Annotated in this window: 118 protein-coding genes, 1 tRNA gene and 1 pseudogene (1 of these 120 only partly in view); 57 read left to right on the top strand and 63 right to left on the bottom strand. The window is 65.1% G+C overall.

Annotated features, from left to right (window positions below; all coding sequences use genetic code 11):
- On the bottom strand, positions 1-466 hold the start of the coding sequence (locus ACX80U_RS10165) for an ATP-binding cassette domain-containing protein (RefSeq protein WP_133080506.1). The gene continues 1,931 nt to the left of window position 1, outside the view; the window shows 466 of its 2,397 coding nt (coding positions 1-466); its start codon is at positions 464-466; its stop codon lies off the left edge, out of view.
- A gap of 160 nt (positions 467-626) precedes the next feature.
- Here ACX80U_RS10165 and ACX80U_RS10160 point away from each other — a divergent pair, with 160 nt between their 5' ends.
- A complete protein-coding gene (locus tag ACX80U_RS10160) occupies positions 627-1,283 on the top strand; it encodes a peptide deformylase (RefSeq protein ID WP_459268306.1) in 657 nt (218 codons plus the stop codon).
- Positions 1,284-1,305: 22 nt separating this feature from the next.
- Here ACX80U_RS10160 and ACX80U_RS10155 read toward each other — a convergent pair whose 3' ends face one another.
- On the bottom strand, positions 1,306-3,348 hold the full coding sequence (locus ACX80U_RS10155; RefSeq protein ID WP_459268305.1) for a S9 family peptidase: 2,043 nt from the start codon (positions 3,346-3,348) through the stop codon (positions 1,306-1,308).
- A gap of 68 nt (positions 3,349-3,416) precedes the next feature.
- Between ACX80U_RS10155 and ACX80U_RS10150 the strand changes: the two genes are divergently transcribed.
- The 4 genes from ACX80U_RS10150 to ACX80U_RS10135 all read left to right on the top strand — a co-directional run bounded on the left by ACX80U_RS10150 (position 3,417) and on the right by ACX80U_RS10135 (position 6,458).
- Complete coding sequence (locus ACX80U_RS10150) at positions 3,417-4,289, top strand: putative RNA methyltransferase (RefSeq protein ID WP_459268304.1); 873 nt, start codon at positions 3,417-3,419, stop codon at positions 4,287-4,289.
- Between the two features lie 103 nt (positions 4,290-4,392).
- A complete protein-coding gene (locus ACX80U_RS10145) occupies positions 4,393-4,869 on the top strand; it encodes an NfeD family protein (protein ID WP_459268303.1) in 477 nt (158 codons plus the stop codon).
- A gap of 80 nt (positions 4,870-4,949) precedes the next feature.
- On the top strand, positions 4,950-5,882 hold the full coding sequence (locus ACX80U_RS10140) for an SPFH domain-containing protein (RefSeq protein ID WP_459268302.1): 933 nt from the start codon (positions 4,950-4,952) through the stop codon (positions 5,880-5,882).
- 228 nt (positions 5,883-6,110) lie between these two features.
- Complete coding sequence (locus ACX80U_RS10135; RefSeq protein WP_043445375.1) at positions 6,111-6,458, top strand: RNA polymerase-binding protein RbpA; 348 nt, start codon at positions 6,111-6,113, stop codon at positions 6,456-6,458.
- Between the two features lie 54 nt (positions 6,459-6,512).
- Here ACX80U_RS10135 and ACX80U_RS10130 read toward each other — a convergent pair whose 3' ends face one another.
- The 18 genes from ACX80U_RS10130 to ACX80U_RS10045 all read right to left on the bottom strand — a co-directional run bounded on the left by ACX80U_RS10130 (position 6,513) and on the right by ACX80U_RS10045 (position 27,319).
- Positions 6,513-7,238, bottom strand: coding sequence for a polyprenol monophosphomannose synthase (locus ACX80U_RS10130; RefSeq protein WP_459268301.1), 726 nt, complete (start codon positions 7,236-7,238; stop codon positions 6,513-6,515).
- 428 nt (positions 7,239-7,666) lie between these two features.
- Positions 7,667-9,307: an amidohydrolase gene (locus tag ACX80U_RS10125; RefSeq protein WP_459268300.1), complete on the bottom strand. Its 1,641-nt coding sequence runs from the start codon at positions 9,305-9,307 to the stop codon at positions 7,667-7,669.
- 44 nt (positions 9,308-9,351) lie between these two features.
- Positions 9,352-12,171, bottom strand: a complete 2,820-nt coding sequence (locus tag ACX80U_RS10120; RefSeq protein WP_459268299.1) for a DEAD/DEAH box helicase — start codon at positions 12,169-12,171, stop codon at positions 9,352-9,354.
- Positions 12,172-12,274: 103 nt separating this feature from the next.
- Entirely contained in the window at positions 12,275-13,060 is a 786-nt protein-coding gene (tatC, locus tag ACX80U_RS10115; protein WP_133083126.1) for a twin-arginine translocase subunit TatC, read from the bottom strand.
- Positions 13,061-13,120: 60 nt separating this feature from the next.
- Positions 13,121-13,477, bottom strand: coding sequence for a Sec-independent protein translocase subunit TatA (tatA, locus tag ACX80U_RS10110; protein WP_133083109.1), 357 nt, complete (start codon positions 13,475-13,477; stop codon positions 13,121-13,123).
- A 36-nt stretch (positions 13,478-13,513) separates the two neighbouring features.
- Positions 13,514-13,864 (bottom strand): hypothetical protein, encoded by a 351-nt coding sequence (locus ACX80U_RS10105; RefSeq protein WP_459268298.1) that lies wholly within the window; start codon positions 13,862-13,864, stop codon positions 13,514-13,516.
- A gap of 9 nt (positions 13,865-13,873) precedes the next feature.
- Complete coding sequence (locus tag ACX80U_RS10100) at positions 13,874-15,862, bottom strand: helix-turn-helix transcriptional regulator (RefSeq protein WP_459268297.1); 1,989 nt, start codon at positions 15,860-15,862, stop codon at positions 13,874-13,876.
- 109 nt (positions 15,863-15,971) lie between these two features.
- Complete coding sequence (locus tag ACX80U_RS10095; RefSeq protein ID WP_133083106.1) at positions 15,972-16,367, bottom strand: FKBP-type peptidyl-prolyl cis-trans isomerase; 396 nt, start codon at positions 16,365-16,367, stop codon at positions 15,972-15,974.
- 45 nt (positions 16,368-16,412) lie between these two features.
- A complete protein-coding gene (locus ACX80U_RS10090; protein WP_133083105.1) occupies positions 16,413-17,348 on the bottom strand; it encodes an FKBP-type peptidyl-prolyl cis-trans isomerase in 936 nt (311 codons plus the stop codon).
- Between the two features lie 143 nt (positions 17,349-17,491).
- Positions 17,492-18,853, bottom strand: coding sequence for a Pup--protein ligase (gene pafA / locus ACX80U_RS10085; protein ID WP_133083104.1), 1,362 nt, complete (start codon positions 18,851-18,853; stop codon positions 17,492-17,494).
- On the bottom strand, positions 18,853-19,602 hold the full coding sequence (gene prcA, locus ACX80U_RS10080) for a proteasome subunit alpha (RefSeq protein WP_459268296.1): 750 nt from the start codon (positions 19,600-19,602) through the stop codon (positions 18,853-18,855). The genes pafA and prcA overlap by 1 nt, the downstream gene beginning before the upstream one ends.
- A 3-nt stretch (positions 19,603-19,605) precedes the next feature.
- Positions 19,606-20,430: a proteasome subunit beta gene (gene prcB / locus ACX80U_RS10075; protein ID WP_133083102.1), complete on the bottom strand. Its 825-nt coding sequence runs from the start codon at positions 20,428-20,430 to the stop codon at positions 19,606-19,608.
- Between the two features lie 3 nt (positions 20,431-20,433).
- The gene (locus tag ACX80U_RS10070; protein WP_133083101.1) at positions 20,434-20,637 is read right to left on the bottom strand and encodes a ubiquitin-like protein Pup; all 204 of its coding nucleotides are present in this window, start codon (positions 20,635-20,637) and stop codon (positions 20,434-20,436) included.
- Positions 20,638-20,683: 46 nt separating this feature from the next.
- Positions 20,684-22,249, bottom strand: a complete 1,566-nt coding sequence (dop, locus tag ACX80U_RS10065; RefSeq protein ID WP_459268351.1) for a depupylase/deamidase Dop — start codon at positions 22,247-22,249, stop codon at positions 20,684-20,686.
- A gap of 77 nt (positions 22,250-22,326) precedes the next feature.
- Positions 22,327-24,084, bottom strand: coding sequence for a proteasome ATPase (gene arc, locus ACX80U_RS10060; RefSeq protein WP_208741154.1), 1,758 nt, complete (start codon positions 24,082-24,084; stop codon positions 22,327-22,329).
- A gap of 156 nt (positions 24,085-24,240) precedes the next feature.
- On the bottom strand, positions 24,241-25,314 hold the full coding sequence (locus ACX80U_RS10055; RefSeq protein WP_459268295.1) for a tRNA (adenine-N1)-methyltransferase: 1,074 nt from the start codon (positions 25,312-25,314) through the stop codon (positions 24,241-24,243).
- 74 nt (positions 25,315-25,388) lie between these two features.
- Positions 25,389-26,543 carry a site-2 protease family protein gene (locus ACX80U_RS10050; protein WP_459268294.1) on the bottom strand — a complete coding sequence of 385 codons (1,155 nt, stop codon included), beginning with the start codon at positions 26,541-26,543 and terminating at the stop codon, positions 25,389-25,391.
- A complete protein-coding gene (locus ACX80U_RS10045) occupies positions 26,540-27,319 on the bottom strand; it encodes an HAD family hydrolase (protein ID WP_459268293.1) in 780 nt (259 codons plus the stop codon). The genes ACX80U_RS10050 and ACX80U_RS10045 overlap by 4 nt, the downstream gene beginning before the upstream one ends.
- Positions 27,320-27,424: 105 nt before the next feature.
- Here ACX80U_RS10045 and ACX80U_RS10040 point away from each other — a divergent pair, with 105 nt between their 5' ends.
- Entirely contained in the window at positions 27,425-28,312 is an 888-nt protein-coding gene (locus tag ACX80U_RS10040) for a PAC2 family protein (protein ID WP_244186060.1), read from the top strand.
- 77 nt (positions 28,313-28,389) lie between these two features.
- On the opposite strand, the gene mshC is transcribed toward ACX80U_RS10040, so the two are convergent.
- Together mshC and ACX80U_RS10030 are read right to left on the bottom strand one after the other, a co-directional pair.
- On the bottom strand, positions 28,390-29,664 hold the full coding sequence (gene mshC / locus ACX80U_RS10035) for a cysteine--1-D-myo-inosityl 2-amino-2-deoxy-alpha-D-glucopyranoside ligase (RefSeq protein ID WP_459268292.1): 1,275 nt from the start codon (positions 29,662-29,664) through the stop codon (positions 28,390-28,392).
- A 23-nt stretch (positions 29,665-29,687) separates the two neighbouring features.
- On the bottom strand, positions 29,688-30,512 hold the full coding sequence (locus ACX80U_RS10030) for an undecaprenyl-diphosphate phosphatase (protein WP_459268291.1): 825 nt from the start codon (positions 30,510-30,512) through the stop codon (positions 29,688-29,690).
- 50 nt (positions 30,513-30,562) lie between these two features.
- Between ACX80U_RS10030 and ACX80U_RS10025 the strand changes: the two genes are divergently transcribed.
- Entirely contained in the window at positions 30,563-31,498 is a 936-nt protein-coding gene (locus tag ACX80U_RS10025; RefSeq protein WP_208741149.1) for an aldo/keto reductase, read from the top strand.
- 80 nt (positions 31,499-31,578) lie between these two features.
- On the opposite strand, the gene ACX80U_RS10020 is transcribed toward ACX80U_RS10025, so the two are convergent.
- Complete coding sequence (locus tag ACX80U_RS10020; RefSeq protein WP_459268290.1) at positions 31,579-31,866, bottom strand: hypothetical protein; 288 nt, start codon at positions 31,864-31,866, stop codon at positions 31,579-31,581.
- Positions 31,867-31,907: 41 nt separating this feature from the next.
- Here ACX80U_RS10020 and ACX80U_RS10015 point away from each other — a divergent pair, with 41 nt between their 5' ends.
- Positions 31,908-32,141, top strand: a complete 234-nt coding sequence (locus ACX80U_RS10015; protein ID WP_459268289.1) for a DUF5703 family protein — start codon at positions 31,908-31,910, stop codon at positions 32,139-32,141.
- Positions 32,142-32,181: 40 nt separating this feature from the next.
- On the opposite strand, the gene ACX80U_RS10010 is transcribed toward ACX80U_RS10015, so the two are convergent.
- The 6 genes from ACX80U_RS10010 to ACX80U_RS09985 form a co-directional block, all read right to left on the bottom strand.
- A complete protein-coding gene (locus ACX80U_RS10010) occupies positions 32,182-33,345 on the bottom strand; it encodes an acyl-CoA dehydrogenase family protein (protein ID WP_459268288.1) in 1,164 nt (387 codons plus the stop codon).
- 16 nt (positions 33,346-33,361) lie between these two features.
- Entirely contained in the window at positions 33,362-34,663 is a 1,302-nt protein-coding gene (locus ACX80U_RS10005) for a M20/M25/M40 family metallo-hydrolase (protein ID WP_459268287.1), read from the bottom strand.
- A gap of 142 nt (positions 34,664-34,805) precedes the next feature.
- On the bottom strand, positions 34,806-35,243 hold the full coding sequence (locus tag ACX80U_RS10000) for a VOC family protein (protein WP_459268286.1): 438 nt from the start codon (positions 35,241-35,243) through the stop codon (positions 34,806-34,808).
- A gap of 72 nt (positions 35,244-35,315) precedes the next feature.
- Positions 35,316-35,543: a hypothetical protein gene (locus tag ACX80U_RS09995; protein ID WP_208740406.1), complete on the bottom strand. Its 228-nt coding sequence runs from the start codon at positions 35,541-35,543 to the stop codon at positions 35,316-35,318.
- A gap of 26 nt (positions 35,544-35,569) precedes the next feature.
- Positions 35,570-35,701, bottom strand: coding sequence for a hypothetical protein (locus tag ACX80U_RS09990; RefSeq protein ID WP_459268285.1), 132 nt, complete (start codon positions 35,699-35,701; stop codon positions 35,570-35,572).
- 24 nt (positions 35,702-35,725) lie between these two features.
- Positions 35,726-36,460, bottom strand: a complete 735-nt coding sequence (locus ACX80U_RS09985) for a GAF and ANTAR domain-containing protein (protein ID WP_459268284.1) — start codon at positions 36,458-36,460, stop codon at positions 35,726-35,728.
- 290 nt (positions 36,461-36,750) lie between these two features.
- Here ACX80U_RS09985 and ACX80U_RS09980 point away from each other — a divergent pair, with 290 nt between their 5' ends.
- Positions 36,751-37,491, top strand: a complete 741-nt coding sequence (locus ACX80U_RS09980; protein WP_459268283.1) for an ANTAR domain-containing protein — start codon at positions 36,751-36,753, stop codon at positions 37,489-37,491.
- Between the two features lie 52 nt (positions 37,492-37,543).
- On the opposite strand, the gene ACX80U_RS09975 is transcribed toward ACX80U_RS09980, so the two are convergent.
- Entirely contained in the window at positions 37,544-38,641 is a 1,098-nt protein-coding gene (locus ACX80U_RS09975; protein ID WP_459268282.1) for a tartrate dehydrogenase, read from the bottom strand.
- Between the two features lie 244 nt (positions 38,642-38,885).
- Here ACX80U_RS09975 and ACX80U_RS09970 point away from each other — a divergent pair, with 244 nt between their 5' ends.
- The 4 genes from ACX80U_RS09970 (at position 38,886) to ACX80U_RS09955 (ending at position 43,000) form a co-directional block, all read left to right on the top strand.
- Positions 38,886-40,514, top strand: a complete 1,629-nt coding sequence (locus tag ACX80U_RS09970; RefSeq protein ID WP_459268281.1) for an SLC13 family permease — start codon at positions 38,886-38,888, stop codon at positions 40,512-40,514.
- Positions 40,515-40,594: 80 nt separating this feature from the next.
- A complete protein-coding gene (locus tag ACX80U_RS09965) occupies positions 40,595-41,491 on the top strand; it encodes a LysR family transcriptional regulator (RefSeq protein ID WP_459268280.1) in 897 nt (298 codons plus the stop codon).
- 60 nt (positions 41,492-41,551) lie between these two features.
- Complete coding sequence (locus ACX80U_RS09960) at positions 41,552-42,661, top strand: spore photoproduct lyase family protein (protein ID WP_459268279.1); 1,110 nt, start codon at positions 41,552-41,554, stop codon at positions 42,659-42,661.
- 141 nt (positions 42,662-42,802) lie between these two features.
- Positions 42,803-43,000 carry a hypothetical protein gene (locus ACX80U_RS09955; protein ID WP_459268278.1) on the top strand — a complete coding sequence of 66 codons (198 nt, stop codon included), beginning with the start codon at positions 42,803-42,805 and terminating at the stop codon, positions 42,998-43,000.
- A 66-nt stretch (positions 43,001-43,066) separates the two neighbouring features.
- Here the strand turns inward: ACX80U_RS09955 and ACX80U_RS09950 are convergent, their stop codons facing one another.
- The gene (locus tag ACX80U_RS09950) at positions 43,067-43,189 is read right to left on the bottom strand and encodes a hypothetical protein (RefSeq protein ID WP_459268277.1); all 123 of its coding nucleotides are present in this window, start codon (positions 43,187-43,189) and stop codon (positions 43,067-43,069) included.
- The gene (locus ACX80U_RS09945; RefSeq protein ID WP_459268276.1) at positions 43,186-43,809 is read right to left on the bottom strand and encodes a maleylpyruvate isomerase family mycothiol-dependent enzyme; all 624 of its coding nucleotides are present in this window, start codon (positions 43,807-43,809) and stop codon (positions 43,186-43,188) included. Before ACX80U_RS09945 ends, ACX80U_RS09950 begins: the two co-directional genes overlap by 4 nt.
- 291 nt (positions 43,810-44,100) lie before the next feature.
- On the opposite strand from ACX80U_RS09945, the gene ACX80U_RS09940 reads away from it, so the two are divergent.
- Positions 44,101-44,601, top strand: a complete 501-nt coding sequence (locus ACX80U_RS09940) for a hypothetical protein (RefSeq protein ID WP_459268275.1) — start codon at positions 44,101-44,103, stop codon at positions 44,599-44,601.
- A 167-nt stretch (positions 44,602-44,768) separates the two neighbouring features.
- Here ACX80U_RS09940 and ACX80U_RS09935 read toward each other — a convergent pair.
- Positions 44,769-44,852 (bottom strand) — tRNA-Leu (locus ACX80U_RS09935).
- A gap of 219 nt (positions 44,853-45,071) precedes the next feature.
- On the opposite strand from ACX80U_RS09935, the gene ACX80U_RS09930 reads away from it, so the two are divergent.
- Positions 45,072-45,347 carry a hypothetical protein gene (locus ACX80U_RS09930; protein ID WP_133083081.1) on the top strand — a complete coding sequence of 92 codons (276 nt, stop codon included), beginning with the start codon at positions 45,072-45,074 and terminating at the stop codon, positions 45,345-45,347.
- A 10-nt stretch (positions 45,348-45,357) separates the two neighbouring features.
- Here the strand turns inward: ACX80U_RS09930 and ACX80U_RS09925 are convergent, their stop codons facing one another.
- From ACX80U_RS09925 to ACX80U_RS09900, 6 genes are all read right to left on the bottom strand, one after another.
- The gene (locus ACX80U_RS09925) at positions 45,358-46,095 is read right to left on the bottom strand and encodes a M50 family metallopeptidase (RefSeq protein ID WP_244186144.1); all 738 of its coding nucleotides are present in this window, start codon (positions 46,093-46,095) and stop codon (positions 45,358-45,360) included.
- Between the two features lie 8 nt (positions 46,096-46,103).
- Positions 46,104-47,348 carry a kynureninase gene (locus ACX80U_RS09920; RefSeq protein ID WP_459268274.1) on the bottom strand — a complete coding sequence of 415 codons (1,245 nt, stop codon included), beginning with the start codon at positions 47,346-47,348 and terminating at the stop codon, positions 46,104-46,106.
- Between the two features lie 101 nt (positions 47,349-47,449).
- Positions 47,450-48,412: a trypsin-like serine peptidase gene (locus ACX80U_RS09915; protein WP_459268273.1), complete on the bottom strand. Its 963-nt coding sequence runs from the start codon at positions 48,410-48,412 to the stop codon at positions 47,450-47,452.
- A 153-nt stretch (positions 48,413-48,565) separates the two neighbouring features.
- The gene (locus ACX80U_RS09910; protein ID WP_459268272.1) at positions 48,566-49,471 is read right to left on the bottom strand and encodes a MaoC/PaaZ C-terminal domain-containing protein; all 906 of its coding nucleotides are present in this window, start codon (positions 49,469-49,471) and stop codon (positions 48,566-48,568) included.
- Positions 49,468-50,844, bottom strand: coding sequence for a 3-oxoacyl-ACP reductase (locus tag ACX80U_RS09905; protein WP_459268271.1), 1,377 nt, complete (start codon positions 50,842-50,844; stop codon positions 49,468-49,470). The genes ACX80U_RS09910 and ACX80U_RS09905 overlap by 4 nt, the downstream gene beginning before the upstream one ends.
- The gene (locus tag ACX80U_RS09900; protein WP_459268270.1) at positions 50,844-52,160 is read right to left on the bottom strand and encodes an acetyl-CoA C-acetyltransferase; all 1,317 of its coding nucleotides are present in this window, start codon (positions 52,158-52,160) and stop codon (positions 50,844-50,846) included. Before ACX80U_RS09900 ends, ACX80U_RS09905 begins: the two co-directional genes overlap by 1 nt.
- A 63-nt stretch (positions 52,161-52,223) precedes the next feature.
- On the opposite strand from ACX80U_RS09900, the gene ACX80U_RS09895 reads away from it, so the two are divergent.
- Positions 52,224-52,985 carry a TetR/AcrR family transcriptional regulator gene (locus ACX80U_RS09895; protein WP_459268269.1) on the top strand — a complete coding sequence of 254 codons (762 nt, stop codon included), beginning with the start codon at positions 52,224-52,226 and terminating at the stop codon, positions 52,983-52,985.
- The gene (locus tag ACX80U_RS09890; protein WP_459268268.1) at positions 52,982-55,102 is read left to right on the top strand and encodes an acyl-CoA dehydrogenase family protein; all 2,121 of its coding nucleotides are present in this window, start codon (positions 52,982-52,984) and stop codon (positions 55,100-55,102) included. Before ACX80U_RS09895 ends, ACX80U_RS09890 begins: the two co-directional genes overlap by 4 nt.
- Positions 55,103-55,195: 93 nt before the next feature.
- Here the strand turns inward: ACX80U_RS09890 and ACX80U_RS09885 are convergent, their stop codons facing one another.
- The 5 genes from ACX80U_RS09885 to ACX80U_RS09865 all read right to left on the bottom strand — a co-directional run bounded on the left by ACX80U_RS09885 (position 55,196) and on the right by ACX80U_RS09865 (position 59,122).
- Positions 55,196-56,470, bottom strand: a complete 1,275-nt coding sequence (locus ACX80U_RS09885) for a Y-family DNA polymerase (protein ID WP_459268350.1) — start codon at positions 56,468-56,470, stop codon at positions 55,196-55,198.
- A 61-nt stretch (positions 56,471-56,531) separates the two neighbouring features.
- Complete coding sequence (locus tag ACX80U_RS09880; protein WP_244186340.1) at positions 56,532-56,963, bottom strand: LexA family protein; 432 nt, start codon at positions 56,961-56,963, stop codon at positions 56,532-56,534.
- A gap of 198 nt (positions 56,964-57,161) precedes the next feature.
- Entirely contained in the window at positions 57,162-58,190 is a 1,029-nt protein-coding gene (locus ACX80U_RS09875) for an oxygenase MpaB family protein (RefSeq protein WP_459268267.1), read from the bottom strand.
- Positions 58,191-58,310: 120 nt separating this feature from the next.
- A complete protein-coding gene (locus ACX80U_RS09870) occupies positions 58,311-58,796 on the bottom strand; it encodes a hypothetical protein (protein ID WP_459268266.1) in 486 nt (161 codons plus the stop codon).
- Positions 58,797-58,819: 23 nt separating this feature from the next.
- Positions 58,820-59,122: a hypothetical protein gene (locus ACX80U_RS09865; RefSeq protein ID WP_459268265.1), complete on the bottom strand. Its 303-nt coding sequence runs from the start codon at positions 59,120-59,122 to the stop codon at positions 58,820-58,822.
- A gap of 368 nt (positions 59,123-59,490) precedes the next feature.
- Between ACX80U_RS09865 and ACX80U_RS09860 the strand changes: the two genes are divergently transcribed.
- The 7 genes from ACX80U_RS09860 to ACX80U_RS09830 all read left to right on the top strand — a co-directional run bounded on the left by ACX80U_RS09860 (position 59,491) and on the right by ACX80U_RS09830 (position 64,535).
- On the top strand, positions 59,491-60,495 hold the full coding sequence (locus ACX80U_RS09860) for an IS110 family RNA-guided transposase (RefSeq protein WP_459268264.1): 1,005 nt from the start codon (positions 59,491-59,493) through the stop codon (positions 60,493-60,495).
- Between the two features lie 9 nt (positions 60,496-60,504).
- Entirely contained in the window at positions 60,505-60,765 is a 261-nt protein-coding gene (locus tag ACX80U_RS09855; RefSeq protein WP_459268263.1) for a helix-turn-helix domain-containing protein, read from the top strand.
- Positions 60,689-60,979, top strand: coding sequence for a hypothetical protein (locus ACX80U_RS09850; RefSeq protein WP_459268352.1), 291 nt, complete (start codon positions 60,689-60,691; stop codon positions 60,977-60,979). Before ACX80U_RS09855 ends, ACX80U_RS09850 begins: the two co-directional genes overlap by 77 nt.
- A 10-nt stretch (positions 60,980-60,989) precedes the next feature.
- On the top strand, positions 60,990-61,451 hold the full coding sequence (locus ACX80U_RS09845; RefSeq protein ID WP_459268262.1) for a hypothetical protein: 462 nt from the start codon (positions 60,990-60,992) through the stop codon (positions 61,449-61,451).
- A 948-nt stretch (positions 61,452-62,399) separates the two neighbouring features.
- A complete protein-coding gene (locus tag ACX80U_RS09840; RefSeq protein WP_459268261.1) occupies positions 62,400-62,765 on the top strand; it encodes a hypothetical protein in 366 nt (121 codons plus the stop codon).
- A 111-nt stretch (positions 62,766-62,876) separates the two neighbouring features.
- Positions 62,877-63,152, top strand: coding sequence for a hypothetical protein (locus tag ACX80U_RS09835; protein ID WP_459268260.1), 276 nt, complete (start codon positions 62,877-62,879; stop codon positions 63,150-63,152).
- Positions 63,153-63,629: 477 nt separating this feature from the next.
- A complete protein-coding gene (locus ACX80U_RS09830; RefSeq protein ID WP_459268259.1) occupies positions 63,630-64,535 on the top strand; it encodes a helix-turn-helix domain-containing protein in 906 nt (301 codons plus the stop codon).
- 1,364 nt (positions 64,536-65,899) lie between these two features.
- Here ACX80U_RS09830 and ACX80U_RS09825 read toward each other — a convergent pair.
- The 6 genes from ACX80U_RS09825 to ACX80U_RS09800 form a co-directional block, all read right to left on the bottom strand.
- Complete coding sequence (locus ACX80U_RS09825) at positions 65,900-66,154, bottom strand: hypothetical protein (protein WP_459268258.1); 255 nt, start codon at positions 66,152-66,154, stop codon at positions 65,900-65,902.
- 212 nt (positions 66,155-66,366) lie between these two features.
- A complete protein-coding gene (locus ACX80U_RS09820) occupies positions 66,367-66,912 on the bottom strand; it encodes a hypothetical protein (RefSeq protein ID WP_459268257.1) in 546 nt (181 codons plus the stop codon).
- Between the two features lie 284 nt (positions 66,913-67,196).
- The gene (locus ACX80U_RS09815) at positions 67,197-67,448 is read right to left on the bottom strand and encodes a hypothetical protein (RefSeq protein ID WP_459268256.1); all 252 of its coding nucleotides are present in this window, start codon (positions 67,446-67,448) and stop codon (positions 67,197-67,199) included.
- 145 nt (positions 67,449-67,593) lie between these two features.
- Entirely contained in the window at positions 67,594-67,821 is a 228-nt protein-coding gene (locus ACX80U_RS09810; protein ID WP_459268255.1) for a hypothetical protein, read from the bottom strand.
- A 592-nt stretch (positions 67,822-68,413) separates the two neighbouring features.
- Positions 68,414-68,830, bottom strand: a complete 417-nt coding sequence (locus tag ACX80U_RS09805; protein WP_459268254.1) for a hypothetical protein — start codon at positions 68,828-68,830, stop codon at positions 68,414-68,416.
- Between the two features lie 294 nt (positions 68,831-69,124).
- On the bottom strand, positions 69,125-69,799 hold the full coding sequence (locus ACX80U_RS09800) for a hypothetical protein (RefSeq protein WP_459268253.1): 675 nt from the start codon (positions 69,797-69,799) through the stop codon (positions 69,125-69,127).
- A 445-nt stretch (positions 69,800-70,244) separates the two neighbouring features.
- On the opposite strand from ACX80U_RS09800, the gene ACX80U_RS09795 reads away from it, so the two are divergent.
- From ACX80U_RS09795 to ACX80U_RS09780, 4 genes are all read left to right on the top strand, one after another.
- The gene (locus tag ACX80U_RS09795; RefSeq protein WP_459268252.1) at positions 70,245-70,709 is read left to right on the top strand and encodes a hypothetical protein; all 465 of its coding nucleotides are present in this window, start codon (positions 70,245-70,247) and stop codon (positions 70,707-70,709) included.
- Between the two features lie 65 nt (positions 70,710-70,774).
- Positions 70,775-70,939 (top strand): DUF1016 N-terminal domain-containing protein, encoded by a 165-nt coding sequence (locus tag ACX80U_RS09790; protein ID WP_459268349.1) that lies wholly within the window; start codon positions 70,775-70,777, stop codon positions 70,937-70,939.
- Positions 70,940-71,078: 139 nt separating this feature from the next.
- Positions 71,079-71,480: an ankyrin repeat domain-containing protein gene (locus ACX80U_RS09785; protein ID WP_459268251.1), complete on the top strand. Its 402-nt coding sequence runs from the start codon at positions 71,079-71,081 to the stop codon at positions 71,478-71,480.
- A gap of 487 nt (positions 71,481-71,967) precedes the next feature.
- Positions 71,968-72,144: a hypothetical protein gene (locus ACX80U_RS09780; RefSeq protein WP_459268250.1), complete on the top strand. Its 177-nt coding sequence runs from the start codon at positions 71,968-71,970 to the stop codon at positions 72,142-72,144.
- 585 nt (positions 72,145-72,729) lie between these two features.
- Here the strand turns inward: ACX80U_RS09780 and ACX80U_RS09775 are convergent.
- Positions 72,730-72,933, bottom strand: a complete 204-nt coding sequence (locus ACX80U_RS09775) for a hypothetical protein (protein ID WP_459268249.1) — start codon at positions 72,931-72,933, stop codon at positions 72,730-72,732.
- 631 nt (positions 72,934-73,564) lie between these two features.
- Between ACX80U_RS09775 and ACX80U_RS09770 the strand changes: the two genes are divergently transcribed.
- The gene (locus tag ACX80U_RS09770; RefSeq protein ID WP_459268248.1) at positions 73,565-73,960 is read left to right on the top strand and encodes a hypothetical protein; all 396 of its coding nucleotides are present in this window, start codon (positions 73,565-73,567) and stop codon (positions 73,958-73,960) included.
- A 54-nt stretch (positions 73,961-74,014) separates the two neighbouring features.
- On the opposite strand, the gene ACX80U_RS09765 is transcribed toward ACX80U_RS09770, so the two are convergent.
- Together ACX80U_RS09765 and ACX80U_RS09760 are read right to left on the bottom strand one after the other, a co-directional pair.
- Positions 74,015-74,314, bottom strand: coding sequence for a DUF7336 domain-containing protein (locus ACX80U_RS09765; protein WP_459268247.1), 300 nt, complete (start codon positions 74,312-74,314; stop codon positions 74,015-74,017).
- A gap of 57 nt (positions 74,315-74,371) precedes the next feature.
- On the bottom strand, positions 74,372-74,893 hold the full coding sequence (locus tag ACX80U_RS09760) for a hypothetical protein (RefSeq protein ID WP_459268246.1): 522 nt from the start codon (positions 74,891-74,893) through the stop codon (positions 74,372-74,374).
- 196 nt (positions 74,894-75,089) lie between these two features.
- On the opposite strand from ACX80U_RS09760, the gene ACX80U_RS09755 reads away from it, so the two are divergent.
- The 4 genes from ACX80U_RS09755 to ACX80U_RS09740 all read left to right on the top strand — a co-directional run bounded on the left by ACX80U_RS09755 (position 75,090) and on the right by ACX80U_RS09740 (position 77,964).
- Positions 75,090-75,518, top strand: a complete 429-nt coding sequence (locus ACX80U_RS09755; RefSeq protein ID WP_459268245.1) for a hypothetical protein — start codon at positions 75,090-75,092, stop codon at positions 75,516-75,518.
- Between the two features lie 94 nt (positions 75,519-75,612).
- Positions 75,613-76,416 carry an aspartyl protease family protein gene (locus tag ACX80U_RS09750; protein WP_459268244.1) on the top strand — a complete coding sequence of 268 codons (804 nt, stop codon included), beginning with the start codon at positions 75,613-75,615 and terminating at the stop codon, positions 76,414-76,416.
- Positions 76,417-76,940: 524 nt separating this feature from the next.
- A complete protein-coding gene (locus ACX80U_RS09745; RefSeq protein ID WP_459268243.1) occupies positions 76,941-77,303 on the top strand; it encodes a histone-like nucleoid-structuring protein Lsr2 in 363 nt (120 codons plus the stop codon).
- A gap of 61 nt (positions 77,304-77,364) precedes the next feature.
- Complete coding sequence (locus tag ACX80U_RS09740) at positions 77,365-77,964, top strand: hypothetical protein (protein ID WP_459268242.1); 600 nt, start codon at positions 77,365-77,367, stop codon at positions 77,962-77,964.
- 1,378 nt (positions 77,965-79,342) lie between these two features.
- On the opposite strand, the gene ACX80U_RS09735 is transcribed toward ACX80U_RS09740, so the two are convergent.
- The gene (locus ACX80U_RS09735; RefSeq protein WP_459268241.1) at positions 79,343-79,672 is read right to left on the bottom strand and encodes a DUF4190 domain-containing protein; all 330 of its coding nucleotides are present in this window, start codon (positions 79,670-79,672) and stop codon (positions 79,343-79,345) included.
- A gap of 201 nt (positions 79,673-79,873) precedes the next feature.
- On the opposite strand from ACX80U_RS09735, the gene ACX80U_RS09730 reads away from it, so the two are divergent.
- Positions 79,874-80,641, top strand: coding sequence for a hypothetical protein (locus tag ACX80U_RS09730; protein WP_459268240.1), 768 nt, complete (start codon positions 79,874-79,876; stop codon positions 80,639-80,641).
- 191 nt (positions 80,642-80,832) lie between these two features.
- Here the strand turns inward: ACX80U_RS09730 and ACX80U_RS09725 are convergent, their stop codons facing one another.
- Both ACX80U_RS09725 and ACX80U_RS09720 read right to left on the bottom strand, forming a co-directional pair.
- Positions 80,833-81,597 carry a hypothetical protein gene (locus tag ACX80U_RS09725; RefSeq protein WP_459268239.1) on the bottom strand — a complete coding sequence of 255 codons (765 nt, stop codon included), beginning with the start codon at positions 81,595-81,597 and terminating at the stop codon, positions 80,833-80,835.
- A complete protein-coding gene (locus ACX80U_RS09720; RefSeq protein WP_459268238.1) occupies positions 81,594-82,193 on the bottom strand; it encodes an RNA polymerase sigma factor in 600 nt (199 codons plus the stop codon). The genes ACX80U_RS09725 and ACX80U_RS09720 overlap by 4 nt, the downstream gene beginning before the upstream one ends.
- 300 nt (positions 82,194-82,493) lie before the next feature.
- On the opposite strand from ACX80U_RS09720, the gene ACX80U_RS09715 reads away from it, so the two are divergent.
- The 3 genes from ACX80U_RS09715 (at position 82,494) to ACX80U_RS09705 (ending at position 85,919) form a co-directional block, all read left to right on the top strand.
- Positions 82,494-83,423: a hypothetical protein gene (locus ACX80U_RS09715; RefSeq protein WP_459268237.1), complete on the top strand. Its 930-nt coding sequence runs from the start codon at positions 82,494-82,496 to the stop codon at positions 83,421-83,423.
- A gap of 484 nt (positions 83,424-83,907) precedes the next feature.
- Positions 83,908-85,281: an IS110 family RNA-guided transposase gene (locus ACX80U_RS09710; protein WP_459268236.1), complete on the top strand. Its 1,374-nt coding sequence runs from the start codon at positions 83,908-83,910 to the stop codon at positions 85,279-85,281.
- Positions 85,282-85,496: 215 nt separating this feature from the next.
- Entirely contained in the window at positions 85,497-85,919 is a 423-nt protein-coding gene (locus ACX80U_RS09705) for a hypothetical protein (RefSeq protein WP_459268235.1), read from the top strand.
- A 605-nt stretch (positions 85,920-86,524) separates the two neighbouring features.
- On the opposite strand, the gene ACX80U_RS09700 is transcribed toward ACX80U_RS09705, so the two are convergent.
- Both ACX80U_RS09700 and ACX80U_RS09695 read right to left on the bottom strand, forming a co-directional pair.
- Positions 86,525-87,133: a DUF1349 domain-containing protein gene (locus tag ACX80U_RS09700; RefSeq protein ID WP_459268234.1), complete on the bottom strand. Its 609-nt coding sequence runs from the start codon at positions 87,131-87,133 to the stop codon at positions 86,525-86,527.
- A gap of 49 nt (positions 87,134-87,182) precedes the next feature.
- Positions 87,183-87,989 (bottom strand): IclR family transcriptional regulator, encoded by an 807-nt coding sequence (locus tag ACX80U_RS09695; protein ID WP_459268233.1) that lies wholly within the window; start codon positions 87,987-87,989, stop codon positions 87,183-87,185.
- 159 nt (positions 87,990-88,148) lie between these two features.
- On the opposite strand from ACX80U_RS09695, the gene ACX80U_RS09690 reads away from it, so the two are divergent.
- The 6 genes from ACX80U_RS09690 to ACX80U_RS09665 all read left to right on the top strand — a co-directional run bounded on the left by ACX80U_RS09690 (position 88,149) and on the right by ACX80U_RS09665 (position 93,905).
- Positions 88,149-88,655: a tripartite tricarboxylate transporter TctB family protein gene (locus tag ACX80U_RS09690; RefSeq protein ID WP_459268232.1), complete on the top strand. Its 507-nt coding sequence runs from the start codon at positions 88,149-88,151 to the stop codon at positions 88,653-88,655.
- 2 nt (positions 88,656-88,657) lie between these two features.
- Complete coding sequence (locus ACX80U_RS09685; RefSeq protein WP_459268348.1) at positions 88,658-90,163, top strand: tripartite tricarboxylate transporter permease; 1,506 nt, start codon at positions 88,658-88,660, stop codon at positions 90,161-90,163.
- A 49-nt stretch (positions 90,164-90,212) separates the two neighbouring features.
- Complete coding sequence (locus ACX80U_RS09680) at positions 90,213-91,211, top strand: tripartite tricarboxylate transporter substrate binding protein (protein ID WP_459268231.1); 999 nt, start codon at positions 90,213-90,215, stop codon at positions 91,209-91,211.
- Between the two features lie 49 nt (positions 91,212-91,260).
- On the top strand, positions 91,261-91,902 hold the full coding sequence (locus tag ACX80U_RS09675; protein WP_459268347.1) for an RraA family protein: 642 nt from the start codon (positions 91,261-91,263) through the stop codon (positions 91,900-91,902).
- Positions 91,903-92,084: 182 nt separating this feature from the next.
- The gene (locus ACX80U_RS09670) at positions 92,085-92,867 is read left to right on the top strand and encodes an NAD(P)-dependent oxidoreductase (RefSeq protein ID WP_459268230.1); all 783 of its coding nucleotides are present in this window, start codon (positions 92,085-92,087) and stop codon (positions 92,865-92,867) included.
- 555 nt (positions 92,868-93,422) lie between these two features.
- The gene (locus ACX80U_RS09665; RefSeq protein WP_459268229.1) at positions 93,423-93,905 is read left to right on the top strand and encodes a GNAT family N-acetyltransferase; all 483 of its coding nucleotides are present in this window, start codon (positions 93,423-93,425) and stop codon (positions 93,903-93,905) included.
- Positions 93,906-93,913: 8 nt separating this feature from the next.
- On the opposite strand, the gene ACX80U_RS09660 is transcribed toward ACX80U_RS09665, so the two are convergent.
- Complete coding sequence (locus ACX80U_RS09660; RefSeq protein ID WP_459268228.1) at positions 93,914-94,447, bottom strand: GNAT family N-acetyltransferase; 534 nt, start codon at positions 94,445-94,447, stop codon at positions 93,914-93,916.
- 96 nt (positions 94,448-94,543) lie between these two features.
- Here ACX80U_RS09660 and ACX80U_RS09655 point away from each other — a divergent pair, with 96 nt between their 5' ends.
- Together ACX80U_RS09655 and ACX80U_RS09650 are read left to right on the top strand one after the other, a co-directional pair.
- Positions 94,544-95,023, top strand: a complete 480-nt coding sequence (locus tag ACX80U_RS09655; RefSeq protein WP_459268227.1) for a GNAT family N-acetyltransferase — start codon at positions 94,544-94,546, stop codon at positions 95,021-95,023.
- Between the two features lie 67 nt (positions 95,024-95,090).
- The gene (locus tag ACX80U_RS09650; RefSeq protein ID WP_459268226.1) at positions 95,091-95,867 is read left to right on the top strand and encodes a class I SAM-dependent methyltransferase; all 777 of its coding nucleotides are present in this window, start codon (positions 95,091-95,093) and stop codon (positions 95,865-95,867) included.
- Here the strand turns inward: ACX80U_RS09650 and ACX80U_RS09645 are convergent.
- On the bottom strand, positions 95,815-96,363 hold the full coding sequence (locus ACX80U_RS09645; RefSeq protein ID WP_459268225.1) for a GNAT family N-acetyltransferase: 549 nt from the start codon (positions 96,361-96,363) through the stop codon (positions 95,815-95,817). The genes ACX80U_RS09650 and ACX80U_RS09645 overlap by 53 nt on opposite strands.
- 103 nt (positions 96,364-96,466) lie before the next feature.
- On the opposite strand from ACX80U_RS09645, the gene ACX80U_RS09640 reads away from it, so the two are divergent.
- The 5 genes from ACX80U_RS09640 (at position 96,467) to ACX80U_RS09620 (ending at position 101,518) form a co-directional block, all read left to right on the top strand.
- Positions 96,467-96,991: a GNAT family N-acetyltransferase gene (locus ACX80U_RS09640; RefSeq protein ID WP_459268224.1), complete on the top strand. Its 525-nt coding sequence runs from the start codon at positions 96,467-96,469 to the stop codon at positions 96,989-96,991.
- Positions 96,967-97,605, top strand: a complete 639-nt coding sequence (locus ACX80U_RS09635) for an HAD family hydrolase (RefSeq protein WP_459268223.1) — start codon at positions 96,967-96,969, stop codon at positions 97,603-97,605. Before ACX80U_RS09640 ends, ACX80U_RS09635 begins: the two co-directional genes overlap by 25 nt.
- A gap of 1,263 nt (positions 97,606-98,868) precedes the next feature.
- Complete coding sequence (locus ACX80U_RS09630) at positions 98,869-99,087, top strand: hypothetical protein (RefSeq protein ID WP_459268222.1); 219 nt, start codon at positions 98,869-98,871, stop codon at positions 99,085-99,087.
- 602 nt (positions 99,088-99,689) lie between these two features.
- A complete protein-coding gene (locus ACX80U_RS09625) occupies positions 99,690-100,211 on the top strand; it encodes a hypothetical protein (protein WP_459268221.1) in 522 nt (173 codons plus the stop codon).
- Positions 100,212-100,882: 671 nt separating this feature from the next.
- Entirely contained in the window at positions 100,883-101,518 is a 636-nt protein-coding gene (locus ACX80U_RS09620; protein WP_459268220.1) for a recombinase family protein, read from the top strand.
- 384 nt (positions 101,519-101,902) lie between these two features.
- Here ACX80U_RS09620 and ACX80U_RS09615 read toward each other — a convergent pair whose 3' ends face one another.
- The gene (locus tag ACX80U_RS09615) at positions 101,903-102,646 is read right to left on the bottom strand and encodes a CPBP family intramembrane glutamic endopeptidase (protein ID WP_459268219.1); all 744 of its coding nucleotides are present in this window, start codon (positions 102,644-102,646) and stop codon (positions 101,903-101,905) included.
- Between the two features lie 354 nt (positions 102,647-103,000).
- Between ACX80U_RS09615 and ACX80U_RS09610 the strand changes: the two genes are divergently transcribed.
- The 4 genes from ACX80U_RS09610 (at position 103,001) to ACX80U_RS09595 (ending at position 106,034) form a co-directional block, all read left to right on the top strand.
- The gene (locus ACX80U_RS09610; RefSeq protein WP_208739713.1) at positions 103,001-103,192 is read left to right on the top strand and encodes a helix-turn-helix transcriptional regulator; all 192 of its coding nucleotides are present in this window, start codon (positions 103,001-103,003) and stop codon (positions 103,190-103,192) included.
- Positions 103,182-103,607, top strand: coding sequence for a hypothetical protein (locus ACX80U_RS09605; protein WP_459268218.1), 426 nt, complete (start codon positions 103,182-103,184; stop codon positions 103,605-103,607). The genes ACX80U_RS09610 and ACX80U_RS09605 overlap by 11 nt, the downstream gene beginning before the upstream one ends.
- Positions 103,608-104,077: 470 nt before the next feature.
- Positions 104,078-104,980 (top strand): hypothetical protein, encoded by a 903-nt coding sequence (locus ACX80U_RS09600; RefSeq protein ID WP_459268217.1) that lies wholly within the window; start codon positions 104,078-104,080, stop codon positions 104,978-104,980.
- 115 nt (positions 104,981-105,095) lie between these two features.
- A complete protein-coding gene (locus ACX80U_RS09595; protein ID WP_459268216.1) occupies positions 105,096-106,034 on the top strand; it encodes a reverse transcriptase family protein in 939 nt (312 codons plus the stop codon).
- A 233-nt stretch (positions 106,035-106,267) separates the two neighbouring features.
- Here the strand turns inward: ACX80U_RS09595 and ACX80U_RS09590 are convergent.
- Together ACX80U_RS09590 and ACX80U_RS09585 are read right to left on the bottom strand one after the other, a co-directional pair.
- Positions 106,268-106,390 (bottom strand): annotated as a pseudogene (locus ACX80U_RS09590) (IS21-like element helper ATPase IstB); the annotation flags it as partial.
- Between the two features lie 369 nt (positions 106,391-106,759).
- On the bottom strand, positions 106,760-108,067 hold the full coding sequence (locus ACX80U_RS09585; protein ID WP_459268215.1) for a hemolysin family protein: 1,308 nt from the start codon (positions 108,065-108,067) through the stop codon (positions 106,760-106,762).
- A 679-nt stretch (positions 108,068-108,746) separates the two neighbouring features.
- Here ACX80U_RS09585 and ACX80U_RS09580 point away from each other — a divergent pair.
- The 3 genes from ACX80U_RS09580 to ACX80U_RS09570 all read left to right on the top strand — a co-directional run bounded on the left by ACX80U_RS09580 (position 108,747) and on the right by ACX80U_RS09570 (position 110,915).
- Positions 108,747-109,100 carry a hypothetical protein gene (locus tag ACX80U_RS09580; protein WP_459268214.1) on the top strand — a complete coding sequence of 118 codons (354 nt, stop codon included), beginning with the start codon at positions 108,747-108,749 and terminating at the stop codon, positions 109,098-109,100.
- A gap of 217 nt (positions 109,101-109,317) precedes the next feature.
- Entirely contained in the window at positions 109,318-110,637 is a 1,320-nt protein-coding gene (locus ACX80U_RS09575) for a DUF2254 domain-containing protein (protein WP_459268213.1), read from the top strand.
- 11 nt (positions 110,638-110,648) lie between these two features.
- Positions 110,649-110,915 (top strand): YrhK family protein, encoded by a 267-nt coding sequence (locus tag ACX80U_RS09570; RefSeq protein ID WP_459268212.1) that lies wholly within the window; start codon positions 110,649-110,651, stop codon positions 110,913-110,915.
- Positions 110,916-111,081: the final 166 nt, after the last annotated feature.

The raw sequence follows: 111,081 nt of genomic DNA, 5'->3' as shown, positions 1-111,081 counted from the left end.
CGCCGGCACCGCTGATCGAGGCGACGTTGAACGAGAAGGCCTGCGGAGACCCGATCCGGGGGTTCCCCAGCCGGGAGAAGACGATGCGCAGCATCGCATTGACATCGGTGGCGGTACCCACGGTGGACCGGGGATTGGCGCCCATGCGTTCCTGGTCCACGATGATCGCCGTCGTCAGCCCTTCGAGGACGTCGACCTCGGGGCGCGCGAGCGTCGGCATGAAGCCCTGCAGGAAGGCGCTGTAGGTCTCGTTGATCATGCGCTGCGACTCGGCGGCGATGGTGTTGAAGACGAGGGAACTCTTGCCAGAGCCGGAGACGCCCGTGAAGACGGAGAGGCGGCGTTTCGGAATGTCGATCGAGACGTCCCTCAGGTTGTTCTCGCGCGCCCCCTGCACCCGGATGAGGTCGTGCGTGTCGGCTGTGTGGAGCTGGGCCTGCTGGACGTCCGTGGTGGCCGTGGTCATCGTGTCTCCATCGTTTGGGGGGCCGCTTCCGCCGGTGGTCTGCCGGGAGCCGCGGCACAGGGACCAGCCGCGGGCAGCACGTCTGATTGTCCGTCGTCGATGCGGAACCGGCAATGGGGTGGGCACCCGTTGCTGTCCGCGATCGTGCTTTGCTGGTGGGATGAGTACCGATACCTCACGCAACCAGGTCCGGCCCGACCTCCCGGCCGGAGCCCTCCGCGAGCAGGTCGAGGCCGTCCTGTCGGTGGACCAGCCCCGGATCGTGGCCGCGGGCGACCCAATGCTGCGCCGGCCGGCGGTCGACGTCGATGGACAGCTCGACGACGACACCCTGGGCCGGCTCATCGCCACGATGCGCCGCGTGATGCACGCCGCGCCCGGAGTGGGTCTCGCCGCCCCGCAGATCGGCATCCCCCTGCGGATCGCAGTCCTCGAGGACGAGGGCGTCCAGGACCCGGTGGTCGCCCAGGCCCGTTTCCGCACCCCCCTGCCGTTCACCGTGCTCATCAATCCCGCCTACGAGGCCGTGGACCACTCCCTGCACGCGTTCTACGAGGGCTGCCTGTCGGTGCCCGGCTACCAGGCCGTCGTCGAGCGCCATGCCCGTATCACGGCCACCTACACGCAGCCGGACGGCGTCACGGTCACCGCCGGGTTCGAGGGCTGGCCCGCGCGCATCGTGCAGCACGAGACGGACCACCTGGACGGCCGGCTCTACCTGGATCGGGCGATCATCCGATCCCTCAGTGCGAACTCGGAGCACGGCCGCTGGGCGCAGCCGACCGTCGACGACGCGCGGCGGGGCCCCGGCTTCTGAGGCCCCGCCGCGCCGCCGCCGGCTACCGGACCGCCATGGCGGGCGGGTTCGCGTCGGTCGGCAGGTACCTGGCCCACCACCTCAGGATGTGGTCGAAACGCTGCCTGCGGTGCCACGGCGATCCCGACCTCGAGAGTTCGTGGGTCTCGCCCGGGAACACCAGCATCTCGGTCTCCACGCCCTGCTTCTTGAGCGCCGTGTAGTACCGCTGCGCCTGTTCGATGGGGCAGCGGAGGTCCTCCTCGGAGTGGATGACGAACGCGGGGGTCCTCACCTGCCCGATCTTCGCGAAGGGGTTCTGTGCCTCGACACGTGCCGGGTCCGTGCCGGTGTATGCCTCCGAGAAGAACCAGCCGATGTCGGAGGACCCGACGAACGACGGCGGATCCAGGTAGCCCCGCTCGACGATCGCCGCCTCGAAGCGGTGGTCGTGCGCGATCGTCCATGCCGTCAGGTACCCGCCGTACGATCCGCCCATCACACCGAGGCGGGTGGCGTCCATGGCCCCGAAGTCGGCGAGCGCGCCGTCGAGGTACGCCAGGACGTCGTCGAGGTCCACGGTGCCCATGGCCTCCTTGATGACCCGCCCGTGGGCCTGGCCGTAGCCGGCGGCACCGCGGGGATTGCAGAGCAGCACCGCGTAGCCCGCGGCGGCGTAGACCTGGGCCTCGTCGAAGTAGCCCCAGCCGTACTGCGCGAACGGCCCGCCGTGGATGACGAGCAGCACCGGGTGCGGTCCCTCCCCTTCGGGCAGGACGACCCACCCGTGGACGGGCGTGCCGTCCGGCGCCGGGTAGGTGCGTTCCTGCAGCTCGCCCACCCTCGTGTCGGAGCGCAGGGCAGCGGAGAAGTCCGACAGTGGCCGCAACCCCGACGGCTCGACGACCGCGACGTCACCGGAGGTCGAGGGGTCCGTGTAGGAGACGACGACCGCCTGTCCGGACGCCGCGGCGCCCGTCACCACGGTGGGACCGGTGACCAGGGTGGAAGACTCCCCCGACGCCGGGACGCGCAGCAGCTCGCCTCTGCCCTGCGCCCGGTTGAAGACGAGGACGGACTCCGGCCCGTCGGCGACGATCTCCTGGACGTCACCGAGGTCCACGGTCTCGGGATCGGTGAGTCGCCGGACGTCCTGCGGCTCGTCGGTCCGCAGGACGTACAGTGCCGTGTTCCGGGCCACGAAGTCCAGGCCCGACGGCGAGAGATCCGAGGCCAGGAAGAACAGCCAGGCACCGTCCGTGCTGGGCCGGGGAGCACCACAGCCGAGCCGGGTGCCACCGCCGTCGTTCGTCAGCCGTCGGTGATCGCCCCCGTCGGGCGAGATCGAGTGGATGTCCGAGACGAGCGTGGTATCGGCCTCGGCCCCCAGCGCGGCGGTGAAGTAGATGCGGTGGCCGTCCGCCGAGAAGACCGGCTCGAGGTGGTCCGCGTCGGCCGTGGTCAGCTGGGTGGCCGACGGCACCGCGCCCTGCTCCTCGAGGGCGCCGGGTCCGTCGGCGTGCTCCTCCTTGAGCCGTCCGACAGCGGGGATGTAGGGCTCGGCGTCGAGATCCGGGACCGCCACGGTGAAGAGCTGTGAACGCTTGTCCGTGGTGTAGCCGAGCCCGTTCATCCGGTACTTGTACTGCGTGACGAGCCGCGGATCCTCGAGCCCCGCGCTGACGCCGTCCAGCGTCCCGTAGCGGCCGTGCTCGGGGACGCGCGCGGCGAAGACGACCGTCCGCGAGTCCGGGGAGACGTCGAAGTGGGCGACGCCCAACGGCTGGTCGGTGAGCTGGACGGGTTCCCCGCCGGACGCCCGTGCGGCGAACAGCTGGGGCTTCCCGCCCGGTGCCGCCCGCAGGAACAGGAGCAGTTCGCCATCGGGTGAGTAGCGGGGCGCGGTGTCGCGGAACCCGCGGGTCAGCCGGCGACGCCCGCCGTCGAGCGTGACCTCCCACAGCTGGCCGACATAGGCGTCGGCGCGGAGGTCGGGGCGGGTCGCGGCGACGACGAGACGGGAACCGTCGGGGTGGAGTGTCGGGGTACCCGTGGTGGTCAGGAGTTCTATCTGGTCTGGTTTCACCCTCCGACTAGACCCGAAACAGTGGCCTGAGTCAACGGTGCACAGGTACTTCTCCCTAGGATGGGAGGATGCCCGACCTCCCCGACCACCTCCTGCTCTGTCCGGTCTGCGGACAGCCGCTCGGACAGGCGGCCCGCGCGCTCGCGTGCGGCCACGGCCACCGCTTCGACGCCGCCCGCCAGGGCTACTACAACCTGCTGACCGGGAAGGGGACGCCGTTCGAGGGCGACACGGCAGCGATGGTCGACGCGCGGGAGGAATTCCTGGCGTCGGGCCACTACGCGCCCCTGCGGGAGGCGGTCGTGGCAGCCGCGCTCCGCCATGCCGCGCGGCCGGCGGTCGCGCTGGACGCCGGGGCCGGGACGGGCTACTACCTCGAGGGGCTCGCGGACGCCGCGCCGCACATGGTCCCCGTCGCGCTGGACATCTCGAAGGTCGCACTCCGCCGCGCGGCGCGCCGCCTGCCCGGTGGCATCAGCATCGTGTGGGATGTCTGGCGCCCGCTGCCGGTCGCGGACGGTGTGGTGGACGTCCTGCTCAACGTCTTCGCCCCGCGGAACGCGGACGAGTTCCTGAGGGTCCTCGCGCCGGGCGGCCGCGTCGTCGTCGTGACACCGCGACCCGGGCACCTGGCCGGCCTCGAAGCCGTGGGATCCCTCCTGTCCGTCCCTCCGCAGAAGGCGGACGACGTCCTCGCGGCCTTCGCCGGCGCGCTGGACGAGATTGCACGGCAGGATCTCGACTACGTCATGCACCTGCCGCGGGACCTGGCGCGGTCGGCCCTGACCATGGGGCCCGCGGCCCACCACGCGCGACCCGCCACCGCCGGGACCGCGGCCGGAGCCCCGGACGACCTCCTCGCGGTCGAGGCCCGTTTCACCGTCCAGGTGCTGTCTGCGCGGGGGCCGTCCCGATCCCCCGCGGACGGCACGGAAGGGTAACAACTCGCCCTGCAGGTCCGGCCGACCTAGGTTATGTCACACCCGTTTGCCAGAATGGACGCAAGCGCTGCCGACCGCGGCGCGGACACGAGGGGGATGCTCGATGGAATGGTTGCTCGCCAACGGCTGGGTCCTGTGGCTCGCCCTGTTCCTGGGGCTCGCCGCCGTGGAGACCCTCACGCTCGACCTGTTCTTCATCATGCTGTCCGTCGGCGCGCTGGCAGCCCTCGTGGCCACCGTGATCGGTGCGGGGTTCGTGCTGCAGATCGTGGTCTTCGCCGTCGTGTCGCTCCTCATGATCCTGCTCGTGCGGCCCGTGGCCGTCCGCCACCTGGAGAAGGGACCGGCGGACCAGCGGAACAACATCGACCGCCTCATCGGCGCCGCCGCCCTCGCCCTGGAACCCGTGACGGCCCACTCGGGCACGGTCAAGATCGGCGGTGACACGTGGACGGCCCGCTCCGCCGACGGTGTGGCGCTTCCCGCCGGCACCCGCCTCTCCGTCGCCAGGATCGACGGCGCCACCGCCGTCGTCGAACCGGCCGCCGACCGTCCCCTGCCTCCGGTCACCGAGGCATAGCGCGCTCCGCCCACGCCTTTTCCGCGTCCTGGCCGCACGTCGGCCCCCGAGGGGCGCACCCACCACAACAAAGGGGATCCATGAACGGCACCGTCGGGACGATCGGACTCACTCTGGTCCTGATCGTCCTCATTATCTTCGTCCTGGTCGTACTCGTGAAGTCCGTCCGGATCATCCCGCAGGCGCGCGCAGGCGTCGTCGAACGGCTCGGCAAGTACCAGCGGACGCTGAACCCGGGACTGACCATCCTCATCCCGTTCGTCGACCGGCTGCTGCCGCTCCTCGACCTCCGCGAGCAGGTGGTGTCCTTCCCACCGCAGCCCGTGATCACCGAGGACAACCTGGTGGTGTCCATCGACACGGTCGTCTACTTCCAGGTGACCGACCCGCGCGCGGCGACCTACGAGATCGCCAACTACATCCAGGCCGTGGAGCAGCTCACGACGACCACCCTGCGCAACGTGGTGGGTGGACTCAACCTCGAGGAGGCCCTCACCTCACGGGACCAGATCAACGGTCAGCTCCGCGGAGTGCTCGACGAGGCGACCGGCCGCTGGGGTATCCGCGTCGGACGCGTGGAACTCAAGGCGATCGATCCGCCCCACTCCATCCAGGACTCGATGGAGAAGCAGATGCGCGCCGAACGTGACCGCCGCGCCGCGATCCTGACCGCGGAGGGTACCAAGCAGTCCCAGATCCTCACGGCGGAGGGCCAGCGCCAGGCCGCCATCCTCGCCGCCGAGGGTGACGCGAAGGCCGCGATCCTGCGCGCCGACGGCGAGGCACAGGCGATCCACAAGGTGTTCGACGCCATCCACAAGGGCAACCCGACGCAGAAGCTGCTCGCCTACCAGTACCTGCAGACACTGCCCAAGCTCGCGGACGGCTCGGCGAACAAGCTCTGGATCATTCCGAGCGAGGTCGGCGAGGCATTGAAGGGCATCGGCAACGTCCTCGGCACCACCACCCCGGACTCCCCCTCCGACGGCCCCGAGGCGGTCACGCGCACCTGAGCCACGACCGATCCCACTCGGAGCTCACCGGTGCCCGGAGGGCGGCTGTATACTTAGGTGTTTACCCCTCCCCCGGCAGGAACATCTGCGCGGTACGGAGTGTTATACGGACAGCTTCCCTTTCGCCCGACGGCGATCGCGGGTACCGGAGCCCGGGTAGGACTTCGGTGAGAAACAGCGGTAACGGCCGACCGGTAGACGGGAGGCCACGGTGACTAGGAGAGAATCATGAGCGATCGCAGCCTGCGCGGCATGCGCCTCGGTGCGCAGTCCATGGAAACGGAATCCGGCGTCGAGCCTGCTCCCCGTCAGCGGGTCGAGTACCGCTGCGAGGACGGCGAGCGGGTCTTCGTGACCTTCTCCTCGGAAGCGGACATCCCGGCCACCTGGGTCTCGAAGACCGGCAAGGAAGCCCTCCTCGTCGACGGGGAGAAGCCGGACACCTCGAACGACAAGCCCGTCCGCACCCACTGGGACATGCTCCTCGAGCGCCGGTCGGTCGAGGAGCTCGAGCAGATCCTCCAGGACCGGCTCACGATCCTGCGTGAGCGTCGCGGAGAGCGCCGCTCGGCGTAACCCGAGACAGCAAGGAAAAAGGCACCCGCCGCGGCGGGTGCCTTTTTCTTGCTGTCAGGAACGCCCGGTCAGCGTGGCCCACCGGGCGGCGAGCCCCCAGCGGGTGACATTGGCGATGGCCTCGAACACGATGTTCCCGCTCATCTTGGATGCGCCGAGCTCGCGCTCCACGAAGGTGATGGGCACCTCGACGATGGTGAGGCCGGCGCGCGCCACCCGGAAGGTCATGTCCACCTGGAAGCCGTAGCCCACGGACTCGACGGCGGCGAGATCGAGGCTCTCCAGCGTCGACCGGCGGAAGGCCCGGAAGCCGGCGGTGATGTCGCGGACGGGCAGTCCGAGCATCAGGCGGGAGTACGTGCTGCCGCCACGCGAGAGGAGCTTGCGGTGGGCCGGCCAGTTGACCACGCTGCCACCGGCGACCCAGCGGCTGCCGATCACGAGGTCGGCCCGATCCACGGCATCGAGGAGGTCCTGCAGCTGCTCGGGTTTGTGGGAACCATCCGCGTCCATCTCCACGAGGACGTCGTAGTCCCGGTCCAGGCCCCACCGGAAACCGGCGATGTAGGCGGCACCGAGGCCCTCCTTGCCCTTCCGGTGCAGCACGTGCACCTGGGCGTCGGCGGCAGCGGCACGATCCGCCAGGTCACCCGTGCCGTCGGGGCTGTTGTCGTCCACGATGAGGACGTCGGACGCGGGGACGGCTGCCCGGAGGCGGGCGAGGGTCAGCGGGAGCGATTCGATCTCGTTGTAGGTGGGGATGATCGTGACGACTCGCACGCAGGTGGGCCTTTCCATCGGGACGCGCATCGCGCAGGGACCGACTCCGTACCGGAGCCAGTCTGCAAGTATAGGCGACCGTCGCGGCACGCCCGGAAAAGGAGAGGCCCGGCTCCCGGGTGGACGGGTCGGCAGATCCACGCATCTTCGTACCGATGCCGTCACGCATGGCGACACCGTTTTCTACTGATGCGTGGACCTGCCCTTGGAAGTGCCGGCTCCGCCTGGAGGGGCAACACGCGCCATTGGAAAGGCCGATGCGTTGCGCTCGTAGAGGCCGGCCAGGTTTCCTCCCGTGGGAGTTCCTCCAACCCGTAGGGCAAAAGCTTACGTGCTGTGGAGGAGGTGTCAACAGCACTCTGACCTGCGACGACAGGCCTTTGCGCAGGTCAGACGGCGGTCGTCGACGGGCCGCGGATTCGGTGGTCCTACGCCGCCGCGAACTCCTCGACGGCGAACAGACGGCGCCCGTCGTGCACGGTCTCCAGGCACGACGGCGCGTTCTCCGTGTCCAGTGCCGGCAACAGCGGGGTGCCCGCCCGGGGGTCCGTGCTCCAGGACTGGACGCGGTTGTCCGGTGTCTGCACCATGAGCTCGTCCACCTTCCAGACGGCGAAGGACGCCGGGGTGCCGGGCGCGAGCTGTCCCATCATGGGGCTGCGGCCCGAGAGGCGCCAGCCGGCCCTGGTGTGCGCGATGAACGCGGCGCGGGCGGAGATGTTCTCCACGGCGGTGCTGTGCTGCAGGCAGGCACGCACGGACGCCCATGGATCGAGGGGTGTCACCGGGCTGTCCGATCCCAGCGCCACGAGCACGCCCTCGGACAGGAGGGAGGCGAACCGGTTCATCCCGGTCCTGCGCTCCCCCAGCCGCTGGTCGTACAGTCCTCCCTCCCGGCCCCACAGCGCATCGAAGGCGGGTTGTCCGCTGACGGCGACGCCGTAGTGCACCAGCGCGGCGATCGCGGCATCGTCGGCGAGCTCCACGTGTTCCAGGCGGTGGCGTGAGCGGCGCACCGCCTCGACGCCGAGCTCGCGCGCGGTCGCCTCGAGGCCGCTCAGGACGACGTCGAGCCCGGCGTCGCCGATGACGTGGAATCCCGCCTGGACGGTCTCGGCGGTGGTCGCGAGCAGGTGAGCCGCGACGTCGTCCTCGGTCAGGTAGAGCGTGCCGCGGTTCGCCGCGTCGTCGCTGTAGGGTTCGCGCAGGGCGGCCGTCCGTGACCCGATGGAACCGTCGACGTTGAGGTCGCCCGCCAGCCCCGCGAGGCGACCGCCGAAGCCCTGCATCAGCCCGCGCACCTCGTCCCGCGACGAGGCGCGTTGTGCCCAGTACGGGATGACCTCCGGGAGCGCGAGTTCGCCCTGCGCACCGTCGATCGAGAGCAGCACCTCGAGGTCCTCCCGCGGTGCGATGTGCGGAGCGGCCATCTCGGTGACCGCGACGTACCCCCGGGCGGCAGCGTGGCGCAGGGCGGCCTGCTGGTAGGTGCGGCGCTGCTCCGGGGCGAGGTTGCGCGTCGCCTGGCGGGCGGCTTCGTGCGCCGCGCGGACGACGAACCCGTCGTCCCACCCGTCGACCGCGGCGAGGCCGAGTGCCGCGGCGAGGCTCCCCGAGACGACGGCCGAGTGGATGTCGGCCCTCACGAGGTAGACCAGGGCGCCGTGGCCCGCGCGGTCGAGCTCGGCGGCCGTCGGGACCCGCTTCTCCGGCCACTGGGATTCGTCCCAGCCGAAGCCGAGGATCGTGGACGCACCGGACCTCGCCGCAGCGGCGACCGCGCCGAGCAGGTCATCGAGCGAGCGGCAGGAGGCCAGATCGATCGAGCCGAGGGCGATGCCCGTCTCGGTGGTGTGCGTGTGGGCGTCGACGAACCCGGGCGTCACGAGTGCACCGTCGAGGTCCACGGTGCGCACGTCGGGGCCGGCGAGGTTCGCAGCGGCGTGCTCGGACCCGACCCAGGCCACCGTCGCCCCGTCGACGAGCATCGCGGTAGCGAAGGGATCAGCGGGGCTGTAGACGGACCCGTTGCGGTAGAGGACGGGCAGGGGGCGCTTCAAAGTCGGCATGGAGGTGCAGGAGGCTTTCTGTCGTCGGGTGTCCCGAAGGGGGACTACTCACTGATGTTCGAGTATGCCACCACGCCACGACGGACCAGCCTGATCGCCCGCACGCAGGTCTGCTGCAGGCCGCCCGGCAGGTCCGGCACCTTGGCCAGCTGATCCAGGAGGTCGATGACCTGCTTGGACCACCGCACGAAGTCACCGGCCGCGAGTTCCGTGCCGCTCAGGGCCGCCTGGAGCGACCGGCCCTGCGCCCACTTGAACATCGGCCACACGAGTGAGAGTTCGGGTTCACCGGTCACGGGGAGCCGGTGCTGCTCCTCGACGTCGTTGAGCTGGGACCACTGGCGGATGATGGTCTCCACCGACCCCTCCAGGGACACGCTCGGCATCACGGGCCGGACGCCGCGCTCCTCGCGCTTGGCCTGGTAGACGAGGACCGTGGTGAGGGCCGCGAGTTCGGCGGCGTCGAGCTCGGTGAAGGCGCCCTCCTCGACGCACAGCGCGATCAGCAGGTCCTTCTCGCCGTAGATCCGCCGGAGCTTCTGCCCGGAGGCGCTCACGAAGACGCCGTCGTCCGTGTACTCGAGGTAGCCGTAGTGGGCCAGGACCTCGGAGACGCGGTCGAACGTCTTGGCGATCGTGTTCGTGCGGCCCCGGATCTGCCCGCCCAGCTTGTCGGTCTCGCGGCGCAGCTTGAACCAGCGCTCGGCCCAGCGCGCGTGCTGTTCCCGTTCGCTGCAGCCGTGGCAGGGGTGGGCGCGGAGCCGCCGCCGCAGATCGGTGATGGCACGTTCCTCCGCGGCCGCCGATGCCGAGTAGCCGCTCGCGACCCGGTCGGCACCCCGCCGCGGCGGCCGCTTCTCCTGCAGTGCGTTGCGGAGAGAGGACGTCAGGTCGCGGCGGTCCTTCGGGCTGCGCGCGCTGAAGTGCTTGGGGATCCGGATGCGGGAGAGGACCTCCACGGGACCGTCGAGGTCCTGCACGCCGACGCGGCGGATCTGCGTCTCGAGCGTGAGGACGGTCGGCCGCGGCTCACGCGACGTGTCGCTGTCCAGGACCACGGCGTACCCCTGGCTCCGCCCTCCCGGGACGTCGATGACGTCACCGGGCCGGAGCGACTCCAGTGACGACTCCGCGGCCGAGCGCAGCGACCGCGACTTGTCCCGGGACGCGCGCGACTCGAGGTCGGACAGTTCGCGCCGGAGGTTCGCGTATTCACGGAAGTCGCCGAGATGGCACGTCATGGACTTCTCGTAGCCCTTGAGCGATTCCTCGCGGCTGCGCACCTGCTTGGCCAGGCCCACCACGGAGCGGTCCGCCTGGAACTGGGCGAAGGACGTCTCGAGGATCTCCCGGGACCGCTCCTGCCCGAACTGCGCCATGAGGTTGATGCTCATGTTGTACGTGGGCCGGAAGCTCGAGTTCAGGGGGTAGGTGCGACGCGAGGCGAGCCCGGCCACGGCACCGGGATCCGTGCCCGGTTGCCACAGCACGACGGCGTGGCCCTCGACGTCGATCCCGCGCCGGCCGGCCCGGCCGGTGAGCTGCGTGTACTCCCCCGCGGTGACGTTCACGTGGGCCTCGCCGTTGAACTTGTCGAGCTTCTCCAGCACGACGGTCCGTGCGGGCATGTTCACGCCGAGCGCGAGGGTCTCCGTCGCGAAGACCGCCTTCACGAGCCCGGCCGCGAAGAGCCGCTCGACGATCTCCTTGAAGGTGGGCAGCATTCCCGCGTGGTGCGCCGTGAAGCCGCGGATGAGTCCCTCACGCCATGTCCAGAAGCCCAGGATCTCGAGGTCGTCGCGCGGGATGTCCATCGTGGCCTCGTCGATGGTCTCGCTGATCTCGTCGCGTTCGTCCTCCGTGGTGAGCCACAGCCCGGCGTGGAGGCACTGCGTGACGGCCGCTTCGCAGCCGGCCCTCGAGAAGATGAAGGTGATCGCCGGGAGCAGGTCGGCGCGGTCGAGGGCGCTGATGACCTGCGGGCGCGTCGCACGGCGGACGGCCGTCGTCCGCGGGGGGCCGCCCCGCCCGTTCCGCGGTCCTCCGCGGCGCCCGCCGCCCCAGTTGGCACGCTGGTTGAGGCGGATCTCGTTGCTGGCGAGTTCGAGCAGCTCCGGGTTCACGTCGTACTGGTCCCGTGCGCCGGCGTCGGTGCCGGCCGGCGCCGCCTCGTCGAAGGCGATGTCACCGGCGAAGAGGTCGATCAGGCTCTGGCCGACCATGACGTGCTGCCAGAGGGGGACCGGCCGGTGTTCGGAGACGACGACGTCGGTGTCGCCGCGGACGGTGTCCAGCCACGCGCCGAACTCCTCCGCGTTGGAGACGGTGGCACTGAGCGACACCAGCTTCACCTCGGTGGGCAGGTGGATGATCACTTCCTCCCACACCGCTCCCCTGAACCGGTCCGCGAGGTAGTGGACCTCGTCCATCACCACGTACCCGAGGTTGTCGAGGGCGTCCGAGTTGGCGTAGAGCATGTTGCGCAGCACCTCGGTGGTCATCACGATCACGTCGGCGTCCGCATTGATGCTCGTGTCGCCGGTGAGCAGACCGACGCGGTCGTTGCCGTGCACGGCGGCGAGCTCGGAGTACTTCTGGTTGCTGAGCGCCTTGATCGGCGTGGTGTAGAACGCCTTCAGGCCGCGCTGCAGCGCCATGAACACCGCGAACTCGCCCACCACGGTCTTCCCGGCACCCGTGGGAGCGGCGACCAGCACACCCCGGCCGGCCTCGAGGGCGGTACACGCCTCCCGCTGGAACGGGTCGAGGTCGAAGTCGAGGGTCTGCTCGAAATGGGACAGCTGTGTCCGTGAGTGTTCCGTGCGGGCCTTGGCTGCTGCGTATCTCTCCGCGGGGGTGCTCATGAAATCCACCCTAGACGTTCGGCTGGGGGCGGGCACCCGGTGTACGCGGTGAGCGATCCCGCGCCGGTCGTGCTTGCGGGACCGGCGCCGGCCGTGGGTCGGGTCAGAGCGCGTCGAGGGGGGTGGCGGTGTCCGCGGTGGCGTCCACGGCGGCTTCCCGGGCTGCGGTGCGGCGGGCCCGGCGCTTGTCGTTGAGCAGGCACAGCCCGATCGCGAGGAAGAACAGCAGCAGCAGGGGAACGGCGAGGTAGAACATGCTCAGGGCGTCCCCGCCGGGGGCGGCCATCGCCGCGAACAGGCACACCAGGAACACCGTGATACGCCAGGCCTTGAGGACCTGACGGCCCGAGACCAGGCCCACCATGTTCAGACCGACCAGGACCACCGGCAGGAGGAACGCGATGCCGAACGCCAGCATCAGCCGGAGCACGAACGTGAAGTACACGGAGACGCTGATGTAGTTCGAGAAGTCCTCCGGCGTGAACTCCGTCAGGACGCGCACCGCGTTGGGGAGGATCAGCCAGGCCAGGGCGATGCCGGCCAGGAACAGCGGGAACGCGACGGCGATGAACGCCAGCGCGATCCGCCGTTCCTTCGTCTTCAGCCCCGGCGTGATGAACGCCCACAGCTGGTACAGCCAGACCGGGCTGGACAGGACCAGGCCCAGGAACACGGAGACCTGGATGAGCAGGTCGAACGGGGACGCGGCGCTGTCGAAGTTCAGCGACGCCGTCCTGCCCTCCTGGCCGTTGATCGCGATGATCGGTGCGGCCAGCGCTCGCAGCACGGGTTCGTAGACGAAGAATCCGGCCACGGTGCCGAGGATGACCGCGATCGCGGACTTGAACAGCCTGTTCCGGGCCTCGCGCAGGTGTTCCTTCAGGGCCATCCGGCCTTCCGGATTGGCCTTCCTGCGCTTGCGGACCTTGGCGGGTGACACAGGGAGGCCCTACTGGCTGGTGTGCGAGGAACCGCCCTGCTGGAACGGTCCCGCCTGCGACTGGCCGTCCCTGTGGCCGTCGGCGCCGCCGCCCGGGTGGTGCGGTGCGGGACGCCCGGGGTGCTGTACAGGAGTCTCGTGGGAGGGGTTGTAGGTCTGCGTCCGGGGGGTGTCGACCACCCGGCCCTCCACGGGCTCCGTGCCGGTCTCGCCGGTGTTGTTCTCGTCCTTCATCTGCTTCACCTCGGACTTGAAGATCCGCAGCGACTGTCCCACGCTGCGGGCCAGCCCGGGCAGTTTCGGCGCGCCGAACAGCACGATCGCTAGAACGATGATGATGACGATGTGCCAGCCTTCGAGCCTCATGTCCGATTCCTCTCGTTGATCCCGCTCCAGTTTAGGTCACAGGTGGGGCATGTCCCGCAGGAGCTGCGGCTGCCGGCGGTCCGAGCGCTTCCGGACGCGCCTGCTGCGGCGGTCTCCGGTGCGGCGGGTACGGGCGGCGTCGCGAGCCGCACGGACGTCGGCCGGCGCGGCGAACACCGCCGGCACCGGGATTCCGGGGACGCCCGCGTGTGGCACGGCGGCGCCGTCGTCGGTCGGGACGCCCACCGCGAGGCGGTCCATCGCCTCCCCGAATTCACCCAGAGTTCGCATTCCGCGCCGGAAGACGCGGAAGCCGACCACGACGAGGAAGATCACGCTGACGGCTACCAGCGCGACCCACAGGACGATCCACATCCACCAGAGCATGATGCCAGTCTAGGCCAGCGCTTGGTGCGCCCGGGCGGCCTCCAGCCAGCGGAGGGTCTCCTCGCGCAGCTCATCGGGGGCGACGACGGCGGCGGATCCACCGAGGCCCGCCACGAGCCCGGGGATCCAGGAACTGGACGCCACCTTCAGGCGTGCCGCCAGCCGGTCCTCGCCCAGCTCCTGCACGGCGTCCGCGTTGTACTGGGCTGCGATCCATCGCGCCCGCGGTTCCAGCACGAGGGTCACGGCCTGGTCGGTCTCCCCCGACCGGTAGGGCGCCGCCGCTCGCGGGTCCTGTGCGGAGGACGCCTCGTCCGTGGAGGACGTGGCGGGCTGGTCGGTCAGGGTGGCGCTCTGGATGCGGTCCAGGCGGAAGTTCCGCAGGCCGTCGGAGTCGACGCACCATGCCTCGAGGTACCACGTGTCCTGGTGCAGGAAGATCCGGATCGGCTCGAGCAGGCGGTGCGTGATCTCGTCGCGTGTCGGCACGAAGTAGTCCACCTCCACCCGCACCCCGGAGTGCAGGGCCGCCTGCAGGACGTCGAGCGTCGGGTCGATGTCGTCCTCGGTGAGCTTGGTGGCGACGGCGGTGCCGATGTGCGCGGCGTCCCCAGCGGCAGCGGTCAGCTTGGTCTGGGCGCTGACGATGGCCTCGTTGTTCCTCATACCGGGGAGTTCGCGGAGGGCCTGGAGCCCCACGATCAGCGAGCAGGCCTCGTCCATGCTCAGCTTCACCGGCTCCGCGAGGTCGCGTGCGTTCGTCAGGTAGATGCGGCCGTCCTCGATGTTCACGTCCATGAGGCCGTCCGGGTAGTGCCGGGGACCGCTGACGAACAGCAGGTCGAGGTCCTTCGTCAGTTGGCCCTCCGTGATGTCGAACCTGCGCGCCGTCTCGCCCACCTCGGCCCCCGGATGCGCGAGGAGGTAGGGCACGAGGTCGAGCAGGCGCAGCAGGTGGTCCTGCGAGGAGGACTTCTTCCGGGGTGCGGGACGTGCGCCGGCGGTGATCTCGACGTCACGGGGAGCCGTCCGGGCGGCCGCGAGGGCTCCTTCGAGGAGCCGGGCGACCTCCGTCGCCAGCTCCCGGGGCTCCTCCACCCTCGCGTTGGTCCCCAGCCCGGCGATCGTCGCCGCCATCGGACTCGATGCCGCGTAGGGCACGCGGAGGACGTCCCACTCCTCGCCCGTCTGCAGGACCTCGGCGTCCTTGCGCACGCGCAGCACCTGGCAGGAGCCGGGGCGGGCGGCGACGACGGCGGTGCGGTCCGGCTCGCTGCGTGACAGCGAGGACAGCGTGGCGTTCATGTCGAAGGACGCCGGCACGTCGAAGGTGCCCTTCAGGAGGACAGGTTCCCCCGTCATGCGGGACAGGCGGAAGAAGCGTTCGGCCTTGCGGGTGGTGTCGAACCCCACCACGTACCAGTGGCCGAACCGCGCGCCCATCCCCCACGGGTGTACCGTCCGCACCTCCTCACGGCCCGTACTGGCCGCGCGGTAGGGGAAGCGCAGGGGCGTGCGGGAGGTCAGAGCCTGCCACACGATGTCCCAGTAGGGCGCGTCGGTGGTGATGCGGGGCTGGATGAGGGGCGTGAGCTCGACCGCGCCGTCGGTGCTGCGCGAACTCAGCTTCCGCAGTGCCCGGGACGCCGCGGAGTCGAGCGACCCCTGGTCCCACACCCCGGCGGCCAGGTTGAGGACGGCGTATTCCTCCGGCTGGAAGGTGACCCCGCCGAGGCGGTAGTCCTCCGCGCTGATGCGGTACCGCTGCACGGTGTTGTCGTTGTCGAACAGGGCGTCCTCGCTGAAGGACTCGAGGGGGATGCCCTGTTCCCGGAGGGCTGCCTTGTCGCGGTCGAAGAGCTTCTCCCGTGCGGCCACCGACGTCGCCTCGCGGTAGAGGTCGATCTCGTCGAACAGTTCCTCCTTCGTGTACCCGCGTCGGCTCGAGAGGAGCATGATCACGAGGGTGAGGAGGCGTTCGGTACGTTTTGCGGACACGGTGAAACCCTATCTTCCCGGGAGAGGCAAAAGGGACGCAGGCCAACCGGTGGTGGCCTGCGTCCCTCCTGGACTGCGATGCCGGAGCTCCGTGCTCCGACGGATCCGGCTAGCGGACGGCGAGCAGGTCCACCACGAAGATGAGTGCTTCGTTCGGTCCGATCGCCGATCCGGCCCCACTGGCGCCGTAGGCGAGGTGGGAGGGGATCTCGAGCCGGCGGCGGCCGCCGACCTTCATCCCGAGGAGGCCCTGGTCCCAGCCCTGGATGACCTGGCCGACGCCGACCCGGAAGTCGAGCGGCGCGCCGCGGTTCCATGAGGCGTCGAACTCCTCGCCCGTGGAGAATGCGACACCCACGTAGTGGGTGGACACGGTGTTGCCGGGCTTCGCCTCGTCACCCTTGCCCTCGATGAGGTCCTCGATCACGAGGTCGGTGGGCACCTCGTGGGCGGGGAAGTCGATCTCCGGCTTCTGCCGGTCGAAATTGCGCTGTCCGAAGGACATGGGTTTCCTTTCCTGGGATTGTCGTCGGTGTGAAGGAGCGCCGGACTACTGCGCGGCTTCCTTGCTGACGATCTCGACGAAGAACACGAGCGTGCCGGATGGCTGGCCCGCCTGTGCCGTGGGGTATGCCCACGGCTCGGGGATCACGAGCAGGACCTTCGACCCGACCTTCTGGCCGGCCAGGCCCTTGGTCCAGCCGGTGATGACCTGGTTCAGCGGGAAGGTCGCGGGCTCGCCGCGGTCGAAGCTGGAATCGAACTTCTCGCCGTCGGAGTAGGTCCAGCCGCTGTAGTTCGCCGTGATGCTGTCCGTCTCGGCGACGACCTCGCCGTCGCCCTCCTCGAGCACCTTCACGACGAGGTCGTCGGAGGGATCGTTCTCGGGGATGGTCACCTCGGGTGCGCCGTTGTCGGCGAACGTGAACGTGGGAAGCTTGCCCTCCTCGTCGAGCTTCTTGACGTCCTCGGGCGAGAGGACCTCGGGCTCCGGCGGGGGCTGCTCGGCCGAGATGACCTTGAGCACGATCAGCTGCTCCGGAGCGGCTGTCTCACCCTCGGCGGGCTCGGCGGAGGGACGGGTGTAGGCGACCTGCGCCCCGACCTTCGTTCCCACGAGGACCTCGTAGAGCTCGCTGTCCTGCTCCTTGAGCGAGTCGTCCACCGGCAGGACCTGCGGGTCCCCCTGGCTGTAGGTGTCGCCGAGGACCTCGCCGTCCGTGGCGTTGAGGGCGACGAGCTGGTAGCGGATCTGCTGCCCGGCCTCCACCGCGTCCCCTTCGCCTTCTTCGACGGTCCTGGCCGCGACCGCTGTGACGTCCAGCGGCGACTCGAACTCGACGGTCGGCGCCTCCTCGTCGGATCCTCCGCTCACCTTGACAGTGTCGAAGACCTCGGCGGCGCCGGCCGACTTCCCCGTCGTCGTACCGCCGCAGGCTGTCAGCAACAGCAGCAGCGGCAGGAGGATTGCTAGTACTTTTCGCACAGAACCACTTTCGGATTGGTGTCAGTTCAGGCCGCCCGTAGAACAAAGGGCCCTGACAAGCCTAACGGCTCATGGCGTGCGGTTTCTCCTGGGAACACCCTGTGCTGGTGGTTGCACGCGGCCCGCTGCACGCCCCGCAGCCGTCACAACTGCTGCAGGAGTGCTTCCACGCGGTCGTCCACGGAGGTGAACGGATCCTTGCAGAGGATGGTCTGCTGGGCCCGGTCGTTGAGCTTCAGGTGGACCCAGTCCACCGTGTAGTCGCGGTTCGCTTCCTTCGCCCGCCGGACGAACTCCCCGCGCAGCCGCGCGCGCGTCGTCTGCGGCGGAAGGTCGACGGCCTCCTTGACGGCGGTGTCGTCCACGACGCGGGCCGCTTCCCCGTGCGCCTGCAGCAGGAAGAACAAACCCCGGGAGCGCGAGATGTCGTGGTACGTGAGGTCGAGCTGGGCCGCCTTCGCGGAGTCGAGGTCCTCTCCGGACCGTGCGAGGTACCTGTCGATCAGCTTCTTCTTGATCGCCCAGTCCACCTCGGTGTCGATCCGGTCGGTCCTGCCGGTCTCGACGGCGTCGAGCACGCGCTCCCACAGGTCGAGGATGGCCGGGACGTGGCGGTTGTGGGCGCCGTGCTGGTCCACGAACGCGGTCACCCGGGCGAGGTACTCGCGCTGCATCTCGAGCGCGGTCATGTGGCGCCCGTTGGCGAGCTTGAGGAGCTGCGTCCCGGTGAGGTCGTGCGAGATCTCCCGGATGCTCCGGATCGGGTTCTCCAGCCGGAAGTCCCGCATCATCTCCCCCGCCTCCACCATCCGCAGCAGTAGGTCCACGGACCCGACCTTGAGCAGCATGGTGGTCTCGGACATGTTCGAGTCGCCCGCGATCACGTGCAGCCGCCGGTAGTGCTCGGCGTCGGCGTGCGGCTCGTCCCGCGTGTTGATGATGGGCCGTGAACGGGTGGTCGCGGACGAGATCCCTTCCCACAGGTGGTCGGCCCGCTGCGAGAACGCGTAGAGGGACCCCGTCTGCGTCTTGAGGACCTTGCCCGCGCCGACCAGCAGCTGCCGCGTCACCAGGAAGGGGATGAGGATGTCGGCGAGGCGTGAGAACTCGAGCTTGCGGGGGATGAGGTAGTTCTCGTGGCTGCCGTAGGAGTTGCCCGCGGAGTCGGTGTTGTTCTTGAAGAGGTAGATCCGCCCGTCGTACCCCTCCTGCGCGAGCTTGCGCTGGGCCTCCGAGACGAGGTCCTCGAGGATCAGCTCGCCCGCGCGGTCGTGAGCGATCAGCTGTGCGAGGTCGTCGCACTCGGCCGTCGCGTACTCCGGATGGGATCCGACGTCGAGGTAGAGGCGGGACCCGTTGGTGAGGAACACGTTGGAGGACCTGCCCCAGCTGACGACCTTCCGGAACAGGTACCGGGCGACCTCCTCGGGCGAGAGCGGGCGCGAGTTGGGCCCTGAGTAGGAGATGCCGAATTCCGTCTCGACCCCGAAGATGCGCCGGTCCATCATGTGTCCTGTTCGTACTGCAGGAGGTTCTCGAGCTCGGGTCCGCCGATGCGGCGGAAGGCGCGGCGGCTGCCGCGCAGGGTGTCGGGGTCGCGTTCGAGGAACGCGACCTCGAGGAGCGAGGGGTCCAGTGCGGCGATTCCGGACGAACCGCCGTCGTTCCCGGTCTGCGCGGACGATCCGTCGTTCCGCAGGGCGCGGGCGGCGGCGCGGACCGCCTCGGGGAGGCTCAGCTCGGGCGACCAGGGACCTTCGAGGGCGTGGACGACGGCGTCGGCAGCACCGCCCATGACCACGAAGCCGGTCTCGTCCGCGATGGATCCGTCGAACGTGAGGCGGTACAGGTGGTCCTCGTCCTGGCTACGGCCCACCTCGGCGACCACGAGCTCCACCTCGAACGGTTTGCTCTCCGCGGTGAAGACGGCGCCCAGGCTCTGCGCGTACACGCTGGCGAGCCCCCGGGCCGTGACGTCCTCGCGGGCGTAGGAGTAGCCGCGGACGTCGGCGTAGCGGACGCCGGCCTGCCGCAGGCTCTCGAACTCGTTGTACTTGCCGACGGCGGCGAAAGCGATCCGGTCGTAGATCTCCCCCAGCTTGTGGAGCGAGGGTGAGGGGTTCTCGGCGACCAGGGCGATGCCGTCACGGCAGCTCATCACCACCACCGAGCGGCCGCGGCCGATCCCCTTGCGGGCGAAGTCCGCACGGTCCTTCATCAGCTGCTCGGGCGAGACGTAGAACTGCTGTGTCATGGCCTATGCCTCCCGGCCCGCCGAGGAGCGGGCCTCGATGATGGTGTGCGCCGCGGCCTCGAGCTCCCGCTCGGGGATGCGGCGCGCGCCGGTGCCGTCGACGACGTAGACCACGGGCCACAGGGCCCGCACGGTGTCCGGCCCGCCGGTCGCCGAGTCGTCGTCGGCTGCGTCGTAGAGGGCCTCGACGGCCACCCGCACAGCCGATGCCTCGTCCAGGCGCGGATTCCACAGCTTCTTGAGGGCGCCGCGGGCGAACACGGAGCCCGAGCCGACCGAGTGGTGCTCGTGCTCCTCATAGCGGCCGCCGGTGACGTCGAAGGAGAAGAGCCGGCCCACGTGCCGTTCGGTGTCGAACCCGGCGAAGAGCGGCACCACCGCGAGGCCCTGCATGGCCATGGGGAGGTTCTGCCGCACCATCGCGGCGAGGCGGTTGGCCTTGCCGTCGAGGCTCATCATCGTCGCCTCGATCTTCTCGTAGTGTTCGAGTTCCACCTGGAACAGTCGGGTGAGGTCGAGGCCGATCCCCGCACTCCCGGCGATCCCCAGGACGGAGTACCGATCGGCCGGGAAGACCTTCTCGATGTGCCGGCTGGCGATGACGTTTCCCATCGTCGCGCGCCGGTCACCGGCCATCAGCACCCCGCCGGGGAAGGTCAGGGAGACGATCGTGGTCGCGTGGGGCGCGAGATGGGACGCGTCGGTCGACGTCCCCGGGCCGAGCGTGCGGTTCGACGGCAGCAGGCCGGGATGGTGGGCGTTCAGGAAGTCGGCGAAGGACGTGGAGGCGGCCCGGGGCACCGCTGCTGCTGCATCGTCCGGGAGCATCCGCTACTGGCCGCCCTTCTGCACGAATCCGCGCACGAATTCCTCGGCGTTGGACTCGAGGACACCGTCGATCTCGTCGAGCAGGTCGTCGACACCCTGGGTCTGCGCGGAGTCCTGGGCGGCCGGCGCCGCCGGGGCGGGATCGGGGAGCTCCTCCTCCGATGCGGAGGACGTCCCACCGGTGTTGATGCGGTCCTGTGTCGCCATGACGGCCACCCTTTCCGTGTTCGTGATCAGTTCGGTGATCAGGTTCCTATGGTGCCACGCGGCGGTCGGGGCCGCTCAACAATCGGGCGAGGAAATCCTGGGCGTCGGCTGCTGTATCGAACAACTCCTCGGTCAGTACCGCCGTGCCCCGGAGCGGCTCGCGTGTCTGCACACGCTGCAGCCGCCGCTCCCCCGCCAGCTCGAAGATCAGCGAGTCCCAGCTCGCACCGACGACCTCCGCCGGATACTCGGAGATGCAGCGGCCGCGGAAGTAGGCCCTGGTGTCGCGCGGCGGCTCGACGGCTGCCCGCGCCACGTCCTCGGGGCGCACGAGCAGGTCGACGTCGCCCCGGCGCGCGAGCCGCTGGTAGATGCCCTTCTCCGGCCGCAGGTCCGCGTACTGCAGGTCGACGAGCGCGAGCCGCGGGTCCGTCCAGGCGAGTCCGTCCCGCGTGCGGTAGGCCTCGAGCACTTTCAGCTTCGCGATCCAGTCCACCTGCCGGGCCGCCGCAAGAGGTTCGCGGCGCAGGGTCGCCAGCAGTGCCTGCCAGCGTTCGACGACGTCGCGGGTCTGCTCGTCGGCGTCCTCCGGCACGGCGCGCGTCACCGCCTCGCAGTAGATCTCCTGAAGGTCGAGTCCGGAGACGCTGCGACCGTCCGTCAACCGGACCGTGGCCGCCAGCGACGGGTCGTGACTGATGGTGCGCAGTGCCTGCACGGGGTCCTCGAGGGTGGGGACCGGCGCCAGGCCCTGCTCCACCAGCGCCAGGACGAGGGACGTGGTGCCCAGCTTGAGGTAGTTAGACACCTCGTTCAGGTTGGCGTCACCGATGATCACGTGCAGCCGGCGGTACTTCTCGGCGACGGCGTGCGGCTCGTCGCGCGTGTTGATGATGGGACGCCGGACAGTGGTCTCCAGGCCGATCTCGTTCTCGAAGAAGTCGGCACGCTGGCTGATCTGGAATCCGGGTTCCTGGTTCAGCGGGCCGATGCCCACGCGGCCGGCGCCGCAGATGACCTGCCGTGAGACGAAGAAGGGCAGGAGCGCTTCGGCGAGCTTCGAGAACGGCACGCTCCGGGGAACGAGGTAGTTCTCGTGCGAGCCGTAGGAGACGCTCTTGTTGTCCGTGTTGTTCTTGTAGAGGATGACGGGCGAGAAGCCGGGGGTGGAGCCGATCCGGGTCATGGCGGCCGCGGCGACGTGGTCCCCCGCCCGGTCCCACAGGACGGCGTCCAGCGGATTGGTCACCTCGGGCGAGGAGTACTCGGGGTGGGCGTGGTCCACGTAGAGCCTCGCACCGTTGTTCAGCACGAGGTTCATCAGCACCGCCGCCTCGGCCGGCTCCCCCCGTTCGAGGGCTATCTGTTCCGCGCTGAGTTCCGCGGGTTCGTCGGTCAGCTGGCTGGGATGCGCGGCGGCCCGATCCATCCGGAACCCGCGGGCGTCCGTCAGCGGTGTCTCGTCCGTGTAGTCCCAGCGGGTGCCCGCGAGGTTGCCGAGCCCCTCCCTCAGGGTCGCCGCGTAGGCGTTGACCACCTGCGAGGACAGGAGCGTGGGATTCGCCGAGGGAAGGGCGGGCGCGATGATGCCGTACTCGGTCTCCGTCCCCATGACACGGTGGACGGAGACCCCCTTGCCCACGGCCGGCAGCGCATCCGTCCCACCGGTCCGTCGTCCACCCGTTTCGATCACAGATACTGGCCCGTGTTCGCCGTCGTCTCGATCGACTTGCCCGGCTCCTGCCCGGCCTTCCCCTGGACGATCGTCCGGATGTAGGTGATGCGCTCGCCCTTCTTGCCCGAGATGCGTGCCCAGTCGTCCGGGTTCGTGGTGTTCGGCATGTCCTCGTGCTCGCGGAACTCGTCGACCACGGCCCGCATGAGGTGCTCGATGCGCAGGCCCTTGCTGCCGTCGAGGAGGAGGTCCTTGATGGCGTACTTCTTGGCGCGGTCCACCACGTTCTGGATCACCGCACCGGAGTTGAAGTCCTTGAAGTAGAGCATCTCCGTGTCCCCGTTGGCGTAGGTCACCTCGAGGTACTCGTTCGACTTGTCCGTCGAGTACATCTGCTCGACGGTCCGGCGGATCATCTCGGAGATCGTGGTCTGCGGGTCGTTGCCGTTCTCCGCGAGGTCGTCGGCATGCAGGGGAAGGTCGGCGGTGATGTACTTCGCGAAGATCTCGGCGGCGCCCTCGGCGTCGGGCCGCTGGATCTTGATCTTCACATCGAGCCGGCCCGGCCGCAGGATGGCCGGATCGATCATGTCCTCACGGTTCGAGGCGCCGATGACGATCACGTTCTCCAGCTTCTCGACGCCGTCGATCTCGCTCAGCAGCTGCGGCACGATGGTGGTCTCGACGTCGGAGGAGACGCCGGTGCCGCGCGTGCGGAACAGCGAGTCCATCTCGTCGAAGAACACGACGACGGGACTGCCGTCCGACGCCTTCTCGCGGGCACGCGCGAAGATCAGCCGGATGTGGCGCTCGGTCTCCCCGACGTACTTGTCCAGCAGCTCGGGGCCCTTGATGTTCAGGAAGTAGCTGCGAATCTGTTCGAGGCCTGCGCGCTCCGCGGCACGTGCCGCGAGGGAATTCGCGACGGCCTTCGCGATGAGCGTCTTGCCGCACCCGGGAGGGCCGTAGAGGAGGATCCCCTTGGGCGGTTTGAGGCCGTGTTCGCGGTAGAGGTCGGGGTGGAGGAACGGCAGTTCCACGGCGTCGCGGATCTGTTCGATCTGCGGACCCAGTCCGCCGATATCCCCGTACGCGATGTCGGGCACCTCCTCGAGCACGAGGTTCTCCACCTCGCTCCGGGGCACCTTCTCCAGGCCGTAGCCGGACTTCGTGTCGACGGCCAGCGCATCGCCGACCCGGATCCTCTCGGCCTGCAGCGGCCCGCTGAGGCGGATGACGCGCTCGTCGTCCGTCCGCCCGACGACGAGGGCACGATCGGCTCCCAGGAGTTCCTTGACGGTCACGATCTCCCCGGCCCGCTCGAAGCCGAGGGCCGCGACGATGGTCAGCGATTCGTTGAGCAGCACCTCCTGGCCGGGCGTGAGTTGCCGCACGCTGATGAGCGGGCTGACGGTGACGCGGAGCTTCCGCCCCGACTGGAGGATGTCAGCGGTGTCCTGCACCGTCGCCTCGGTGGTGGTCCCCGGCTCTGCCGGCCGCTTCGGGTTGACCTGCATGACCGTCGCGAAGCTGAAAGGCGCTGCACCCTCCTTCTCGAGGGCGGCCTTGAGCCGGACGATCTCGGTGCGGGCCGATTCCAGGGCGCTGACGAGCTTGCCGTTGTTCTGGGTCGCGGAGGCCAGCTGCCGGTCGATGTGGCGCAGCCGGTCCCGCAGGATGTTGAGCTGACGCTGGGCCACGGCGGTGTCGGCGGGAGGCGGGGTGATACCGCGCGCGTCGGCGGCGGGAGCGCTGTCTTCGGAGTCCGTCATTTCGGTTCGCCACCTCGTGTTCGACCTTCGGCTGTCTTTCGACCTTAGCGCAGACGTCAGCGCACGGCGTGCAGTGTTAACGCCCGGCGTCCGCGGACCTCTCCCCTGTTCCTGCCCGCCGCGGATGCTGTATCGCCCCGGGTGCGCCGGGCTCCCCTACTCGACCGTACCGCCGTCGGCGACCGCGTCGCGGCGGGCCTGTGCCTCCTCCGGGGGCAGGGAACCGCGCTGGATCGTGGATGCCGCGTCCCGCGCCACGCGCCGGAGCCGCTTGTCCGAGACCTCGCGTTCGCCGACGGCCTGCGGTGTCCACGCGTTGAGGTCCTCCTCGCTGAAGCCGGTCTTGGACGGCCTGCGCTTCGGGGTGAATCCGACGGCGCCGTCGGCGAGCCTGCGCGTGGTGAGCAGGAACCCCGTGTGGGCCACCATCCGGTGGTCCGGACGGACGGCCAGTCCTTCGAGGTGCCAGCCGCGCACCATCGACTCCCAGCCCTCGGGCTCGGTGAAGCGTCCGTCGGCGCGGATGGCCTCGGCGGTGCGGGAGAGCTGCGTGACGGTCGCGACGTAGCTGATCCACACGCCGCCGGCACCGAGGACGGTCGCGACGGCGTCGAGGCACTCCCAGGGCGCGAGCATGTCGAGGACGACGCGGTCCACGGACCCCGGCTCCTCGTGCTCCACGACCTGCTCCTGGAAGTCGCCGAGGGTGATCTGCCACGCCGGGTGGGGCCCGCCGAAGATCGTCTCGACGTTGCCCCGTGCGATGTCGGCGAACTCCTCGCGCCGCTCGAACGAGTGGAGGTATCCGGAGTCGCCGACGGCCCGCAGCAGCGAGATGGAGAGCGCGCCGGAGCCGACACCCGCCTCGACCACGCGGGCCCCGGGGTAGATGTCGGCCATGGTCACGATCTGGCCGGCGTCCTTCGGGTAGACGACGGCGGCACCGCGGGGCATCGACAGCACGAAGTCGGACAGGAGCGGACGCAGCGCCTGGTACAGCTGCCCGGTGGTGTTCTCGAGGATGGTCCCCTCGGTGGCGCCGATGAGGGCGTCGTGCTGCAGGAAGCCCTTGTGGGTGTGGAACGCGCCGCCGGGGGTCAGGGTGATGGTGTTCATCCTGCCCTTCTCGTCCGTCAGCTGGACGCGCTCGCCCGGGCGGAAGGGGCCGCGGCGGGCTGCGGCGCCATGGGGGCCTACCGGTGCGTCGGGGGGTGTGGGGGTGGAGCTCATGGGGGATCCTTCGGCGAGGGCCGGCAGGACCGGCATGGATGAGGTGGAGATGGGTGGGCGATGCCCCGGGGCCCTCAGGCGCCGGGGGTGGTCTTACCGGTGATGGCCTGTACGACGGTCCGCTGGTGGAGCAGGCCGGTCACGGCGCCCTGGCGGTTCACCACGGCGTACTCGCTGCCCTCGAGGCGTGCGAGGAACTGCACGAGTTCCTGCCCCTCGGCCCACTCGGGCACATAGGCCCCTGCGGCGAGGCGACGTGCGGTCGCATTGACCGCCGTCGTCCCCGCAGCCTCCTCGGGGACGGCGAGCAGTGCGGCCTCGTCGACGACGGCCTCCGGGACCCCGGATGCGCCGGTCACGACGACGGCGGCGCCCGGGTTCTCCCGGAGCAGGCGGCGGGCGGCGAGCACCGTGGTGCCGGCGGGGAGGCCGAGTGCGCGCTGCTGGAGCCGTCCCGCGCTGATGGCGGGCAGGCGCTGACGCATGCGTGCGTTCTCGATGGCGGCCGTCGCGCCCAGCCACAGGAAGGCACCCATGACCACGGCGATGAGGATGACCGTCAGGTCCGGGCCGCGCCCCTGGAGCAGCGGTACGCCGACCACCACGCCGAGCAGCAGGACGACGATGATGCGCCCTGCCCACCCGGCGGCCACGGTGCCCTTCTCCTGACTGCCGGTCGCCTTCCACACCGCGCTCTCGACCAGGCGGCCGCCGTCGAGCGGCAGGCCGGGCAGGACGTTGAACGCGGCCACGAGGAGGTTGGCCCAGACCAGGATGGTGACGAGGAGGTAGGACACGGAGCCGGGCGTCATGGCCTGGAGCAGCGCCCACCCCAGACCCGCGAGGACGAAGTTGGCGGCGGGGCCGGCGAGCGCGACCGCCAGGGACCGGCCGGGCGAGGCGTTGAAGCTCGCGAACTGGGTGTGTCCGCCCCACAGGTTCAGGACGATCCGCGTGGTCGGCCAGCCGAAGGCACGGGCGGTGAGGGCGTGGGCCAGTTCGTGGATGAGCACGGACGCGGCGAGGAGCAGGGCGTACCCGAGGGCGACGCCGTAGGCGCCGGGCCCGATCTCCGGGAAGGCGCCACTGACGCGGGGCCCGAAGACGAGAACGATGAAGGCCGTGATGACGAACCACGACCAGGCCAGGACCACCGGGATGCCGGCGATGCGCCCGAGGGAGAGCCCGGGGCTCGCCTCCCTCGGGGGAACCTGCTGTCCTCGACTCATGCGCCGTTCCCCGCGCCCTCGGACCGGCTGTTCCCGGGCAGGAGCGCGGCGAGGTCGGTCGGCGTCCGTCCTTCGAGGGTGTCCCAGTCGGTGCGGCGGTCGTCGGGCGGCAGCGGCACGAAGTGGGGGACGGCGAGCGTGACCAGTCCGGCGGCGAGGGCGGAGGTGACGCCGGGAAGGGAGTCCTCCACGGCGACGACGCGGTCCTTGCTGAGGCCCGGGTGGTCCGCTGCGAGCAGGTCGAAGCCCAGCTGGTATGCCTCCGGGTCGGGCTTGCCGGCACTCACGCGGTCCCCCGTGACGAGGTGGGAGAAGGTGCCCTCGGGCAGCCGCGCGGCGACCGCACCGGCGAGGAGGCTCTCCGACATGGTGACCATCGCACAGGGGACGCCTTCCGCGCGGAGGGCTGCCAGCAGCTCCCTCGCCCCCGGGCGCCAGGGCACCTCCGTGCGCACGTCCGCCGCCACACGCTCCGTGAGGTGTTCGATGATGGTACGGACGTCGAGGTCGACGCCGGCCTGCTGGAGCTGCCCGGCGGAGTACTCGAGGGCCTGGCCGACGAGCAGGGTGGCCTGCTCGGTGGTCCAGGTGCCACCGTGGGATTCGACCAGTTCCTTCTCGGCCCGGATCCAGTACGGCTCCGTGTCGACGATCGTCCCGTCCATGTCCCACAGCACGCCCTGCAGTCCGCCGAGGTTCCCGTCGGCTGCGGAGCCGTCGCTCCGGGGGGCCGTGCGGGGAAGGGTCTGGACGCTGCCGGTGGGGTGGTTGGCCATACCTTCCAGTCTACGGCGACCCCTTGACAGGCCCGCACATCTGCTCTGCGCGTAGCCGCGGAACCCCGCCTGACATGGTCGCGCACCGGGGTTTAGGGTGAGAACGTGGACAGCTTCGAAGAGAACCAGCCCAGTGGCGTACAGGACCTTTTCCAGGATGCCGGCGAACCCGAGCGCCGCATCACGATCATGCTCGCCGCGTTCGAGGGCTGGAACGACGCCGGCGAGGCGGCCAGCGACGGACTGAAGTACCTGGGCCGGTTCTTCGGCAGCGAGCGCATCTCGACCATCGACGCCGACGAGTTCTACGACTTCCAGTTCACCCGTCCCATGATCAAGCGGAACTCCTCCGGCCAGCGACGCATCAAGTGGCCCAACACCCGGATCAGCAAGGCCGTCGTCCCCGACTCGAACGTCGACCTGATCCTCGTCAACGGCGTCGAGCCCTCCTACAAGTGGCGCGCCTACACCGCGGAGCTCGTCGCGCTCGCGAAGGAGTTGAGTGTCGACTGCATCGTCCTGGTCGGCGCGCTGCTGGCCGACGTGCCCCACTCGCGGCCCATCCCTGTGACGGTCACCTCGGACGACGACCTCGTCCGTGAGAGCCTCGACGTCGAACCGTCCACCTACGAGGGACCCATCGGCATCGTCGGTGTGCTGGCCGAGATGGGCCTGCTCGCGGACATCCCCACGATGTCGCTGTGGGCGGCCGTACCGCACTACGTCGGTCAGTCCCCGTCGCCGAAGGCGCAGCTGGCCCTCCTGAACAAGCTCGAGGAGATCCTGCAGATCACGGTCGACACCCATGTCCTGACGGAGGAGTCCGAGGCGTGGGAACGGGGCGTGGACGAGCTCGCGACGGAGGACCCGGAGGTGGCCGCGTACGTGCGCCAGCTCGAGGAGGCCAAGGACACCGTGGACCTCCCCGAGGCGAGCGGCGAGTCGATCGCCCGCGAGTTCGAGCGCTACCTGAAGAAGCGCCGCCGGGACTAGCGGTCCTGACGGGCCCGGCAGGACGGGCCGCCACGCGCACGGACACGTTCGACCGGGCAGCTCCGCTGCGGCCGCTGCTAGAGCCGGACGCCGAGCAGCGCGTCGACCACGTCCGCCAGGCCCTGCCGGCCGGCGGCATCGCCCACGGAACCGTGTGCGGACGCGGCGAAGGCGTCTACCGCGGCCAGGGCCGAGGGCGCGTCGAGGTCGTCAGCCAGGCATACGCGGATCTGCTCGCGCACCGCCACGACGTCGGCCGCTGCCGCCCCGTCCGCGGCGCGGCGCCAACGGTCGAAGCGGGCCACCGCCTCCTCGAGGACGCCGTCGGTCCAGGACCAGTCCGAGCGGTAGTGGTGCGCGAGGATGGCGAGACGGATGGCTGCGGGGTCCACGCCCTCGCGGCGCAGCTTCGATACGAGCACCAGGTTGCCGCGGGATTTGCTCATCTTCTCGCCGTCGTAGCCGACCATCCCGGCGTGGGCATAGTGCTCGGCCAGAGGGGTGCCACCGGACGCCCAGGCGTGGGACGCGCTCATCTCGTGATGGGGGAATACGAGGTCCGAGCCGCCTCCCTGCACGGTGAAGGGCGCGGGCAGGAAGCGCTGCGCGATCACCGCGCACTCGATGTGCCAGCCAGGACGGCCCCGGCCGAGCGTGCCGCCGGACCAGCTGGGCTCACCGGCGCGTTCGGACCGCCAGAGCAGCGGATCGAGCGCGTTGCGCTTGTGCGGGCGCTGGGGGTCGCCACCACGCTCCGCGGACAAGGCGAGCATCGTGTCGGGCGCCAGGTGCGACACCTGGCCCAGGAACCAGGAGGCAGGGTCGCTCGCGTCGAGCGTGGCGGTGGCGTCGAGGGAGAAGTAGATGTCGCCGTCGGGCTCCCCGCCCTCGCCCGGCACGGCATAGGCCAGTCCGCGCGCCACGAGCTCCTCGACGGCCGGGACGATCCAGTCGATCGCCTCCACGGCTCCGATGTAGTGGTCGGGCGGCAGGACGTTCAGTGCTTCCATGTCCTCACGGAACAGGGCGATCTGCTCGGCGGCGAGCTCACGCCAGTCCACGCCGGTGGCCGTGGCGCGCTCGAGGAGCGGATCGTCGACGTCGGTCACGTTCTGGACGTAGGAGACCGTTGCCCCGGCGTCGCGCCAGGTGCGGTTCAAGAGGTCGAAGGCGACATACGTGGACGCGTGGCCGAGGTGGGTCGCGTCATAGGGGGTGATGCCGCAGACGTAGAGGCTGCGCTCGGGATGGTCCCCGAGGGGTGCCGGCTCCTGGCTTGCCGTGTCGAACAGGTTGATGCCCGACTGGGTGCCGTCGAGTTCTGGGACAGGAGTCGAATTCCACGCAATCACACGTTCTACCTTACGGCCCGGCGTCAGGCGGTGATGACGCCGAAGCCGAGCAGGAGGTACAGGGCGAGACCGAGCAGGATGCGGTACCAGACGAAGAGCCCGTAGCCGCGCGTGCTGACGAACTTCAGGAACCAGCCGATGATCGCGAAGCCGACGACGAAGGCCACGACCGTCGCCACCGCGGTTTCCGGGAGCGCGTACGGCCCGGGCTCGTCGTAGCTCTTGACGAGCTGGAACACACCGCTGCCGAACACCGCGGGGATGGCCAGCAGGAAGGAGTACCGTGCTGCCGCCTCGCGGGTGTACCCCATGAGCAGGCCCGCGGTGATCGTGCCGCCGGACCGCGACACGCCCGGGATCAGGGCCATCGCCTGCGCCAGCCCGTAGAGGATGCCGTGCCGGTAGGTGAGGCTGTGGAGGTCGCGCGTCTGACGGCCCACGCGGTCCGCCACGGCGAGGATGAGGCCGAAGACGATCAGCATGGTGGCCACGATCCACATGCTGCGGAACGTGCTCTCGATCTGGTCCTGGAACAGCAGCCCGAGGACCACGATCGGTACGCTGCCGAGAATCACGAGCCACCCCATGCGGGCGTCCGGGTCGTTCCTCGGCACCGAGCCCCTCAGCGCGCCGAACCAGGCCGTGATGATGCGCACGATGTCCCGCCAGAAGAACACGATGACGGCGGTCTCCGTCCCCAGCTGCGTGATGGCGGTGAACGCCGCACCCGGGTCCTGCGCATTCGGCAGGAGCTCCCCGACGATGCGCAGGTGTGCGCTCGATGAAATGGGTAGGAACTCGGTAAGGCCCTGGACGAACCCCAGGATGACTGCTTCTATCCACTTCACGTCTACGACCCTAAGCCATGCGGCGCAGGGAAGGCTCTAGGCTTGGCTCCATGCAACGGCGAAACGTGGGAGCGAGCGGACTGACGGTCTCGGCTCTGGGACTCGGCACCATGAACTGGGGCCAGGAGGTCAGCGAGGAGGCCGCCCGCGAGCAGCTGCGCATCTTCACCGAAGCCGGCGGCACGCTCATCGAGACCGCTGCCCGTTACGGCGAGGGCCAGGCCGAGGCCATGCTGGGCAGCTTCATCGGTGACACCGTGGCCCGCTCCGAACTGGTGGTGGTGGTGCAGGGCGGCACGACCCGATCCGGTAGCCGGCGCCTGGACGCCTCGCGCCGCGGACTCCTGGACTCGCTGGACGCCTCGCTGTCGCTGCTGGGCACCGACCACGTCGATCTCTGGCTGGCGCCCTCTCCCGATGCCGCGGTCCCGCTGCAGGAGACCCTCAGTGCGCTCGAGTCCGCCTATGTGACAGGACGCGCGCGGTACGTCGGGGTGTCCAACTACTCCGGCTGGGAGTTCGCACGCGCCGCGGCGACCGCCTCCTTCCCGCTCATCGTGAACGACGTCGAGTACTCCCTGCTGAGCCGCGGCGCCGAGCGGGATGTCCTTCCCTCGGCGGAAGCGTTCGGCGCTGCCATCCTGGCGTGGGGTCCGCTGGGTCGGGGTGTGCTGACCGGCAAGTACCGTGGCAGGATCCCCTCCGAATCCCGTGGAGCCTCGGACGTGTGGGCGCCCTATGTGGAGCCCTACCTCTCGGGCAAGCCCCAGCGCATCACCGAGGCACTCTGCACGGCGTCACGGGGACTGGATCTCCAACCGCACGAACTCGCCCTGCGCTGGCTCCTGCACCGGCCGGGTGTGGCCTCCGCGATCGTCGGGGCACGCACCGCGCAGCAGCTCAAGGAGATCCTGCAGACCAGCGGAGCTCCTGTGGCGGAGCCCATTGCTGAAGTGCTCGACGAGGTATCGGTCCTGCAGGGCTGACCCCACCCGCGTGCGGGATGCGGCGCTCCACCCCGGGTACTGCTCCGGCCGGTGGGGTCCGGAGGTTCCGGATCGGCCGGTCAGTGCTCCACTTCGGCTTCGACGAGGTCGGACGCGTAGTCGGCGTCCTCCGGATCGTCGTCCCCGTCCTCCTCGTCGTCGTCGGACTCTTCGTAGATCTCGAGTGGTGTCACTTCCCCGAAGGCGTCGTACAGGGCTTCCTCGTAGACTTCGAACGCGTCGGCGATGCCCAGATAGGCCGCTTCGACCGCCGGATCGTCCTCCCGCCGTCGTGATGCCGACGCCGCAAGGTGTTCTTCGAGGGCCGTCACGAGGGACTGGAGCGCGACACGCGGATCTATGCTCATGGATTAGACGTTATCGGTAAAGTGGGCAGAATTGGAGGGATATGCGAGAACATTTTCTGAACGCGACCGCCGTCCGAAAGCGCGACTACGGGCGCCAGTACGAGTACCTGGTGCTGACCGTCAATGCGGGTGAACCCCTGCCGGCCGCGCGCAAACTCCTGACCGAGCATGCCGAGTACGGCAAGTGGGAACTCGAACGCAGCTGCATCTACCTGGGCGGCAGCAGGCGCTACTGGCTCCGGCGGAAAGTGCTGCGGGTGGAACGGACGGCGTGACCGGGACCGGGACGGAGCCCCGCTCGCCACGGCACCCCGCCTAGGCGGTCGGCGGGCCGAGCAGGGCCGTGGCGACCGTTGCCCGCGCGGATTCCCGGGTCGACGGATGGAACTGTCCGGCCAGGGCGTCCCGGTGCAGCCGCGCCACCTCGGACGACGCGGAGAAGCCCGATCCTCCTCCGACGTGCAGGGCGGCGGACGTCGCCGCGACCGCCGCGTCGACCGCGTGCGTCTTGAGGGTCACGAGGCGTGCGAACCACTGGGACGCCTCGCCTGCACGACCGTCGAGGTCCTGCGTGACGCTGCGGAGTTCGGCGTCCGCGCCCGTCCGCTGCATCGCGACGCCCGCCAGGAGATTCCTCAGCACCGGATCATCGGACAGGGCGCGGCCTGCGACATGGCTACGGCGCGCGGCGAGGAATTCCGCCGCCAGGTCGAGCGCGCGGTCGGCGATCCCGAGGTAGACCGCGCCGATCAGGGTCTCGAAGGCGGCGAAGATGCCAAAGACCAGCGGGTCCGCGGTGGGGCCCACGGGTAGTTGCCGGAAGACGGCGTCGGGAGGCACACGGACGTCGGTCAGCCGCGTGGTGTTCGACTGCGTGGCACGCATCCCCAGCGGGTCCCAGTCCGGCACGGTGTCCACGCCGGGGGTGCCGCGGGGGACGAAGGCATGGAGGATCGCATCGTCGTCGCCGTCGAGCCCCTCGAGCCGGCCGAAGATCCCGAGGCGGGTCCACACCGGGGACAGGCTCGTGAAAACCTTCGTGCCCGTGTAGCTGAGGACGCCGTCGGCGAGTCTTTCCACGCGCGTCAGGGAGTCGAACAGGACGGCGTCGTTGCCCGGTTCCGAGACACCGAACGCGAACACCTCGCCCCCGGCCGCCTCGTCGAGGACGGACTGGAGCGAGGCATCCCCGCGGTCGGCGAGCAGGCCCGCCACGGCCGTCCAGACGAGGTGCATGTTCACGCCCAGCGCGGTCGCCGGAGCGGCGGCGGCGAGGACGCGCTGTGCAGCAGCAGCCCTGCCCATCCCACCCTCGTCGCCGGGCGGTGTCTCGACGAGCATCCGGAGGTAGCCGGAGTCCACGAGCTCCGCGAAGTCCTCGTGGAAGAACGCGTTGGCCGCGTCGTAGCCCGCGGCGCGTTCCCTGAACCGCCCCAGCATCGCCTCGGTCAGGTAGGCGGACCGGTCCGCCGTCGTCATCCCGCTCCCCCGCCGCTCAGTAGGTGGTCAGCAGGCGGGCGAGCACCTTGGCGCCGAAGCGGAGGGAATCTGCCGGCACGCGCTCGTCCACGCCATGGAACATGCCGGTGAAGTCGAGCTCGTCGGGCAGCTGCAACGGGGCGAAGCCGTAGCCGGTGATGCCGAGGCGGCTGAGCGACTTGTTGTCCGTGCCTCCCGAGAGCGTGTAGGGCAGCACCTTCGCGCCCGGATCCTCGGCGTGCAGGGCGTCGATCATGGAGTCCACGAGGTTGCCCGCGAACGGGACCTCGAGCGAGGTGTCCTTGTGCTCGTAGGTCACGTCGACCCCGTCGCCGGCGAGGCCCCGGATGATCTCGAGGACCTGGTCCTGCTGGCCGGGCAGGGTACGCACGTCGATGAGGGCCTCGGCGGTGCCCGGGATCACGTTGTGCTTGTAGCCGCTCTTGAGGACGGTGGGGTTCGCGGTGTTCTGCAGGGTCGCCCCGACGAAGCGCGCCACGGTACCGAGTTCCTTCAGGAGCACGTCGGGGTTGTCGGGATCGAATTCGACCCCGGTCAGCTCGGTGACACCGTCGAGGAACTGGCGCGTGGTGGGCGTCAGCTCGATGGGCCAGCGGTGCTCCCCGATCCGCGTGACGGCGCGCGCGAGCGCGGTCACGGCGTTGTCGGTGTTGATCTGCGAGCCGTGGCCGGCGCGCCCGTGGGCCACGAGCCGCAGCCAGGAGATGCCCTTCTCGGCCGTCTGCAGGAGGTACGTGCGCTGCCCGCCGATGGTCGCGGAGAAGCCGCCGACCTCGGAGATGGCTTCGGCGGCCCCCTCGAAGACCTCCGGCTTGTTGTCGACCAGCCAGGATGCACCGTAGGCGCCTCCCGCTTCCTCGTCCGCGAAGAAGCCGAAGATGAGGTCGCGCTGCGGCTTGATGCCGTCACGCTGCATGGACCGCAGGACGGAGAGGATCATGGCGTCCATGTCCTTCATGTCCACGGCGCCGCGCCCCCAGATCAGGCCGTCCTTCTCCTCGCCGCCGAAGGGGTCGACGGTCCAGTCCTCCTTCTGTGCCGGCACGACGTCCAGGTGACCGTGCACCACCAGTGCGGGCAGCGACGGATCCGAGCCCTCCATGCGGGCGACGACGGATGCGCGACCGGGCGCGGATTCGAAGATCTGCGTGGACAGGCCCACCTCCTCGATGAGCCCTGCCGTGTACTCGGCGGCCTTCCTCTCCCCGGGGCCGACGTTGTCCCCGAAGTTCGAGGTATCGAAACGGATCAGTTCCTGGCAGATCCTGACAACTTCATCTTCGGGTGTAATGCCCACGTGGTCCTCCTGGGTAGCGGTTACTGCTCCAGCCTACCGAGAGTCACCGCCCGACCGGCCACGCCTTCCCGTTCCGTCGGCATCGGACAGCCGGCCTTCCCCGCCGGGGTCACGTCCTGCACGGGGTGCGGTCAGTTCCTCTTCAGTTCCTCTTCAGTTCCTCGGCCAGCATGACGACGATGCCGCTCGGACCGCGGACGTAGGTGAGTTTGTAGGCGTCCCCGTATCTCGCCACGCCACGCAGGGGGTAGCAGCCGTGCCGTGCGGCGATGTCGAGGGCCTCGTCGATGTCGTCCACCGAGAAGGCGATCCGGTGCATGCCGATCTCGTTGGGACGGGTCGGCTCCGTCTCGATCGCGTCCGGGTGGATGTACTCGAAGAGCTCGAGGCGACCATCCCCCTCCGGCGTCTGCAGCATGGCGATCCTGGCGTGATTGCCGTCGAGGCCGACGGCGGTGTCGGCCCACTCCCCACTGACCGTGTCGCGGCCGAGCACGGTGAGGCCGAGGTCGGTGAAGAAGGCGATCGCCGCTTCCAGGTCGCGGACCGCGATGCCTACGTTCTCGAGTCGGAGGGGCATGCGGGACACGCTACCAAGGCAGGATGGCCCCGGCGAGGCCCCTGGGCGCGGGAGGGCCACCGGCAACGAGGGCTACCCGGTCGGATCGGGATCGGAGTCCGGCACGTGGTCGAGGTCGGCGTCCGAGGGGGCTCGTCGGGGGGCGGGCAGTTCGTCGATCAGTTCGTTGACGGCCTGCGCTATGAGGTCCCGTTGCAGACGGGGCAGGTCGATCAGCGCCTGGAGATATGCGTGGACCTCGTACTCCTCGACCATGCCGGAGAAGGAGAAATAGCGTAACCACACCTCCGAGATGCTCACCCCCGCTTCATGGATGGCCTTGCTGGTCAGGAGTCGTTGTTCCGCACTCCTGCTGCTGCCGGCACTGCGTGCGGTGCTGTTCGAGCTCGCCTTCCCAGGGCGATGACCAGGGTGATGGCCAGGGTGATGACCAGGGGGATCGCCCGGGTTTCGTTCACGATCGTCGTGCTGGTCGCCGTACATCAGGTCCCGCCGATGAATCGGGAGGGGTCGAGATCGCGACGGGCGACGATGGTGGTCGCCAGTTCGGCCATGGTGATGCCGGTGTCCGTGACCAGCATGAGCATGTGCTCGAAGGCTTCATCCGGATCCATGTCGTGACGCTCCATCATGATGCCCCGGGCGAGATCGATGGTGCCCCTCGTGCTGAGTGCCCTGGTCACGTCGGCATCGATGCGCTGCGGCATGTCACCGGCCCGGATATGGCCGAGCAGGGCCGCTGCTGAGGTGGCGAGATGGGACAGCACCCGAGCATCAGCGGTCGTGAAGGCGTTCGGTATGCCCGAATAGGTCTTCAGTGCTCCGATCGATTCCTTGCCCCGGACGAGGGGCACGGTGGCGCACGACCGGATACCGGCATCGGCTGCCGCCGAGTTCCAGCGCTTCCACCTCCCGTCCGTGGTGGTGTCATCGATGATCTGCGCCTCGGCCGTCGCCCATGCGGTCAGGCAGGGCCCCTCGCCCAGGTCGTACTGGAGTCGGTCGGCGGCCAGAACGGAATCATCCGTCGACCCGACGCTGGTCCGCTCCCCGCCCAGGATCAGGGACACTCCTGCCCCCTCCGCGCGCTCGATGACGGTCCGGACGGCTTCTGCGAGGTCATCCACGGCGTGCTGCGCGGCGTGTTCCGTCAGGAGGAGACCCTTCGTGCGTCCGACGAGGACACCGAGTCCACTGATGGGGGGTACGGGATCCATGCGTGCCTCCAGCTACTCAGCGGCCACCCGTGGGCGAAGGATGACCGTTGTCCCCATGGCCGGCGCGCTCGGAGCCCGGCGGCCCTTCTGGTGATCAGTGTGCACACAGCCTCTCCGGTCCCTCAACGGTTGCGTGATCATGACCGACAGGGGCGGTCGTGCCCACCATGTGCTCGGGGCAGCTTCTGCACACAGCGCGGGGAGTTCCCGTTACCGTGAATGCCATACGACGTCGTCCGCGGGCGCGGACGGCCGGGGTGCGGCCTGATCCGGTGGACAGAGGAGCGAGCATGGTCGGGAAGAGTGCTGACGATGAGATGAGGGAGCCCGCACGGCTTCAGGACCTGGTCCTCGACAGCACCGACCTCGAGAAGTTCCTGACCCGACTCTCCGAATTCGTGGCGCAGACCTTCTCCTCGGACACCCGGGAGGTCCTCTGCAGCGTGACCCTGCTGCGCCCCAGGACCAAGGGGGTCATCGCCAGCAGCAGCGACCACGCCAGAAAAGTGGACGAGGTGCAGCTGTCCTTCGACGACGGCCCGTGCCTGCGGGCCGCACGCGACGGGCAGACCTACACGGTCCAGGACTTCACCACCGAGGACCGCTTCGGGGACTACTCCCCCACCGTCCTCAAGCACGGCATCCGCTCCGCCCTGGGCATACCGATCACCCTGGAGGGCCATGCCGCAGCTGGGCTCGACCTCTACGCCACGGCCCCGGACGTCTTCGACGACGAGGTCATCGTGGCCGCTGAGGGACTCGCCGCGGAAGCGTCCCAGCTGCTGCGCATGGCGGTCCACATCGCCCACCTCACGGCAACGAACCACGACCTCACCCAGGCGATGAATTCGCGGACCACGATCGACGTCGCTGCGGGCATCATCATGGCCCAGAACCGGTGCGGCCACGACAACGCGATGACCATTCTCCGGGCCGCTTCCAGCGGCCGGAACATGAAACTCCGCGATGTCGCAGCCGCCGTCGTGGAATCCCTCGGACAACAGACTCCCGCCACACACTTCGAGACCTGAACCCCCACCACGATCCGTGCCGACAATCCGGCGCCCCTACGGTACGTCCTGGCTAGAGAACCGCAGGTGACGGCGCCAGGGCTTCGATGATGGCGTCGGTGACGTCGTCGGTGGTGGCTTCTCCGCCGATGTCGCGGGTCAGGTGCCCGGCGGCGGTGGTCCGCTCGATGGCTGATTCGAGCTGTCGTGCCTCATCGTGCAGTCCGAAGTGGTCGAGCATCAGGGCTGCACTGGCGATGGCACCGATGGGGTTGCTGATGCCCTTGCCCGCGATGTCCGGGGCGGTGCCGTGTACGGGCTCGAACATCGACGGGAACCGGCGCTCCGGGTTCAGGTTGGCGCTCGCCGCCAGGCCGAGGCTGCCTGCGAGCGCCGAGCCCAGATCCGAGAGGATGTCCGCATTCAGGTTCGAGGCCACGACGACGGACAGGTCCTCCGGCTTGAGGACGAATTTCGCGCTCATCGCATCCACCAGGACGCTTTCGGTCGTGACGTCCGGGTAATCCAGGGCGACGCGGTCGAACACCTCGTCCCACAGCACCATGCCGTACTGCTGGGCATTGGACTTGGTGACGCTGGAGACCTTCTTCACGGTGCGGGTGCGGGCCAGGTCGAAAGCGAAGCGCATGATGCGCTCGCAGCCCTTCTCGGTGAAGAGCGCGGTCTGGAGGGCTACCTCGTTCCCCGGTCCGCGTCCGCTGAGGTTGCGTCCGCCGATGCCGGCGTACTCGCCCTCGCTGTTCTCCCGCACGACCACCCAGTCGAGCTCGGTGTCATCGGCCTTGCGCAGCGGGGACTGGACGCCGGGCAGGAACCTCACCGGGCGGATGTTCGCCCACTGGTCGAAGTTCTGGGTGATGTTCAGGCGCAGACCCCAGAGGCTGATGTGGTCCGGCACGTTCTCCCAGCCCACGGCTCCGAAATAGATGGCGTCGAAGTCCTTCAGGGTCTCCAGGCCGTCGTAGGCCATCATCTTCCCGGTCTCGGCGTAGTACTCGCATCCCCACGGGAACTCGGTCCACTCGAAGGCGAACGTACCGCCGGCGTGCGAGGCGAGCGCATCGAGGACCCTGCGACCGGCGGAGACGACCTCCTTGCCGACGCCGTCCGCGGGGATCGATGCGATTCTGAATGTCCGGGTGGCGCTCATGCCGTCCTCCTCGTCGAGTGGTGGCAGATTCGGCTGCCCTACCTCCTCCAGTAGAGCGTTCGGGAACTCCCGGCGTCCAAGAGCTTCTTCGAATACTGCTGATAGGTGTTGCCTATGGGAGCGAGGGACACACCGATCTGATCCGTTGATCGGTTTTACCTATCCGGGTAGTAGGAAGACGGTCTTGGACGGAATCACCTGACGCGGGCACAGTGAGTGCATCCCTTCCGACGAGAGGACGAAGATGTCCAGCAATCGAGCAGACCCGACCGATCTGACGACCACCGGTCCCCGGACCGACGTCCGCACAGCCCTGCTGGGTGGCAAGTCCTTCCGGAGCCTCAGCGAGCAGAAACTCTCGCCGCGGGAGGAGAAGTTCGAACGTACGCGGCAGACGCTGGGGTTCTTCCTGGCTCCCGCCGTCGCGCTGATCTTCGCACTCCTGCCCACCGGGATGGACCGTTCCCAGCAGTTGCTCGCCGCGGTGCTGCTGGGCGTGATCATCCTCTGGATCTGCGAACCGGTGCCCATCCCTGTCGGCGGCCTGGTCGGCGTGGCTGCCGTCGTCCTTCTCGGAATCGCTCCGGCGAGCGATGTGCTGGCACCCTTCGGTTCGACGACCATCTTCACCTTCATCGGCGCTTTCATCCTGGCCGCGGCGATGCTCAAGCACGGCATCGCCCAACGCCTGGCCTTTGCCGTCCTGTCCATCCCAGGGGTCGCGAAGTCGACCTACCGGATCATCATCGCATTCGGCCTGATCACGTGCCTGTTGTCGGCGTTCGTCTCCAATACCGCCACGGTGGCCATGCTCATGCCGACCGCCCTCGGGATCCTGGCCGTCATCGCGAAGCTCATGCAGGACCGCGGGGTCGTCAAGGCCGATTTCGACCCTCTCCGGCTCCGCGTCGGTGCAGCCCTGATGCTGATGCTGGCCTACGGGGCCAGCGTCGGCGGTCTCCTCACACCGGTCGGCTCTCCCCCGAACCTCATCGGCCGCGGGCTCATCGAGGAAGCCACCGGCGTCAAGATCGGCTTCGTCCAGTGGACAGCGACGGTCGCCCCGATCTGCGCAGCGATGTTCGTCGTCCTCGCCCTGATCATGTTCCTGCTCAACAAGCCGGAGATCCGCAGGATCGAAGGCGTCGAGGAATTCATCCGCGAGCAGAAGGCCGAGCAGGGCAGGATGTCGCGTGCGGAGAAGAACACCCTGTTCGCCTTCGGCCTGACCGTCACCCTGTGGCTCCTGCCCGCGGTTGCCAGCCTCGTCGCCGGCCCTGATTCCGATCTCTACACCCTTTTCGACAACCGGCTCGACGAGGGCATCGTCGCAGTGCTCGGTGCCTCCCTCCTGTTCATCCTCCCGACGGACTGGAAGCAGCGCAAGGCGACCATGACCTGGTCCGACGCGTCGAAGATCGACTGGGGCACCATCCTCCTGTTCGGTACCGGCATCATCTTCGGCGCCCTGCTCGCCGACACGGGACTCGCCGAGACCATCGGGACCGCGGCATCGAACAATCTCGGCATCACCAACATCGTGGCGATCACCGCGTTCTCCGCGATCCTGGCGATCCTCATCTCGGAGACGACCAGCAACACCGCCTCCGCGGCCGTCGTCGTACCGATCGTCATCCCCCTGTGCGTGGCCTTGGGAGTGGACCCCTTCGTCCCCGCCCTGGCAGCGACCTTCGCGGCATCCTTCGGCTTCATGCTGCCGGTGTCGACCCCGCAGAACGCCATCGTGTACGGCACCGGCGCAGTTCCCATCACCCGCATGGTGAGGACCGGTTTCGCCTTCGACGTCATCGGCGCGATCCTCATCATCAGCATCGTCCCGATCATGGTCGGCGTCACGGGCATCGGCTCCTAGGACACCAGTAGCCTCTCGGTCCACGGATCACGCAGGGCGTAGTCTGTGGACCGACCGGCTGTCTGCACCGAGGAGCGTCGATGGATACGAGGAAGTTGAGATACTTTCTTGCCGTCGTCGACTGCAACGGCTTCACCCGGGCAGCCGACGAACTGCTGATCGCACAACCCTCGCTCTCCCAGACCATCGCGAGCCTCGAGCGGGACCTGGGTGTCCCGCTCTTCCACCGCATCGGACGACGGGCCGTACTCAGTGAAGCGGGCAAGGAACTCGTGGGACCCGCACGACAGGTGATGCGGGACCTCGATGCGGCCCGCTCAGCGGTCGACGCCCTTCGAGGTCTGCGGAGTGGAACTCTCGACATCATGACCATGCCGTCCCCCGGGATCGAACCCCTCACCTCCATGATCGCGAGTTTCGTCGAACTCAACCCCTCCATGCGGCTGAACGTCGAAGCGGCGTTCACGCCCGAGGAGGTCATCGAAGCCGTGCGCAGCGGACACTCGGAGCTCGGCCTGGCCGGGTCCCACGGACCCATCCGGGTCCCCGGGATCACGGTGCTCGAACTCGAGCAGCAGGCCCTGATCCTGCTCGTCAATCCTCAGGCGGACACCTTCGGTGCCGGCGATGTCGTCCACCGGGAAGCGCTCAGCGGCCACCGTCTCATCGCCAGCCAGCGTGGCTCACTGATGCGGTGGCTGGTGGACGACGCCCTCGCCCAGGGAGTCGAGGTGGAGATCGTGGTCGAAGTGGCGCACCGCACCTCCATCCTCCCGATGGTCCTGGCAGGCGTGGGCCACGCGGTCATGCCGTCGTCCTGGACGGCGACCGCGAACCGGTCCGGGTTGCGCACACTGCAGATCGAACCCGTATCGAGGCTGGACGTGGCACTCCTCAGCCGCACGAAGGACCTCACACCGGCGGCGCTGTCCTTCCTCGAGGTCGCCAGGGAACACGGCACATCCACCCACCGGTGACGCCGCCCGTGTGCGCTGTCCGGTGGAACATACCCGCCGTCCAGCTTGTTGTACACAGTGATGACGACGCCCCGGGAACTGGACCTGACCACTATCTCTCCGACCCGGCTGTGGGTCCCCAAGCACGTGATGATCACCCGGGCCGCAGCTGATCTGCCGCACACAGCCGAGATCATCAGGCGATGCGAGCGTGCAGGGGTCGACGACATCCGGGTCCTGTCCGGGAATGCACTGACGGGCCTCCGCGGCGCCACCGAGCGCGAAACCTACGCGTACGCCAAGAACACCCTCGCGGTCGTCGTCGCCCCGCCCAGCGCGCTCAAGCCGCAGCCGATCCCGCCGAGCGCCGACTGGCGGATCGACCTGGCCAGGGGCTGCCCCGCTCACTGCCAGTACTGTTACCTGGCCGGATCGTTGCAGGGGCCGCCGGTGACCCGCGTGTACGCGAACGTCGACGACGTGCTGGACGGCATACGCACGTCCGCCGGTCGGGGATCGGTCACCCGTGGCACCCTCGAGCGCGGCGACGAGGGTACGACGTTCGAGCTGTCCTGCTACACCGATCCGCTCGGGATCGAGAGCGTGACCGGCTCGCTCGCCGCAGCGATAACCCGGGTCGGGGCAGGGGACTTCGGGAGCGATGTGCAGTTGCGGTTCACCACGAAGTTCGACGACGTCGGCGAGCTCGTCGGCCTCGACCACTCGGGCAGGACCCGGATCCGCTTCTCGGTCAATGCCGCGGAGGTCGCCGATCGTTTCGAGGGTGGGACCGCGCGCATGCCGGCGCGGCTCGCCGCGCTCCGTGCTGTTGCGACGGCCGGCTACCGGGTGGGTCTGACGATCGCCCCGGTCATGCCCGTCCCCGGTTGGCGGGAGCAGTACGGCGCTCTGTTGGACGACGTCGCTGCGGCAGTCGCCGGTATCGAGGATCTCGATCTCACGGCAGAGATCATCACGCACCGCTTCACCCCCGCGAGCAAGGAGGTTCTGCTGGGCTGGTATCCCAGGACCAAGCTCGAGATGGACGAGGACCTGCGGAGCCAGAAGCGCTCGAAGTTCGGCGGCGTGAAGTACGTGTACCCGAAGCAGACCATGAAGGAGATGCGCGAGTGGTTCACGGAGGAGCTGGACCGGCGTCTCCCGGCTGCCCGGCTCCTCTACTGGACCTGATCCGACCGGATGCCCTGATGCCCCACCAGCGCCCGGGTGAGTGCGGCACCGAATGCATCTGCTCTGTGAAGAACCCCGCCCAGGGGTCGCCGGCAACGAATCACTCCTGGATGCACTCATTCCCAGGAAGACAAGCAAGCCATGATCGTTCACCCCGGCGAGTACCACGACGCCACCTCGATCGTCCCCGTTCCGCAGTGCCGGCAGACCCTCGAACTGGTCCGGCGGGGTCTGCTCATGCCCCCTCTGCCCATCCAGACAGCACTGCGGAAGCGCCGGTCGGCTTCCGTGGTGCACCTGCCGATCCGTCGGGAGTTCCCTGACACGGAAGCGGCCTGAGGTTCGCCGGGCAGGAGGCGTACAGGGACCGCGGCCGGTGCGTCGTCGATCTCCTCGTCCTGCGTGTCAGGAGGAGTTGCTCGCCCCCACGCGCCGCACGGTGATCGCCTCCGTCGTTGCCACGGGCCCGTTCTGGGCGCTGTACCGGTGGATCGTCCGAGGACGGTTCACCGTCGCCCGGGTGCTCATGCGCCCAGGCGGCCCTGCAGGAGCGCGAGGCCGGGTCCTCGAAGGTCCTGTAGGGCGGCCGTCCGTCCGGACGCCGCGAGCAGGAGCGACAGCGCTGGTCCCTGCACCGTCTGACCGGAGCCGACGGTGAACCCTTCGTCGGTAGCGGCAAGTCTCAGGCCGTTCAACCGCTTCTTCCCACCGGACAGGCGGTCCTGCGCGACATACGCCAGGGTGTCCCGCAGCTCCAACGGGGTGGCTGGGCGTCGTAGGCCGAGGGGGCATCTGATGTCCTCGCCGTGCACGACGATCTCGATGAGCCGGGTGATCGGGGGCCCGGGAGGGGCCGTGGTGCTGGTGATCGTGGATTCGAATCGCAGGAGGGTCTCGGCAGGGGTAGGAGCCCGTTCGGCTGCTACTTCCCGGGCATTCGCCCGGTCGAAGCTGAATCCCGCCCGGATGAGCGACAACCAGAAGCGACGCCGGGTCGTCCTCGCTGGACCCGTGAGATGTGCGACGACGTCGTGGACGTCCCAGCCCTCACAGAGTGATGCCGTCGCCCATTCCTGGGTGCTGAGTGATGCGAGGTCCTCGGCCAGGGCCCGCCGTTCCCGATGCACTGTCTGCCAGTCGCTGGTCATGTCCATCCTTCATCCTGTACGGCTCATGATCCCTTACTGGACGCAACCGAACCCTCGGAATCATCGACATCCGGCGGACATCCCGATAACGAACCCGACCAGCAGGGCAGGACTCCGGACTCGTCGCCTCGAGGTCGTCCCCAGCGAGGGTGCGCCGTTCTGCACGGGCCTGCGTAAACCCTGTGCCAACCTTTGCCGTTCCTGTCCGCGCAGTTCGGTTTCGGTTCCTAGCCTTGAAGGAGCGCCTGAATCGCCAGGACCCCACCAGCACCACCGGATACGGAGCACCACATGAGCATCAGCAAGAAGATCGCAGCAGGCGTCCTGGCAGCAGCCATCATCGGATCCTTCGGTGCAGGAGCAGCCACCGCTGCCGCTCCCACCGCCACCCCGACCGCCAAGGTCGTCGTCGCCCAGGTGAAGTCCACCGTGAAGCAGGAAGCCGCCGCTGCCACGTCCCTCGCCGGCAAGGAGCGTGCCGCGGCCAACAAGGCAGCAGCCGCCGCCAAGTCCGCCGAGGCCAGGGCCGTGGCTGCGGAGAAGAAGGCGACCGCCGACGCCAAGAAGCTGGTGGCCACGTCGACCGCCGCTCAGAAGAAGGCCGCCGCGGACGCGAAGTCCCTCGCCGGCAAGGAGCGTGCGGCGGCGAACAAGCTGGCCGTCGAGGCGAAGGTGGCCGAGAAGAAGGCCGCATCAGCCGAGAAGCGCGCAGCCGAGCTCGCCGAGGAAGCCGAGCAGACCCCCGCTCCCGCTCCGACCCCCACGGACATCCCCGCGCCGGCAGCTGCCTGATCCAGGATGCACACCGAAGCCCCGGGGTCATCCTCCGGGGCTTCTGCATTCGCTCCCCGAGTACCCACAAGGGGCCGTAGCTCGCCGCGGTGGTCGAAGGCTGGTCGAGAGGGCACTCCGCGTGGTCGAGGGCACAAAAAAACCCCGGCGAACCGGGGTTTTCTTTGTGCGCGGAGGGGGACTTGAACCCCCACCCTCAATAAGAGGACTAGCACCTCAAGCTAGCGCGTCTGCCATTCCGCCACCCGCGCGGGTGGTTTTTCGCCGTATAAACCGGCGAAAGCAACGAGAGAAACTCTACCACGGGTTTTGGGAAGTCGTTGCATCGGGGCACGCTCCCCGGCCCTACACGCCGCACGGAGGCGTCGGCAACCTTCCTGGCACCCCGGTCCGACCGGGGAGGACGTGCGTAAGCTGTCCTCGACACCGGTCCGCTCGACGGGCCGAGCCCGAGTGCAGGGGATGACGACGTGGACGAGACGAATACCGGCCAGGAGCAGTACGCCCTGACGTACGACGCCATGGTGCGAGCCAACATCTCCCCCGGCGAGCTCTGGATCCACTACTTCAGCATGGGTGGCGGCGTGGACGAGTACGAGGTGAACGCCTATCTGCACGGCCTGATCGACCTGCCCGAGCACGAACGCGACTGCATCTCGCAGGCCGTCAACGAACTGTTCGACGACCTGTGCCGCCAACGCGGCGCGCCCTACAGTTCAGGCCACAACCGCCGCAGCAGCACCTGAGAACCGGCACTCACCCGAGGGCGGCGAGCTCCGCGACCCGCGCCAGCGGTCCGACCGACGACAGCAGCGCCATCCCGATGGCGAGCGCGAACAGACCTAGCCACAGCGGGGAGGGGAGACGCGTACTCCCCTGGAGGAGGTAGGCGTCCGACGACGCGAGGTCCCGTCGTCGTACATGCACGCGCACGACCTTGACCCAGTCGCGGCAGGAGCCCACCAGCAGGGCAAGGCCGAGGACGAGGCAGACGTGGCCCGCCGAGGCCGCTCCCCCGAACCAGACGAGCACCAGCGACACGGCCGCACTGCCGCCCAGGATGAGGACGCCCTGGAGGTTCCTGATGAGCAGGAGCGCCGCGATCATCACGAGGGCCCCGACGGAGAGCGCCGCTGACGCCCAGCCGTACGCCGCGCACCGTACGAGCACAGCACCGACCACGGCGGGCACCGGATAGCCCCAGAACGTCGTGAAGGCAGCACGCCAGCCGCGCCGGCCCATGCTGGTGGTCGTTCCCGAGTGATCGAGGCGCAGGGTGATCCCCGTGACCCGCTGCAGGGTCAGGAGCGCGGCGGCCGCGTGCCCGAGTTCGTGGACCACCGTGACGAAGAGGCCGAAGAACCGCCACGAGCGGCGGGGCACCGAGAGCACCGCCGCCACCAGCACGATGGCGACGAGCCCGGGCATGCCCACCTCCGGCGGGGACGCCCGGGTGAAACCGTCGGTGATGCGCTCCCACAGCTGGAGGAACACGCCCTCCACTATCGGCCTGCGGCCCGGTGTCCCGCCAGGCCCTCGGCGATGGCGTCGATGGCGAGGGCCACCTCGTGGAACGACGTCGAGAGGGGTGAGAGGCCCAGACGGATGCCGTCGGGGTTCCGGTAGTCGGGGATGATCCCCTGCTGCCACAGCTCCGGCACCATCGCCGGAAAGGCCGGATGATCGATGGTCACGTGGCCGCCCCGTTCCGCGGCGACCCGTGGCGAGGCGAGGACCACCCCGTACGGCGCAAGCACCTCGTCGACGGCCTCGACGGCGAAGGCGGTGAGGAGTTCGGACTTGCGGCGCACCGCGTCCATGCCGGCCTCGTCGATGAGATCGATCATGTCCCGCATCGCCAGCATCCCGACGATGGGCGGGGTGCCCGAGACCAGCCGGCGGATGCCGGGCGCGGGCTGGTACGCCGAGCCCATGGCGAAGGGATCAGCGCTGCCGAGCCACCCGAGGATCGGCTGGTCGAGGGTGTCGAGATGCCGTTCCGCAACGTACGCCCAGGCAGGGGCTCCGGGTCCGCCGTTGAGGTACTTGTAGCTGCACCCCGCGGCGAAGTCCACGTCCCAGGCGTCCAGCTCGGCCGGGACGGATCCGACGGAATGGCTGAGGTCCCACAGCACGAGAGCTCCGGCGTCGTGTGCGATCCGGGTGATGGCGGGGACGTCGGCGACGTAACCGGACCGGTAGGCGACGTGGCTGAGGAGGACGAGGGCCGTCTCGGGCCCTACGACGGCGGCCACGTCGGCCGGCGTCGCGCCGCCGTCATAGGCCACCTCGATCCAGCGGAGCGTGAGCCCGCGCTCCCGGGCGATGCCCTCGACGAGGAAACGGTCGGTCGGGAAGTTGTCCCGGTCGATCACGATCTCGGTCCGCTCCGGCCGGGCGGCCACTGCCGCCCGTGCGAGCTTGTACAGCAGCACGCTCGTCGAGTCCGCGACGATGCACTGGCCGGCGTCGGCGCCGAGGGCCACCCGCCCCAGCTGGTCGCCGATCTGCTCGGGCAGGGTGAGCCAGCCCTCGTCCCACCCGCGGATGAGGCGCCCGCCCCACTGGCCCTCCACGAACGACGTCAGGCTGCCGACCACCGATGCGAGGGGACGGCCCAGCGAGTTGCCGTCGAGGTAGGAGCGCACCGCATCGTCGTCGGTACCGAGGAAGAGCTTGCGGTGCTGCGCGAGGGGGTCTGCGGCGTCGAGTCCGGCCGCGCGGTCGAGGAGAGTAGGGTCCAGCATGCGCCCAGTCTAGGACGGAAGGCCGAGGCCGCCGGCCCGCACCACGGCACACGGGCGGTTCCCCGTCGGGGGGAACCGCCCGTGCACTGCTGACCTGAGGACTAGCGGGTGGACGCTGCCGTGTAGGCCGACTGGATGGAACTGCCGAAGTACGGTCCGTACATCACGTTCTTCTGCGTGCTGTAGCCGAAGCTGTTGACCGAGTTCTGCGTGCCGGAGGCCCCCGAGCCCACGAACCAGGGGCCACCCGACGAGCCTCCGGTCATGTCGCAGGAGATCCCCTGGGACTGGGTGCCGCCGATCCGGTCGGCGGAGGCCGTGCCGTAGCAACTGAAGAGGCGCTCGCCGTTGAAGGGCGAGGCGGCCGGGTAGCCGTACGCGCTGTAGGTGAGGTTGCGGGCCATGTTGAAGCCGATGCTCGACGCTCCGACGGCCGCCGACAGGGTCCTGCCGTTCAGGGTGTTCACGACGGCGAAGGCGCCGTCGTAGTTGATGTCGTTGCGGGAGACCCATTCGCTCGCCGCGTGCAGCGAGCGTGCCGTCCACTTGCCGTAGGGGGCTGCACCGTTGCTGTAGGCGGGCACGAAGACGAAGTTCGTGGCCCACCCGGAGGCGAGGTCGTGGGTACAGTGGCCCGCCGTCGCGACGGTGCTCTGGTTGCCGCTCTGGACGGAGTTGCCCGAGCACACGTAGTTCTGGCCGTTCAGGGTGAAGAACACCTTGCCGATCCGGGAGACCGGCGCCTGCGCGGTGGCGCGCTGCTCGACCACGGGCTCCTTCGGGGCCTTGGCGACCGACTCCTGCCCGGCCTTCGGCAGGATCGAGCGTCCTTCGGCGGCCCAGCCGGAGTTGATGGTGTTGGCCGGCCTGGCGCTCTTCATCCGGTCGGCCGTCCAGTAGGCGTCGAGGGCGGCCTGGCTCTCGTTCTGCGCGTGGGACACGGTGGTGCCGGCGACGACGGTTCCCGCCGAGGGTGCCGCCTGGACCGGACCTGCCGCCATCAGTGCTGATGCCATCAGGGCGGAAGCGGCGATCATGCCGGCTTTGAGACCTCTAGAGTTCACGAAACTCCTCTTTCCATACAGGGGCCGGCCTTCGTCGGCTGGTGCATGGAGTCTGCCCCGGCGGTGGCGGCCGTGCCCAGTGCAGAAGCGCAGTTGGGGGGAATTACCCCTGGAAATCTCCTGGTCCCTGGACAGGGCCGCCACGCCGTGGAACTATTTCGCGCGCACCCACCCCGTGAAGTGGGGCTTCCGGCGCTCGGCCGACCAGCCGACGACGTCGACACGCTCCCCGCCGTCGTACCGCGTGCGCGTGAAGGAGGCGGCGACCACCGCAGGCAGCGGCACGGGAGCAGCGAAATCGATGCGCCAGTCCAAGGCGCCGGTCGGGGCCGCGACCGCCTGGTCGACCATGCGCGCTGCAAGGTACATACCGTGTGCGATGGCCGTCCTCATGCCGAGCACCCTTGCCGTGGGTCCGCTGAGGTGGATGGGATTCCAGTCCCCTGACACCGCTGCATAGCGGCGGCCGGTACCGGCGTCCAGAGTCCAGAGGGCCGTGGGGCGGGGCGCGGTGAACGGTGGCCGCTCTGCGTCGGACGTCCGGGGCCCCGACGCGTCGAGCCGGACCCCCCGGGCCAGGTAGACGGACCGGCCGGTCCAGACGCGTCGGCCCTCCACGTCCACCTCGGTCACGACGTCCACCTGGGTCCCCGCAGCGTGGGGCCGGAGGTTCTCGCTGTAGGCCACGATGTCGAGCACCTCGGAGGCCGCGACCTGACGGTCCTGGTGCACCTCGTTGCTCAGATGCACCATTCCCAGCAACGGGAGCGGGAAATCGGGTCGCGCCAGCACGCTCATGGCCACCGGGAAGGCGACGGTGTGGAGGTAGGCCGACGGGAGCTTGTCCCGCGCGGCCGAACCCAGCTCCTGCTCGAAGCGCGTGAGCTCCGCGAGGTCGATGCGGACGCCGTGTACGCGGTGCCGTGCGGACGGCAGGGCCGAAGCCACCGGGGCGCGCCCGATCGTCCGGCGCACGGCGAGCGCGACCGCCTGCCGGTAGAGCCCGGGAAGGCTCGGCAGTCCGGCCAGGACGGTCTCGCCGGACGGCGCGCCGTTCATGCGCCGACCAGGTTCTGCCCGCAGACCCGGACGACCTGGCCGTTGATGCCGGCTGCGGCGTCCGACGCCAGGAAGGCGATCGCCTCGGCGACGTCCACCGGCAGGCCGCCCTGCTGCAGGCTGCTGAGGCGTCGGGCGACCTGCCGTGTGAGCGGTGGGATTTTCGCTGTCATGTCCGTCTCGATGAAGCCGGGGGCCACGGCGTTGATCGTCCGTGCCCCGCCGTCGAACGCCGCTGCCTGGGCGCGGACCATGCCGATCACGCCGGCCTTGGACGCCGCGTAGTTGGTCTGCCCGCGGTTGCCCGCGATACCGCTCGTCGAGGCGAGGCTGATGATGCGCCCGCTCTCCGAGAAGACCGGCGAGGCGAGGAACTGCTCGTTCATGCGCAGCTGGGAGGCGATGTTCACGGCGATGACGGAGTCCCACCGTGCGGCATCCATGTTGGCCAGCAGCTTGTCGCGGGTGATGCCGGCGTTGTGCACCACGACGTCCAGGACGCCGTAGCGACCTCCGACGTGCTCGAGGATACGGGCTGCAGCGTCCGGCGCCGTGATGTCGAGTTGCAGGGCCGTCCCGCCGACCCGGTTCGCCACGGCCGCCAGCTGCTCGCCGGCGGCCGGCACGTCGACGGCGATCACGCGGGCGCCGTCCCGTGCCAGGACCTCGGCGATCTTCGCACCGATGCCACGCGCCGCACCGGTGACCACGGCGGTCCGGCCCGCGAGGGGCTGATCGGGGATCCCCTCCCCCTCGGCGCCCGTGGTCGCAGCGAGATCGACGACGCCGTCGGCGGACGCGGCGGTCACCTCGAGGAACTGCCCGTCCACGTAGGCGCTCTTGCCGGACAGGAGGAACCGGAGGGCGCCCAGCGTGGTCGGGTCCGTCGTCGTCGCGGTGCCGCGCAGGACGATGCCGTTGCCGGTGGCCCCGCCCCGGAGCTCGTGTGCCACGGACCTGATGGCCCCGTCCACTCCCTGACGTGCGGCTGCCTCCGCCGGATCGGTGGTGTCCGCTGCGGAACGGAAGAGGGCGACGACGCGTCCGCCGGGCACCAGCAGCTTCACGGCCTGCCCGAGCTCGAGCAGCGGGCCCGTGAGGTCCGTGGGTGACGAGGCACGGTCGAGGACGACGATGGCGGCGCTGAGCTTCTCCCCGGGCAGCACGTGCCGGCGGACCTCGATGTCCCACCCGAGCAGCACGTCGGCGAGCGCGTCCGCACCGGCACCCGCCCCGGCGACGAGGACGGGCTGTGGTGCCAGGACCTCACCGGGGGTGTAGCGGCGCAGGACCGCGGGCCGTGGCAGGCCGAGCGCCCTGGCGATCCTTCCGGGCAGAGGGGTGTTGACCAGCTCCAGGTACGTGTCGGCCATCAGTTCCTCGCCTCGAGGATCGCGACGACGCCCTGGCCACCGGCGGCGCAGATGGAGATGAGGCCCCGTCCGCCCTTCTCGGAGAGGGTCTTGGCGAGTGTCGCGACGATGCGGCCGCCGGTCGCGGCGAAGGGATGACCGGCCGCGAGTGAGGATCCGTTGACGTTGAGCTTCGAGGGGTCGATGCTGCCGAGCGCACCGTCGAGCCCGAGGACCCGCTTGCAGTAGTCCTCGTCCTCCCAGGCGGCCAGCGCGCTGAGGACCGTCCCGGCGAAGGCCTCGTGGATCTCGAAGAAGTCGAAGTCGTCGAAGGTGAGACCGTTGCGCTGCAGGAGGCGGGGTACGGCGTGGACTCCCCCCATGAGCAGGCCTTCGTCGCCGTGCACGAAGTCGACGGCCGCCGCTTCGGCGTCGACGATGGTCGCGAGCATCGGCAGGTTGTTGGCGGTGGCGTACTCCTCGCTGCCGAGCAGGACGAGTGCGGCGCCGTCGGTCAGCGGCGTCGAGTTGCCCGCGGTCATCGTCGCCGGCGTGTCGAGGGACGTGCCGAACACGGGCTTGAGCGTCGCGAGCTTCTCCGGGGAGGTGTCCGCGCGGAGGTTGGCGTCCCTGGTCAGGCCGCGGTACGGCGTCATGAGGTCGGCGAAGAAGCCGCGCTCGTAGGCGGCCGCGAGGTTCTGGTGGCTGCGGTAGGCGAGCTCGTCCTGTGCTTCGCGCGAGATGTTCCAGCCTGCGGTCGTGAGTGCCTGGTGCTCGCCCATGGACAGGCCGGTGCGCGGTTCACCCGTGGTGGGGGCGTTGGGCGAGAGGTCCTTCGGTCGCAGCCTGCCGAGCGCCTTGATCTTCTGCTGGGGAGTCTTGGCGCGCGACAGGTCCAGGAGTACGCGGCGGAGACCTTCGCTCACGACGATGGGAGCATCCGAGGCGGAGTCGACGCCGCCCGCGATGCCGGACTCGATCTGGCCGAGCCTGATCTTGTTGGACAGGCCCACCACTGTCTCGAGGCCTGTCGCACAGGCCTGCTGCAGGTCGTACGCAGGGGTCTCGGGCGACAGCGCGGACCCGAGGACGGCCTCGCGGGTCAGGTTGAAGTCACGGGAGTGCTTGAGGACTGCGCCGGCCGCCACCTCGCCGATGCGCTCGCCCTGGAGCCCGAAGCGCGCGACGAGGCCGTCCAGGGCGGCGATGAGCATGTCCTTGTTGGAGGAGTAGGCATAGGCCCCGCCGGAGCGGGCGAAGGGGATGCGGTTGCCGCCGATGACGACTGCCGTGCGGGGTGTACGGGCAGCGTTCTGCGACCCGGCCTGATCTGCCATGGGAGTGCTCCTGATGCGAGGGGTGGATTACCGATACCTAGCGTACCTGATACGCTGGGTATCATGAAGTCTACCGCCGTGCTCCCCAGCGCCTCCGACGAGGTGCCCGAGGCGCGCCCGCCATCCGACGGGCGGTCCAGCCGCTGGGAGGAGCATCGCGCCGAGAGGCGACGGCAGCTCATCAAGACCGCCAGGCGCGCGATCGACGCGCTCGGCCCGGGCGCGTCGATGGAGGACATCGCCGCTGCGGCGGACACCTCCAAGTCCGTGTACTACCGCTACTTCGGTGACAAGACAGGACTGCAGCGCGCCATGGCGGAGGTGGTCATCGGCCAGATGCAGCAGAAGGTGCTCGATGCCGCCAAGGCGGCATCGACGCCCCGCGAAGGTCTGCACTCGATGGTGCTCGCGTACCTGCAGATGGCCCGGACCTCCCCCAACGTGTACGCCTTCGTCACGCGGGTGGGGATCGCCGAATCCACGGCCGCCGACGACGGCGCGCAGGACACGCTCGCGCACTTCCTCGCCGCGATCACCGAGATGATCTCGCGGCCCATGCGCGCCTACCTGCTCTCCCCCGACCGTCCCGCCGGGCCCGACGACGCCGCACCGGGCTACTGGCCGACGGCCGCGATCGGCATGGTCCGCGCCGCCGGTGAGCACTGGCTCTCCACCCCCGACGGACCCCACAAGCCGACCGAGGAGCAGATGGCCCACCACATCACGGGCTGGCTCTTCGACGGCATCAGCCGCTACGAAGCGCTCGTTCCGCCGTCGACCCCACGCTCCCCCCATACCCGCCGACCAGCGAAGGACACGCCATGACCCAGACCATCTCCCGGCCGCAGCAGCTTCCTGCGACGGCCGACATCAGGGACGACGAGCAGGCCACAATCGACACGGCCGAACTCGGGGAGCTGCTCCTCGGCAAGTGGGCGCACGTACGGCGGATCGCACGGGAGCTCGCCGGACGACCGGAGGTGCACAAGGTGGAGGGGCTGACCCACCACGACCACCGGCGGCGCTGCCTCGACCAGCTCCACTACCTCGTGGAGCAGAAGGCCGTGCACCGGGCCTTCCCCGAGGCCTTCGGCGGGGACGACGACCACGGCGGCAACGTCGCGGGCTTCGAGGAGCTCGTGGTCGGCGATCCCTCGCTCCAGATCAAGGCCGGCGTGCAGTGGGGCCTGTTCGGCTCGGCGGTGATGCACCTCGGCACGGAGAGGCACCACGAGGCGTGGCTGCCGGGGATCATGAACATGGACATCCCGGGCTGCTTCGCGATGACCGAGACAGGCCACGGCAGCGACGTGGCGAGCATCGCCACCACCGCGACCTTCGACCCGGCCACGGACGAGTTCGTCATCGACACCCCCTTCCGCGCGGCCTGGAAGGACTACATCGGCAACGGAGCCATCGACGGGCGCGCCGCCGTCGTCTTCGCGCAGCTCATCACCAACGGCGTGAACCACGGCGTGCACGGGTTCTACGTGGACCTGCGCGACGCCGACGGCACCTTCCGTCCCGGGATCGGCGGGGAGGACGACGGCATCAAGGGCGGACTCAACGGCATCGACAACGGCCGCCTGCACTTCACCGGTGTCCGGGTACCGCGGACCAACCTGCTGAACCGCTACGGCGACGTCGCCGAGGACGGCAGCTACACCTCACCCATCGCGTCCCCCGGCCGCCGCTTCTTCACGATGCTCGGCACCCTCGTCCAGGGACGCGTCTCGCTCGACGGCGCCGCCGTGGCCGCCAGCAAGCTCGCCCTGACCGCCGCCATCACCTACTCGACGCAGCGCCGGCAGTTCAACGCGTCCTCCGAGCTCAGGGAGGAGGTGCTGATGGACTACCAGCGGCACCAGCGCCGGCTCCTGCCGCGCCTCGCGGCGACCTACGCGGCCTCGTTCGCCCACGAGGAACTCCTCGAGAAGTTCGACGACGTCTTCTCCGGCAGGAACGACACCGACGAGGACCGGCAGGACCTCGAGACACTCGCCGCGGCCCTCAAGCCGCTCAGCACCTGGCTGGCCCTCGACACCCTGCAGGAGTGCCGCGAGGCGACGGGCGGCCAGGGCTTCCTGATCGAGAACCGCTTCGCATCGCTGCGCGCCGACCTCGACGTCTACGTCACCTTCGAGGGCGACAATACCGTGCTGCTGCAGCTCGTCGCGAAGCGCCTCCTGACGGACTACGCCAAGGAGTTCAAGGGTGTCGACTTCGGCGTCCTGGCCCGCTACGCCGTGTCGCAGGCGGCGGGCAAGACCCTGCACCGCTCCGGTCTCCGCCGTGTCGCGCAGACGGTGGCGGACTCCGGCTCCGGCAAGAAGTCCGCCAAGGCGCTGCGGGACGAGGACACGCAGCGCGAGTTGCTGTCGGACCGGGTGCAGTCACGTGTGGCGGACGTCGCCGCCGTGCTGCGCGGTGCGAAGGGGATGTCGCAGGAGAAGTCCGCCGCCCTCTTCAACGAGCACCAGAACGAGCTCATCGAGGTGGCCCACGCACACGCCGAGCTGCTCCAGTGGGAAGCGTTCACCCGAGGCCTCAAGAAGATCGAGGACCCGGGAACACGCGAGGTCCTCACCCGGCTCCGGGACCTGTTCGGTCTGTGCCTCATCGAGAAGGACCTCGCGTGGTTCCTCATGAACGGCCGCCTGTCCTCCCAGCGCGCGCGGACACTGGACCGGTACATCAACCGGCTGCTGACCAGGATCCGCCCGCACGCCCTCGACCTGGTGGAGTCGTTCGGGTACGGGCCCGAACACCTGCGCTCGGCCATCGCGAGCGGAGCGGAGCAGGAGCGCCAGGACGAGGCCGCCGAGTACACGCGCCGCCGCCGCGCCAGCGGTGACGCGCCGATCGACGAGAAGACACTCCTCGCCCGTGAAGCCAGGCAGAAGAAGGCGCAGAAAGCGGCGAAGTCCCGTACCAAGGGCTAGTGACGGGCCCTCGCGGCCTCCCGCGAGGGCATCCACTCCTGACTGGCCCTGCCCGTCCAGCCCGGAGCGGGATGCTCAGGGTCCTGAATGGTCCTACTGCGCTTTGACGACGGGCAGGTCCGCCCACTTGGTGGTGTAGTGGGGTGAGAGCATGTCGCGTTTCATGGTCCAGTCCGAGCCTGCTTTCAGGCCCGCGTGGCCGAGGCCGATCGCCGAGCGCCCGAATCTCTGGCCGATCTGGTGCAGGAGTGGGCCCGTGTCCTTCCCCGGGGTCGGACCGGCGCCGGCCCCGGGATCCTGGTCGAGCGTCAGGAGGGTGTCCTGTGTCCCAGCGGGTTGGAGGTCGGTGATGATGACTCCGGCCCGGATGTAGGACACGCCTTCGTCGATGAGCGGCAGGAGCCGGTGCGCGGCACGGGTGAGTTCCAGGGGATTCGCGGTATGGGCCGGGAGCGGAATGCAGATACTCGGCGCGCTTCTGGTGCCGGTACTGAACGGTGAGGTTCCGGCGAACGCGGTGAGCACCCTCCCCTGGAGGTTCTTGCGGGCCAGGCGTGAGGCGGCGCCCTGGGCGTAGACGCTCAACGCCTGCTGCATCGCGCCCAGGGTGGTGACGGGGGTGGCGAAGGAGCGGGAAAAGAGAACCTGTTCGTTGCCGGTGGACTCGCTGGAGGTGATGCAGGGCGTGCCCTGCAGTTCGAGGACGGTGCGCATGAGGACCACGGAGAACCGTTTCCGGATCAGTACCGGGTCCGCGGCGGCAAGGTCCCAGGCGGTGTCGATGCCGATGGCGTTCAGGCGTGCGGCGTTCCTGGTGCCGACGCCCCAGACGTCGGTGACTTTCAACCTGCGCAGCAGGGCGCGCCGCTGATCCTGCGGGACGAGGTCCCAGTGGCAGACCCCGTCGAAGTGCGGGTTGCCCTTGGCCCACCGATTGGCGAGTTTCGCCAGGGTCTTCGTCGGGGCTATGCCCACGCACACGGGAAGCCCGGTGTTGCGCCGGACGGTGGCCTTGATGGTCCTGCCCGTGGCCTGCTGTGCCCTGTGGGTGCCAGTGAGGGTGAGGAACGCTTCGTCGATGCTGTAGATCTCGAGGTCGGTGGTGTGGCGGCCGAGGACTTCCATGACGCGGGCACTCATATCCCCGTACAGCTCGTAATTGCTCGAGCGGACCTGCAACCTCCAGTTCTTCGCCTGTCCGGCGATCTGGAACCAGGGAGCGCCCATCCGGATCCCGAGTACCTTCGCCTCGGCGCTGCGGGTGATCACGCAGCCGTCGTTGTTCGAGAGGACCACCAGGGGGCGCCCTTCCAACGACGGGTCGAAGGCCCGCTCGGAGGAGACGTAGAAATTGTTGACGTCGACCAGGGCGACACCGGAGGTGGCCGGACCGGTGACCGGACCCCGGCCAAGCGGGGAAGGTTCAGGATCAGACACGGTGGAGGCACCGGGTGGCCACACCCCAGATGACCAGGCCATCGGGGTCCGGCACGGGGATCGGCGGGTAGGCGGAGCTCGCCGCGACCAGCGCGACGCCGGCAGCCGTACCGTCACCAGGATCCGTGCTGTTGGACTTGGTGGTGGGACTGGTCTCGGGGTCGGTGCTGGTGTCCGAGTGGGTGATGCGGAGTCGACGGACGATGAGTTCGCCGTCGAGGACGGCGACGACCACGGACCCGTCCCTGGGGTGCAGGGCCCGGTCGACGATCAGTTCGTCACCATCGGAGATACCCGCGCCGTCCATGGCGTGCCCGGACACACGCACGATGTAGGTGCTGGTGATGTCCTTGATGAGGTGCCGGTTCAGGTCGATCCGGTCCTCGAACCAGTCCTGGGCCGGGGACGCGAAGCCCGATGGCATCAACTCCGCGCGGGCAGCGGCTGGAGCCGGCCGGCCGAGGGCCCTACCGGATGCACCGAACTCGTCCATGACCTCGCGCATCCTTCCCTCCCGATGGCCGCAACGGCCCAAGGTACCGATCGTAGACTGCGCCGCCGACACGGACGTGAAGGTGCCGGCCGGTAAGCTGCGGCTCCGCACCCGAGTGCGCGTCTTCCGCTACGGCGTCCCGATATTGACTGCGCCGCCGCTAGGACGCCGGTGCGGAAGCCCTGCTGAAGGCGGTCCGGGTATGGCCGAGGTTCGGTCGAGCCAGTCCGGCGGGCCGGCGAGGCCGATCCGGTAGCGCGCCGCGTCCTCGGAGGGGCTGTGCGGCCCGAGGGCCAGTTGGAAGGCCCGCAACTGTATGCGGGTGCGCTGCAAGCGGAGGCGGTCCGCGGGCGAGCGGTCACCGCGGCCGGGTACGCCGGCGAGGGGGGCCACGGACGGGGAGAGAACCAGCGCCCCGGCGACGGCCAGGCCCTTGTAGAAGATCCGCTCGGCCCGGTTCAACCCGTCCGGTGCGGAGAGAAAGGTGAGGAGCTCGGCGGGAACGGGTTCGAGGTCGGGCTCCAACGCGCGCAGGGCCTCGGCGAGTTCCCGTCGGTTGACCGGGAGGTCCTCGGCCCCGAGCGCCCGCGCGCTGCGGGACCAGTCGGCGACGTAGGTGTCGGCCCAGTCGCGGCCGAACCGCGGGGCCAGGTCGTGGCCGACGGCCTCGTGGGCGCCGAGGAAGGCGTCGGTGAAGGCCAGGTGCACCCAGCGCAGCAGGGCGGGGTCGGAGGCGGAGTAGGCGCGACCGTCGTCGGTGGTGCCGCGGACCCGCCCGTGCATACCGCGGACCCGCGCCGTCTCCCGCTCGGCGAGCTCCGCCGAGCCGAAGGTGCTCACGGTGAGCCAGCGTGCGGTCCCGGCGAGGCGGGCCCAGGGGTCGCTGCGGTAGGTGGAGTGCCGTGCGACCCCGGCCATCGCCAGCGGGTGTGCGCCCTGCCCGAGGAGGGCCGCAACCCCGCCGACGAGGGTGGAGAGGTCGCCGTGGACCCGCCAGACGACGCCGTCGGGCTCGAACCAGCCCGGTCCCTCCCCTACCAGGGCGATCTCGCGCACCCAGTCCGGTGCCCCGGTGGGGTCACCGGAGACCCGTGCGCGGAAGGCACGGCGGACGCGGTGGGCCAGGTCGGCGGGGCGCGGTATCGAGCGATCGGGCATGAGGCTCCAACGACGGCAGGTCGGGTACGACGGACACCCCGGTCAGGACTCCACTACGAAGCGTAGAACACGGCTCTGACACGGCCTGACGAGGAGATGGCCGAAAGGACCCTCCCGTGGTCAGAATAGCGTTGGCGCTTCGGGGTCGATGCCCGTGAGCAAGGGTCGGATGATCGGCTCGTCCCATCCGTGCTCGAGGAGGGCTGTGCGCAGTGTGAGCGACTGGGTCCGGAACTGGGCGCGGCCGACACCGCGCCACCGGAAGGTCGAGGCATTCGCGTGCCGGCCCTTCTGGGACCGGTCGAGCATGTTCAGCGCCTGGGTGCCGGGCAGCAGGTGAGTTTCCGTCCCGGTGGTCGCGTGAACGCACAGCGGCACGTCGCAGACGTGCATGAGCGCGATGCCGGGGTGCAGGGTCTCTCCGGTGAGGTGTTCGTAGGCGTAGCGCTGCGGCCGCAGGGCGCGTTGCTCCCCGTCTCTCGTGACCCAGAACCGCCCGTACCTGTCGTCGGCCACCGCACCGGTCCAGATCCAGCAGTCCTGCGGCCGCGGGCCCTTGACGACTTTCTCCCAGAACCGGTCAGCCTCTCCCCTGCGCTGCCTCATCACCGACTACCTCTGCCAGGACGTCATCGGACCCGCGCAGGTCGACGGAGGATCGGCCGGCGGCCCTCCATCCGCACTACACCGACGATGACCAGAGCGGCCGCGCCGATGACCAGCCACTCGGCCCACCAGGGACTATCGGAGACGGCGACCGGGACGAGCAGAAGGAAGAACCAGAATGCAATCGCCAAGGCGCCTGCGACCTGATTGCGCACCCGCGGCGGGATGGGCAGCAGCAGCAGCGGCAGCCGAAGGGTGGCACGGACGAACCGGTAGCTGTACCGGATGCTCGAGGTCAGCAACCAGCGGATGATCCTGATCATCATGTCCTCCTATTCGAACGGTAGCAAAACCCGTCTGAGTGCGCCGAAAGAGGGCGGCACTTCCGCACATGGATTCTGCGACCATCCCGGAGCCGCTCTAAGCCCGTCTAAGCGTTGCAAAACGTTTTGGTGCACAAAGGGTCGAGGCTGATCGACGGGGGGAAGTAGTTGGTGCACCTCCTGACCACGGTAATAGTGGAAACTGATCGCGGTTCCGGTGTGACTCTCTGACCACATGACGCAACCTTCCAGGGTTGCTGTCTTTCACATGACCTGTCCGCCGGCCCGCGATCGCTTCACGTGCTGATGGGTATGGCTTGATAGGAGTGTGACCAGATCCCTTTACCGTATTGCCTGCCCGTCCTGGCCGCGTGAAGATCCACCGCCATCGAGAGGCAGACATGTCAGACGCTGGAATGCAGGAAACTCGCGTCGTGATTGGGGTCGACACCCATGCTGATACCCATCACGTCGCTGTTGTCACTGAGTACGGGAAACCGTTGGCTGATCGGGCGTTCCCCACGACGGCCACGGGCTATCGGGAAGCTTTGGCCTTCCTCACGGGGTTTGGAGATGTCCTACAGGTAGGGATGGAAGGCACCGGCACCTATGGGGCTGCGTTGACGAAGGTCCTGCAGCAAGCGGGCATGCTCGTCATCGAGGTGAACAGGCCCGATCGTCAGCATCGCCGGCTCAAAGGTAAAACCGACCCCCTAGATGCATACCGCGCCGCCCAATCAGTCATCACTGGTAGGAGTAGCGCCGTTCCGAAGGCCAAGGACGGTCCCGTTGAGTGCCTACGCGTCCTGCGAGCATCTCGGACATCTGCGATGAAGTCGCGAAGCGCGGCAATCAACCAAATCAAAGGCTTGCTGGTCTCAGCACCCGAGACCCTTCGGTCTAAGTACCAGGCCATGCCCAGCGCCATGATGATCAGCGTGATGGGACGCTCGAGGCCGTCCGGGCACTCAGCTGACCCCTCCTATGTCACAGCTCGGGTGTTAAAGGCCTTGGCCATCCGATACCAGCACCTGAGCGCTGAGATTGAGGAGGTGGATACGCAGCTGCAGGACATTCTGGAGTCCTACGCACCACTGCTGCAGGAGCTGACCGGAGTGGGCCCAGATGTTGCTTCCCAACTGCTCGTCACCTTCGGTGATAACCAGGAACGAGTAAGCAGCGAGGCACAGTTCGCGGCCCTCACAGGTGTCGCCCCCATCCCGGCGTCATCGGGCAAGACCAGCCGGCATCGGCTCAGCCGTGGGGGCGACCGGCAGGCCAACTGCGCGTTGCATCACATTGTCCTGGTACGCATGAACATCGACGCGCGGACCAAAGACTACGTCGCCAAACGAACCGAGGAAGGCAAGAGCTAACGAGAGATCATGCGCTGCCTCAAACGCTACGTAGCCAGGGAGGTCTACCGTCAAATCACTAACCCGATCCCGGCACCAACCGTCCTGGACTTACGACCGACCCGCCACCAACTCGGGATGACACTTCAGCAAGCAGCCACGGACCTACAGACGTGGCCCTCGACCCTCTCACGACTCGAGCGAGGTAGAACACGTGATGACGAGCTCCTCAATCGCTACCGAAATTGGCTCCACGAGCAAGCACCACGCTGTCTCCGAAGTGCTGGTTAAACGGCTCGAGGCTTGGGAATACAGCCTCTACGCCGGGCAAGGAAGCTTCGTCTATACCAGCAGCGCAAGCAGCTCCGAATCCACCAACCTAGGCATGGGTTGTGGCGCACAACGGTACTTCGCCTGGGGTGTCACCAAGGGATGGAATGGCAACGGGTACAACACCGTCTATACCTTCCGCACACCTGTCGGCTACGCAACCAATCCGTTCTAAGGCTGAAGAGATGGACTACTCAATGAAAAAACTTAGTACTCTTTCAGTCACCGCGGTCGCTATCGTGATCGGAACGTTCACGGGGTTCACCGTTTCGAGTGCGCTAGCCGGTGACGCCACGAGAGACGTATCCACCCAGGAGGTAGCGAAGGTGACATACAAGAAGAATGCGCAGGGTCAAACGTTCGGGTCGGCCATGGATGCCGGATCGCCAGCCGACGAGCCCGACCTGATCTTTGCCATAGCCGACGACCAAACCACCTTCGGGTACGTCAAGAAGGCGGACTTGAAGGCTTCCCACGGAACGGATCCAAAGAACCCGGAAGAAGCAGTCCGGATGATGAAGGAGCGCAAGAATACGCCCCGCGTCGTCAAGGTCTACGCGGAGGATGGAAAGACCGTCGTGGGCACAAAGACCATGCAAGGTGGTGGCTCCGCCGAAGGCGCAGCTGCCGCTATGCCCGGGAACTAACCGGCTCCGCTTCAGAACCAGCTTTCTATACGCGCCAGAAGTAGGGCTCACCTCGCCTGAGGTGAGCCCTACTTCTGTCCTGTCCCAGCGCTGGCTGTCGCGAATCTGTCACTCCTCCATCAGGAGCTGAGCATCATGCTGTAAAAAACGGTTTGGAGCCTCAGTCCTCGCTCTTGACAGTTATAGGAGCGTCATGTGCACGGCACAAGCTCCCCACGCTCCGCTGCTTGTCCCGCACACACCTGGACAGCAGGAACCAGAAAGCCCGCCTGCACACACCCACCACCTCACCGACACTGGACAGACCACCTCAAGCGAGCGGTAGGCGTGCACAGCCTCCTACCAGCGTGCTCATGAACAGCAGGAGCTGATCCGGCTAAAGGCTCATAGGACTAATAGTGGCAATAGAGCCACGAGGGTTGGGGTCAGCCGTGGCCGTGGTGCGGGTCATCCACCTGTGGGCGGGTGGAGCCCGAAGGGTGGAGCTCAAAGCCGTCCACCTGTGGGTAAGCCCCACCTTGCAGGGTGCGGGAGCACTTGTACAAGCGCAAGGGCGCCCTACAAATGTTGGTTTGTAGATCCATAGATCTGTAGATTTAGCGGGATCTGCCCCCGTCTTTTCACCGCGTGGTTGTGACGTAGGTTGTGCCGATCTCGGCGACTTCGTTCCTCACCCGCGACATGCTCTGGCAATCCGTCATCGAGATGTACGACAACATCTGCCGAAGCCCCCGCGCCCCCTACAGCGCGCACTCTGATTGGCCGATCTCCTGACCACGTGCACTCAGCACAAGCCCCGACCAGGCGACCCTGCAGCAGTGGCAGCGAAGGTAGTGCCCTCAAGGGGTGAAGGACACCGACCTGACCCTGCGCGCAGGCACTCCTGCATCTGGGGTGCCGGCCGGACGGGATGGGACACTTCTTGTCATGGGGACGCGAAGGGACGCAGTGGAACAGCTACAGTCTGAGGAGTATGTGCAGGCGATTGAGCGGGCGTTTGCGCGTTGTCCGAGCATCAGCGGTCTGCGGCTGCTTTCGGCCGAAGCCCGGCTGGGTTTCGCAACCGTCCGGTTCGAGGGCCCGGTCGATGATTTCCGGGGACCCTACGGTGCGATGGTGCGCCTACCCAAAGAGCAGCACGATGACCTGTGGAACCGATATGTCGACGACCAGAGTGCCACGGTCGATAACTGGGCGCACGCAGGCATCGCCATGCGAGCAGTCCAAGCGCACACGCTCAGCCAAGACCAAGACCGCGGGTACACCCTCGACGGTGTCTGGTGGATCATCAACGACTGCCTCGACATCCACTGAAAACCGCCCGACCGGGTCAGCCCGCAGGTTGTGGTCTTCTCCTGCCGGACTGTGACCAATCCGGTACGTGTCGTCAGCCTCCTTGTGATGTTGTCACCGCAGACTTGGAGCATGGCACTCATGGGGGAACAAAAGGCAGGCACGACGCACTGGTTCGGTAAGCACCGGGGGGATCTTCCGTCCATCTCGGCACTGCTCGCCATTACCGCGCTCTGGGTTGTTGAGGCGATCAACGGAATCGGGTTCCTGGCCGACGCGAGCTCGCCCCTGATGATGCTGACCGGACTCTACGTCGGCCTGGCAGCCGTAGCGGTCTCCATCATCATCGCGACACTCGCGATCAACAATCTCATCCGCCGCTACTCCCGACCACGCACGCCCCAATAGCGGAAGCCACACTGACGCTAATAAGTGGATCGCTACGCGCTGCAGCTTCACGTCATCGTCGTTCGCGAGGGACCTCGCGTCCGTCCAAAAACAACTCCAGTCATCACCACGGGCACAAGGGTCAGGGTCACGGTCAGTCGAGCGATCAGCGGAAGGGCGCGCGTCGCTCCCGCATTCACGTCGTACCTGCACTTACGCTGGTTCGTGTTCTTGTCGACATCCCTAGTCGGACGAGCGCATGAAGAGGGCCCTTCCCGCTAACGCAGGAGGGCCCTTTTTTACTACCCGCCTAACTGATCGAGGACGGCATGTCCGGTGACGTAGGGACGAGAACCACGAGTCCGATCACGCGGCGAGCCACCCTTACCGGCATAGGTGCCGGTACCGGCACAGGTAAGCGTCAGGTCGGGTTTGCACCTGCCGCAGCGTCATGTGGTCTGCTCGAAGCACGTCCCGTTCCGCCCCGAAAGGTCCGCCATGCACCCGTTCCAGGCCCCACCCCGACAGGTCCTGATCGGTGACGCTGCTGCGTTCGTCGGCATCACCCCCCGGGCGATCCGCCACTACCACCAAATCGGATTGCTTCCCGAGCGGGAGCGGGGCGGCGACGGCCGCCGCCGATACGGCTACAAGGAAATCATCCGGCTGCTCTGGATCCGACGCGTGGCCGACGCCGGGATCGGTCTCGACGACATCCGCGATGCCTTCGACGGCGCTGCACTCGGCGGTGGCGACGGCGAGGACGAGCTGGCCGGCGTCCTCGCTCGACTGCAGGACGCCCTCGCCGCTCAGGAGGCCGAGTTGCAGCGGAAGCGCGCCTCGGTGCAACGCATGCAGACGCTCGGCAGTCGGCTGGGACTGCTCGACGGCATCGTTTCCGCCCGCCTCGAGGGCGCGCCCGAGGGCTCGCTACGCCAGGACGACCTGGACGTCCTGCTGGTCACCGAACGGATCTTCGGTCCGCTCGGCGCCGCCGTCCAGGCCGGTCGCTTCCTCGCTCTGGCCGCCGATCCAGTACTGCGGGCGGAGTCCGACCGGATCGACGCCGCCGAGGCGGCCCTGGACGACACTGTCGCCGTCGACGACCCCCGCGTGGCGCAGGTGGCGGCCGAGCGGCACGCTTTCGAAACCGCGCTGATGCGCGTCATCGAGGAGTCCGGCCAGGTGGAGGAGGTGAACGCACTCTTTGACGCCTGGGATGAGCTGCACCCGCCCGAGGACGCCGACGCAGCGCCCGGCCCCAAGCCGGCAGAGGGCTCCCGCGCCAGGAGTGCGGCGGAGGTCATCCAAAGCATGCCCTACGACCTTTCCCCGGCCCGCCTGCGCTGCATGGAGTTGGCAGTGCAACTCGAAGCACCCGAGGCGCCGGAGCCGACGTCCTAGATAGGGTTTACAGATGTCCGCATGGGGATCCGGCAACGTACATCAATTGGGGGGCGTGTCGGGGATTCCTTTGCACGCCCTGGAAGGGGCTGTAACCTACGATCATGGTTTGAGAAATTGACTATCGAGTATGGGGGTAGGACTTTGAGTAATCTCGTAGCGCCACGAAACATGAGCACCGCACGCGGCTTAGGTGCGGTCTTTGCAGCCCTGTTTCTTGCCTTCTCCTTGATAGGTATTGATGTAGCCCCGGCTAATGCCTCCAAAGCGAACACATCGTGGCCCGGCTGGACTGTGGAAAGCACAAGAACGTACTGCTACACAGGCAGCTGGGGTCGTGACTGCTATAGGGAAACGACCCGCCGCCGCACGAGCGCTTTCTGCGCCAAACCGGCTGGCAACCTCACCGGCGGCTTGGCAGCGTGGTACTCCTACTGCTACGCCACTACGAAGGTCCGCATCTAACGCGCCCGTACGGCGTCTCATCGCCGCTGAGCTAGTTGTAGTGCCTAGGGACGTTGGTTGATCGACATACGGGCACTGCTGCTAGGTGGGTAAGAGCGCGAGCAAACTCAGTGCTAGTGCCAGCAGAGACACTCCCAGTAAGCACTTGCACAGCAGCCGAACCCGGAGAGTGGTTGGCGTGTCACCCAAGTCTGTGGCGAGCAGATAAACACTCGCACCAATGACCAGAAAGAACGCTAAAGCGCCTCCAAGCAATGCCAACCCAAGAATCCCCATGAGGGAAGAGTAGCGACGTCGACGGTCGCGTCCCGCTGCGGGATCCTCAGCGGACGATTCGCTTTCAGGGAAGCGGGTCACTAGCGGAGAGGGGTGGGACGATGAGGACTATGGCAACCTCCCCACAAAACAGGCGGGCGCTAATGGAGCCTTCCCCTCCGGCCTTCGTTGTCGAACTGCGTCGAAGGCTCGATCTTGCTGTCCTGCGGAATGAGGCCGTTGTTACGGCAGAACATGCTTACACAGGGTGGGAAGCGGGGCATGAGACGGTCAACGGTTGGAGTACCAAGATCGCTAGGCGAGCAGAGCCGGGCAAAATCATCGAAGTTTGGTACGACGCTCTCGACGAAGACGTTTGCATCTATGGAGCCGCGGAATACCGAGAGTGGAAGTGGGAACCAGGTGATGACGCAGCGGCTCGTGGCTGCTTGTATGAACTTGACCAGTTCGTTGATGCCTTCGCCAATAATCAGCTAGCAGAACCACCCCCGCGTCGGGCCAGTCACGTTCCAGCTCTTGTCCTCAGCGTCATAGCAGCGGGTGTTGGCATAGCGCGGCTCCGTCGTCGACCTCGGCAGCCATGACTCCCTTGGAACGGTGAACGATCGTCGAACGGACTCCGCTTATGAGCCGCCCTTTGAACCTGGTTGAGTCGGATTGCGCGGGTCACGACCGCGTTCTCTCCAGTACTCGTCACGCTGAGCGCGGACGAGGCGGACGAGGAAAACAATCGTCGCGATGACCGCGAGCACTTGAACAACGAGAATCGCCCAATACCAAGCAGAATCGCTGCCAATCAGCACTCCTGCCCAAGCGGCGACAAGTGAGATGACTAGTGCGATCATCATCGGAGCTTTGAGCTGCTTGCTACTTGCCATATTGGTTCCCGTATTCGTCATGATGCAGGGACAGACCCGTGCCCTCTTTCTGAGGATAGTGCTCGCAAGCTACTGCTCTCGCATCACACTGAGCAGTACCAAATTGACGCTCTGACGGGCAAAGTCCACTCCACTGAAGGTGCTCATGCACTTCCGTAAGCCGATCCCCCAGCGGGACGTCAAAGCAACCTGGAGCCAGTTGTCAGTGCTAGTTAGTCTCGAACGACGGGCAGATTGCCTAGCTGTTCCACGGCGCGCAAGACCGTTTCCGTCGAGGCGTTAAAGATGTTCGGGAGTAGTACCAGCTGCGTCCCGTACATCCGTTCCCGGGACCGGCTTGCGCGACCGTGTCCGCGACTAGATGGCAAGGTGGGTACATCGACTCCTGGCTGCCCCACAAAAGCTACGACGCGCTGCCGTTGCAGAAGAGGAAACAGCCACCGCGGCCGAGGACCGGTTAAGCGAATTTCAGAGAGATCGGTCCACGGCGTCGTCGGATAGCCGCGGACGGTCACTCCGTTCTCGTCCAGTCTCAGTTCCCACGCAGCATCGCGAGCCTTCAATGCTGCGTACAGACCGACCAGTATGACCACCCCGAACACGATCACGCCGAACCACATTAGCCAATCAGGAATGATGCCTAGGGAAGCCAGGAGGATGTACGCGCAGAGGATGATCGCGAAAATTCCCACGGATGACAGCTGGCGTTTTGGTGACTGACTGAGCTGCAGAGGTTCCCGAGTGTTGGACGTGGTCATAGTGTCGTTTCTAGCACTGAAAATCGTAGTGGCACCCTCGCATCTCGCGGGAGCTTCATCCCGTTGAACTAAATGCAGCTATGGCTCCGTCAATCTGCGACGTCACAGCTAGCCTTGCAGTGGGAGGGCAGGAACTCCGCGAAGAATCACGTACGCGAAGCGATCGATTAACGGACAGGAGAAACGCCTCTTGAGCCAGGTGTGATGAGGCAGCGCGGTGGTGAACCAGGTTCTCGCCAATGTTGAAGGCACCTCATCGGGCGCCCCGCCGTCTCTTGTTGACGTCAGCGATGCTTCTCGAGCCCAACCTTGGCATATTCGTACTCGTGGCGGAGCGCCTCTATCTGCTTGATAGCGAAAAGACTGAAAATTGCTGAGACGACGATAGCCACGACTGCCATCACCAGTCGTGCAGGGGACGGATCTTGCAAGGTAAGAACCGTGATGGCGGCGGCGATGCCGCCCAACACCATCATCTGAAGTCTCCACCAGAAAGTACCGCGCCGCACTGCTGGATGGATTGAAGCCCTACTCATCACGGTCTCCTGTACATAAGGGAGGTTCGGGCCTTCCTCGCCCTGCGCGTCTCTAACGTGATCCTATGCCCGCCCGTAAGGCGATCCCTCCGCGGGACGCACGGTGCAGTGAGGTGAGGTGGATTGACGCATCGAAGGACTCGACTCAGCGCTCTCTTTCACCTCGAGGGTCGGCCGGTCCCTCAGAGTTGACGCCACTCCTTCGGGCTTTGAGGATGAGCGGAATAGCCGTGAAGAGGGCGAAGATCGGCCCTGCGATGAGACCGTACCTCCGGGCGTCCTCCCAGCCTCCCCCCAGGTAGCCGACCGTTCCCCAGATGACCACGTACAGAACAAGCATCGCCAACGCTTTGAGGACCATGGATTGCTTCATAGATCTTCCTTCAATCAGCAAGATGACTAAGCCTGAACCAGGTTCACTCTAGTAGCGCTCGTATAGATGGGGCTGAGCGTGTCCTCACAGAGGGCTCGAGCTCTATCGTCTCCTACGTCCGGTGGAGGATCGGCTATCGGGCAGGGCCGTATAGGACCTGGCGTGACGCATATCGAATTGTAGGATCGGCATGAACGGCGGCACTGGCCGATGACAGGGGCCTGGAGATGGCTAGTCGCACCATACGGTGCACCTAGTAGACGCTCGTCGAAGCACCGAACAGGATGAGGAGACGAGTGTCTGAGGCTCAGAGAAAAGCCCATAACTACTTGATCTACACCGCCAGCTTGACCACACTCTGGCTAGTGATTGCCATCGCCACTGGCAAATCCTTCAGTTTGGTCGGGCTCCAGATTCTCGTAGCAGCGGCATTTTTCGTCGCGACCTGCGTCGCGTTTCATAAGTGGAAGCGCTCAATGACACCCAAGTGAATGAGCGGGCGAGATGGACCCTAACAGCGGCTCATGGTGACCAGGGGCTCCTGCTGTCATGCATCGCCCCGTTAGCCGATCAGTCTGCGGGACGCCTCGTACTACGGCACTCGCTTGCCGTCATAGCCGTGTATTAAGCCAAGCCGGGTGAGCGAGGTATAGGGCGGGTACCAGTCGATGGGCTGCCCAAATAGCCACTCTTTCAGTTCTTCGAGAGTGGTGAACCAGGGGTCCGGGTCGTCGTCACCGGGGCCGGCCAACGCATCATCAATGATGAAGTAGTCGGCGGCGAAGTCGAAGTCCTTTGGTTCATACGATCGGTTCAGGTCGGCTTCGCCATAAACGTGAATGAGAAGGTCGTGACCGATATAGGGGCAGCTGATTACTTTGCCGGCGAACTCACGCCGCCCGGCGACGAGTCCTTCCCAGGACGGCCCATAGCCGTAGTCAGGGATCGGTTGGGCTTCCAGCTCCAGCAGACGGGCTTTCCGCGTGCGCCACTCCCTGCTGAGCTTCAACTTCAGCTCCCACCATCTCCACATCGCTCAAGTATGAGGCGTTAGCGGTGACGAACGATGAGTTATGAGCGGCCATACCTCCGTGTTTCCCACTGAGGGATCCTGCAGCGCGACACTTGATTGTTCACGCCGTATCACCCCCAATGATGACCAACAGGTCATCTTCTCGCGGGCGTAGCACCAGGATCACTAGTGAGCGACTCACGGACGTTCTCAACCCGAGCTGGGTGACGTGACGAGCACAGACTGTCCCGATAAATGCTGGAAGCAGCCTGTGCTCGTCGGAGAATTGTCCTACTGGCGGTGTCGGGCCTGCATTCCCAGCATGGCGCCGGCAGCGAGCACACCCATGCCGAGCAACCCTGCACCGAGAGCGGGGCCGGTGTTCGTGTCATTGTGACCGGCACCTGGGACGCCGGTGTCGGCGCCTCCTACCGGGAGCTGCGCCACCTGAGGTGTTTGATAAAGACCGTCTTCCGGTGTCGGGAACGTGCCGTATGTCTGGACGAAGTTGATGTAGCAGGGGTAACGGCCATCAGGGAAGACGATGCTGCCCGGAGCCTGCGTGCACAGGTCGGTGCCCTCGGCGGTGATCAAGCCGCCCGGGACGATGGTCACGGTGGCCGGGTCGATGACCGTGGCTTCGTTGAAGGGGACAAGGCTAATGGGAGTGATCGGGTACCTTCCGCCGGGAATGGCTTCGACACCCGTGAAGCAGGGATACGTGCCATCCGGATAGGCAATGCTTCCCGGGCTGATAGCACACAGATTCGTCCCGTCCGCTGTGAGCAGACCACCTTTTGCCTGGGTAACGCTATCCGGGTCGACTATGGTGGCCTGGTCCAGAGGAACGAGATTGATCGAATCCGGTGCAGCTACTGCAGCTGTTGATGCACTGACCAGTACGGCTGCTGCCAAAGCACATCCGGTTAAAGCAGAACTGAAGTTCAAGGTTGTATCCCCCTTCATGCAATCCCCTGTGGACAGCATTGAGCCCAGTCAAGCAGAACAACAGTCAATATGACCGCACGGACACTGTGGTGACGATGGTGCCTGATAGGGATCGGTATAAGGGCGGTCGACCATCAGCTTGCGAAGTCCCTTCCCTGAGGTCAGGATCAGGGCATGACGACACCCAGTTCAGGTCCGGGAAAACAGGAGTACAACTCCACACAGGTTAAGCAAGGTGTAGCTGTCGCCCTGGGGCTCAGCATCATCCTATGGGTGATATGGATTCTTGCCTCCCTGGATGGAAGTTTGAGTTTTCCCCTGTTCCCAATCTTGGCGACAGTCGGGTTCATCATCGGGATGTCACGGCTGCGAAAGACGCAGGCAAGGGAGCGCGGTGACCACTAGCGTTGCGACCGCGTCCCGGCATATCCGCGAAAGCTTGAGTCCATGGTTGTCTGTACTCGTGACGAACCAGGAGCAGGGAAGCCCGAACGGACACAGGCGAAGAAGAGCGCAGCTACTTCTCTTCATCGGGATGCCCATCGTTGCGGGGCTCTTGACCCTCCTGACCGGCACCTTGCAGCCCGTCTTTGCGGCGATGTTGATCTACCTGCTGCCCCTCATCTCTCCCTCGACTCGCGATGGCGCACTTGCCAACGTGGCACCAGTTGCGATGTCGGCGCCGCGCGAATCGTCTGCAAGCTGGTGGGCGCGCCGTCGCCGCTGGGGGTTCTATGCCGCATTCTCGGTGCTTCTTGCTCTCAGCCTTGCCTTTCTGCGGTCAGCCCTCACCGATACCTGGGGCGGCGGCGACGCTGCTTTGGCTGTTTTATGCCTTATCCCAATCGTCGTGATCTTCCGCAAGCCACCGCAGATAGTTGCCGGCTTCGGTAGAAGTAGGTCAGTCGCCTCCCCTGGAAACACGTGAAAGCTGTGCCGCTCGAGGATCCACTAACGGACGGCGTGTACTTCTCCGGGTGTTGACTCACTCAGCTGCAGCGCCAGGGCTGGGGCTCGGGAGTGGTCGGGAGACTCGCGGACGATCTGCGGGTCGCGTTTCCCGACATCACTGGGCTCTCATACAGGAACCTGCGACATATGCGGGCTTTCGCTGCAGCCTGCGCGGACCAGCCGTTTGTGCAGCAGACTGCTCCATAATTGCCGTGGGGCCACATCATGGTCCTCATCGATAAGCTCATTCATAGCTTCGTCACGCAGGCACCGCCTCGCGGGGCCATTCGCGGCGTACAGGGCGGAGGTTAAGGGGCATGGATTTGAGCGAGAGGGCGCGGGCAAGATGAACGAAACTACGGCGAAGTCCGACTTCACCGACGCCGAACTGCAGTTCCTGGACTCGGTTTTCGAACTCGCAAGGGAAGGACATACCGGTGAGCTCATGAGTCTTGTGACTTCGGGTATACCGGTGAACCTGACGAACTCTCGAGGCGACACACTGCTCATCCTCGCGGCGTACAATCGACGCGCCGACACGGTCTCAGCGCTCCTCAGTGCAAGCGCGGACACCAGCCGGGTGAATGACATGGGTCAGACCGCACTCGCCGCGGCGACGTTCCGCTGCGATGCGGGCATAGTCCGCGCTCTGCTCCGAGCCGGCGCAGATCCACACCTCGGACGCCAAAGCGCGGTCGCTGTCGCCCGGCAATTCGGTCTAACGGACATGGCGACCCTATTCACTTGATCGCCGGTGCAAGAACTGGGCATCGCCAGGAAGTGTTGACTGTTTCTAACCCTCAGCCCTCCCAGGCGGCAATAGCCCTGCTAGTGCGCGCAGATGGATCCGCTTACGGACACGAGCAAAACAGGATGAACCCGGACAGTTCCATCCGAGCATGGGCATTGAACTTCCGGACCGGTGAGGTAGATCAGTGGCATCCTGATGGGCAATGATGAAGTGGATGCATGGTGGCATAGCTCGCATCCGTCAGTTCTTGGGAGATTCAATGTCGTATCGACGTCGCATTGCTCTCTACATCGCCACGGCTACGCTCGTCTCCGCACTCATGGTGCTCATACCGAGTCTGGTACCGGATTTCCCTGGGGCACCCCGACGTATAAGTTTCGGCTCTCTGGGATTGAACCTCCTGTCACTCGGCTACGCTTTGATGCTGATAACCACCAAGAGGGATACCGAGTTCACGAGAACTACTAAGAAATGGAAGATGTACGTGCTGGCGATCCTGCCGCTTGCTGCATTGGCCCTGATCCTGATTCAAGGTTTCAGTGTCGCATCTCTCGGGTTTGTCCTCGCTCCTGTCATCTTCGGCTTTTGCCTTCTGTGGTTCGACATCGATGCGCGCACATCCGACCGGACAAACCCGAGCAAGACTGGACCTCAAGTATAGGAAGCTCCCTGCTACTCAAAGCATTAATCATGGCGACCTCCCACCGGCACGCATTGAATCGATCACAGCTATCAGCTTGGAGCAGGATGGCGGCTTTGAGCGAGGTGACGGCCGGGTCCAATGATCCTTCGGCACCGAGCGGCCGTTCGCAGAAGGATCCCTGACCGGGCGGCTAAGCCGGGTGAGGGATCCCTCAGCGGGACGTCGGGGGATTCTTGAGAGGCGGTTTCTGCTCTCACGTAGAGTCGCGTCGGAAGGCGAGTCGTACCGGTCGTCATCAGATCTGACTAGAAAGGCATTTTTGATGCAGAAGCTCAAGACCTGGCAGAGGGTAGGGCTTTGGTTCGTACTTGCCGTCGCGGCCTCAGTCCTGCTGGGCGCACTGCTTCCACCAGAAGCCAAGGTTTTCGCTGGAGCCCCAACAGCACTATTTGTGGGCTTCGCAGTTCAACAGGGACTACATCGCTTTCACTCCACTACACAGTTCCCACCAGAAGATCCACAGTAGGAGCCTCGAGCTCAGGTCTCCTTATGTCCGCAGGAGGATCCGCTTACGCGCCGTCGACCACGACCGCGCGGCGTCTATCAGTCCGGCTGACCGAGGTTGCTGCCCGATTTGCGCTTGCCGTCCCAATAAACAGCGAAAGCACCGAGTCCTACCACTACCGCTCCGAGAATGAACCACCAGACCCCGGCGGTAATGCCAACGTAAATGCCGAATACGAGAATGATCAAGGCTGCCACGCCACCTAGGGCTGCAATAACTCGTCCGCGATCACGCAGGGTCATCGAATCTCCTCCATCTCAGCACACATAATCTAATGGCCTTGGCTTGTATGAGTGACAGTATCCGACAACGGTCCGCGCCAAGCTGTGAACGGAGGGATTGTCCATCGTGCTACTTCCTTGACCGCCGGTCCCTGGCCTTGTCGACGCAATCAACGACTAGCGCCCCAACTATGACCAGAACGATCACGACTACGCCTATCCCTGTGATCAAAAGCGCAAGGTTGACCGGCATCGCGTCCGTATTGATCCGTGTGGGGTACATGAACTGATCCAAGCCTGATATGCCTCCAGACACAACAACTGAGCCTGAGCACCTATCGTCGGAACTCAAAGAGCCCACTTGGCCATCCCTCAGCGGGGCATGTTCGTCGGGGTGCAGGCGCAGCACCTGTTGTGCGCAAGGTCCCATCAGTACTCTGAGGTCAAAGGGGGGTGGGGAATGAATGGTTTGAGATTGTCTCTGGCGCTTCTAGTGGCCGGCGTACTTGTGTCGTGTGGTGCGATCGACGAGAGTTCGAGCTCGACGCCAGGCCCGGGAGGCCCGCCCTCATTGGCGCCCGATACGGGTGAACCACCTCCCCCGCCAACTGATGCGGCTCTAGAACCAGGAGCGTCGGTAGCGGATGAAGATGTGTCGACGGCAGCTAGTGAGATCACGGGCGAGCTGCAGGGTGAGGAACAGTTCGCATCTCTAGAGGTCGTTGACCGGACAAAGATCGTTCTGCGCTGGTTCGGGGCGCGCACGCCGCGGATGCAGGATGTCATCGGAAGGTTCCCCAACCTCGACATCACGATCGAGCAGGTGTCCTGCTCGCCTGGACAGGTACGGACGTTTGGCACCGAGTTATTCGAAACCAACTCCGATGTACGGGCCTTCGCCTTAGAACCGGACGGCCTGAGCGCGACGGTGATGCTGGACGAATCATTACGAGCGACAGCTGATGTGCCTGACCTCGAACGCCGGTACTCAGAAGCAGCGGGCTGCCCTGTTGAAGTCAGCTTCGGCAGTGTTAAACCAGCGCTCTAAGAATCGATACGGCGAGTCTTCTGAAGACTCGCACCAAGCACGCTTAGGGATCGCTCACCGGGCATCCGGACTGCTTTGATCTGCAATAGACACATAGCCTTCAGTCCACAAGTCGTCACCGAGAGTCGCAGCATCGATGAGGAAGCACTCGGGTTCGTCCTTGAACCCCGGCTGGGTTCGCGCACGATCAATACGCGCTTGAGCCGCTTCCTCGGTTGCGTAGACACCAAGCATCTTCGTATCGTCCCCGGATTGTTCGTCAACCAAGAGTTGCCCATCATCGCCGAAGTGCTCAGTCGGGGAGCCGTCGATCCACTTTGCGTGATGAATGTGCCAGACCATGTAAACGTTCACACCACAGTGTCTCAGCCGCCGCTATCCACGAGTTCGGCGGGCCGTAGAAGGATCCGCTTACGGGTTCTCTGATCGAATCCACTTTCGGTCCAGATCCTGTGACTCATCGAGGAATCGCTCGAGTACTGGTAGTGGGTTGGGCTCCTCACCCCACCCATCATCAAATCCGTCGTAGAGGTCATCAAGCCTCACGAGGTCCTCCGTCAGAGGCGACGCGGCATGTCCTATCGCGGAGTGGGCCCAATCAGCGAGGTCACGTATGGGAAGCCGCCCTTGGACTGCTTCTCTTACAAAGTGTCTGGCTGCAACCATGAGGGCTTCGTCATGAGTCAGCGCCGGCAGTGGTGAGCCCAGACTGACCAATGACGCATCGATGAGCGCACCGAGCTGGTGCACGTTTATATCCAGGGATGCCCCGGCCAACTCGCGAAGCGGCTCGGTGTCCTTCCCCTCGACCAGGGCTCTAGTTGCAGCTGAAATGGCAGTAGGGGTCGCCTCCTTCTGGATGAGCCACAGCGCTCGAGCTGTGATTAACTCGACCAGAACTGAGGCGGGGTCCTGCCTTGATCTACTACTCATATCGTCAGCATAGGAACAGTGAGCTGTCCGTCCAGCGACCCCACGTGATTACTCGAAAGCTTGTCGCGTTCAGGGATCCCGCTGAGAGATCGTTTGACGGTACGACCACGTGATCGTTGCAACTGAACAACGCTTCCACTCCAGCAGATCACTAATGGAGCACAGTGCGTACTCTCAGCGGATGAGAGGTCCCGTAATGACAGTGATTCCCTTCGTACTGCTTGCCGTCGCTATCTCCGGCTGCGGCGAAACGACCGCTGCCGTTTCCTGCCCCAGCTGGGCAGGCTTCCCGACCGTTCAGGAGAAGTACGACGCCGCCGAGCTCGTCATCGTGGCCTCGTCCACCACACGCGATGGGACCGCCCCGATCTTCGGCGTTGACGCACACTCCTACGAAGTGGACGTCGACCAGGTCATAAAGGGTCAGCTCGACGGAGGTTCTATCCGAGTGAGTTCCACACCAGACTCATGTGGTGGAGAAGCTGAATATCCGGAAGGAGATCCCTTGGAACTCGCCACACCCGTCCTCATCTTTGCCACAGAGCAAGACGGCGAATGGTTCACCCTCACCCCGTTCGACGGAACGCACCCCTTCACCGAAGAAGCCATCAACGGCCTCACCTGATCCTCCGCCAGCCCCACCTTGCTGCCCGCTGAAGGATCCTCAACATGCACCCTGGGCAGCTGTAGCGTGCTGGACATACTTCTAGGATCGTCAGATGGCACTCACTCACCTCTCGCTCGACGTCGTACCCGATGAGGACGATCCGGCATGTGCAACTATTTGGGTGAGCCTCCAGGTTGGAGAGGACTCTGTCCCGTTCGTGCTGGATTCTGGTGCCCGCCGAAGCCAAGTACTCGATGACCTGGCCACTGACTGGCCGATATCGGGCGCGGACAGGTCCCACACCGTGTTCTCAGAGCACATGGATTCGTACGTCAAGGCCCCACCCCTACGTCTCGGTGACCTTCGCATCGAGAATCTACAAATGAGCCGGATCCGCAGCGATGGTCCCGGAGCCCACAATCTCCTGGGGCTCGACGTGCTGCGCCATCACAGCTGCCTCCTCGATCTGAAGGAACAGACACTGACCCTCGACGGGCCAGCAGAGGCCACAGCGTCGATCATGCCTCTGTACTTGGATGAGGTCGGGCACGCGTACCTCGACGTGGAAATGGGATCCGAAACGGCATCAGCGGTGTGGGACACCGGCGCCGGGATCACCGTAATCGACATCTCGCTCATCGCTCAGTACCCAGCCCTGTTCAACGAAGTAGCGCCGACGATCGGAACAGATGGTGCCGGGCAGACCCAACAGACCTCCACCTACATCATGGGTCCGGTGAGCATCGCCGGCGCCCTATTCGAGGCCCAGAAAATCGCGGCCGTTGATCTCAGCACCGCGAACGCCACACTGGCTCGACCTATGGATCTCATCCTGGGCTACCCAACCCTCCGACAAGCCACCTGGTTCATAGACTTCCCCAGAAACCAATGGGCACTCTCACCCCTGCCTCGCTGAATAACCAGCACCGCTCGAGGGGTACAACCGCGATGATCGTCCGGTGAAGGATCCTCACGAAACCGGCACCCACACGGACCTCACCTACACCACGGGCACGGCGGTTACTTCTGGTCCGGGTCGGAGGTAGGTGTACCCAGGCTCCAGGGTTCCTCCGGCTCCACCGACTCCGCAGCCTGGGCAGTGTCGACCTCCCACTGCTCCGAGGCCTCCGTTAGTGGAAGACGAACCGGGTTCCGATCGCCCTGATCATTAAACTCCGGGTAGGTCGGGGGCACGTTCTGGGCGTTAGTCATCCGCTGATCCTACGCACCACACCACCGAACCAACATGGGGCTACCGCCCCCGCACCACGAGTCGCCTGCCTCACCATCGCGATACTGGATACATCTGAACACTGTCACGCCGGCAGGCGATAATAATAAGAAGAACGAGAAGGACGTGAAACGTTCCCACTCTCATTCGGATAGAGTCAATAGGAGGGGAATCATTCATTAGCAGCAAGCCTTTTTAGGAGCAGAATAATGGCGCAGCGTGTTCAGGTGGAACTGGTTGACGACCTCAATGGCGAGGAAGCTCAGGAAACCGTCCGATTCGGTGTCGATGGCACCGACTACGAAATCGACCTCACGACGGAGAACGCGGAGAAGCTCCGATCAACCCTGTCCGAGTACGTGGACAAGGGCCGGAAGGCGAAAACAGGCCGCCGCGGACAGGGAACACAGAGCGGCCAGAGCGGGCAGAGCTCGTCCTCAACATCCACGAGTAAGTCCAAGCGGGAAGAGACGCAGAAGATCCGCCAGTGGGCGCAGGACAACGGACACAACCCCAGCTCCCGGGGTCGCATTACCCAGTCCATCATCGACGCCTACAACGAAGCCCACTAAAACCTGACCTAACGGTTAGCTGGCTGGTAGGGGGGGAACAGTGGCGGGACTCGATGATTTGATGTCGGAGTCCGACGGGCGGTGGGCAAAAGCCGAACGATACGCCCGCGGCTTCGCCGACAACGGCATGGGTGAAGCCCTGCGGGTGTACTACACCCGCTACTTCCCCGTCGGCGTCGTCCTGTACGTCGCCGCCCTGGCCCTCATTACCCCACTTGTGTACGACGGCCCTCCGAACTGGTCGCTTGTGCTGCAGGGTGGCGCCGCCCTCTTCGGTCTCCTCGCGGCGATCGCCGGACTGATCTATAACGCCAAGCGAGTCAGACCACGCGCCGAGCTCGGAAGGAATCTCTCCATCACCATCGGGCTCAAGGTCGATGAGCAGAAGTACCTGAGGCGGGTCATCAACGGCAAAGAGGACCCGCCCCAGGATCCCGTTCGTCGTGCTGTAGCGCGCTCAGTCGCCGTGCAGAGCAGAAAGACCCAGGCAACGAACCTGCTGACAGTCCCCCTCTACTCCTACTGTCTCGGAGGCCTCTTCGGAGACCTTTCCTTTCTGTGGATGGGCATCGCAGCCGTCTTCCTGGTCACCACCATCCTCTTCGCTCGTGAATTCCGTCGAGCAGGGCGGTTCCTCGCAGCTACCACCCCCAGGACGTGACCTGACTCCCGGTCGGGACGAGAAACAGGATGGCCTCGAACAGCATGGTGCTGAGCAGGAGCCAAGTGTCCAAGGATTAGACGGCCGTCAGGTCGTGGTGAGGTACCGGATTTTACCAGCTCCGAGTCGGGCAGGATGCTCGTGTCAACCACACATAGGCCGACCCTAGGGCTGGAGCAAAGTTGTCTTCCCTCTTCAGAGGAGTGCCGCTCCGACCAAAACAATGAGCTTGTCCACGAGCCCCAGCTCACGTAGAGGACTCCAGGTCGTCGCGCTGCCGAACATCACCAGATGACCACCGGCTCACGGGCGGTCGGCGGTCATTGCTTCTCACGTAGGGTTGCTTCCATTGCAATTCTCTGTGGAAGTGTTGCTGATGTATCTAACACAACGGATGATGCCTACATGAACTCCAACAGCTCTAAACCGGTCTCGCGGATAGCGGGGGTGATTGCGGGCATCACCTGTATCGTCTTCGGCCTACTCAGTTTCTTGGACAAGGGCTGGACGCCTTTCAGCATCTTCTCCCTAGCCGGCGGGATTGCCCTTACTGCCTTTTGGCTGCTAACGATGCCTCCGCGCCGGCGGCGTCAACCATGAGTAATTAAAAGACCATGGCGACACGGGGGCATGGTCTGAAGCTGGTGGCCTTGACTCTGCTGGTTGTAGGTGCGGTCCTGTTCCTGTTCGGGCTCACCCTCACTGTCGCTGACGAGTCGGTGAGCGAGTTGGTTAGCCACTTCGGAGAGGGACGCGGTGCCGGTCCGACCATCTGGTAACTGGTTAAACCCATGCTCTTCTTCATCGTCGGCTACCTACTCGTGAAACGCACGGTCGCCCAAGTAGCTGATGAGGTAGTCGTGAATCTCACCTTGCATTCTGGAGGTGCGAATCCCTCCACGCTTGACTTACGTTACGAGCTTGAATAGTCCAACCACTATAAAACATGCGCCCATCACAAGGAGAAGTAGCGTCAGGAATTTATAGACAAACGTTTCGAAAGCGTAGAATTTGCGCACATATTTCTCTGGATAAACCAATTCTATGATTGCCATGCGGATCTTGGCGGCTGGGCGCCTGAAGAACAGTGCGATCAACCCAAAAATCAGGATAGCCAAACCGAAAACCAGCTCGTCCAAGTGTATGTCTCCAATATCTGGCGAAGGATCCAGCCGACGATAAATAAGGCTTCGATGATGGGGCGCTGAGGTTCTCAAAAGATCACCACATGTTGTCTTCCCCATGTCATCGACCCTCTGCGGTCACGTGAGTCAGTGCTGCCGTCGCAGCTGGGGTCCGGCGGGTTGGGTCGCAGCAGCACGCAGGTCCGCCAATGCGCTTGATGGTTACCAGTAGCGACTAGTAGCCGGGGTAGGGGTCAGACGTTGCAGGTATAGGTGATGCCGTTCCGCTCGTGGACACCGTTGCCGAGCTCAGCGCACGTCTGGACGACGGTCGTGATACCAAGAACAAAAAGAGCGAGAAGGCCGACCGTGATGACGGCGCCAATGATGATGCCCGCCAGAGCCAACTTGTTCTTCATCCCGGCTTTTTTGGACTGAACGAAGGCGATGATGCTGAGGATCAGGCCTATCAGGCTCAGCGGACCCAGAATGGAAAGGACGAATCCTGCGATTCCAAGGGACTTGCCTGGATCGACGGGCTCCAGTCGAGTTTCCCGTGGAAAGTGTTGGCAGTCCTGCGCCATGCGATAACTCCTGTCGTGAACGTGCTCCTTTCGAGAGCTTGAACCATCCCGTTAGTCCCGGCGTCGCGACCTCCACGAAGCGTCGTCGAGAGTTGCAGGTTCCGTGGAACGATCCTTCAACAAACTCTGTTAGTGAGTGGATGTAGGGACACGGTGCGCGACACCAGAAGCCCGATGGGCATTGGGCCGTAAGGTCGAATCATGGGGGACGAAGCAATACTGATTGAGGACATTGGTTCGCGTGATGATGGCGGCCGTACGCCATCCGAACCCCACCACGAAGGCACAAGTAATCCCCGCGTTTACCGTCGCGGAACCATAGCGGCCGCTGCGGGCGTCGCGATTTTCGGTTATGCCGTCTTGTACACGGCGATCACTGCGTCTCCAACGTCATTGGCAACGACGGAACCAGTAGCGGCCCACCCCTCCCCCTCACACATCCAGTGCTCAGAACTCATCCCCGCTGTGTGGGAAGCGGACCAGCAGCTACATGAGTCGAGTACCGGACAGCTCCTCGGGCAATGCACCGTCGCCGGCCGCCCTCCCAGTGGCGCTGCGATCGAGCCGGTATCTGCATGCAACGCAATCGGAGGTCACGTCACTGCCTGGAAAGAAGGTGAATATCCGACGCTGATCGAGAGCAGGCCACCCCTTCCCGCAGGGCAGCACATCCTCACCGTCACCGACAAAGACATGCAGCAAGTGATGGAACTCGGCATCGTGTACCCAAACAAGACCTTCGCACTGTGTGGGCCACTGGAGTGGATCTACCAACACGCCGGCGCGCCAATAGGCCAACACATTCCCGCCGACGCGGAGCTGGGAGAGCTCCCAAAGGGCCGTTACTACGCCTACGAACGCACACCGAAGGGGAACCTCGAACTCGTCGGCGTCGGAAACCGGCACAACTACGTTGAACCCCTCCCCGAGGGATTTCCCCTCCCCGCATCCCTGGCGACGGAGTCGTAGCAGCGCCCCGTCACATCAGCAGACCGATTAGCTGGTTATACCTACGCAAACGCTCCCCGCATGAGACTCTGCCCTTTCCACCTTCTGGCCCACTCGCCACTCAAAATCTCACCATTGTCCCGTCTATGCTGTTCCGCATGGATCCCTCGGCGCCTGATCTGAGGTGGCCGGCGGTTGAGCGAGGAGAACTCTTACCAGCGTCCCGCGTCGAACTCGCCCACAACGGTTTCACCGTCTGATTCGTACATTGGAATCAGTGCCACTGTCCCTTCCCGTGCTTCCTGCCAGGCAAGAGCTTCTGCTGGGCTGCTGAATTGCGCGGCTGCGGTTCTTCCCGATGCTTCCTTGAGTTCGTCGGCGTAGACATAGCCGAGCTTCCCGGTGGTTGTGACCACTGAGACGAGGTCCGGTTCTCCCCTCGCATTGGTGGCACCGTAGGTATCGCCGTTCTCGTTGACAGCCCAGTCAGTGGGGGTCCTGCTGGCGTATGTGATGTGTGCTTGATAGCTGACGTCGGGATTGCTGCTTCTTAGCTCCAACGTGTCCTGCTCCGGCCTCAGGGTCAGGGTCGTGCGGTATGTCAGGCCTGTACCGATGTCCGGGCAGGACGTGCTTGCCCCTTGCTGTAGGTAGATGGTGCCGCCACTGAGGCATATCAGTTCGACCATGATGGAGTTCGCGCTGTCGGGTGCTGCGCCCAGCTCGATGGTCTGGCTGCCCGTGTAGATCCCGGAGACCGGGTTCCCGTACTCGGTCACGACATCCGCCCCTGGCTCGACGAGGAAATTCGCAGCTGTTGCTCCTACGCCACCAATGAGTCCAACGCCGGCGAAGACACCGGCTCCGATCCACCACCGGTGCCGGCGCGCCCGGACGGGGGACGCGGCGTTGACCTGCTCGATCAGGGCGGCCCGCAGTCCATGGCTGAAGGTGGGATCCATCTGTTCGAGGTTCATGGCTGTCCCTTCTGGGTGAGTGTGAGTGGTCCCGGCGATGAGGGGTCGGGCAGGTGTGCGCGTAGTCGCTGCCGCGCCCGATGCAGCCTGGTCTTCGCGGCTCCGGGGCTGAGGCGCAGGATCGAGGCGGCCGTGGCGATGTCGTACCCCTCGAGGGAAACGAGGGTGAAGAGCTGCAGGTCGGCCGGCGTCAAGGCCCGCAAGGCAGCAGCAAGGTGTGGGTCCACGTTGTCCAACGAACCGTTGTGAAGATGTATATCCGCAGGATCCTCGGCATCAGGTGAGTGAGGCAGTCTCTTCAGCAGTGCGTCATACCGGCGGGTGGCTCGCCGAAGATTCAGCGCACAGTTGGTAGTCGTAACCAGTAGCCACGGAAGGACCGAGTCCTGCACCAAAATGACCTCGCCTCGCTGGCGCCATAACTCCAGGAACGCTGCCGCACTGGCGTCTTCAGCGTCAGACCTGTTCTGCGCCAGCCGGTAGGCGTGCCTGTACACCCGATCCCGATGCCGATCGAACAGGACGCCGAAAGCAACACCATCACCGGTCAGGCTCCGTGACCACAGCTCGCCATCACCAGAATCGATTGTCCCCACACCCTGTAGTGTCCGCCCAGCCACGAGAAGTTACACCTTGGGCGAAGAAATGTGCTGACCCACAAACCTCAGAACAATGATCCAGCCGTCCCGCAAAGCCATCCACATACGGGACAGCCAGAGGGGCAAAACCCGTCACCACGTTCCCTCAGTGCTCGCGGGACACTGCCGCTCCGAGGCTCCTCAGCCACCCCGGGCGCAGAACTATCCCGTGCTCAAAGGGTCCTTCTCGCACACCTTTCTCTGGGGCACTCCGAGCCTCCCGGATGGCCTCCCCGTGGCTGTGTAGGCTCGTGGCCTATGGGATCAGACTCGGTTGATGGCGTCGTGGAGTCATTGACTCTCCGTTTTGAAGGCAAAAAATCTGAGAACGGCGACCCACTACACGAGCTACGCGCCTCTCATGTGGCAGAAGTACTCCAAGGACTTGTCGGGATATCCAGCGACTTCACAAAAGCCGGAGCTTTCGGAGAAAACCCGCAGGGCTCTGACTTGCTGGTACGACCTCCGAAAGAGGGGTCGTTCATTATCGAAGTCCTGCGAATCGTTGCAGAAAACCCAGAGTTGGTTGCAGCCGGAGCCGGAGCTGCAGGCGTACCTACACTTAGCCAGGTCATCTGGTGGGCAACGAAATCCGCTCGCGCCGATGTCAAAAGCTTCGAACATCTCGACAACGGCAACGTAAAGGTTGAGTGGCAGGACGATGCTGCTCAGGAAATTCCTCTTCCCGCATGGCAGGAACTACAGAAGCGTGATCGCCGCCGTAAGAAGCATCTTCGCCAGATCATGGCACCTCTCAGCGATCCACAGGTGTCCTCAGTCGAGATCGAAGCCAACCCAACGAAGGATCCAGAGCAAACCGAAGTGCCTGAGGATGCCAAAGCACCAGAGGTCTTCACCCTTACAAGGCCCGACTACGACGCTGTGCGACCCGAAGACGATATTGACGAGAGCGACAACACCTTCGAGACGGAGGCCCAAATGTCGGCCATCGACTTCGACAACCCCAAGAAGTGGAAGATTCGGACGAAGGATGACAACCGTGCAGCCGTGGTCGAGGACGAGAAGTTCCTCTACCGGGTAGCCAACGGTCTGGCCATCAGGAAGAGCGACATCTTCCGACTGAGGGTGCGCGAAGATACCATCAAGAAGAACGGCAAGACGCGGCGTACGTGGACAGTGCTGAAGGTCGAGGACTACAGAAAGGCAGCCAATGACGGCGATTCGTAGCTCCCATTCGCACCGCCGGTTGGACGTAGCAAGTCTCTTCCTTCTCCTGATCGGCCTGGCTTTCGGCATCCTGTCCTACTGGCTAATCACCTTCTATGACATGAACGCCCTGGTCATGATCCCCTCGGTCGTAGCGGTCGTAACTGGCCTAAGCCACATCACCAAACTCGAGGCACCCCGGCAGTAAGGCGCGACCCATCGACCTGGTGGAAGCAGCCCTCGACAACGCTGAAGGCCTTAGCTGAGACAGCATGGTTCGCCTCCTGCCCACGGTAATAGTGGAAACTGATCGCGGGTCCGGTGTGGCTCTCTGCCCACATGACGCAGCCCGTTGAGGGTTGCTGTCCTTCCCATGACCTGTCCACCGGCCCGCGATCGCTTCACGTGCCGGCGGGCATGGCCTGATAGGAGCCTGACCAGATCCCTTTACCGTATTGCCTGCCCGTTCGGTCACGTGGAGTCCTACCTCCATCGAAAGGCAGACATGTCAGACCCTGAAGTGCAGGACCAATGCGTCATCGTTGGGATCGACACACACGCTGATACCCATCACGTCGCCGTTGTCACCGAGTACGGCAAACCGGTAGCTGACCAGGTGTTCCCCACGACCTCAGCGGGATACCGGCGCGTCCTCGAATTCATTACCGGGTTCGGTGAGGTCTTGCAGGTAGGCATGGAAGGCACCGGTACCTACGGGGCTGCCCTGACGAGGGTCCTGCAGGGCGAGGGAATGTCCGTCATAGAGGTAAACAGACCCGATCGCCAGCAGCGCCGACTCAAGGGCAAGACAGATCCCCTGGACGCCTACCGGGCAGCTCAGTCGGTCATCGCCGCCAGGAGTACCGCAATCCCGAAAGCTAAGGACGGACCTGTTGAGTGTCTGCGGGTCCTACGGGCGTTACGGGTGTCCGCAGTGAAGTCGCGGAGTGCAGCAATCAATCAAATCAAAGGCCTGCTGATCTCTGCACCAGAGGCTTTGCGGTCCAAGTATCAGGGCATGACCACGGCGACCATGGTCGGGGTCATGGCTCGGTCCCGACCATCCGGGCACCTGGCTGATCCGTCCTACATGACGGCGAGAGTGCTGAAGGCGTTGGCAATCCGCTACAACTACTTGAGCGAGGAAATCGATGACGCCACTTCTCAGCTGCAGAAGGTCCTAGAGTCCTATGCGCCGATGCTGCAGGAGCTCACCGGCGTCGGGACCGATGTCGCATCCCAGCTTCTTGTCACGCTTGGGGACAACCAGGATCGGGTGAAGAACGAAGCCCAATTCGCTGCCCTCACGGGTGTGTCCCCCGTTCCGGCTTCGTCGGGCAAGACCAGTCGCCACAGGCTCAGCCGCGGCGGCGACAGGCAGGCCAACTGCGCACTGCACCACATCGTCCTGGTTCGCATGAACATCGACCCCAGAACCAAGGACTACGTCACTAAACGCACCGAAGAAGGTAAGAGTAAACGGGAGATCATGCGGTGCCTGAAACGCTATGTCGCACGTGAGGTCTACCGCCAAATCACTAACCCCGTCCCCGCGCCCACCTTCGGCGACCTACGACTCCTGCGCCACGGGCAGGGCATCACGTTGCAGGAAGCGGCCGACAATCTCGACGAGTGGCCATCGACGCTCTCCCGGCTCGAGCGCGGCCGCACCCGGAACGACCACCTCCTTCTGCGATACCGGGCCTGGCTCCATGAGCAGGCATCCGCACCAGTCACAGCACTGCAAGAGCAGCTGCAACCAAGAGCATCCGTTCACCGTGACACTGTGGGCTCGACTCCCCTGCCCACACCTGGGGACAGCTCTCATGGGTTATCCACCGCTACTACTGCTGGGGAGCTACCCGCATGGCTCCCCTAACTCAGCCGTGGATAACCCGACCTATCCCCAGCCATGGACAGCTCAGCGGCTCAACCACCTGAAGCGCGGGGCATCGCCAACCCGATCAAGCGCCTAATGCCAGCCACCGTTCATCACGGTGGCATTGCGATTCCTCCTCAGCGACTCTGAGCCGGACGCCTATTGGTAGCGTCGTCAGCTTAGGTATGACGTTGTGAACCATGGGGGGACGAGTTATGCAGCTCAAGCAATTGGCAGCTTCTAGTGCGCTGACGCTAGCCGTTGCAGGTCTCAGCGCTTGCGGCGGAGCCGATTACGGCATCGCCGCGCTGGAAAGAGATGCGACATCGGAAGACCAGCTTCCCGCCGTCGTTTACGACGAAAGCGTCGACGATGAATCCACCAGAAAGGTCGCTGAGCAGGACGGTGTCTCCTACTTCATCGGAACCATGACGGACAGGGAAGGGTTCTGTTCGTACGCGGTCGTTGAAGATGACTTCATCGGAGGCTGTGGCACCGCTAGCGGCAAGGTGGTTACCGTCTCTCCAGCGGCAGATTCGGATCTCCCTCAAATGACTCTTGTGACCGATTCCTACTCCGGTGATGATCTCGAGAGAGACGGCTGGTCACAGGTTCACGAAAACATCCTGATCCGGTGAGGCCGCTGACCACATCCTCAATGAGGAGTTGACAGTTATAGGAGCGTCATGTGCACGGCACAAGCTCCCCCACGCTTCGCTGCTTGTCCCGCACACACCTGGACAGCAGGAACCGAAGGGCCCGCCTGCGCACACCCACCACCTCGCCGACACGGAATAGTTCGCCTCAAGCGGCCGGTGGGCGTGCACAGCCTCCTACCAGCGTGGTCGCGCACAGCAGGCGCTGGTCTGGCTTCGGGCTATGAGGACTAATAGCGGCAATAGAACCACGAGGGTTGGGGTCAGCCGTGGCCGTGGTGTTGGTCATCCACCTGTGGGCGGGTGGAGCCCGAAGGGTGGAGCTCAAAGCCGTCCACCTGTGGTGAGCTGCCGCTTGTATCGGAACCCGTTCCTGGCGGACAGAAGTGAAACATAGATTGTGGCACTGACTAGCGCTACATGAATAGAGCCCTTGGCGCTGATTGGGTGGCAGCAAACAAGGATGTAGCAGAAACGTTCGTTTGTGCCACTCCGGTTTGGCACCGCCGAGACGTCCGAGACCGGTCAAGCCTGCCCCACTCATAACACCATGACCGAGCATCCTCCCGGGCGGGTCTTACAGGGCTTCAGTCGTTTTCAGGGTGCAGCGTCGCGTCTGCGTCGGTGTTGACCCATCGCGTGAAAGTGGTCGTAAGGCCGGCCCGGGTTGGTGAAGCGCAGAACGGGCCGACCTCGACACTCGCGGACTCACCCAAAGGGGCGACGCGGACGAGCCGGAAGGGCTCATCTCCAGCGCGGGCCCTGATGGTGACAGCGTTGCCGGTCCTGCTCAGGCGCACGGTGATTTCCCGGTCCCTCCATTCAGGGACGGGTGCCACCGACCAATCGGAGAGTCTGTGTGTGACGACGGCCCCGAGCTGCGGGACTCCGTCGGACACCTCCACTCCGGCCTTGATCCACACAGAGTCCGAGACGTGCAAGTAGATTCCCGCCTGGTCGAACTGCTCCGCGTAATCGAGAAGGAACGAGACCTCCACTGCACCTTCTGTGGGCATCGGCGCCAGGAGGGCATGGGCGCTGTCGTGGACGAAGCCGTATGAGGTGTGCCTCCAGGCATCACTGTTCTTGGCTGCGGTCACCCGCATGTTCCCACCATCAGGGGCGACACTCACCGGCGGGTTACGCCACGTTCCCCGATCCCAGACACTGTGAGCTTCTTTGGTGATTGATTTCATACCGCCGACTTTAGGGTGGATGGTTCGTACCTGCGTCAGAGGCCGGGACTTACTGGCCTATGCCGACGAGTAGCTCGGAGAGTCGTCGGGCAGCTCGCCTGAGTTCGGGTACCGCAGCCCGGAGTTCGTCGTGCGTGCGTGTTTCGACGGGTGTGGTGAGGGCGATGGATTCGCGGACATCGGGGCTTGACGTTGGGACGGCGACGGCGATGGACATGATGCCGGTTGCCCGTTCGTCGGCTGAAAACGAATAGTCCTCACCCTCATCGGGCAGCCGCCGCTTGAGGTCGGCCAGGGTGAATCCGGCAGGCTCCTGTCCCTGGGCTACGGCGGCGTCGACGACCCTTTGAAGCTCCTCATCTGCCAGACCGGCGACAAGGATCTTGCCGGCAGCTCCGACAGTCAGCGGCAGTCTCTTACCGAGCGGCAGGTCGTAGCGCAACGGATCCTCGCCGTCGACGCGGGCGACGAGGACCCGGTCATGCCCTAGCCGCGTGTAGAGGGAGGCGGTCAATGTGGTCTGCTGGGCGAGTTGCTGCAGGACCGGGCGGGCGGCGACAACCAATGGGTCGGTCTCAAGGAAGCTTCGCGCGGCCGGCAGGACAGCTGGCCCGATCCTGTAGTACTTGTCGGTCTGGCTGACCAGGCCGTAATCCTGCAGTGCTCGGAGGATCCGCAGTGTTGTCGGCAGGTTCATGCTGTTCGCCCTGGCGATGTCGCTGAGCCGTTGCGGTCGGTCCGAGCGCTGCAGCTGCTCGAAGACGTCCAGCGCCCTAGATAGGGACCGCATCGTTGCGGGTCCTTTGGGCTGCAAGGGCGTCACGCTGCTGGCATCTATTTCGTCTGCCGCTGTCATAACTTTCATCCTATGTAACTTCTGCTGGCCCGCAGGGCATCCCCACGCCTGTGATGGAAGCCGTCACATGGATCTTGACCTTGCGTGTATCCCGTGTCACTATTTCTACTGACGGAACAAGCTTTCATACAATGAAAGCTAGAACCACGAGGAACAGGAATGCCAATGAAGTCATCGTCCACTGCCGTGGGAAGCGCCCGGCGCACTTCCCCCCGCTCGGTGCTGATCGGTCAGATCGTTCTGGCGGTCTTGGGGGCCTACGTCGTCGTCACCTCGCTCGACCTCGGACTGTGGACGTCGCTGGGCCCCGGTCCGGGACTGTTCCCCTTCGCCATGGGCGCCCTTCTCGTCCTGCTCTCTGTGATCTGGTTTTTCCAGGAACGCAGGGAGGCGACAGAGACAGCTGAGCCAGTGGACCGCAGGCTGGTCATCGCGGTCGTCCTGAGCCTGCTGATCCTCGCGTCCGTCATGAATCTCCTCGGCTTCCAGGTCAGCATGTTCCTCTTCCTGCTGTACCACCTGAGGATCCGCTCACACCGGACCTGGCCGTCGTCGCTGATCATCTCCCTCGCCGGGAGCGTCGGCGTGTTCTACGCCTTCTACTACGGGCTCAACGTCGCCCTTCCCACCGCGTTGCTCCTGCCGCTGACCCTGATCGGACTATGACCATGGACGTCTTCAACGACCTGATGGGCGGATTCGCCGACGCCCTGACCTGGCAGAACCTGCTCTTCGCCTTCATCGGATGCCTCCTCGGCACCGTCATCGGCGTCCTGCCCGGTATCGGACCGGTCGCCGGCGTCGCCCTGCTGATCCCGCTGACCCTAAACCTCGACGCGACCGGCTCGATCATCATGCTGTGCGCGATCTTCTACGGCACCACATACGGCGGGACCGTCACCAGCGTCCTGCTCAACACACCCGGTGAAGCGGCGTCGGCCATCACGACCCTCGACGGGTACGCGATGACCAAACTCGGCCGTGCCGGAGCAGCACTGACCATCGCAGCCGTCGGCTCCTTCATCGGCGGCACCATCGCCACCCTCGGGCTCGTCGCCGCAGCCAAACCCCTCGGTGAGGCTGGCCTGCTCATCGGCCCACCGGAATTCTTCGCCCTCGTCGTGGTCGGCATCACCCTGCTCGTCGCGTTGGCCGGTAAATCGATCGTCCGGGCTCTGATCTCCGGGGCGCTCGGCCTGCTGATTTCCATGGTCGGCATCGACCCCGTCGCAGGAGCACCGCGCTTCACCTTCGGCAGTGAACGCCTTCTGGACGGCGTCAGCTTCGTTGCCGTCATCGTCGGCGTCTTCGGTCTCTCCGAGCTCCTCTCCTACCGTGCCTCCAAAGCAGCACCTGTTCCCCACGCCCCGAATATGCGCGCACTCATGCCAACCCGCACCGACTGGCGGCGCAGCACCCCGGCCATCGCCCGCGGCACCGGCATCGGCTTCGGACTCGGCCTCATCCCCGGTATGACGGGATCCGTCTCGTCACTCTTGTCCTACGGTGCCGAGAAGAAGTTCTCCAAACACCGCGACGAGCTCGGGCACGGCGCCATCGAAGGCGTCGCAGGCCCCGAAACCGCGAACAACGCCCACGCCAACGGCGCCCTGATCCCCCTGTTCACCCTCGGCATCCCAGCCTCCCCCACCATCGCCGTCCTCATGGGAGCCTTCCTCCAGCAAGGCCTCACACCAGGACCCACCCTGTTCGTCGAGAACTCCGACATCGCCTGGGCCATCATCGCGAGCCTGTTCATCGGCAACGTCCTGCTGGTCATCCTGAACGTGCCCCTCGTCGGACTCTGGACCTCCATCCTCAAAGTCCCCTACCCCGTCCTGGCCGCCCTGATCATGCTGTTCATGGTCATCGGCGCCTACACCATCAACTTCACCGTCTTCGACATCTACGTCATGGTCGCCTTCGGACTCATCGGCCTGGCCCTACGCCACCTCGACATCCCCCTGGCACCCATGGTTCTCACCCTCGTCCTCGGGCCCCTCATGGAACGCTCACTCCGCGAGTCCCTAGAAATCAGCCAGGGCAGCTTCGACATCTTCACCACCCGGCCCATCTCCGCCGTCCTCCTGGGCATCGCGGTCCTGATCCTCGCCAGCCCGCTGCTGAAACTGCGCAAACCCAAAGTCCTCGCCAACGACGACCCCGAAACCTGATCCACCACACCCCCGCGAACCCGCTCGTACCGCTTCGAAGGAGAAGACCATGAACAAGAAACTTTCCGCAGCTGTCCTCACGATCGCCGCGACCCTCGCCCTAACCGGCTGCGCGGATGCAGCAGGGGCCCCCGGCGGCGGCAATGACTTCCCGCAGCGCGGCAAGAGCATCGACCTCGTCGTCGCCTTCGCCTCCGGTGGGGCCGTTGACACCGCGGCCCGCCTCGTCCAGCCGATCCTCGAGGAGGAACTGGGCACCAACGTCGAGGTCATCAACAAGCCAGGCGCCGGCGGACAGATCGGTTACACCGAACTCACCAGCTCCAATCCCGACGGATACACCATCGGCGCCACCGGTTCCCCCTCGGTCGTCGTCTCCCCCCTCGATGAGAGCCGCGGCGCGACCTACACCCGTGAAAGCTTCCAGCCCCTGGGGCGCCAGGTCATCGACCCGGCCGTGATCGCCGTGCAGCCCGATAGCCCCTACAAGACCCTCGCCGAGCTCCTCGACGCCGCCAAGGCGAACCCGAAGGACATGACGGCCAGCACCACCGGCCTGCAGGGCGGTGAGCACTTCGCCCTCGCCCAAATCGAGGAAGCCACCGGGGCGGCTTTCGCGCCGGTGCACTTCTCCGAAGGCGCCTCCCAAGCAACCACCGCGTTCCTCGGCAAGCACGTCGACGTGCTCGTGGCGAACGTCAGCGACGTCACCGACCTCGTCAAGCAGGTAAAAACCCGGGTCCTCGGCGTCATGACCACCGAACGCGCACCATCCCTGCCCGACGTGCCGACCTTCGCCGAGGAAGGCTTCGACGTCGAAGCCGGTACCGTCCGCGGCTACTCAGCCCCCGCCGGCCTGCCCGAGGATGTCGCCGAGAAGCTCGAGGCCGCACTGAAGAAGGCCATCGAAGACCCCGAGGTCGTCCAGAAGATGGAGGACCTCGGCCTGCAGACCGACTACCTCTCCGCACAGGACTACAGCGACTTCTGGACCCAGCAGGAAGCGGACTTCAAGGAAGTCCTGCCCCTCGTCCAGGAAACCAACTAGGCCTCCCCGCACGGCACCGGACACAGAAACGACGGAAGCAGACATGACCATGACCACGTTGTCTGAAGACACAGTGAACGCCGACTACCCCCGACCCGACCCGGAGACGATCAAGCGTCTGGCAGCTCTTCCCGCCGCGAATATCGGCGACGCGATGGACCGCCTCGGGATCGTCGACTCCTCCATCAAGGCCATCTGGCCCGGTGCGAAGCTCGCCGGCCCTGCGTTCCCGGTCTGGGTGCGCGCCGGCGACAACCAGGGCATCCACCGCAGCCTCACCCTCGCCAAACCAGGAGATGTTGTCGTCGTCAACGGTGAAGCCGACACCACCCGTGCCCTGCTCGGCGAACTCATCGGTGAACGCGCCATATCCGCAGGTATCAGTGGCTTCGCCATCGACGGGGCAGCCCGCGATGCGGAAGTCCTCGGCGAGATCGGGATGCCCGTCTTCGCCCGGGCCACCACACCGGCGGGCCCTTATAAGAACGGTCCCTCACGTGTCGCCTGTCCGATCGCCTTCGGAGGCGTACCCGTCCTGCCCGGGGACATCATCATCGGCGACTCCGACGGCATCGTCATTGTCCCGCAGCAGGACGCCGAACGAGTTGCTGAAGCAGCCGAAGCCGTCTTTGCCGACGAGCTGGACCGCCGCTCGAAGATCGTCGCAGCACGCACGGCCGCCGCGACCTGAACCACCTAAATCACCGGAATCACCGGAATCACCGATGAGTCCGGCAGGCGGCATGACAACCGCCTGTCGGACACATCAACAGCCCGGCTCATTCCTGTCGTCCGCCCGTTTTCGGCTGACACCAGGGGCAGGACCGGGACCACTAACACGCACCGACAGAGCACCACGGACAAGGAACCATCATGAGCGCATGCACCGTCATTGGACTGGGTGAAGCCGGAAGCATCTACGCGACCGCTCTCGTCGAGGCCGGACATACCGTCACCGGATACGACCCTGTCGCACCCACGACCCCGGCAGGCGTCACCCGTGTCGACAATGCTGCCGACGCCGTACGGCACGCCGATGTCGTACTCGTTCTCACGGGGGCAGCGGCCGCAAGGCCCGTCGCTACCGAATGCCTGCCCGCCATGAAGCCGGGCAGCTGCTACGCCGACATGACCTCCTCCTCGCCCTCGGACATGGCCGACATCGCGACGATCGAAAGCCTCGCCGCCTTCGCCGACATCGCCATCCTCGGGCCCGTACCCCTGCATGGTGCGAAGACCCCGTTAATGATCAGTGGGCCAGGCGCGCGATCGGCCGCAGCCCTTTTCGGCACCCTCGGCGCACCCGCCGAGGTCGTCGGCGGCCCCCCGGGAGCGGCCATGGCCCACAAGCTCCTGCGCAGCGTCCTCATGAAAGGACTTGCCTCCGTCGTCGTCGAAGCAGTCGAAGCCGGACGCGCTGCCGGCCTCGAGGACTGGATCCGCGACCAGATCGCCGCGCAACTCGCCGGCGACGGCCACGCGGTGATCGACCGGCTCGTCACAGGCACGAAGAAGCACGCGCTGCGACGCTCACAGGAGATGCAGGCAACCCACGCCTATCTCAACGACCTCGGCGTCAGCGCAGAGATGACCGCGGCTTCAGCGGCGGCCATGCAGCGCATGGCGTCAGCATCGACACCGGTTCACGCCGCCTAGCGGACCTTGTCACGAAATGATGTATCAGCATCATCGGCAGGAACGATCGGTACCGACCCGCTTCCCTGTCGTCGCTATGCCACCGCGCGGCGGTCCGAGTACGGATGGACCTCGTACCTGCACACCGTCCTTTGTTGATGACTGGACGACCCTACGGTCGGGTGACCTGGTCGAGCTGCATCAAGGTGCTCAACCCGTCGCTGCAGGCCGCATCGACGCCATCACCTACGACGGGACTGTGCTGTGGCTCTATGAGAGCGACGTTCACGAACGCAGGATGTATGTGAAACTAGACGGCTTCCAGATCCAGCTCACTCCTTGACCAGGCCATGAAAAGGGTAGAGGCGACCCCACTCACACTCGTCTCGAAAACCTAAAGCCTTCCAAGACACCCAACTGGCTCGAGCACCGTGCAACCACTCTGTCAGTTCTCGCGGTCGTCTGCGTTAATGCTCAAGGTCGCCTGCACGGGGGTAGGCCGAGCGCCTATGGGCTTCGAGGGTTCCTTGACCAGATCCTTGGCACCTGGCGACCTTGATCTGGCAAGGTGCTCGCATGGAGTATCAATTACGCATTCCTACAGCTGCAGATACCGAGGCAGTCGTACAGCTTCACATCACCTCCTGGCGTGAGACGTATGGTCACCTGTTGCCTGCGACGTTCTTCGATGACCAATTTCTTGAGCAGCGCCGGAGAATGTGGACGGGTAATTTGCAGTCGATCTCTCCTGGGTGGGAGATGCGAGTTGCTGAGTCAAAGGACGGGTTGGCGGGATTCGCCCTCGTCGGTCCGGCTTCTGGAGAATCACCACGTGCACGGGAGTTGCGCATGATCTACGTGCTGAATGCTCATCAAAGCACAGGGCTCGGGCAGCAACTCCTCGAAGCAACCCTTGGTTCTGACCCTGGAGTGCTTTGGGTAGAGAAGACGAATGACCGCGCACAGGGCTTTTATAGACGCAACGGCTTCGAGCTCGATGGCACGGAAGAACCTGACGAGCAGAACCCTGTCTTCATCGACGTAAGGATGGTGCGGTAGCTGATTCCTCAGCGGGCGACAGGTATAGCTTTTAGGTTCGGGGTCGGGTCAGTACGCAGCCGAGCGTGGGTTTCGACATCGAACCGTTCAGCGCCGTACTGCAGCTTCTGGCGCTCGAGGCCTTCCGCGACGAAACCAGCACGAGTAGCCACTGCGCAGGAAGCCGGATTGTTGACCCGGTGTCCAAGCTCGAGGCGAAACAGGCCGTCCTCGAAGGCGTTGGCGGCTACGGTGTCCAGGGCACGCGAGGCGTAGCCGTGACCGCGAGCTGTTGAGGCAAGCCAGTAATAAGCCCAGGCAATTCCATGGGTGCGGTCAATGGCTGAGAGTCCCACGTTCCCAACGGCTACATCGTCGACTGTGATGGCCCAGTTGCGCGAAGAGTCCGTGGATGTGAGGCGCTGATTGATGTGGTCTCGCACCAGATCGACGGTGGAAAGGTCAGAACTACCGAACTGAGCATGTAGATCCAAGCTTTTCTCGTACGCAACCAGGAGGGCAGGTGCGTCCTCCGGCGTCCATAGGCGCAACTGGATGGTCATGGCTTCATTGGGCCGAAAGCAAGGACAACGATCGTCCTACAAACTGTGGAACCAGCGGGCGGGCGGGTGAGGTTCTCTCATCAGTAGGATCAGCCAATGCTCATACGCCAGGCGACCTTGCATGATGTTGAAGGAGTACACAGCATCAGCGTCGCCAGTGGTCGCGAGGTTTGGGGCGTAGAGATGCTTCAGGCATCACCGTGGCGATCTGTGGTGGTCGCAGAAGCACAGGGCCGGCTTGTCGGTGTAGCCAAGACACACTTCCATACGCACTCTGACGGCGACGCCCCTGCCGGCCACTATCTTGGAGGCGTGATGGTTAATCCTTCCTACCGCCGCCAGGGCGTAGCGTCAGCACTCACGGCAGCTCGCCTCGACTGGATATGGTCCCAGGATGATCATGCCTACTACTTCGCCAATGAGCAGAACACCGCTTCGATCCGGTTGCACGCAAAGTTTGGCTTCTATTCCCTCGGTAGCTTCTCCACGATCCATGGCGTCACCGCCGACAACGGACGATCGAAACTCATCCTCTTCGAAGCGTCCACTAGAGGATTTGGTGATTGGGACGCCTGAGGGGACGGTGCAGTGCGGACCGAAGTAGGTAGCTGCTGGCTTCGGGGTGTGGGGTACCGTCTGTGGGATGCCTGACGCTCTCTTTGATCACCCGCGAGTTGCCCGCGTGTATGACCCTCTTGACCCGGACCGTAGCGATCTGGACACCTACAAGGACCTCGTCGATGAGTTCGAGTCGACGGCAGTCCTTGACGTTGGTTGCGGCACGGGAACCTTCTGCTCCCGCCTGGTGACGGAGCGTGGCCTCCGGGTGCTGGGCGTGGACCCGGCCGGCGCGTCCGTCGACGTCGCCCGGGCCAAGGCCGGCGCAGACCGTGTGACGTGGGTGGTGGGCATTGCGGTGGATGTGGCGGCTGATCCCGTTCATCGGCAGCAGTACGATCTGGCGACGATGACGGCCAATGTCGCGCAGGTCTTTCTCGACGATGAGCAATGGCTCGCCAACCTGCGAGCAATTCACTCCTGCCTGCGCCCTGGGGGTCATTTGGCGTTCGAGAGCCGCGTGCCCTCCGACCGGGCCTGGGAGCGGTGGACCAAGGAACTCACCCATCAGGTAGTCGAGGTCGAGGGTGAGGGGCTGGTGGAGGACTGGGTGCACGTCACACGGGTCGACGGAGAGCTCGTCACGTTTGAATCCCCGACGATCTTCCTGGCCGATGGTGAGCGCATCGATTCCACCTCCACGCTGCGCTTCCGCACCCAAGAAACATTGGAACGCTCACTGGTAGAAGCTGGCTTTAGTGACCTCGAGGTCCGGGACCTGCCCTATGCTCCTGGTCGGGGATGGCTGGTCATTGCCCGGGCTGGACAGGAGACGAGTTGGCGCGGCGACGCCAGTAGTTGAGCTGTACCGGTCGGCCGTGCTGTGTTCCGGCATAGAGCCCGGTTGAGTGGAAACCTGCCCGTTCAGCGACCCGTTCGCTCGCTGTGTTGCCGGTGATGGTCTGCAGTGCCACGGAGCCGATGCCCTGACCGAAGATCCAGTCCGCCAGAACACGCACCGATTCCGTCGCCAGCCCGCGGCCGCGTCCAGCGGGCTTGAGGGCGTAGAACACCGCCGGTTCAGGGCCTTCACGCCACGCCATCCCTGCCGTTCCCAGCACTTCACCGTCAACAACGATGCCGTAACGGCCGGCAATCCGTTGTTGGTGCCCTTCCTTGGTCCGTTCCATCACGCGCCGCGCTCTGGCCTCGTCGATATCAGGCGGAAGATAGGTCCACTGGGGCACATCGAGAACGCGGCTGAGGTCGTACTCCAGACGCCAGTCCTCCTCGTGCAGCGCGCGGAGGAGGACCTGATCTCGCTGTAGCTCATCCGGTAGCGCGACGGGGAACACCATGGACCGATACTCGCATCAACCCCTGGCACCGTGGAACCTTCCAAACTCTCTTACCAGCCAATGCTCCGAAGATGGCAGTCAACGGGGCCGGTAGGTTGAGGACATGAAACCCCCAGCTCTGCATCTGCGGCCTCTGCAGCACGAGGATGCAGCGGTCCTCGCCGCATGGGGAAAGGACACTGATTTTTGCCAGCACACCGGGTGGACCACAACGTCTCGAACCGCCCTGCACGACTTTTGGGTGCGACAGGTTGAGGACCCGCCCGTCGGGTTGACCAGGCTGGCAGCCGAAGACGCTGACGGCGAGCTGGTTGGGTACGTGGACCTTCACGGCTCAAACCAGGGCGAGAAGGAGCTTGGGTTCGTGATCGGCCCCTCACACCGCTGGGGACGCGGGCTTGGGCGGCGAGCCGCCGAAGCCGGCCTTGCGTACGGCTTCGCTGAACTGGCGCTGGACTGCGTCTGGGCGGAAGCCCTGGTCGCGAACACGGCATCGGTGCGGATCCTTCGATCCCTCGGGATGCAGGAAACAGGGAGAGGCGGGCCCGGAGTGTTCCGGGGCGATGACAGCTACTACCTACAATTTCGTACAAAGCGGAATGAGTGGGCGCCGAGGTTGGGACGGTGAGGATCCGTGCTGGAGTTCACGCACTGGTGTTTGACGTCGGCGAGACGTTGGTCGATGAGTCCCGGGCGTGGACGATACAGGCCGAGCGTGCGGGAGTGACGCCCTTTACGTTGATGGGAACACTTGGCGCCCTCATCGCTCAGGACAAGGACCATCGTGGCGTCTGGGAAGTGTTAGGTGTCGAGCGTCCCACGGAACCTCACTCCATACACCGCGCCGATCTCTACCCGGACGCGCTTGAGTGCCTACGGGCTGCCAGAGACGCGGGCCTTATCGTCGGGATAGCTGGAAACCAGCCAATCGGTGTCGAAGCCCAGCTCCATGAGCTCGGTTTCGATGCGGATTTCATCGCTTCCTCTGCTGCCTGGGGCGTAGCGAAGCCCTTAGCGGAGTTCTTCTCACGCGTCATTCAGGCCGCACGCCTTGATGCCAGCACGATCCTGTACATCGGTGACCGCCTAGACAACGACATCCTGCCGGCCCGGGAGGCTGGCATGCGAACCGCTTTCATCCGACGTGGCCCGTGGGGACACCTCCACGCCCAACGCCCAGAGGTCGGCTTGGCCGACATCCGCCTTGAGTCCCTCACCGAACTAACAATGGCGTTCACATAACCCTGAACAGGGGTGGTGCATTGACCGCTTGAGTTCGCCATCAGAACTAACCGGCTGATATTAGAAAGGTCACGCGCCTCCTGACCAGCTGTGCACGGCACAAGCTCCCCACGCTCCGCTGCTTGTCCCACACACACCTGGACAGCAGGAACCAAGGGCCCGCCTGCACACACCCACCTCACGTCACCGACACGGACAAGCTCACCTCGAGCGCACGGTGGACGTGCACAGCCTCCTACCAGCGTGATCGCGAACAGCACGATCTATCCCGGACTTAGAGCTAACAGGACTAGTTGGGTTAGCAGGGCTAATAGTGGCAAGAGGGACAAAACCGGTGAGGGCAGCTGTGTGGCCGCGATGCTGGTCATCCACCTGTGGGCAGGTGGAGCCCGAAGGGTCGAGCTCAAAGCCGTCCACCTGTGGGTGAGCTCCGGCGCCTCCCCCACGTGACCCCTGGACGGCTGTGCAGGCACAGGACGGTCTACATGCATTGATTTGTAGATATGTAGATTTACTGAGATCTGCACCGCATGGTTGGAGATGGACGGCGCGCGTGGCCGTAAGCAAATCCTCATCATCTTGGTGAACGATCCGCTTACGGGCTGTACTCCCACTGCAGTACTACGGTGATCGGTATGCCGAAAAACACGTGGCTAGCGGCCATCGCTCTTCTTCTCATCAATGCTGTCGGAAGCTTGGGCTTCTTCTTTTTCTCCCTTCCTGAGCGGCCCAAGTGGGGCGACATGACTACCGGAATGATCTGCGCCATCGTGGCAGCACTCTTGATCCTCAGCTACAGGAGAACTTATGGATCAACAACGCACGTACCTGAGTGACGCCATCGAGGAGTAGCCGTCCGCAGAAGGATCCCTCACTGTGACGATTTGCGAGCCTTCAGAATGATCGGAAGAGCAAAGCAGAGGGCAAAAATGGGTCCCGCGATCAAACCAAGCTGTCGGGATGTCTCCCAACCTCCCATGAAGTAGCCGGCGACGCCCCACGCAACCGTCCACAAAAGGAGGAGCCCCAAGCACTTAAGGACTACTTGTCGCTTCATGCGGGGGTCCTAAGTTGTAAGTGAAGCTCTATGGCGTGGATCTTTACGGTCCGCTTCACTCTAGTTCGAGTAGTTGCGCGCACGGAGGAGGATCCTGCAACGGACCCCTTAGTCCGAGCTAAGTGATGTCCGGTTACGTCCTCGTGCTGACGAGCTACGAGAGACTGGTCAAGAGCACGTTCGACTACAGCAAGGAATCCGACGCCATGGCTGAACCCAAAAACTCTGAAAAACCGAAGTTTGGACTGAGTCAGATTCTGTTGCTGGCGATGACACCGATACTGGTTCTGGTCGCCATCCCCTTGAACGTGTTCGTCGGTCAAGCCGCTGCGCTCATCTTTGTCGCAATCGCGCTGCCCCTGATTATTGTGGCGGTGCTGTTGCTCAGCCGAGCTGAAAAGAAGAGATGGGCTCAGTATGACTAGAGTGCGCATGTATGAGCCAGTGTGCAGGGCGTCCCGTTCGACGATCGGCTAACGGGGCGATGCATGAGAGCAGGAGCCCCTGGTCAGCCATGAGCCGCTGTTAGGGTCCATCTCGCCCGCTCATTCACTTGGGTGTCATTGAGCGCTTCCACTTATGAAACGCGACGCAGGTCGCGACGAAAAATGCCGCTGCTACGAGAATCTGGAGCCCGAACAAACTGGAGGATTTGCCAGTGGCGATGGCAATCACTAGCCAAAGTGTGGTCAAGCTGGCGGTGTAGATCAAGTAGTTACGGGCTTTTCTCTGAGCCTCAGACACTCGTCTCCTCATCCTGTTCGGTGCTTCGACGAGCGTCTACTAGGTGCACCGTATGGTGCGACTAGCCATCTCCAGGCCCCTGTCATCGGCCAGTGCCGCCGTTCATGCCGATCCTACAATTCGATATGCGTGGCGCCAGGTCCTATACGGCCCTGCCCGATAGCCGATCGGCTTGTGGATGACTTGAGCAGGGCAACTGAGGGTGGCGCGGTGCTGTTCACGGTCGGGTGAGCGGCGGTTGGCTACATTGAGTGGCAGGAACTCGAGCCGATTGGAACAGTGCATGGATGTAGATACTCGTCGTCTGACGGGCACGACCGGCATCCTTACTCAGCCGGTGCAGGATCTTGATGACTTCACCGGCAACCCGGGCAAGTACCTGCTCGACCTTTACGCTGATGAGGACGGCGCGGCGAAGGCATGGACACGCGCCGGAGAATCGCACCACTTCAGGTACAACGACGGTGTCATAACGCTTGCCTGGGACGGCATCCCGTTGCTGGGCGTCCCCAACTGGGACGACATCTGCACACTGTGGACCTACCTGGTGAACGTCATCGAGGACTACCTCGCCACGGGCCGAGGTGAATCCTTCTTCCCCGATCAGCCCACACCTATCGTGCTCGAACGCATCCACGGCGGTGCCCTCATCACCATCGGCGACACCAAAGTACGGGTCGATCCCTCAATCTTCTGCCGAGAACTCCTGAATGAAGCAGAACGGTTCTGGCGCTGGGTGGACCGCCACGCAGTCCCTATCCACGGAAACCAGGAACTGTCGCGAATCAATCAGGTCCGACTATAGATCCTTGACCACACGATCGCCTGAGCACCAGCCCGTATGCCGATCCCTTCTCGTCCGGTTGCGTTCAGTGTGTGGACAAAAATGTTTACACGCTTCTGCGCTTGATTAGGACAACTCCTACAACTGTGAGGACTACGCCTGCGATGAGGCCAGACCACCCACTGAGCGGTGAACCACCGGCAGTGAACGATATGGCCGAAAGGACGACCAGTCCGACAGCGATGACGAAGAGCGTGAGAGCGACAGGCCGTGTCGACGTAGTGTGGAGGTTTGGTTACCCATGATGATCATCCTACGATCTCGGGACTTACAGCTCTAAGTGGCGCCTATTTCGCAGAGCTTTAGGGCTAAGTGACGTGTCCCGCATCGGGGTCGTCCTCCGTACCTCCTGACATCCTTTCCCGCGATCAGCCCCACCAGACCGGCGAAGGGACGTTTAGCCTGAACGATGAAAACGGCCGCACAGGTACCTCAACTGCAACGCTGATCCTGGTCATCTGCCTGCTGAGACGTGTCTCGAAAACCTAAACCTTTACAAGACACCTAGAGGGGTCGCGCGTCGAGTGACCGCTTCCCTGCAATTCCGGCGTTCTCGTTGTCTCGGAAACTTGTCTCGCAGCGTTTCGTCTCAGAAGTGCTCCTACTGAAGGTTTGTGAGTCAGAATGGCGGGATGAGGCATCTCGGGTACACCAGGGTCAGTACCTCGAGCCAGGATGCGCAGTTGCAGCTCGGTGCGTTGGTTGCTGCCGGCGTCCACAAGCGGGATGTCTTCGCGGATATCACTTCGGGGACGAGGTCCGCAATCGAGCGGCCTGGCATGAAGAAGCTGCTCGAGTACGCCGACGAAGGAGATACCGTCGTCGTGTGGCGGGTCGACCGGCTTGGCCGGTCCCTCATTGATGTCCTCAACACTGTGAATATGCTCCGCGATCGCGGGATCCTCGTTCGATCCCTTTCTGACGGTATTGATCCGGCGACGTCGACGGGCCGGCTAATGCTGAACATGCTGGCAACGTTGGCCGAATACGAGCGTGAGCTCATCATGGAACGCATCAATGCCGGCATTGCCGCTTCGAAGCAGAACGGCACGAAGTTCGGGCGGCCAGCCGTGAACCCAAAGGTCATAGCGGACAAACTCGCCATCGCCACTGACGCACGAGCCAAGGGACGGACAGCAGAAGAAGCGGCCCGACTCGTCGGTTGGAGTCGGGCGACCCTCTACCGACACCAGCAAGCCCTGGCCATCAGCGCGCCACCATCAACCGAGGCATCACCGCCTCCGGGCAGCACCGATCGACTCGCATAAATTCGGGACAAAGAAAGGCAGTGCGAGTGCGTCATCCCAGGGATTACACCGATCACGCAGCCCCCACGAACCGGCCTTTCGCGACGTGGGGTTTCATGGCCTTAGCAGCGATTATTATGCTCCTGCTCCCCGACTGGACAGGGTCAGGCAACGCACGCCCCGTGTGGGTGTTTCTCATACCCATTTTGCTCGGTCTCGCAGGAGCAGTTCTTGCCCTGAAGCGTGGTCACCTTTGGTGGGCTGTGGGGTCGGCACTATGGGGCTTCGTGCTACTCCAAGCGCTCATCGTCGCCACCACCCTCATCAGTGGGCCATAAGCATTCACTCCCTCTGTGGTCTATCAGCGGGACTTGTAAATGCCACGCGTCCGTAGACCGGCCCCGGTCAGACGACGGCGAGAATGGTACCCGTGACGAGGGCGTTGTTAGCTGCGTGCAGGAGTATCGGGGCCCAGAGGTTCTGATGGAATCGGCGAAGGAGTGCTAACGCGATCCCCAGAGTGAAGAGGTACACGAATGTCAGTGGGACGAGATGAACTGCCGCGAAGAGAGCAGCCGATAGAACGACTGCGACACTAGGCCGGAAGCGCCTGATCAAACCGTCCAGGAATGCGCCTCGGAACAGGATTTCCTCCCATATTGGAGTGATGACGGCTACGACCAGCAGGCAAACCACGATCAGAGGAGCGGACAGGTTGACGATGTCGGCGAGGGGATCGTCAGCGTTTCCAGCCGACGCCGTGTTCACCCCGACGGAAGTAAGGGCAATGAGGAACAGGCCCTGCAGGGAACCGCAAACGATGATGGTCGCCGGTATCTGCCAGAGCAAGTGCAGCAACCGGGGCGTGGGGCGCCGAAACCCAAGATCAGCTGGAGTGAGACAGTTCCGGCGGAAGAGATGAAGGTAAAGAGCGAGGAGCACTGCCGTTGTGACTGTGACGAGGAAGACCGGCAAAAGTGACTCAATCGTGAACTTGACCAGGCCTGAGAGTCCCACAACTACGATCACGCCGGCGACCACAGCGATGTAAATAGCAATGAACATCAGCGCCCAGGACGCCTGCCCGAGAGTCGATGGTGTTACCTGCCTACGCACCGGCATCAGTTCGGTGTTATAGATGTGCGTCAACGAAAAATCCCCCAGGATGATGTGAAATGTGCGGTCCTGCTTCCAAGCTACGTCCCACCCGCTCGCTTCCTCGGCAGATTCTCCCTACATAGGTTCGTATGAGGCTTCTGCGTCGCCAAAGCCCCTGACCTCGCTGCAGCCATGACCACCGCCCAGTTAAACCCTGCAGTACGCACAAGCGCACTGGCGGCGTCGAAGGACGCCCATCCGCAGTGGAGGAATCACTGCCACAAGCAACTAGAAGCGGCGGCATACCGACACCCGGCGCAGCAGTGGAATAGCTGGAGTGATTGACACCCCGCGCAACGTAAAGCACCCTTGTCAGGACAAGCGTGTTTTACATGAAGGGGTGGAGTGCAGAACAAGATCCGCGATCTTCGCGCCGAGACCGGCATGTCGCAGCGGGAGCTGGCCGAAACCCTCGGGGTCTCCAGGCAGACCGTCAACTCGATCGAGACGGGCCGCTACGATCCGTCCCTTCCCCTGGCAATCGCCATCGCCCGCTACTTCCATCGCCCAGTAGAGGAGATTTTCCATGCAGACTGACAAGGATGTTCAACGCAACGTAGTGGCCCTCGGAATCCTGGGAGTGATCCTCGGTCTGGTGACCATCGCCGTGGTGCTGCTCCGCGAGCACGCCTCAGGCAACATGATCCCCGGGTTCCTCGTCGGACTCGGAATCGGTATCGCAGGAGCCCTGGTAATGGCATGGAGGGTGCTTCGCCGGCCAGAACGTGCGACGACCTTCGAGCGTGCGTGGACCCAGACCGGGGATGAGCGCGAGGACACACTCCTGACCCGTGCACTTGCCGTCGTCGGCCTGGTATCCCTTCCACTGATCGGAATCGCCACCCTCGCCATCGGACTTGGAGCCGAACCACCCATGGTCATGACACTCCTCATGGGAGTCCTGTTCGTCACCGGCGCCGGTTCCTTCGCCGTCATTAATCACCGAAACTGAACCCACCAACACCCGTTCTGCTGGTCTCGGATCACTGCCGAGCCGATGAGCCAGGCGCCACGACAAACACCTCATGCTCATCAAAGGCCTTCTTTTGACTTGGTGGGAAGAGCCTCTGTGAGACGGGTTGCTGCGACGAAGCGCAGACACGGAGTCCCGCGTCGACACTCGATCAGGTTGCCCTGACGCCAAGCTCATAGTCCGTCCAGTCAAAGGATCCTTTGATGGGACTGCTCATTGGCAGCCGGAAGCTCTCCCAGATGCACGTATACGGCACCCTTCCGTCCATCTTCACCGTCTAGGCCAAACGTCCATCACCGCTGCCGTGCTGATAGGTGCGAGGACTACAGCTACAAGTTGAGCGTCGACGGACCAGCTTACGGACGCTGAGCTCGGAAGGTTACGATCCCTCACCCATCGCGCCTAGACTGATGTGCCCGAGACGCTTAGATATCGACAGGACAATTCGAGTGAAACTCCCGCAGGCGATCTCCAGGTTTACCTCCTGGTCACGCCTGGTATTCCCGTCTAGGTTCCAAAAAGGCACCCTTGCAGACTCACCCGCTCTAGATGCTGACCTAGAATTGAGTAGCCGTGCGAAGGAGCACCGAATAACAGTTTTCCTCGACGAAGGAGCCCTTGACGGCGATGCACGGTTTCCATCAGCATGCGCTGTTGTAGTCGGCAATGTAGCCTCAGTTGAGGCTGCGATCGAGAAGGAGATGCACAATCTCCTACTACGTCCCGATTTCCGCTTGGAACCATCCGCGAAGAAATTCGAGAAAATCGGCTTTCATCACGTCGATGATAATGTCATCGCCAAACAGGCCTTCCTGAACCTACTTCCGAGACTGGATTTCGATTGGTGGTGTTCCAGCAACCTGCATCCATCCGAAGATTCGTACGAAACTCTCTCCGATCAATTTGAATGGCTAATCGAAAAAATCCTACAGAAACTCAAAACTGGAAACGTACACTTCATTTTCGAGCAGAATGGCCGCCTTGACAGCCAGTTCCCTCTCATAGTGGAAACGGCAGTGAGGAACGCAAATTACAACCCTGATTCTGTCTGCCATTCAATAGGAACTAAGAGAGATCGGTCCCTAGCCATTGCTGACTACTGCATCGCAGTCGCCACGCAGGCCACAGCAGTGTGGATGACGGCTTGTTGTGAAGTTGCCAAAGCCCGTAAGCGGCATCCTTATAGAACATTTGTAAGGATTGAGCCCTTATGCTCTGTGCTTTACTCTTGGGACATCAAAAAAAGTATCTCGAGCAGATCAGATCGCTTAGGCGATCAATCGTACTTCGAGCTCACCGGGCGGCACCATCCAGACTGTAGTCACGCGGGAACCAGTGAGGTATCCTCCTAGGATGCGGGGTATGGAGTTTCAACGGTGCGCGATTCGCGTGCATAAGCAAATGAGTTGGCATTGCCTTCATGCGTGAGTCCGTACCCCGCACCCACAGGCAGATGAGTCGCCACGGATGACCATTTTGTCCGGAATCCGAAGCTTGGAAGAGCTCCTAGTCGCCGCTTCGCTTCCGGACGAGGCTCTAACCTGGCTCCAAAAGCCGTTGGCCCTGCACGATCTGAAGCTGTTGACGGTGCGAAAATCCTCTGATGGGTACCGAACTGTTGCGGAGCCTCTCGACGCTTCATTGATTAGATTGCAGAAGAAGCTTAAGGAGTTTCTTGACAGGCAGGTGCTCGAGCCTCACCCCGATGTACATGGATTCACGCGCGATCGCGGATCATACTCCAATGCTACAGCGCATCTAAATGCTGCAGCATTGCTAACTGTTGATATTTCTGACTTTTTTTCGTCTATTTCGTCTGCGGAGATTAATGCAACCTTAGTTGATCTTGGAGCGGTGCCTGAGGTTGCAATCGGGATCACGAACATAAGCACGTTTAGGAACGCGTTGGCGACCGGTTTTTCGACTAGCCCAGTTCTTTCCAACCTCTACTTTCGTCCGACTGACGTGCAACTATCCAATCTCGCTGCAGATTTGAATCTCACATATACGCGGTACGCGGATGATCTTACTTTCTCAGGTGATGAGGTAAACGACGAGCACCTAGAGGCCGTCACAGAGATACTCGCTTTACAAAATCTTCAAGTAAATAAAAAGAAAGTTAGGTTTCAGCGTAAGGGTCATCCGCAGAATGTAACCGGATTTGTGGTAGCTCATGCGGACCATCCAAGGGTGCCGCGATACTTTAAAAAGCAGATTCGCCAAGATCTGTACTTCATAAAGAAATTTGGGGTTGAGCAACAAGCTCGCGTCCGAGGCGTAAGTGAAGATAAACTCGAGCAACGCCTCTTAGGGAGAATAAATTATCTAATGTGCTCCGAAAAGAAATTAGCGAACCGCATGAAGGAGGAGTTGGAGGAGCTAGTTGGCGATGAAGGGGAGGATTAGCAGGCTTTCGTAGCCATCGAAGCGCGTACCCCCTGAGGAATCGACTCACGTACAGGCGCCGTTACACCACGCGGACCCAAGTGCACCTTAGTCGAGCAGATCGAAGCTGCAGCTCTAGTCGTGTTCGGGGTGCAGCCTGCTGACGGCATCAGTGCCCCAACGGATGCATCAGATGCATGTTCAGGGCTGCTCAGCCTCAACAGATTGCTCGGCCAATCGGGCCCCGACCAAGCTGATTTTTGAGCCATAGTGTGAGCGAGGCGGTAGGAGCCGGTGTCGGTTCCGATGATCGCGCTGTCGAACATGAGTCGGTCGACGATCGCGGCGCAGAGGCATGGGTCGGTTGGCGTTCTCGTTCAACCCGCTGTGCGTGTAGGCCATCGCATCGGCCTGGGCGCGGTTGAAAGTGAGTATCGGACTGTCTTCTTGGGGAAGAAAAACCGGTCCCGTCGTGGACCTGGTCGGCGCATACTGGGAGCACCCTAACGATGTCCCGACCTCGTGTCGCGGACTCAGCCGGATACACCGACGAGCCTCTGTGCACGGGCGTAGGATTCCCTCCGGCTTTCAAGAAGCCGGCGGCCGGAGGGAAACTAACTAGTTCCGACTCCGTTGACGCAGTCACAGTGTGCCTCGCCGTTTCTGTCGCCGTTCGCTGAATCCCCCTTGGTTCCTTTAGGTCTTTAACCGCTGGTATGACCGACATGTGCCACTGCGAAGGGTGGTCAGGTTGCCTTTTGCTGGTCGTGAGCTTGGGTTTCTGCTGGTATGACAAGGAGTTCGGCGATGCGTCGTCGGTCGATGCTGGTGACTTGGAGGGTCGCGCCGTCCACCTCGATGGTGTCGCCTGGTGTCGCGAGCCGGCCGAGCCGGCCGAGGACGAACCCGGCTACCGTGTCCCAGGTGCCGCGGGGCAGCTCGATGCCGGTGGCTTCGGAAAAGTCCTGCAGGTTCAGCCGCCCGTCCATGACACCCCCACCCTCTGCAAGTTTCATCGGTGCGGCGTCGGTGTCGTACTCGTCGAAAATCTCCCCGACAACTTCCTCGACGAGATCCTCGAGGGTGACGATACCGTCGGTGCCGCCATATTCGTCGATGACGACCGCGATATGCGTGTTCCGTGCGCGGAGCTTCGTAAGTGTGGGCAGCACGCGTGCGGTCGCCGGCAGGTACGGAATGGGCCGAAGAACCTGCGCCAGGGGTGCGCTCGGGTCGTGCGCCGCGGCGTCGTAAAGGTCCCGCACGTGCACGAAGCCGGTGATGTCATCGATGGACTGATCCACTACCGGGTAGCGCGAGAAGGGCAGTTCCTCGATCTGCGAGATCGCCTGGCCGACTGTGTCACTGCTCGTGATCGTGACGACTTCGGGGCGGGGACGCATGACTTCGCTGATCTGCCGGTCGCGGAGGGAGAGCACGTCGTCCAGAATGCGGCGTTCATCCTCGGGCAGCCCCTCATGGCTGGTCACGATGTCCCGGAGCTCCTCCTCGGTCATCTCCTCACTCGTACGATGCGGGTCGCCGCCGAGAAGCCTCACTACTGCGTTCGTGGACACGGATAGCAACCAGATCACCGGTCGCATGAGCACCGCGAAACCGTTCAGGACCGGTGCCACTGCGTAGGCGAACTGTGCGTTGCGCTGAATTGCCAGGCGTTTCGGTGCGAGCTCGCCAAGGACCAGCGACAGGTACGCGACCACCAGCGTGAGCAAGATCGTCGCAAGGGTAAGGGCGGCCGGTTCGGCCAGTCCCAAGGACACCAGCACGGGTGCGACGGACGGCGCGATCGACGAGGCCCCGTACGCCGCCGACGCGAACCCGGCGACCGTCACACCGATCTGCACCGCGGACAGGAACCTGTTCGGGTTCCGAGCCAGCGCGGCGACCTTCGCACCCCGCTTACCCCGCTGGGCTATCGCGTTGACCTGGCTATCACGCAGCGTCACCAGCGCCATCTCGGTCGCGGCGAACACACCACCAATGAGCACGAACACCACCACCAAGCTGATGTTCAGTACCAGCTCCCCGCTCATCGGGACACCCTGAGAACAGGCGGCCGGCCCGGCCTGAACCGGGCACCGGGTCTATCGCAGTCAGACGACGAATCAGCGGAACGAGTCATATCTCCACTCTAGGAACAGGACACCGCCTCGGTCGACCTATGGTCACAAGGCAGCACATCGCTTCATCCGGGCAAGGAACACGCCCGAGGCCATCAGGACCGAGCAGAAGAAACGCAGGTCGTGGCATTCACGGGATCGCTCCCGCCCCGCCGCTGCCCACAGCCGGGGACAGTTCTCATGGGTTATTCACCACACCTTGACAGCAGGAACCATGGCGCCCGCCGGCACACACCCACCTCATGTCACCGGCACGAAAGAAGGCTCCTCGAACGGGCGGTGGCCGTGCACAGCCTCCTACCAGCGTGGTCGCGACCAGCGCCCGCTTGCTGGTAGCCAGCTGTCGGTACGGTTACGATTCCGCGTCTTACCCCCGAATCGTTGCTGTCAGCCGTTGTCGGGTGTCTATGGTCGAAGGAACGAGTCCAACCGCTACTGAGTGAACCCCCCTTCGTGTTCTGCTTCCGAGAGGCCTCTCATGACGTCCAACAGTTCAATCTTCGCTACCCCACAGCGCACCTCTTGGGTTGTCGCATCCGCCCTCGTGATGGCTCTGGGCCTGACGGGATGCTCGAGCCCTGCGGAGGAAGATATGGACGCGATTGCCGTCGGTGAGGACGGATCGGTTGGCCAGGTGAAGCTCCTGAGTGTTCTGCTGGTCTCCGAGGACGAGGGTGAGCCGGCCAGATTACTGGGCACGCTGGACAACGAAACAGACGAACCCCTCGAGGTCACGCTCAGTGACGAGGACGACAGTGTCACTGTCACTGTCGCCGCCAATGACCAGTACCCGTTCGATACGAACGAGGCAGTCTTCGACACAGCAGGAGACGCACCAGGAGCAAACACCACCATCACGGTCGAGGCGGACGGCGAAACAACGGAACTCACGATTCCCGTCCTGGACGGGACACTCGAGCGATACCAGCCCTACCTGCCCGAGTGATCCCTTCAACATCCAACTACGTCCAACTACTTTGCAGCACCGGCAGTGCCTGCAGTGCAGCGTCGCGGCCGACTCTTCGGGCGGTGGCACTGACGTGTCTGCCGATCGTGGGTGGGACGGCACCGGTGACGGCGCGATCGCAGGATGACGATGAGAGCGACGATGAGAGGGGTGTTCTGAGATGAGTCGTGTGGATGGGCAGTCTGTTCGGGAGTCGTTGCGCGCCCAGTTGTGGCCGGTCCCGTTGGCGGCGGTCCTGGTGGCGGTCGTCCTCGGGCAGGCTCTTCCGTTCCTCGATGAGCGCCTGGACGACCGGCTTCCAGCGGCACTGTCCGGTGTGCTGTTCGGCGGGGGCCCGGAAGCTGCCCGGTCCTTACTGGAGACGATTGCCAGTTCCACCATCACCGTGACGTCGCTGACGTTTTCCCTGACGGTCGTGACCCTGCAACTGGCCAGCAGCCAGTTCTCCCCCCGCCTGCTGCGCACCTTCACCCGGGACCGCTTCGTTCACAACACGTTGGCGCTGTTCCTGGCGACCTTCGTGTTCGCGTTGACCGTCCTGAGAAGCATCCGCGTGGAAAGCAGCGCAGGCGCCAGCTTCGTGCCGGAAATCGCCGTCACCACAGCGTTCCTCCTGACCCTTGCCAGCGTCGTCGGCCTCGTCCTGTTCCTGGCCCACCTCGCACGACAGATCCGGGTGGAAACGATGCTCCGCGACGTGCACCGCGAGACAGAGCACACCCTCGAGCGCATCTACCCCGAGCACGGGGACACAACACCCCGTGATGTGCGTCCTCCAACGGACAGCCTGCTGCTGCGAAGCCCGCGATCGGGTTTCCTGACCCGGGTCAACGAGGACGGCCTCCTAGATGTCGCTACCCGCTCGGGTGTTGTCGTCAGCGTCGACGTCAGCCCTGGAACTTCTCTCATCGAATCCGTTCCCGTCGGACGGTTCTGGACCACGGACGGAACCCCACTCGAGGATCAGCAGTGCGAAGACGTGTCAGAGGAGATCCTCGAAGCTTTCAGCACAGGGTTTGAGCGCACCTCGAACCAGGATCCGTCGTTCGGGTTGCAGCAGCTCCTGGACGTGACTGACAAAGCGCTCTCCCCCGGAGTAAACGACCCCACGACCGCCGTCCACGCACTAGGTCACATCTCGGCATTGCTGTGCTCGCTCACCGGCCGGTCCACAGGGTCCCGCACACTCGTCGACCCCGAAGGGGTACCTCGGGTGAAGCTGCACCTGCCGACCTTCAACGATCTCCTGGAACTCGTCATGGATCAACTGATCACCTATGCCTTCACCGACCCGCGGACTGCAAACCGCACCATCGACATGCTCTCCGAGATCCACATCAAAGCCACCGTCACCGACCCGGACCCAACCATCACCCCCCCGCTCAACGCGCAGCTCGACACACAGCTGCAGCGTGTCCGCACTGCTGTCGAGAACTCCCCCATGGACGACACGATCCAGCGAAACCTCACCGAGCGCATCGACGGCATCAGCACGACCATCAGCATCGGCCGGTAAAGGAGATCCTTGTGAGCGATGATCTGGACGCACCTCTGGGTGGACGGGAGCTGGTCCTGCACAACAGGTACGAGGTCCTGTCGATCGTGAACGACATCCTGGTCGCGCTCTGGTTCATCATCGGCAGCATCCTCTTCTTCCAGGAGAGCACCAGGACGGCAGGGACCTGGCTGTTCCTGACCGGATCAATCGAACTCCTGATCCGACCAGTGATCCGCCTCTCCCGAAACGTCCATCTACGCACGATCACCCGCACCAGGAACAGCAACGACTTCTGATCCGACATCAACAGATCGTCTAGGACCTCTCGCGACGCTTCGAACACGTAGATGTGCTGGCCAGCTACCCCGCCCTTCCGGCAGAAGGTCAGGGCAAGCGGACGTCGTGGAAACACTCCGTGATGCCATGTTCTGATACGGGGTTCGACTGCCTTATGCTGATGAC

This window comes from Arthrobacter sp. TmT3-37 (assembly GCF_054510835.1).
Note: the sequence above shows the minus strand (reverse complement) of the source record. Positions and strands in the feature narration are given on the sequence as shown.

Excerpts from the sequence above, each read along its gene's own strand:
- ACX80U_RS10160 (WP_459268306.1), top strand. The coding sequence starts at position 627 with ATGAGTACCGATACCTCACGCAACCAGGTCCGGCCCGACCTCCCGGCC.
- ACX80U_RS10150 (WP_459268304.1), top strand. The coding sequence starts at position 3,417 with ATGCCCGACCTCCCCGACCACCTCCTGCTCTGTCCGGTCTGCGGACAG.
- ACX80U_RS10145 (WP_459268303.1), top strand. The coding sequence starts at position 4,393 with ATGGAATGGTTGCTCGCCAACGGCTGGGTCCTGTGGCTCGCCCTGTTC.
- ACX80U_RS10140 (WP_459268302.1), top strand. The coding sequence starts at position 4,950 with ATGAACGGCACCGTCGGGACGATCGGACTCACTCTGGTCCTGATCGTC.
- ACX80U_RS10135 (WP_043445375.1), top strand. The coding sequence starts at position 6,111 with ATGAGCGATCGCAGCCTGCGCGGCATGCGCCTCGGTGCGCAGTCCATG.
- ACX80U_RS10125 (WP_459268300.1), bottom strand. The coding sequence starts at position 9,307 with ATGCCGACTTTGAAGCGCCCCCTGCCCGTCCTCTACCGCAACGGGTCC.
- ACX80U_RS10120 (WP_459268299.1), bottom strand. The coding sequence starts at position 12,171 with ATGAGCACCCCCGCGGAGAGATACGCAGCAGCCAAGGCCCGCACGGAA.
- tatC (WP_133083126.1), bottom strand. The coding sequence starts at position 13,060 with ATGGCCCTGAAGGAACACCTGCGCGAGGCCCGGAACAGGCTGTTCAAG.
- tatA (WP_133083109.1), bottom strand. The coding sequence starts at position 13,477 with ATGAGGCTCGAAGGCTGGCACATCGTCATCATCATCGTTCTAGCGATC.
- ACX80U_RS10105 (WP_459268298.1), bottom strand. The coding sequence starts at position 13,864 with ATGCTCTGGTGGATGTGGATCGTCCTGTGGGTCGCGCTGGTAGCCGTC.
- ACX80U_RS10095 (WP_133083106.1), bottom strand. The coding sequence starts at position 16,367 with ATGTCCTTCGGACAGCGCAATTTCGACCGGCAGAAGCCGGAGATCGAC.
- pafA (WP_133083104.1), bottom strand. The coding sequence starts at position 18,853 with ATGGACCGGCGCATCTTCGGGGTCGAGACGGAATTCGGCATCTCCTAC.
- prcA (WP_459268296.1), bottom strand. The coding sequence starts at position 19,602 with ATGACACAGCAGTTCTACGTCTCGCCCGAGCAGCTGATGAAGGACCGT.
- prcB (WP_133083102.1), bottom strand. The coding sequence starts at position 20,430 with ATGCTCCCGGACGATGCAGCAGCAGCGGTGCCCCGGGCCGCCTCCACG.
- ACX80U_RS10070 (WP_133083101.1), bottom strand. The coding sequence starts at position 20,637 with ATGGCGACACAGGACCGCATCAACACCGGTGGGACGTCCTCCGCATCG.
- dop (WP_459268351.1), bottom strand. The coding sequence starts at position 22,249 with ATGGGGACGGAGACCGAGTACGGCATCATCGCGCCCGCCCTTCCCTCG.
- arc (WP_208741154.1), bottom strand. The coding sequence starts at position 24,084 with ATGACGGACTCCGAAGACAGCGCTCCCGCCGCCGACGCGCGCGGTATC.
- ACX80U_RS10055 (WP_459268295.1), bottom strand. The coding sequence starts at position 25,314 with ATGAGCTCCACCCCCACACCCCCCGACGCACCGGTAGGCCCCCATGGC.
- ACX80U_RS10050 (WP_459268294.1), bottom strand. The coding sequence starts at position 26,543 with ATGAGTCGAGGACAGCAGGTTCCCCCGAGGGAGGCGAGCCCCGGGCTC.
- ACX80U_RS10045 (WP_459268293.1), bottom strand. The coding sequence starts at position 27,319 with ATGGCCAACCACCCCACCGGCAGCGTCCAGACCCTTCCCCGCACGGCC.
- ACX80U_RS10025 (WP_208741149.1), top strand. The coding sequence starts at position 30,563 with ATGCAACGGCGAAACGTGGGAGCGAGCGGACTGACGGTCTCGGCTCTG.
- ACX80U_RS10020 (WP_459268290.1), bottom strand. The coding sequence starts at position 31,866 with ATGAGCATAGATCCGCGTGTCGCGCTCCAGTCCCTCGTGACGGCCCTC.
- ACX80U_RS10015 (WP_459268289.1), top strand. The coding sequence starts at position 31,908 with ATGCGAGAACATTTTCTGAACGCGACCGCCGTCCGAAAGCGCGACTAC.
- ACX80U_RS10010 (WP_459268288.1), bottom strand. The coding sequence starts at position 33,345 with ATGACGACGGCGGACCGGTCCGCCTACCTGACCGAGGCGATGCTGGGG.
- ACX80U_RS10000 (WP_459268286.1), bottom strand. The coding sequence starts at position 35,243 with ATGCCCCTCCGACTCGAGAACGTAGGCATCGCGGTCCGCGACCTGGAA.
- ACX80U_RS09985 (WP_459268284.1), bottom strand. The coding sequence starts at position 36,460 with ATGGATCCCGTACCCCCCATCAGTGGACTCGGTGTCCTCGTCGGACGC.
- ACX80U_RS09980 (WP_459268283.1), top strand. The coding sequence starts at position 36,751 with ATGGTCGGGAAGAGTGCTGACGATGAGATGAGGGAGCCCGCACGGCTT.
- ACX80U_RS09975 (WP_459268282.1), bottom strand. The coding sequence starts at position 38,641 with ATGAGCGCCACCCGGACATTCAGAATCGCATCGATCCCCGCGGACGGC.
- ACX80U_RS09970 (WP_459268281.1), top strand. The coding sequence starts at position 38,886 with ATGTCCAGCAATCGAGCAGACCCGACCGATCTGACGACCACCGGTCCC.
- ACX80U_RS09965 (WP_459268280.1), top strand. The coding sequence starts at position 40,595 with ATGGATACGAGGAAGTTGAGATACTTTCTTGCCGTCGTCGACTGCAAC.
- ACX80U_RS09960 (WP_459268279.1), top strand. The coding sequence starts at position 41,552 with ATGACGACGCCCCGGGAACTGGACCTGACCACTATCTCTCCGACCCGG.
- ACX80U_RS09955 (WP_459268278.1), top strand. The coding sequence starts at position 42,803 with ATGATCGTTCACCCCGGCGAGTACCACGACGCCACCTCGATCGTCCCC.
- ACX80U_RS09950 (WP_459268277.1), bottom strand. The coding sequence starts at position 43,189 with ATGAGCACCCGGGCGACGGTGAACCGTCCTCGGACGATCCACCGGTAC.
- ACX80U_RS09945 (WP_459268276.1), bottom strand. The coding sequence starts at position 43,809 with ATGACCAGCGACTGGCAGACAGTGCATCGGGAACGGCGGGCCCTGGCC.
- ACX80U_RS09940 (WP_459268275.1), top strand. The coding sequence starts at position 44,101 with ATGAGCATCAGCAAGAAGATCGCAGCAGGCGTCCTGGCAGCAGCCATC.
- ACX80U_RS09920 (WP_459268274.1), bottom strand. The coding sequence starts at position 47,348 with ATGCTGGACCCTACTCTCCTCGACCGCGCGGCCGGACTCGACGCCGCA.
- ACX80U_RS09910 (WP_459268272.1), bottom strand. The coding sequence starts at position 49,471 with ATGAACGGCGCGCCGTCCGGCGAGACCGTCCTGGCCGGACTGCCGAGC.
- ACX80U_RS09905 (WP_459268271.1), bottom strand. The coding sequence starts at position 50,844 with ATGGCCGACACGTACCTGGAGCTGGTCAACACCCCTCTGCCCGGAAGG.
- ACX80U_RS09900 (WP_459268270.1), bottom strand. The coding sequence starts at position 52,160 with ATGGCAGATCAGGCCGGGTCGCAGAACGCTGCCCGTACACCCCGCACG.
- ACX80U_RS09895 (WP_459268269.1), top strand. The coding sequence starts at position 52,224 with ATGAAGTCTACCGCCGTGCTCCCCAGCGCCTCCGACGAGGTGCCCGAG.
- ACX80U_RS09890 (WP_459268268.1), top strand. The coding sequence starts at position 52,982 with ATGACCCAGACCATCTCCCGGCCGCAGCAGCTTCCTGCGACGGCCGAC.
- ACX80U_RS09880 (WP_244186340.1), bottom strand. The coding sequence starts at position 56,963 with ATGCCATCGGGCTTCGCGTCCCCGGCCCAGGACTGGTTCGAGGACCGG.
- ACX80U_RS09875 (WP_459268267.1), bottom strand. The coding sequence starts at position 58,190 with ATGCCCGATCGCTCGATACCGCGCCCCGCCGACCTGGCCCACCGCGTC.
- ACX80U_RS09870 (WP_459268266.1), bottom strand. The coding sequence starts at position 58,796 with ATGAGGCAGCGCAGGGGAGAGGCTGACCGGTTCTGGGAGAAAGTCGTC.
- ACX80U_RS09865 (WP_459268265.1), bottom strand. The coding sequence starts at position 59,122 with ATGATGATCAGGATCATCCGCTGGTTGCTGACCTCGAGCATCCGGTAC.
- ACX80U_RS09855 (WP_459268263.1), top strand. The coding sequence starts at position 60,505 with ATGCGCTGCCTCAAACGCTACGTAGCCAGGGAGGTCTACCGTCAAATC.
- ACX80U_RS09845 (WP_459268262.1), top strand. The coding sequence starts at position 60,990 with ATGGACTACTCAATGAAAAAACTTAGTACTCTTTCAGTCACCGCGGTC.
- ACX80U_RS09835 (WP_459268260.1), top strand. The coding sequence starts at position 62,877 with ATGGCACTCATGGGGGAACAAAAGGCAGGCACGACGCACTGGTTCGGT.
- ACX80U_RS09830 (WP_459268259.1), top strand. The coding sequence starts at position 63,630 with ATGCACCCGTTCCAGGCCCCACCCCGACAGGTCCTGATCGGTGACGCT.
- ACX80U_RS09825 (WP_459268258.1), bottom strand. The coding sequence starts at position 66,154 with ATGGCAAGTAGCAAGCAGCTCAAAGCTCCGATGATGATCGCACTAGTC.
- ACX80U_RS09820 (WP_459268257.1), bottom strand. The coding sequence starts at position 66,912 with ATGACCACGTCCAACACTCGGGAACCTCTGCAGCTCAGTCAGTCACCA.
- ACX80U_RS09815 (WP_459268256.1), bottom strand. The coding sequence starts at position 67,448 with ATGAGTAGGGCTTCAATCCATCCAGCAGTGCGGCGCGGTACTTTCTGG.
- ACX80U_RS09810 (WP_459268255.1), bottom strand. The coding sequence starts at position 67,821 with ATGAAGCAATCCATGGTCCTCAAAGCGTTGGCGATGCTTGTTCTGTAC.
- ACX80U_RS09800 (WP_459268253.1), bottom strand. The coding sequence starts at position 69,799 with ATGAAGGGGGATACAACCTTGAACTTCAGTTCTGCTTTAACCGGATGT.
- ACX80U_RS09785 (WP_459268251.1), top strand. The coding sequence starts at position 71,079 with ATGAACGAAACTACGGCGAAGTCCGACTTCACCGACGCCGAACTGCAG.
- ACX80U_RS09775 (WP_459268249.1), bottom strand. The coding sequence starts at position 72,933 with ATGACCCTGCGTGATCGCGGACGAGTTATTGCAGCCCTAGGTGGCGTG.
- ACX80U_RS09760 (WP_459268246.1), bottom strand. The coding sequence starts at position 74,893 with ATGAGTAGTAGATCAAGGCAGGACCCCGCCTCAGTTCTGGTCGAGTTA.
- ACX80U_RS09755 (WP_459268245.1), top strand. The coding sequence starts at position 75,090 with ATGACAGTGATTCCCTTCGTACTGCTTGCCGTCGCTATCTCCGGCTGC.
- ACX80U_RS09750 (WP_459268244.1), top strand. The coding sequence starts at position 75,613 with ATGGCACTCACTCACCTCTCGCTCGACGTCGTACCCGATGAGGACGAT.
- ACX80U_RS09745 (WP_459268243.1), top strand. The coding sequence starts at position 76,941 with ATGGCGCAGCGTGTTCAGGTGGAACTGGTTGACGACCTCAATGGCGAG.
- ACX80U_RS09740 (WP_459268242.1), top strand. The coding sequence starts at position 77,365 with ATGTCGGAGTCCGACGGGCGGTGGGCAAAAGCCGAACGATACGCCCGC.
- ACX80U_RS09735 (WP_459268241.1), bottom strand. The coding sequence starts at position 79,672 with ATGGCGCAGGACTGCCAACACTTTCCACGGGAAACTCGACTGGAGCCC.
- ACX80U_RS09730 (WP_459268240.1), top strand. The coding sequence starts at position 79,874 with ATGGGGGACGAAGCAATACTGATTGAGGACATTGGTTCGCGTGATGAT.
- ACX80U_RS09725 (WP_459268239.1), bottom strand. The coding sequence starts at position 81,597 with ATGAACCTCGAACAGATGGATCCCACCTTCAGCCATGGACTGCGGGCC.
- ACX80U_RS09715 (WP_459268237.1), top strand. The coding sequence starts at position 82,494 with ATGGGATCAGACTCGGTTGATGGCGTCGTGGAGTCATTGACTCTCCGT.
- ACX80U_RS09710 (WP_459268236.1), top strand. The coding sequence starts at position 83,908 with ATGTCAGACCCTGAAGTGCAGGACCAATGCGTCATCGTTGGGATCGAC.
- ACX80U_RS09705 (WP_459268235.1), top strand. The coding sequence starts at position 85,497 with ATGCAGCTCAAGCAATTGGCAGCTTCTAGTGCGCTGACGCTAGCCGTT.
- ACX80U_RS09700 (WP_459268234.1), bottom strand. The coding sequence starts at position 87,133 with ATGAAATCAATCACCAAAGAAGCTCACAGTGTCTGGGATCGGGGAACG.
- ACX80U_RS09695 (WP_459268233.1), bottom strand. The coding sequence starts at position 87,989 with ATGACAGCGGCAGACGAAATAGATGCCAGCAGCGTGACGCCCTTGCAG.
- ACX80U_RS09690 (WP_459268232.1), top strand. The coding sequence starts at position 88,149 with ATGCCAATGAAGTCATCGTCCACTGCCGTGGGAAGCGCCCGGCGCACT.
- ACX80U_RS09685 (WP_459268348.1), top strand. The coding sequence starts at position 88,658 with ATGGACGTCTTCAACGACCTGATGGGCGGATTCGCCGACGCCCTGACC.
- ACX80U_RS09680 (WP_459268231.1), top strand. The coding sequence starts at position 90,213 with ATGAACAAGAAACTTTCCGCAGCTGTCCTCACGATCGCCGCGACCCTC.
- ACX80U_RS09675 (WP_459268347.1), top strand. The coding sequence starts at position 91,261 with ATGACCACGTTGTCTGAAGACACAGTGAACGCCGACTACCCCCGACCC.
- ACX80U_RS09670 (WP_459268230.1), top strand. The coding sequence starts at position 92,085 with ATGAGCGCATGCACCGTCATTGGACTGGGTGAAGCCGGAAGCATCTAC.
- ACX80U_RS09665 (WP_459268229.1), top strand. The coding sequence starts at position 93,423 with ATGGAGTATCAATTACGCATTCCTACAGCTGCAGATACCGAGGCAGTC.
- ACX80U_RS09660 (WP_459268228.1), bottom strand. The coding sequence starts at position 94,447 with ATGACCATCCAGTTGCGCCTATGGACGCCGGAGGACGCACCTGCCCTC.
- ACX80U_RS09655 (WP_459268227.1), top strand. The coding sequence starts at position 94,544 with ATGCTCATACGCCAGGCGACCTTGCATGATGTTGAAGGAGTACACAGC.
- ACX80U_RS09650 (WP_459268226.1), top strand. The coding sequence starts at position 95,091 with ATGCCTGACGCTCTCTTTGATCACCCGCGAGTTGCCCGCGTGTATGAC.
- ACX80U_RS09645 (WP_459268225.1), bottom strand. The coding sequence starts at position 96,363 with ATGGTGTTCCCCGTCGCGCTACCGGATGAGCTACAGCGAGATCAGGTC.
- ACX80U_RS09640 (WP_459268224.1), top strand. The coding sequence starts at position 96,467 with ATGAAACCCCCAGCTCTGCATCTGCGGCCTCTGCAGCACGAGGATGCA.
- ACX80U_RS09630 (WP_459268222.1), top strand. The coding sequence starts at position 98,869 with ATGGCTGAACCCAAAAACTCTGAAAAACCGAAGTTTGGACTGAGTCAG.
- ACX80U_RS09625 (WP_459268221.1), top strand. The coding sequence starts at position 99,690 with ATGGATGTAGATACTCGTCGTCTGACGGGCACGACCGGCATCCTTACT.
- ACX80U_RS09620 (WP_459268220.1), top strand. The coding sequence starts at position 100,883 with ATGAGGCATCTCGGGTACACCAGGGTCAGTACCTCGAGCCAGGATGCG.
- ACX80U_RS09605 (WP_459268218.1), top strand. The coding sequence starts at position 103,182 with ATGCAGACTGACAAGGATGTTCAACGCAACGTAGTGGCCCTCGGAATC.
- ACX80U_RS09595 (WP_459268216.1), top strand. The coding sequence starts at position 105,096 with ATGACCATTTTGTCCGGAATCCGAAGCTTGGAAGAGCTCCTAGTCGCC.
- ACX80U_RS09585 (WP_459268215.1), bottom strand. The coding sequence starts at position 108,067 with ATGAGCGGGGAGCTGGTACTGAACATCAGCTTGGTGGTGGTGTTCGTG.
- ACX80U_RS09580 (WP_459268214.1), top strand. The coding sequence starts at position 108,747 with ATGGACGCGATTGCCGTCGGTGAGGACGGATCGGTTGGCCAGGTGAAG.